The sequence below is a fragment of the Prolixibacter sp. DSM 2831 genome (assembly GCF_056493735.1).
Genome location: NZ_CM151379.1, coordinates 3,806,313 through 3,921,655 on the forward strand (window position 1 = coordinate 3,806,313; position 115,343 = coordinate 3,921,655).

Annotated in this window: 95 protein-coding genes and 1 other RNA gene (2 of these 96 cut by a window edge); 38 read left to right on the forward strand and 58 right to left on the reverse strand. The window is 45.3% G+C overall.

Annotation, left to right across the window (positions count from 1 at the left end; translation table 11 throughout):
- On the reverse strand, window positions 1-535 hold the 5' portion of the coding sequence (locus AC060N_RS15610; protein ID WP_479524625.1) for an NIPSNAP family protein. The gene continues 248 nt to the left of window position 1, outside the view; 535 of the gene's 783 nt are visible here — the first part of the coding sequence; its start codon is at window positions 533-535; its stop codon lies beyond the left edge, outside the window.
- Window positions 536-705: 170 nt separating this feature from the next.
- Here AC060N_RS15610 and AC060N_RS15615 point away from each other — a divergent pair, with 170 nt between their 5' ends.
- Window positions 706-1,815: an acyltransferase family protein gene (locus AC060N_RS15615; RefSeq protein ID WP_479524626.1), complete on the forward strand. Its 1,110-nt coding sequence runs from the start codon at window positions 706-708 to the stop codon at window positions 1,813-1,815.
- Window positions 1,816-1,869: 54 nt separating this feature from the next.
- Here AC060N_RS15615 and nifJ read toward each other — a convergent pair whose 3' ends face one another.
- Window positions 1,870-5,418, reverse strand: a complete 3,549-nt coding sequence (gene nifJ, locus AC060N_RS15620) for a pyruvate:ferredoxin (flavodoxin) oxidoreductase (protein ID WP_479524627.1) — start codon at window positions 5,416-5,418, stop codon at window positions 1,870-1,872.
- A 65-nt stretch (window positions 5,419-5,483) separates the two neighbouring features.
- The gene (locus AC060N_RS15625; protein ID WP_479524628.1) at window positions 5,484-6,695 is read right to left on the reverse strand and encodes an AAA family ATPase; all 1,212 of its coding nucleotides are present in this window, start codon (window positions 6,693-6,695) and stop codon (window positions 5,484-5,486) included.
- A gap of 448 nt (window positions 6,696-7,143) precedes the next feature.
- On the opposite strand from AC060N_RS15625, the gene AC060N_RS15630 reads away from it, so the two are divergent.
- A complete protein-coding gene (locus AC060N_RS15630; RefSeq protein WP_479524629.1) occupies window positions 7,144-7,881 on the forward strand; it encodes a response regulator transcription factor in 738 nt (245 codons plus the stop codon).
- Between the two features lie 80 nt (window positions 7,882-7,961).
- Here AC060N_RS15630 and rho read toward each other — a convergent pair whose 3' ends face one another.
- Window positions 7,962-9,725, reverse strand: coding sequence for a transcription termination factor Rho (gene rho / locus AC060N_RS15635; RefSeq protein ID WP_479524630.1), 1,764 nt, complete (start codon window positions 9,723-9,725; stop codon window positions 7,962-7,964).
- A 456-nt stretch (window positions 9,726-10,181) separates the two neighbouring features.
- Here rho and AC060N_RS15640 point away from each other — a divergent pair, with 456 nt between their 5' ends.
- The 3 genes from AC060N_RS15640 to ssrA all read left to right on the forward strand — a co-directional run bounded on the left by AC060N_RS15640 (window position 10,182) and on the right by ssrA (window position 12,339).
- Window positions 10,182-11,051 carry a sigma-70 family RNA polymerase sigma factor gene (locus AC060N_RS15640; protein ID WP_479524631.1) on the forward strand — a complete coding sequence of 290 codons (870 nt, stop codon included), beginning with the start codon at window positions 10,182-10,184 and terminating at the stop codon, window positions 11,049-11,051.
- Between the two features lie 163 nt (window positions 11,052-11,214).
- Window positions 11,215-11,865: a ribulose-phosphate 3-epimerase gene (gene rpe, locus AC060N_RS15645; RefSeq protein WP_479524632.1), complete on the forward strand. Its 651-nt coding sequence runs from the start codon at window positions 11,215-11,217 to the stop codon at window positions 11,863-11,865.
- A 77-nt stretch (window positions 11,866-11,942) separates the two neighbouring features.
- Window positions 11,943-12,339: a transfer-messenger RNA gene (gene ssrA, locus AC060N_RS15650) on the forward strand.
- A 55-nt stretch (window positions 12,340-12,394) separates the two neighbouring features.
- Here the strand turns inward: ssrA and cfa are convergent.
- The 3 genes from cfa to AC060N_RS15665 all read right to left on the reverse strand — a co-directional run bounded on the left by cfa (window position 12,395) and on the right by AC060N_RS15665 (window position 14,752).
- Window positions 12,395-13,555, reverse strand: a complete 1,161-nt coding sequence (gene cfa, locus AC060N_RS15655) for a cyclopropane fatty acyl phospholipid synthase (RefSeq protein WP_479524633.1) — start codon at window positions 13,553-13,555, stop codon at window positions 12,395-12,397.
- A 52-nt stretch (window positions 13,556-13,607) separates the two neighbouring features.
- Window positions 13,608-13,970 carry an Mth938-like domain-containing protein gene (locus AC060N_RS15660; protein WP_479524634.1) on the reverse strand — a complete coding sequence of 121 codons (363 nt, stop codon included), beginning with the start codon at window positions 13,968-13,970 and terminating at the stop codon, window positions 13,608-13,610.
- An 86-nt stretch (window positions 13,971-14,056) separates the two neighbouring features.
- Window positions 14,057-14,752, reverse strand: coding sequence for a PP2C family protein-serine/threonine phosphatase (locus tag AC060N_RS15665; protein WP_479524635.1), 696 nt, complete (start codon window positions 14,750-14,752; stop codon window positions 14,057-14,059).
- 869 nt (window positions 14,753-15,621) lie between these two features.
- On the opposite strand from AC060N_RS15665, the gene AC060N_RS15670 reads away from it, so the two are divergent.
- On the forward strand, window positions 15,622-16,104 hold the full coding sequence (locus AC060N_RS15670; RefSeq protein ID WP_479524636.1) for an aminoacyl-tRNA deacylase: 483 nt from the start codon (window positions 15,622-15,624) through the stop codon (window positions 16,102-16,104).
- A gap of 83 nt (window positions 16,105-16,187) precedes the next feature.
- On the opposite strand, the gene AC060N_RS15675 is transcribed toward AC060N_RS15670, so the two are convergent.
- Window positions 16,188-18,368 carry a hypothetical protein gene (locus AC060N_RS15675; protein ID WP_479524637.1) on the reverse strand — a complete coding sequence of 727 codons (2,181 nt, stop codon included), beginning with the start codon at window positions 18,366-18,368 and terminating at the stop codon, window positions 16,188-16,190.
- Between the two features lie 431 nt (window positions 18,369-18,799).
- Here AC060N_RS15675 and AC060N_RS15680 point away from each other — a divergent pair, with 431 nt between their 5' ends.
- From AC060N_RS15680 to AC060N_RS15695, 4 genes are read left to right on the forward strand one after another with little or no spacing between them, the layout of a single operon-like run.
- The gene (locus AC060N_RS15680) at window positions 18,800-20,065 is read left to right on the forward strand and encodes a KamA family radical SAM protein (RefSeq protein ID WP_479524638.1); all 1,266 of its coding nucleotides are present in this window, start codon (window positions 18,800-18,802) and stop codon (window positions 20,063-20,065) included.
- 19 nt (window positions 20,066-20,084) lie between these two features.
- Window positions 20,085-21,116, forward strand: coding sequence for a D-alanine--D-alanine ligase family protein (locus tag AC060N_RS15685; protein WP_479524639.1), 1,032 nt, complete (start codon window positions 20,085-20,087; stop codon window positions 21,114-21,116).
- Complete coding sequence (locus tag AC060N_RS15690) at window positions 21,079-22,035, forward strand: D-alanine--D-alanine ligase family protein (RefSeq protein WP_479524640.1); 957 nt, start codon at window positions 21,079-21,081, stop codon at window positions 22,033-22,035. The genes AC060N_RS15685 and AC060N_RS15690 overlap by 38 nt, the downstream gene beginning before the upstream one ends.
- Window positions 22,016-22,513 (forward strand): N-acetyltransferase family protein, encoded by a 498-nt coding sequence (locus tag AC060N_RS15695; protein WP_479524641.1) that lies wholly within the window; start codon window positions 22,016-22,018, stop codon window positions 22,511-22,513. The genes AC060N_RS15690 and AC060N_RS15695 overlap by 20 nt, the downstream gene beginning before the upstream one ends.
- A gap of 39 nt (window positions 22,514-22,552) precedes the next feature.
- Here the strand turns inward: AC060N_RS15695 and AC060N_RS15700 are convergent, their stop codons facing one another.
- Complete coding sequence (locus tag AC060N_RS15700; RefSeq protein WP_479524642.1) at window positions 22,553-24,868, reverse strand: GH92 family glycosyl hydrolase; 2,316 nt, start codon at window positions 24,866-24,868, stop codon at window positions 22,553-22,555.
- A 169-nt stretch (window positions 24,869-25,037) separates the two neighbouring features.
- Window positions 25,038-25,616: an HdeD family acid-resistance protein gene (locus AC060N_RS15705; protein WP_479524643.1), complete on the reverse strand. Its 579-nt coding sequence runs from the start codon at window positions 25,614-25,616 to the stop codon at window positions 25,038-25,040.
- 180 nt (window positions 25,617-25,796) lie between these two features.
- On the opposite strand from AC060N_RS15705, the gene AC060N_RS15710 reads away from it, so the two are divergent.
- Window positions 25,797-26,783, forward strand: a complete 987-nt coding sequence (locus tag AC060N_RS15710; protein WP_479524644.1) for an isoaspartyl peptidase/L-asparaginase family protein — start codon at window positions 25,797-25,799, stop codon at window positions 26,781-26,783.
- 67 nt (window positions 26,784-26,850) lie between these two features.
- On the opposite strand, the gene AC060N_RS15715 is transcribed toward AC060N_RS15710, so the two are convergent.
- Window positions 26,851-27,945 (reverse strand): glycoside hydrolase family protein, encoded by a 1,095-nt coding sequence (locus AC060N_RS15715; RefSeq protein WP_479524645.1) that lies wholly within the window; start codon window positions 27,943-27,945, stop codon window positions 26,851-26,853.
- A 17-nt stretch (window positions 27,946-27,962) separates the two neighbouring features.
- Window positions 27,963-29,090, reverse strand: a complete 1,128-nt coding sequence (locus AC060N_RS15720) for a carbohydrate-binding family 9-like protein (protein WP_479524646.1) — start codon at window positions 29,088-29,090, stop codon at window positions 27,963-27,965.
- 302 nt (window positions 29,091-29,392) lie between these two features.
- Here AC060N_RS15720 and AC060N_RS15725 point away from each other — a divergent pair, with 302 nt between their 5' ends.
- From AC060N_RS15725 to AC060N_RS15755, 7 genes are all read left to right on the forward strand, one after another.
- On the forward strand, window positions 29,393-29,911 hold the full coding sequence (locus tag AC060N_RS15725; protein ID WP_479524647.1) for a DUF4251 domain-containing protein: 519 nt from the start codon (window positions 29,393-29,395) through the stop codon (window positions 29,909-29,911).
- Window positions 29,912-30,221: 310 nt separating this feature from the next.
- Complete coding sequence (queC, locus tag AC060N_RS15730) at window positions 30,222-30,893, forward strand: 7-cyano-7-deazaguanine synthase QueC (RefSeq protein WP_479524648.1); 672 nt, start codon at window positions 30,222-30,224, stop codon at window positions 30,891-30,893.
- 14 nt (window positions 30,894-30,907) lie between these two features.
- Window positions 30,908-31,480 (forward strand): 6-pyruvoyl trahydropterin synthase family protein, encoded by a 573-nt coding sequence (locus AC060N_RS15735; RefSeq protein ID WP_479524649.1) that lies wholly within the window; start codon window positions 30,908-30,910, stop codon window positions 31,478-31,480.
- 6 nt (window positions 31,481-31,486) lie between these two features.
- Window positions 31,487-32,356 (forward strand): 7-carboxy-7-deazaguanine synthase QueE, encoded by an 870-nt coding sequence (locus tag AC060N_RS15740; RefSeq protein WP_479524650.1) that lies wholly within the window; start codon window positions 31,487-31,489, stop codon window positions 32,354-32,356.
- Window positions 32,357-32,385: 29 nt separating this feature from the next.
- The gene (locus tag AC060N_RS15745) at window positions 32,386-33,273 is read left to right on the forward strand and encodes an NADPH-dependent 7-cyano-7-deazaguanine reductase QueF (protein ID WP_479524651.1); all 888 of its coding nucleotides are present in this window, start codon (window positions 32,386-32,388) and stop codon (window positions 33,271-33,273) included.
- 107 nt (window positions 33,274-33,380) lie between these two features.
- On the forward strand, window positions 33,381-38,183 hold the full coding sequence (locus AC060N_RS15750) for an OmpH family outer membrane protein (RefSeq protein ID WP_479524652.1): 4,803 nt from the start codon (window positions 33,381-33,383) through the stop codon (window positions 38,181-38,183).
- A 19-nt stretch (window positions 38,184-38,202) separates the two neighbouring features.
- Window positions 38,203-42,408: a hypothetical protein gene (locus AC060N_RS15755; protein WP_479524653.1), complete on the forward strand. Its 4,206-nt coding sequence runs from the start codon at window positions 38,203-38,205 to the stop codon at window positions 42,406-42,408.
- 12 nt (window positions 42,409-42,420) lie between these two features.
- Here the strand turns inward: AC060N_RS15755 and AC060N_RS15760 are convergent, their stop codons facing one another.
- Window positions 42,421-44,853, reverse strand: coding sequence for a TonB-dependent receptor (locus tag AC060N_RS15760; RefSeq protein ID WP_479524654.1), 2,433 nt, complete (start codon window positions 44,851-44,853; stop codon window positions 42,421-42,423).
- Window positions 44,854-45,272: 419 nt separating this feature from the next.
- Here AC060N_RS15760 and AC060N_RS15765 point away from each other — a divergent pair, with 419 nt between their 5' ends.
- The 3 genes from AC060N_RS15765 (at window position 45,273) to AC060N_RS15775 (ending at window position 47,372) form a co-directional block, all read left to right on the forward strand.
- Complete coding sequence (locus AC060N_RS15765) at window positions 45,273-45,854, forward strand: TetR/AcrR family transcriptional regulator (protein ID WP_479524655.1); 582 nt, start codon at window positions 45,273-45,275, stop codon at window positions 45,852-45,854.
- A 27-nt stretch (window positions 45,855-45,881) separates the two neighbouring features.
- Entirely contained in the window at window positions 45,882-46,832 is a 951-nt protein-coding gene (locus tag AC060N_RS15770) for a 3-oxoacyl-ACP synthase III family protein (protein ID WP_479524656.1), read from the forward strand.
- A gap of 243 nt (window positions 46,833-47,075) precedes the next feature.
- Entirely contained in the window at window positions 47,076-47,372 is a 297-nt protein-coding gene (locus tag AC060N_RS15775) for an RNA recognition motif domain-containing protein (protein WP_479524657.1), read from the forward strand.
- Between the two features lie 80 nt (window positions 47,373-47,452).
- Here AC060N_RS15775 and AC060N_RS15780 read toward each other — a convergent pair whose 3' ends face one another.
- Complete coding sequence (locus tag AC060N_RS15780) at window positions 47,453-48,466, reverse strand: aldo/keto reductase (protein ID WP_463235142.1); 1,014 nt, start codon at window positions 48,464-48,466, stop codon at window positions 47,453-47,455.
- A 242-nt stretch (window positions 48,467-48,708) separates the two neighbouring features.
- Here AC060N_RS15780 and AC060N_RS15785 point away from each other — a divergent pair, with 242 nt between their 5' ends.
- Window positions 48,709-49,818 (forward strand): redoxin domain-containing protein, encoded by a 1,110-nt coding sequence (locus AC060N_RS15785; protein WP_479524658.1) that lies wholly within the window; start codon window positions 48,709-48,711, stop codon window positions 49,816-49,818.
- A gap of 74 nt (window positions 49,819-49,892) precedes the next feature.
- Here the strand turns inward: AC060N_RS15785 and AC060N_RS15790 are convergent, their stop codons facing one another.
- From AC060N_RS15790 to AC060N_RS15845, 12 genes are all read right to left on the reverse strand, one after another.
- Window positions 49,893-51,083: a hypothetical protein gene (locus AC060N_RS15790; RefSeq protein WP_479524659.1), complete on the reverse strand. Its 1,191-nt coding sequence runs from the start codon at window positions 51,081-51,083 to the stop codon at window positions 49,893-49,895.
- A gap of 171 nt (window positions 51,084-51,254) precedes the next feature.
- Window positions 51,255-52,328, reverse strand: a complete 1,074-nt coding sequence (gene leuB / locus AC060N_RS15795; RefSeq protein ID WP_463235148.1) for a 3-isopropylmalate dehydrogenase — start codon at window positions 52,326-52,328, stop codon at window positions 51,255-51,257.
- A gap of 32 nt (window positions 52,329-52,360) precedes the next feature.
- Window positions 52,361-53,869: an alpha-isopropylmalate synthase regulatory domain-containing protein gene (locus AC060N_RS15800; protein WP_479524660.1), complete on the reverse strand. Its 1,509-nt coding sequence runs from the start codon at window positions 53,867-53,869 to the stop codon at window positions 52,361-52,363.
- A gap of 47 nt (window positions 53,870-53,916) precedes the next feature.
- Complete coding sequence (gene leuD / locus AC060N_RS15805; RefSeq protein ID WP_106541811.1) at window positions 53,917-54,510, reverse strand: 3-isopropylmalate dehydratase small subunit; 594 nt, start codon at window positions 54,508-54,510, stop codon at window positions 53,917-53,919.
- Window positions 54,511-54,533: 23 nt separating this feature from the next.
- Window positions 54,534-55,940, reverse strand: a complete 1,407-nt coding sequence (gene leuC, locus AC060N_RS15810) for a 3-isopropylmalate dehydratase large subunit (protein WP_479524661.1) — start codon at window positions 55,938-55,940, stop codon at window positions 54,534-54,536.
- Between the two features lie 38 nt (window positions 55,941-55,978).
- A complete protein-coding gene (locus AC060N_RS15815) occupies window positions 55,979-57,496 on the reverse strand; it encodes a 2-isopropylmalate synthase (protein ID WP_463235154.1) in 1,518 nt (505 codons plus the stop codon).
- A gap of 110 nt (window positions 57,497-57,606) precedes the next feature.
- Window positions 57,607-58,656 (reverse strand): ketol-acid reductoisomerase, encoded by a 1,050-nt coding sequence (gene ilvC, locus AC060N_RS15820; RefSeq protein WP_479524662.1) that lies wholly within the window; start codon window positions 58,654-58,656, stop codon window positions 57,607-57,609.
- 43 nt (window positions 58,657-58,699) lie between these two features.
- Complete coding sequence (gene ilvN, locus AC060N_RS15825) at window positions 58,700-59,254, reverse strand: acetolactate synthase small subunit (protein ID WP_479524663.1); 555 nt, start codon at window positions 59,252-59,254, stop codon at window positions 58,700-58,702.
- Window positions 59,255-59,310: 56 nt separating this feature from the next.
- Complete coding sequence (gene ilvB, locus AC060N_RS15830) at window positions 59,311-61,050, reverse strand: biosynthetic-type acetolactate synthase large subunit (RefSeq protein ID WP_479524664.1); 1,740 nt, start codon at window positions 61,048-61,050, stop codon at window positions 59,311-59,313.
- 18 nt (window positions 61,051-61,068) lie between these two features.
- Entirely contained in the window at window positions 61,069-62,901 is a 1,833-nt protein-coding gene (gene ilvD / locus AC060N_RS15835; protein ID WP_479524665.1) for a dihydroxy-acid dehydratase, read from the reverse strand.
- 487 nt (window positions 62,902-63,388) lie between these two features.
- Window positions 63,389-64,813 carry a D-alanyl-D-alanine carboxypeptidase/D-alanyl-D-alanine endopeptidase gene (gene dacB, locus AC060N_RS15840; protein ID WP_479524666.1) on the reverse strand — a complete coding sequence of 475 codons (1,425 nt, stop codon included), beginning with the start codon at window positions 64,811-64,813 and terminating at the stop codon, window positions 63,389-63,391.
- Window positions 64,814-64,898: 85 nt separating this feature from the next.
- Window positions 64,899-67,088 carry a patatin-like phospholipase family protein gene (locus AC060N_RS15845; RefSeq protein WP_479524667.1) on the reverse strand — a complete coding sequence of 730 codons (2,190 nt, stop codon included), beginning with the start codon at window positions 67,086-67,088 and terminating at the stop codon, window positions 64,899-64,901.
- 226 nt (window positions 67,089-67,314) lie between these two features.
- Here AC060N_RS15845 and crcB point away from each other — a divergent pair, with 226 nt between their 5' ends.
- The 4 genes from crcB to AC060N_RS15865 all read left to right on the forward strand — a co-directional run bounded on the left by crcB (window position 67,315) and on the right by AC060N_RS15865 (window position 70,493).
- The gene (gene crcB, locus AC060N_RS15850; protein WP_106541818.1) at window positions 67,315-67,695 is read left to right on the forward strand and encodes a fluoride efflux transporter CrcB; all 381 of its coding nucleotides are present in this window, start codon (window positions 67,315-67,317) and stop codon (window positions 67,693-67,695) included.
- Between the two features lie 37 nt (window positions 67,696-67,732).
- Entirely contained in the window at window positions 67,733-68,098 is a 366-nt protein-coding gene (locus AC060N_RS15855) for a DUF190 domain-containing protein (RefSeq protein WP_479524668.1), read from the forward strand.
- Between the two features lie 256 nt (window positions 68,099-68,354).
- Complete coding sequence (gene eno, locus AC060N_RS15860) at window positions 68,355-69,656, forward strand: phosphopyruvate hydratase (RefSeq protein ID WP_479524669.1); 1,302 nt, start codon at window positions 68,355-68,357, stop codon at window positions 69,654-69,656.
- Window positions 69,657-69,791: 135 nt separating this feature from the next.
- Window positions 69,792-70,493, forward strand: a complete 702-nt coding sequence (locus AC060N_RS15865; RefSeq protein WP_479524670.1) for a YiaD family glycine zipper/OmpA-like lipoprotein — start codon at window positions 69,792-69,794, stop codon at window positions 70,491-70,493.
- Between the two features lie 65 nt (window positions 70,494-70,558).
- Here the strand turns inward: AC060N_RS15865 and AC060N_RS15870 are convergent, their stop codons facing one another.
- Window positions 70,559-71,917 (reverse strand): NAD-dependent succinate-semialdehyde dehydrogenase, encoded by a 1,359-nt coding sequence (locus AC060N_RS15870; RefSeq protein ID WP_479524671.1) that lies wholly within the window; start codon window positions 71,915-71,917, stop codon window positions 70,559-70,561.
- A 127-nt stretch (window positions 71,918-72,044) separates the two neighbouring features.
- On the opposite strand from AC060N_RS15870, the gene AC060N_RS15875 reads away from it, so the two are divergent.
- Window positions 72,045-72,530 carry a DUF4268 domain-containing protein gene (locus AC060N_RS15875; RefSeq protein WP_479524672.1) on the forward strand — a complete coding sequence of 162 codons (486 nt, stop codon included), beginning with the start codon at window positions 72,045-72,047 and terminating at the stop codon, window positions 72,528-72,530.
- A 25-nt stretch (window positions 72,531-72,555) separates the two neighbouring features.
- Here the strand turns inward: AC060N_RS15875 and AC060N_RS15880 are convergent, their stop codons facing one another.
- Complete coding sequence (locus AC060N_RS15880) at window positions 72,556-72,942, reverse strand: hypothetical protein (protein WP_479524673.1); 387 nt, start codon at window positions 72,940-72,942, stop codon at window positions 72,556-72,558.
- 268 nt (window positions 72,943-73,210) lie between these two features.
- Between AC060N_RS15880 and AC060N_RS15885 the strand changes: the two genes are divergently transcribed.
- Entirely contained in the window at window positions 73,211-74,548 is a 1,338-nt protein-coding gene (locus tag AC060N_RS15885; RefSeq protein ID WP_479524674.1) for an alpha-L-fucosidase, read from the forward strand.
- 67 nt (window positions 74,549-74,615) lie between these two features.
- Here the strand turns inward: AC060N_RS15885 and AC060N_RS15890 are convergent, their stop codons facing one another.
- The 16 genes from AC060N_RS15890 to AC060N_RS15965 all read right to left on the reverse strand — a co-directional run bounded on the left by AC060N_RS15890 (window position 74,616) and on the right by AC060N_RS15965 (window position 90,144).
- Window positions 74,616-75,068 carry an Hsp20/alpha crystallin family protein gene (locus tag AC060N_RS15890; protein WP_479524675.1) on the reverse strand — a complete coding sequence of 151 codons (453 nt, stop codon included), beginning with the start codon at window positions 75,066-75,068 and terminating at the stop codon, window positions 74,616-74,618.
- 319 nt (window positions 75,069-75,387) lie between these two features.
- Window positions 75,388-77,169 carry a sensor histidine kinase gene (locus AC060N_RS15895; protein ID WP_479524676.1) on the reverse strand — a complete coding sequence of 594 codons (1,782 nt, stop codon included), beginning with the start codon at window positions 77,167-77,169 and terminating at the stop codon, window positions 75,388-75,390.
- A 24-nt stretch (window positions 77,170-77,193) separates the two neighbouring features.
- Complete coding sequence (locus tag AC060N_RS15900) at window positions 77,194-77,880, reverse strand: response regulator transcription factor (RefSeq protein ID WP_479524677.1); 687 nt, start codon at window positions 77,878-77,880, stop codon at window positions 77,194-77,196.
- 56 nt (window positions 77,881-77,936) lie between these two features.
- Entirely contained in the window at window positions 77,937-78,638 is a 702-nt protein-coding gene (gene phoU, locus AC060N_RS15905) for a phosphate signaling complex protein PhoU (protein ID WP_479524678.1), read from the reverse strand.
- A 92-nt stretch (window positions 78,639-78,730) separates the two neighbouring features.
- Window positions 78,731-79,516 carry a phosphate ABC transporter ATP-binding protein PstB gene (gene pstB, locus AC060N_RS15910; protein WP_174821595.1) on the reverse strand — a complete coding sequence of 262 codons (786 nt, stop codon included), beginning with the start codon at window positions 79,514-79,516 and terminating at the stop codon, window positions 78,731-78,733.
- A 92-nt stretch (window positions 79,517-79,608) separates the two neighbouring features.
- A complete protein-coding gene (pstA, locus tag AC060N_RS15915; protein WP_479524679.1) occupies window positions 79,609-80,493 on the reverse strand; it encodes a phosphate ABC transporter permease PstA in 885 nt (294 codons plus the stop codon).
- Between the two features lie 29 nt (window positions 80,494-80,522).
- The gene (pstC, locus tag AC060N_RS15920; protein WP_106541830.1) at window positions 80,523-81,377 is read right to left on the reverse strand and encodes a phosphate ABC transporter permease subunit PstC; all 855 of its coding nucleotides are present in this window, start codon (window positions 81,375-81,377) and stop codon (window positions 80,523-80,525) included.
- A gap of 20 nt (window positions 81,378-81,397) precedes the next feature.
- The gene (gene pstS, locus AC060N_RS15925; protein WP_479524680.1) at window positions 81,398-82,471 is read right to left on the reverse strand and encodes a phosphate ABC transporter substrate-binding protein PstS; all 1,074 of its coding nucleotides are present in this window, start codon (window positions 82,469-82,471) and stop codon (window positions 81,398-81,400) included.
- Window positions 82,472-82,531: 60 nt separating this feature from the next.
- Window positions 82,532-83,521 (reverse strand): hypothetical protein, encoded by a 990-nt coding sequence (locus AC060N_RS15930; RefSeq protein ID WP_479524681.1) that lies wholly within the window; start codon window positions 83,519-83,521, stop codon window positions 82,532-82,534.
- A gap of 369 nt (window positions 83,522-83,890) precedes the next feature.
- Window positions 83,891-84,319 (reverse strand): RrF2 family transcriptional regulator, encoded by a 429-nt coding sequence (locus AC060N_RS15935; RefSeq protein WP_479524682.1) that lies wholly within the window; start codon window positions 84,317-84,319, stop codon window positions 83,891-83,893.
- On the reverse strand, window positions 84,316-84,939 hold the full coding sequence (locus AC060N_RS15940) for a YceI family protein (protein ID WP_479524683.1): 624 nt from the start codon (window positions 84,937-84,939) through the stop codon (window positions 84,316-84,318). Before AC060N_RS15940 ends, AC060N_RS15935 begins: the two co-directional genes overlap by 4 nt.
- 140 nt (window positions 84,940-85,079) lie before the next feature.
- Complete coding sequence (locus AC060N_RS15945) at window positions 85,080-86,333, reverse strand: hypothetical protein (protein WP_479524684.1); 1,254 nt, start codon at window positions 86,331-86,333, stop codon at window positions 85,080-85,082.
- A gap of 97 nt (window positions 86,334-86,430) precedes the next feature.
- On the reverse strand, window positions 86,431-87,009 hold the full coding sequence (locus AC060N_RS15950; protein WP_479524685.1) for a YceI family protein: 579 nt from the start codon (window positions 87,007-87,009) through the stop codon (window positions 86,431-86,433).
- A 399-nt stretch (window positions 87,010-87,408) separates the two neighbouring features.
- Window positions 87,409-89,094, reverse strand: a complete 1,686-nt coding sequence (gene ettA, locus AC060N_RS15955; protein ID WP_479524686.1) for an energy-dependent translational throttle protein EttA — start codon at window positions 89,092-89,094, stop codon at window positions 87,409-87,411.
- Window positions 89,095-89,189: 95 nt separating this feature from the next.
- Window positions 89,190-89,540, reverse strand: a complete 351-nt coding sequence (locus AC060N_RS15960) for a hypothetical protein (RefSeq protein WP_479524687.1) — start codon at window positions 89,538-89,540, stop codon at window positions 89,190-89,192.
- Between the two features lie 22 nt (window positions 89,541-89,562).
- Window positions 89,563-90,144: an RNA polymerase sigma factor gene (locus tag AC060N_RS15965; protein ID WP_479524688.1), complete on the reverse strand. Its 582-nt coding sequence runs from the start codon at window positions 90,142-90,144 to the stop codon at window positions 89,563-89,565.
- 209 nt (window positions 90,145-90,353) lie between these two features.
- On the opposite strand from AC060N_RS15965, the gene AC060N_RS15970 reads away from it, so the two are divergent.
- Window positions 90,354-90,716 (forward strand): hypothetical protein, encoded by a 363-nt coding sequence (locus tag AC060N_RS15970; protein WP_479524689.1) that lies wholly within the window; start codon window positions 90,354-90,356, stop codon window positions 90,714-90,716.
- A 359-nt stretch (window positions 90,717-91,075) separates the two neighbouring features.
- Here AC060N_RS15970 and AC060N_RS15975 read toward each other — a convergent pair whose 3' ends face one another.
- A complete protein-coding gene (locus tag AC060N_RS15975; RefSeq protein ID WP_479524690.1) occupies window positions 91,076-96,913 on the reverse strand; it encodes an alpha-2-macroglobulin family protein in 5,838 nt (1,945 codons plus the stop codon).
- 261 nt (window positions 96,914-97,174) lie between these two features.
- On the opposite strand from AC060N_RS15975, the gene AC060N_RS15980 reads away from it, so the two are divergent.
- Genes AC060N_RS15980 through nadD form a run of 3 tightly spaced genes read left to right on the forward strand, consistent with a single transcriptional unit; the run spans window position 97,175 to window position 99,225 of the window.
- Complete coding sequence (locus AC060N_RS15980) at window positions 97,175-98,050, forward strand: YicC/YloC family endoribonuclease (RefSeq protein ID WP_479524691.1); 876 nt, start codon at window positions 97,175-97,177, stop codon at window positions 98,048-98,050.
- Between the two features lie 26 nt (window positions 98,051-98,076).
- Window positions 98,077-98,646, forward strand: coding sequence for a guanylate kinase (gene gmk, locus AC060N_RS15985; protein WP_479524692.1), 570 nt, complete (start codon window positions 98,077-98,079; stop codon window positions 98,644-98,646).
- Between the two features lie 9 nt (window positions 98,647-98,655).
- Window positions 98,656-99,225: a nicotinate (nicotinamide) nucleotide adenylyltransferase gene (nadD, locus tag AC060N_RS15990; protein ID WP_479524693.1), complete on the forward strand. Its 570-nt coding sequence runs from the start codon at window positions 98,656-98,658 to the stop codon at window positions 99,223-99,225.
- A 98-nt stretch (window positions 99,226-99,323) separates the two neighbouring features.
- Here nadD and AC060N_RS15995 read toward each other — a convergent pair whose 3' ends face one another.
- On the reverse strand, window positions 99,324-100,181 hold the full coding sequence (locus tag AC060N_RS15995) for an outer membrane beta-barrel protein (protein ID WP_479524694.1): 858 nt from the start codon (window positions 100,179-100,181) through the stop codon (window positions 99,324-99,326).
- A gap of 374 nt (window positions 100,182-100,555) precedes the next feature.
- Here AC060N_RS15995 and AC060N_RS16000 point away from each other — a divergent pair, with 374 nt between their 5' ends.
- The gene (locus AC060N_RS16000) at window positions 100,556-100,981 is read left to right on the forward strand and encodes an FKBP-type peptidyl-prolyl cis-trans isomerase (RefSeq protein WP_479524695.1); all 426 of its coding nucleotides are present in this window, start codon (window positions 100,556-100,558) and stop codon (window positions 100,979-100,981) included.
- Between the two features lie 61 nt (window positions 100,982-101,042).
- Here AC060N_RS16000 and AC060N_RS16005 read toward each other — a convergent pair whose 3' ends face one another.
- The 11 genes from AC060N_RS16005 to AC060N_RS16055 form a co-directional block, all read right to left on the reverse strand.
- Window positions 101,043-101,594, reverse strand: a complete 552-nt coding sequence (locus AC060N_RS16005; protein ID WP_479524696.1) for a 2-oxoacid:acceptor oxidoreductase family protein — start codon at window positions 101,592-101,594, stop codon at window positions 101,043-101,045.
- 27 nt (window positions 101,595-101,621) lie between these two features.
- Window positions 101,622-102,434 (reverse strand): thiamine pyrophosphate-dependent enzyme, encoded by an 813-nt coding sequence (locus AC060N_RS16010; protein WP_106543941.1) that lies wholly within the window; start codon window positions 102,432-102,434, stop codon window positions 101,622-101,624.
- A 3-nt stretch (window positions 102,435-102,437) separates the two neighbouring features.
- Window positions 102,438-103,523: a 3-methyl-2-oxobutanoate dehydrogenase subunit VorB gene (locus tag AC060N_RS16015; RefSeq protein WP_479524697.1), complete on the reverse strand. Its 1,086-nt coding sequence runs from the start codon at window positions 103,521-103,523 to the stop codon at window positions 102,438-102,440.
- A gap of 25 nt (window positions 103,524-103,548) precedes the next feature.
- On the reverse strand, window positions 103,549-103,776 hold the full coding sequence (locus tag AC060N_RS16020) for a 4Fe-4S dicluster domain-containing protein (RefSeq protein ID WP_106543939.1): 228 nt from the start codon (window positions 103,774-103,776) through the stop codon (window positions 103,549-103,551).
- 40 nt (window positions 103,777-103,816) lie between these two features.
- Entirely contained in the window at window positions 103,817-105,163 is a 1,347-nt protein-coding gene (locus tag AC060N_RS16025; protein ID WP_479524698.1) for an aminotransferase class I/II-fold pyridoxal phosphate-dependent enzyme, read from the reverse strand.
- Window positions 105,164-105,497: 334 nt separating this feature from the next.
- Window positions 105,498-106,016: a flavodoxin gene (locus AC060N_RS16030; protein WP_479524699.1), complete on the reverse strand. Its 519-nt coding sequence runs from the start codon at window positions 106,014-106,016 to the stop codon at window positions 105,498-105,500.
- A gap of 10 nt (window positions 106,017-106,026) precedes the next feature.
- Window positions 106,027-106,863: a prephenate dehydratase gene (locus AC060N_RS16035; RefSeq protein ID WP_228491996.1), complete on the reverse strand. Its 837-nt coding sequence runs from the start codon at window positions 106,861-106,863 to the stop codon at window positions 106,027-106,029.
- Window positions 106,864-107,015: 152 nt separating this feature from the next.
- Window positions 107,016-107,171: a hypothetical protein gene (locus AC060N_RS16040; protein ID WP_479524700.1), complete on the reverse strand. Its 156-nt coding sequence runs from the start codon at window positions 107,169-107,171 to the stop codon at window positions 107,016-107,018.
- A gap of 4 nt (window positions 107,172-107,175) precedes the next feature.
- Window positions 107,176-107,601 (reverse strand): ACT domain-containing protein, encoded by a 426-nt coding sequence (locus AC060N_RS16045; RefSeq protein WP_479524701.1) that lies wholly within the window; start codon window positions 107,599-107,601, stop codon window positions 107,176-107,178.
- Between the two features lie 235 nt (window positions 107,602-107,836).
- The gene (locus AC060N_RS16050) at window positions 107,837-109,387 is read right to left on the reverse strand and encodes an arylsulfatase (RefSeq protein ID WP_479524702.1); all 1,551 of its coding nucleotides are present in this window, start codon (window positions 109,385-109,387) and stop codon (window positions 107,837-107,839) included.
- Window positions 109,388-109,411: 24 nt separating this feature from the next.
- Complete coding sequence (locus AC060N_RS16055; RefSeq protein ID WP_479524703.1) at window positions 109,412-111,472, reverse strand: acetate--CoA ligase family protein; 2,061 nt, start codon at window positions 111,470-111,472, stop codon at window positions 109,412-109,414.
- A 68-nt stretch (window positions 111,473-111,540) separates the two neighbouring features.
- On the opposite strand from AC060N_RS16055, the gene AC060N_RS16060 reads away from it, so the two are divergent.
- Window positions 111,541-112,449: a hypothetical protein gene (locus AC060N_RS16060; protein ID WP_479524704.1), complete on the forward strand. Its 909-nt coding sequence runs from the start codon at window positions 111,541-111,543 to the stop codon at window positions 112,447-112,449.
- Here AC060N_RS16060 and AC060N_RS16065 read toward each other — a convergent pair.
- Window positions 112,446-112,835 carry a group III truncated hemoglobin gene (locus AC060N_RS16065; protein ID WP_479524705.1) on the reverse strand — a complete coding sequence of 130 codons (390 nt, stop codon included), beginning with the start codon at window positions 112,833-112,835 and terminating at the stop codon, window positions 112,446-112,448. The genes AC060N_RS16060 and AC060N_RS16065 overlap by 4 nt on opposite strands.
- A 412-nt stretch (window positions 112,836-113,247) precedes the next feature.
- On the opposite strand from AC060N_RS16065, the gene AC060N_RS16070 reads away from it, so the two are divergent.
- From AC060N_RS16070 to AC060N_RS16085, 4 genes are all read left to right on the forward strand, one after another.
- Complete coding sequence (locus AC060N_RS16070; RefSeq protein WP_479524706.1) at window positions 113,248-113,799, forward strand: 4Fe-4S binding protein; 552 nt, start codon at window positions 113,248-113,250, stop codon at window positions 113,797-113,799.
- 25 nt (window positions 113,800-113,824) lie between these two features.
- A complete protein-coding gene (locus tag AC060N_RS16075; RefSeq protein WP_479524707.1) occupies window positions 113,825-114,409 on the forward strand; it encodes a glutaredoxin domain-containing protein in 585 nt (194 codons plus the stop codon).
- A 178-nt stretch (window positions 114,410-114,587) separates the two neighbouring features.
- Window positions 114,588-114,875: a co-chaperone GroES gene (locus tag AC060N_RS16080; RefSeq protein WP_106543929.1), complete on the forward strand. Its 288-nt coding sequence runs from the start codon at window positions 114,588-114,590 to the stop codon at window positions 114,873-114,875.
- Window positions 114,876-115,017: 142 nt separating this feature from the next.
- Window positions 115,018-115,343, forward strand: the 5' end (the start) of a protein-coding gene (locus AC060N_RS16085; protein WP_479524708.1) for a WG repeat-containing protein. 448 nt of this gene lie beyond the right edge of the window; the window shows 326 of its 774 coding nt (coding positions 1-326); the start codon lies at window positions 115,018-115,020; its stop codon lies beyond the right edge, outside the window.

Here is a 115,343-nt window from a genome sequence, read left to right on the forward strand (position 1 = left end):
CGCAGTTGAACATCTCTATCTTTCTTTGCGCAGCATCTTCGCTGTAACTTTGATAATTGCGCAATTCAAAGACTTTCGGTTCGCCGGAAGGAGTTTTCATTTCCGGGAAACCGGAAATGGCTTCCAACAAATACGTCGTATAGCGAGTATAAACAGAATCGTCGACAGAAAGAGCATTGTACTTTTTCGATGCCTTCCGGTAGATCTTATTTTTAGCTAACTCTTCTTTTACCTTGAAAAAGTCTCTGCCGGATTCGTAAGGAATTAGCAACAGCATCCGTCCGGGATACCTCGCTTTCATCTCCCTGAAAACACCTACCGGTTCGGCACCGGCCCGGTTTAGTGCGGGAATCAGTGCATACCTGAAATATTGGTCGAGGAATTCCTGCCTATTGAGGCGAATCAATTCGTACTCCCGTAATTCGTAAAACTGTTTGTGCGACGGAGAAGTTCCTTCTCCTGCAAAAACGCTTGTGGATAGAGCTGTACCTGCAGCTCCCAGCAAGGCGGAGCGAAAAAAGTTACGACGTTTCATGCTAGGTTCGTTAGGTTGGTTATTGTTAGATCAATTTACACAGTTTGTCGAAGGATAGCAACTTTGCCTCGTTTTCAGGCTTTTCACTTTTTGAAAATGAGAGTTTTATCTATCTTCAGGAAGGTTTTGCCTACCGGGAAACCGAAAACTGACTAACTAACCATATTGCCATGAATCGACAAACAGCTACTACGCTGAAGACCGATCGCATTTTTGCTATCGACTTTTTTCGCGGAATCACCATGTTCCTGCTTATCGGCGAATCCACTCATCTGTATCATTATCTGATTGCTCCATCCCTGGACGGAACGGTTATTTCGGCCATTGGAACTCAATTGCACCATCACCCGTGGAATGGCCTGCGGTTTTGGGACTTAATCCAGCCGTTTTTTATGTTTATCGTCGGTGTTTCCATGCCATTCTCTTTCGGAAAACGATGGCAGCGTGGCGACAGCTGGAACCTCACTTTCCGGCACGCCTTGAAACGCTCGTTCCTGCTGCTCTTTTTCGGCTGGGCCTTGTACTGCATTGGCCCGGGGAAAATCACTTTCGAGCTATGGAATGTCTTGGCGCAACTATCGTTCACTTATCTCGTCGCATTCCTGCTGATGCGAAAATCGATTCCAACTCAAATCATCGTCACGTTCCTCCTTTTGATCGGTTCAGAATTGCTGTACAGATTGTTTTGGATACCCGGATTCGACCAACCTTTTACCCCTGATCACAATTTCGGTTCGTGGGTGGATTTACAGCTGATGGGGAAACTTTCTGGCGGTCATTGGGTGGCGTTCAATGCTGTTCCGACCACTGCACACACGATGTGGGGAGTTTTGGCCGGTCTGGTTCTGAAAAGTGACCGAAGTAACCGTAGCAAGATCGAAATACTACTGATGGCCGGCCTGCTTGGAGCTGTCATTGGCTACGCACTTAACCCGGTCACGCCCATTATTAAGCGAATTTGTACCAGTTCCTTTGTGCTGGCGAGCGGAGGTTGGAGTTTCATAGCCTTAGCACTTTCTTTCTGGATGATCGATGTACTCGGCTATAAAAAGGTGCCAGCTTTCTTTGCCATTGTGGGACTGAACCCGTTATTCATCTATTTGCTGACCAATACCGGCGGATCGCGATGGCTCTGGGGAATTGTCAAACCTTTCAGCTTCGGCATTTTTAGCTGGACAGGAAAAGTCCCAACAGAAATCATCACTGCTTCCATCGTTTGGTTCCTGCTTTGGTATATCTGCTATTTCCTTTACAGGAAGAAGATTTTCATTCGAATTTAAAAGCATAAAAAAAGCCACCCGAAAGTGGCTTTTCAATTTATTTTGAGCTTCAGATTATTTTTCTTCCAGAGCCCAATCCATAGCAGCCATGCGCTGATATGAACGGTAACGCCACTTGGCATTTTCTTCTGCAGCTTTGAAGAGTTCATCGGCTTCAGCCGGGAACGATTTCTTCAATGCAGTATAACGAACCTCGCCATTCAGGAAATCCTGGAACTTGCTCCAATCCGGTTCTTTCGAATCGAGCTGGAACGGATTCTTGCCTTCATCTTCCAACATCGGGTTGAAACGGTAGAGTGACCAGTAACCGCTTTCAACGGCACGTTTTTCCTCTTCCTGAGACTGTCCCATCGAGTTGCGGAGTCCATGAGCAATACAAGGCGCGTAAGCAATAATCAGCGACGGTCCGGGATAAGCCTCTGCTTCACGCAGTGCTTTCAGGTACTGTGACTGACTTGCTCCCATAGCAACCTGAGCAACGTAAACATAACCATAACTCATGGCCATTGCTCCGAGGTCTTTTTTCCGGATTTTCTTACCGGAAGCGGCAAATTTAGCTACAGCACCTACCGGAGTCGATTTGGAAGCCTGTCCACCAGTGTTCGAGTAAACCTCGGTATCGAGTACCAATACGTTTACATCTTCGCCGGAAGCCAATACATGGTCCAAACCTCCGTAACCGATGTCATATGCCCATCCGTCTCCACCGAAGATCCACATCGATTTCTTCACGAGATACTGCTTCAGCGATTCGATTTCTTTCGCGTAAGCGGCATCTTTTCCTTTAATGGCATCCAGTACTTTCGCGGTAGCTGCTTCTGATTTCTCAGCGTTAGCCATACCTTCCAACCATTCGGTGAAGGCTTCACGTTCAGCATCGTCAATACCATTATTAAGTGCTTTGCTCATGACATTGGCCAGACGCTCACGCTGTGCGTTTACACCTTCGGCCATACCGAAACCATACTCGGCGTTGTCTTCGAACAGTGAGTTCGCCCATGCAGGTCCGTGTCCGCTCTCGTTGTTCGAGCAGTAAGGAGTTGCAGGAGCTGAACCTCCATAAATAGAAGAACAACCGGTCGCATTGGCAATCATCATGCGCTCGCCAAAGAGCTGAGTGGTGAGCTTTACGTAAGGAGTTTCACCACAACCGGCACAAGCACCTGAGAATTCGAAGAGCGGCTGAGCGAACTGTGAATTCTTAACAGTTTTGTTTTTATCAACCAGCTTGTCCTTGTACGATACGTTGTTGGCAAAGTAATCCCAACGCTCAACTTCAGGCTCCTGAGTTCCCAGCGGTTTCATCACCAATGCTTTTTCCTTGGAAGGACAAACATCAGCACAGTTACCACAACCGGTACAATCGAGCGGTGCAACCTGGATACGGAACTGTAATCCGGCAAATTGTTTTCCATTGGCTTTGATGGTTTCGGTTCCTTCGGGAACACCAGCCATTTCTTCCTCATTTACCAGGAATGGACGAATGGCAGCGTGAGGACAAACATAAGCACACTGGTTACACTGAATACAATTTTCCGGTACCCATTCCGGTACGTCAACAGCGATTCCGCGTTTCTCGAAAGCGGTTGTTCCGGCCGGGAATGTACCATCTTCGATACCTTTAAAAGTAGAAACAGGCAGGTCATCACCTTTCTGCGCGTTGATAACATCCACCACATTTTTGATGAAGTCGGGACGGTTACCGTTGTTAGCTTCACCGTTTGTACCCAGTTTGGCCCAATCAGCAGGAACTTCGATTTTCTGCACGTTTTTACCACCGGCATCAACAGCTGCAAAGTTCATGTTGACGATGGTTTCACCTTTCATACCATACGATTTCACAATTGCTTTCTTCATCTCATCAACAGCCATTTCGTAAGGAATAACTTCGGTGATTTTGAAGAAGGCCGACTGCATAATGGTATTGGTGCGGTTACCCAAACCAATCTCGGTAGCCAGCTTGGTACCATTGATGATGTAGAAGTTGATGTCGTTTTCAGCCAGGTAACGTTTCATGTGATCCGGCAAACGCTTTTTAGTCTCTTCTTCATCCCAAATGGTATTCAACAGGAAGGAACCACCTTTCTTCAAACCTTTCAGTACATCGTACTGATTCAGGTAAGCCGGTACGTGACAAGCTACGAAGTCAGGAGTTGTAATCAGGTAAGTCGAACGAATCGGTTCGTCACCGAAACGAAGGTGTGATGCAGTGAAACCACCTGATTTTTTTGAATCGTAAGCAAAATATGCCTGGCAATATTTGTCGGTTGCGCCACCAATAATTTTGATGGAGTTTTTGTTGGCACCAACTGTACCATCCGATCCCAGACCGTAGAATTTAGCTTCGTACAATCCTTCCGGAGATACTTTTACTTCAGGCAACAACGGCAACGACTTGAAAGTCACGTCGTCTTCGATACCTACGGTAAATTGATTTTTTGGTTCTGGCAATTCCAGGTTGTTGTAAACCGAAATAACCTGCGCCGGAGTAGTGTCTTTTGAACCTAAACCGTAACGACCACCAACAACCATCGGAGCATCTTTCTGTCCGTAGAAAATCTCGCGAACGTCGAGATACAATGGTTCACCGTTAGCTCCCGGTTCTTTAGTACGGTCGAGTACAGCAATACGCTTAACTGACTTCGGCATTACGTTGAGCAGGTATTTGGCTGAGAACGGACGATACAGGTGTACGGTAACCAAACCTACTTTTTTGCCTTGAGCAGCTAAATAATCGATGGTTTCGCGAATGGTTTCGGTAACCGACCCCATAGCGATGATAATATTTTCAGCATCAGCCGCACCGTAATAAGTGAATGGATGATATTCACGACCGGTAATTTTGCTGATCTCTTTCATGTAGTTTTCAACGATATCCGGAACGTCATCGTAGAAAACGTTAGAAGCTTCCTTAGCCTGAAAGAAAATATCGGGGTTCTGTGCAGTACCACGGGTTACAGGATGCTCCGGATTCAACGCGCGATCGCGGAATTCCTGCAAAGCTTCCATATCAACCAATGGCGCCATATCTTCGTTTTCCAGTACTTCAATTTTCTGAATCTCGTGCGAAGTACGGAAACCATCGAAGAAGTGTACGAAAGGCACACGGCTTTTGATGGTTGACAGGTGAGCGATACCAGCCAAATCCATTGCTTCCTGAACGGAACCGGAAGCCAGCATTGCAAAACCGGTCTGACGGGCTGCGTAAACGTCACTGTGATCACCGAAAATTGACAGTGCGTGTGTCGCCAGGGCACGGGCACTTACGTGGAATACAGTGGGTAAAAGCTCACCCGCAATCTTGTACATATTGGGGATCATCAGCAAGAGACCTTGCGATGCAGTATACGTTGAAGTCAATGCACCCGACTGCAATGCTCCGTGAACAGCACCGGAAGCTCCACCCTCACTTTGCATCTCTGCCAGACGAACCGGTTGTCCGAAAATGTTTTCACGGCCTTTAGCCGCCCATTCATCTACACTTTCCGCCATAGGAGATGACGGCGTAATGGGATAAATACAAGCTACTTCGCTAAACATGTAGCTGACGTGTGAAGCAGCGTAGTTACCATCACAGGTTATGAACTTCTTTTTGTTTGCCATTTGATTTTGACTTTAATAGTATAATAATCGTTTGTCGTATAATTAGTTGAACCGTAAATCCTTTTTCAATATAAAAAACCGAATAACCATAGTGGAATAATATTACCGTCTCCTATTTCAATCATGTCGGCGGCACCGTATTGTCCCTGTTTTTCGGGCTGTGTATATTTTCCCCCTACCCAGAAATCGTATTTCCCGTTGACCCGGAAATCCGCTTCAGCGGTTGAGGTTAGTTTATGCTGATATCCAACCTGATTATAGAAGAATGTCTGCCTCAGGTTACGATTGTTAATGTTCTCGGGAGCAATGGCATGCAGCAGGTTGGTGTTGTGCAGGTATACCAAATCGGGTTTCTTCAGCTGACCGTTGTTACCATTGGGAAAAAGCAGGTTGATAAGCCGTGCATTTTTCAGGTAACGGAGGTAATTCAGAACGGTTGCCCGTGATGTCTCCACTTCGGAGCTCAATTTACTCACATTTGGCGCCAAAGGCATCTGAGCACTGATGATCTGCAACAGCTTTCGCAGCTTTGGCAGATATTTCAGCTCTATTTGGTTGAGATATGTAACGTCGATCTCCAGAGCCAGGTTCACGTGTTTCAGCAAATTTTCCGTATAAAAAACCTGGTTATTGATAAAGTACGGATAATAACCAAACTTCAGGTAGTCCGGAAAATAAGCTAAAGGCCTCACTGAACTGATGATATCACGAACAATCTCCTCGTGGCGGTTGATAATATCATCCAACGTAACTTTCGTGAAGTTTTTCCCGGTACGGTAATTCAAATACTCCCGAAACGAAAGACCTTCGAGGTGATACACACGGGCAATGTCTTTTAACGCTTCGTTGCCTTCAATCACCCGAAGAACCGGTGAACCGCTGAAAATTACTTTCAACCCGGGCAATTCATCGTAACACTGCCGCAACTCTGTTGCCCATTCCGGGTACTTGTGAACCTGATCGAGAATCAGAACTTTTCCACCCCGTTTGTAAAATTCGTCGGCAAATGAAAAAATACGACGACGGGTGAAATAGAAATGATTCATGTTGACATACAGACAACTCTTGTCTTCGCCAAAATAATCTCTTACATATTGTAGCAGAAAGGTGGTCTTCCCCACTCCTCTGAATCCTTTAATACCAATCAGGCGATGTTCCCAATCAATATCCTTGACCAGCTCCCGGTGAATCAAATCATTTGACTCACGGACTAAATAGCGATGTGTGTTAAGAAAGTATTCCACCTTTTGTAAAGTATTTTCAACAAAAATAAACATTCACATCACCATTTTGCTATCTACAGATTACAATTTCACCTTTCAGATGCAATTTATATCTGGTAAAAATAAATACAACATTTCTTCATATCTGAAAATTATGATATTCAACAAGGTAGAATTTTGAATTTCATCTATCCCACTATTCCCATCACAAACTTGCTATTACCTAAAATCAAACACGTTACACCTATCGATCTGATTTGTAATACAAATGATACATCTTTTTATCCTCAATGAAACAACATCATATTATTCTTGCTAATGGAAACTAACCGCACCGGTAGAAGATTCTGAAACGGAAATTGATTGCCTCAGAGAACCAAACCTTCCGGAAAGATGCTCTTTAGCTTATAGAGTGTCGCGTGATTTTACAGGACAATGCGGTATAACTGAAACAATCACAGTTTCGAACAGCCCGGTTTCGGGTACCAATGACATTCGATGTATGAAAACAACAACAATTGAGCACTCCGTATCAATGAGACCTGACCTGATAAAAGCCAGCCACATATTAGTTGTCGATGACGAACCTGATCTGTGTGAAATTCTCCAGTTCAACCTGGAAAGCGAAGGTTTTAACGTGGATACTGCTTTCTCAGCAGAAGAGGCACTCGAACTCCCAATCGAAAAATATGACCTGATTTTACTGGACGTGATGATGGGCGAAATTTCCGGTTTTAAGCTGGCCAACATACTGAGGAAGGATGAAAGACTAAAGGATATTCCCGTCATTTTTGTGACCGCCAAAACCACTGAAAACGATACTCTGACTGGATTTAATCTTGGGGCTGAAGATTACATTTCAAAACCCTTTTCTGTAAAGGAAGTCATCGCCCGTGTAAAAGTCGCACTCAGGCATGTAAAAGACCAGCGAGGTAAAAAACCTTCGGTTATCAACATCAGTAACCTGAACATATATCCGGAAGAGAAGAAATTGGTTATCAATGGCCACACCATCAACCTGACCAAAAAAGAGTTTGAAATTTTACTACTGCTTTGCAAGCATCCCGGAAAGGTTTTCACCCGGGAAGAAATACTAACCCAGATTTGGGAGCAGGAATCTTATATTTTGGATCGAACTGTTGATGTAAATATTACACGCCTGCGGAAAAAAATCGGAAACGACAGCAAGAAGATTGTAACCCGTCAGGGATACGGTTATTGTTTTGAACCTGACCGTTAAAAACGAAAGCACATACAGCGAAAAGAAAAAGGCGAATTCAACATCTGAATCCGCCTTTTTTATATCTGAAAAATCTTCGATTAGTTATCGTTCATCGACACCAGGAATTCTTCATTAGTCGATGTTTTCTGGAGACGATCTTTGAGGAATTGCATTGCCTCAACGGAATTCATATCGGTGAGGTAATTCCGCAGAATCCAGATTTTATCCAGTGCATATTTGTCAAGCAGCAAATCTTCGCGACGTGTGCTGGACGCGGTAATATCCACTGCCGGGAAAATACGACGGTTCGATAGTTTCCGGTCGAGCTGAAGCTCCATGTTACCGGTTCCCTTGAACTCCTCGAAAATCACATCGTCCATCTTCGATCCCGTTTCGGTAAGCGCAGTTGCCAGAATCGTCAGCGAACCACCTTCTTCAATATTACGGGCTGCACCAAAGAAACGCTTCGGTTTATGCAGTGCGTTAGCATCAACACCACCCGACAATACTTTACCGGATGCCGGCGCTACAGTGTTGTAAGCACGTGCCAGACGGGTTATCGAGTCAAGCAGAATTACCACATCGTGGCCACATTCCACCATTCTTTTTGCTTTTTCGAGTACCATATTGGCAACACGCACGTGGCGTTCAGCCGGCTCATCGAACGTCGATGAAATCACCTCGGCATTTACACTGCGGGCCATATCGGTTACCTCTTCCGGACGCTCATCAATCAGCAAAACAATCATGTAAACTTCCGGGTGATTACCGGCAATCGCGTTGGCAATCTCTTTCAGTAATACGGTTTTACCGGTTTTCGGCTGAGCTACAATCAAACCACGCTGTCCTTTACCTATCGGCGAGAACATATCTACGACCCGACTCGACAGACTTGAATAACCTTTTCCGGTAATGTTGAATTTTTCATCCGGGAAAAGCGGTGTCAGGTGATCAAACGGAACCCGGTCACGAATGAACTCAGGACTGCGACCGTTGATCTCAACCACTTTAATCAGCGGAAAATATTTTTCCCCCTCTTTCGGAGGACGAATCGCTCCCGTCACATTGTCTCCGGTTTTCAAACCGAAGAGTTTAATCTGCGACTGGGAAACGTAAATATCATCTGGTGAATTCAGGTAGTTATAGTCTGAAGAACGAAGGAAGCCATAACCATCCTGCATGATTTCGAGTACCCCTGAGGCTTGAATAATTCCGTCGAACTCAAATGTCTTTTCGTTGTCACGCTGGCGTCCTTGCTGGTTCTGATTGTTCCGATGTTGTGCAGGCGCCTGGTGCTGTTGTTGCTGTCCCTGATGCTGATATTTTGATGGTCTGCCTTGATCACGGTCGCCACGATCCCTGCGGGAATCATCTCTTCGTGAATCGTCTCTGCGAGAGTCATCTCTGCGTCCTCTGAGAGAATCCGATGGTCCAGAAAAACGATTGTCTTGCTGTCTCGGACTTTCAGTCGGTCGTTTGTCAGCCGGAGATCCATTTTCCTGATCCTTGCTTACCCTTGGGCGACGCGAACGGCGACGATCATTTTTATCGTCATTTTGTTTTGGACGTGGGCCTTCCTTAGCCGCGGGCGCAGCTTTCTTAACCGGAGGAGTAGTTTCAGCCGTTTTTTCTACAGGTGTAACTTTTTTCTCTGCTTCAACCTTATCTGTCTTGGGACTCTTTTTCGGGGCGGGTTTCTTTTCAGCCTTCTTGCCTTCTGAAGCAATGATGGCCTGTGTATCCAGTATTTTGTAGATAAGGTCTTGCTTCTTAAATGACTCAACTCTTTTAATTTTCAACTCCTTAGCAATATCCCGCAACTCGGGAACCAGTTTCTTGCTAAGCTCAAGAATGTCGTACATGTTATTATGATTTAACTTAACATAAAGCCCTGATTTCCCACTGAGTATAGATTTTGGGAAAGTGGCACATTAAAATTTCCTTATTGATTTATTGGAAGAAGAAAAAGGGACTTGTTTAGTAAAACGAATATCGAATTTTCTGCAATTATAAGTAAATGCTTTAAATTCACAAAGGTTCACGCAATTTTTTTCAATTATGCGCTATTATTCATTCATTTAAAAAAAGTTTACTTCTTCGCACATGCTTTTAAACAGCACAACAGGAAGCCAACGATTACGTTATAAGTTAAGAAATAAATCGCAATATGAATGACAATCTTTGATGAAAATCATTTTTTTGTATAAATTCACGTTCAATAACTTTAAACATCAACCATTATAACCCTTAGGCTTAATTGCCGTATATTCTAAAAAAACCAAAACTGAAATTGTTTCGTCAAAGTCTTACATTCACCTATGAGGCAGCTAAAAATAACAAAACAAGTAACCAACCGCGAAGCGTTATCGCTCGATAAGTACCTCCACGAGATAGGAAAGGTAGAATTACTAACAGCCGAAGAAGAAGTAACCCTGGCTAAACGTATCAAAAAAGGTGACCGAAAAGCACTGGAAAGACTCGTGAATGCCAACCTTCGATTCGTCGTTTCGGTATCTAAACAATACCAAAATCAGGGACTAAGCCTCCCCGATTTAATTAACGAAGGCAACCTTGGACTCATCAAAGCGGCGCAGCGTTTTGATGAAACCAGGGGATTTAAATTCATTTCCTACGCCGTTTGGTGGATACGTCAATCTATCCTTCAGGCATTAGCCGAACAGTCGCGAATTGTGCGTCTGCCGTTGAATAAGATCGGTTCGATTAACAAGATTAACAAAACATTTGCTCAACTCGAACAAGAGTTTCAACGTGAACCGTCGCCCGAAGAAGTAGCCAAAATTCTCGATTTGCATCCCAAAGTTGTGGAAGATTCCATGAATGCCAGCAACCATCATGTATCGATGGATGCTCCGCTGAAAGAGGATGAAAATACCGGCAATAACCTTTACGACATCATGTTCAGCCAGGACTCACCAAGTCCGGACAACAAGCTTGTTAGTGAGTCGTTGCGCGAAGAGATTGAGCGTTCGCTGGCAACGCTGGGTGAACGCGAAGCAGAGGTGCTCCGTTACTATTTTGGCTTGAACGGATACCGTCCGCACACGCTGGAAGAAATTGGACAGGAGTTCGATTTGACGCGGGAACGGGTTAGGCAAATCAAGGAAAAAGCCATTAAGAAATTGAAGAATCAGTACCGAAACCGGTTACTGAAATCCTATCTGGGGTAACCCGAAAAATATATTGAAAGCCGGTACTTACCGGCTTTTTTATTTCCCTGCAGATTTCAACTATATTTGTGATGCTTTCGAATTGATCGTTGGCTCTTCAACGTCAGCGAACAATCGTGCAAAAAATCCGTTAGCTACCATAGAAATTATTATTGAAAACTACATGGAAAAACTGATAGCACCTTCCATTTTGGCTTCCGATTTCACCCGTCTGGGAAAAGAAATTGAAATGTTGAACCAAAGCGACGCCGACTACATTCATTGCGATGTAATGGATGGTGTTTTTGTGCCCAATATCTCTTTCGGAATTCCGGTTATCGGGCAGGTTAATCAAATTGCTAAAAAGCCGCTGGATGTTCACTTGATGATTGTCGATCCCGACCGGTACATCAACGCATTTAAAAAAGCAGGTGCCGATACCCTTACGGTTCATTACGAAGCTTGCACACACCTGCACCGGACCGTTCAGGCCATTAAGGATGAAGGAATGCGTGCCAGTGTTTGCCTGAATCCGCACACACCGGTTCATTTGCTGGAGGACATTGTTCACGAACTCGACATGGTTCTGTTGATGTCGGTAAATCCGGGGTTTGGTGGACAGAAATTCATTGAACACACCTATCACAAAGTGGCTGAACTGCGACAACTGATCGAAAAAAGAAACGCCGATACGTTGATCGAAGTAGACGGTGGGGTGAACTACGAAACCGGTAAGAAACTATTCGAAGCAGGTGCCAACGTATTGGTGGCCGGAAGCTTTGTTTTCGGTTCCGACAATCCGAAGGAAACCATTCACAACCTGAAAAAATTATAAGCCGGATTTCCCTTTTCTTTTCCCGTAAACAAGGTTGACATCTCTGTAATATTTTGTAATTTTGTGTCCCGCATCTCGGGGCTGACTGGTTTTGACAGCGGGATGAAGAGGTGCGTAAGCATGCCGAGCATTGGAGGTTGGCTCGTAAATATCAATTTTCACACTCTTAATTGGCGAAAACAATTACGCTCTCGCAGCCTAATCGAAGTATAGTAGATAGGCATTTTCCGGCATAAGATGCCGGAACGAGACATCTCCCGGGTGCTAAAGTCCTGAGGCGGCCCGAACCGGAGGTGCAGAAAAATCGGGAATAGTGGGTGGCTCGCTCCGCGCTGCCTGCGAAATTAAAGGAGCTAAGGTGCCGGTTGGTGGCTTTGATCCTGCCGACACTCGAAAACCAAGTCAGAGCTAAGCATGTAGAAAGCGTATTGCTTCCTCGTTTGGACCGGGGTTCGATTCCCCGCAGCTCCACAAATAATTAACTGGGTATCCCGTTTGGGGGTACCTCTTTTTTTGCCCAATTTTTCGATTAGCTTATTTTCTGTTCCAGCTCCATTTCCGATTTTTCCCGGTAACGGGGAGCCACATATCCGCTTTTTATGCCTTCCGGCGAAAGCACTAACTGCCACAGCTGGTTACTGCGAGCCCGAAAAGCTCCGGCACACATCAACAGGTAATAGCGCCACATCCGGTAAAAACGTTCATCGTATCGCTCCTTTAACAGCGGCCAGCCTTTTTCAAAATTGTGATGCCACGCCATCAGTGTTTTATCGTAGTCGACACCGAAATTGTGCCAGTCCTCCATCACAAATAAATCTTCTGCCGCGGCTGTTATTTGCCTGGCTGAGGGCAGCATGGAATTCGGAAAAATATGTTTGGCTATCCAGGGATCGTTCCGGGTCACCGAACTGTTTCCACCAATGGTGTGCAACAGGAACAATCCCTCCGGCTTGAGCAGTTCCCGCACCTTTTTCATGTAAATCCGGTAATTCTTGTAGCCCACATGCTCGAACATCCCGATAGAAAAAATCCGATCGAATTTTTCATTCATGTCGCGGTAATCCTGTAGCCGGATGTCTACCGGTAAGCCCCGACAATATTCGCGCGCAAAATACGCCTGCTGTTCTGATACAGTTATCCCGACGACCTCAACACTATATCGTTCCGCTGCAAAACGAGCCGCACCTCCCCAACCGCAACCAATATCCAACACCTTCATTCCAGGTTTTAACTGCAACTTCCGGCAGACCAAATCGAGTTTGGCTTCCTGGGCCTCATCCACCGACGAAGCATCGGCCCAATAGCCACAACTGTATATCATGCGCTCATCCAACATGATTCGGAACAGATCGTTCCCCGTATCGTAGTGACGCTTGCCAATCTGAAAGGCCCGCGAAGGCTTTTGCAAATTAAAAATCCGTGCCACCAGGGCATCCCACCACCAGTCCCGTGCTTTGATTTTCTCACCGAGGCGGGCACGTACCAACCGTTCAAACAGTTCGTCCAATGCCTCACAGTCCCACCAACCGTCCATATAAGCCTCACCGGCTGCGAGCGAACCACCGGCCAAAATCCGGCGGTACAAACGTTCGTCATGTACTTGCATATCCCACCTGCGACCGCCGTTTAACCGAACATCAGCCATTTGCAATAAATCATTTAGCTTTTCCTGAAATCCTCTCCTTGCCATAGGCACCTCCATCTTTCGTTGAAAACTGTTTCAGCCTATCAAAAAAGCCGGTTTAACAAGTGGTATGAAACATACCACAGGCCGGTTTATCGTATTTATTCCAATACTTTATGGCTTCCGGTGTAGGTAACACGATAAGCAAACAACCTTTATCACTCAGAAAACGAATGGCATCCTCCGAGAAGTTCACTTGATCGTATTGCCCTGAACCGACCACCATCCGTTCGGCTCCTTCCTCATAGATTTCGCGGGCTTCTTCGAGTGATATCCGGTGCGAAGTTCCATATTTCTCTTTCGATAGCTTCTTTTTCCGCTTCTCGATAGTTCCGTCGAGGCGGATGACCACATCATGTTCGTAACGTTGTCCGTTAATAGCGATGCAGCCAAATTCTGTGTAGTCAATAACAGGCTTCATTCAGGTTGTAATTTTCGTTTGAGTCACTGTCAATGCTGTCTGTTGCATCAGGGGTATGCCGGGTTTTAGGATTCCGGCTTCAACTTCTATCCTATTCTTATCAGAATATACGAGGCGTCATCGCTGTTGTTTCCTTCCACTAAGCGATGTAATTCTTCCTTCGTTTTTTCCAGCTCCGGCAACTTCAGTGCATGGTAAAAAGTTTCACGGTTTTGCTCCATCACTCCATAGAAGCCATCGGAACAGATCAGAAACTGTTTGTCATACGCGACCTCTACAGGCCTGAAGTCTTCTGCCGACAAATAGTCGTGTCCCACCCAACGGGTAAGTATATTTGGCATTTCCGGTACATTATCATCTTCCGTCAGGCTCACCATATTTTTTTTACGGAAAGCATAAATCCGCGAATCGCCGATACTAACCATTTCGGGCAGGTGCGTTCCATTCGGAATAAAAAGAGCCGAGATCGTCGTACTGCCCGCAATGAATGTTTTGCGACAATGCAGGTAAGCCAGGTACAGTAACTGTCCCAGGCCTTCCTTTTCATTATCGAGCCACTCATGGTGGTGCCCGTCCAGAAACTCCATAAATGTTTCGATATAGCGATAACTCTCCGGGTAGGAACTAACACCATCGAAAATGACAAACATGTGGTATCCCGGTTCGTCCAGCACATATACACGATCCTGATTCCGTTCGCGCTGTTTTCCCTTTACCGAGCCGGAGATGTATAAAACCTTTCTTTCTTTGTCCAAACTTTTATGTTCTACTGACTTTCCCATTAGTACAAGTTACGGAGGCTTGGGGATACGACGCAACTCTGCCAGCCTGAAACTTTAATGATTTAATGTCATTTAACAGCATAAAAAATTTTATTAACAGCGATACATCATTCAGTTTTTCCACCTAAATTTGATAAAGCCGGCCTGACAAATTTTACGCTGAGGACCGGCATAATATGCCATCAACTATTATTCAATCATTTTAATTTTGGATAACCATGGTAAAAGAAAAAGCTCCGGATAAAAACCGACTTTCCAGGAAAGAACCGGAAATGAACCTGAAGGAAAAGCGAAGGGCAAAAAAGGCCAAGCGTGAGAAAAAGGATTTTTAAACGCTTTATCAGCCGGTTCTCCACCGGTTGAACCAACAAAAAAACCGCCCCGGTTGCCAAACGGCTCCGGGGCGACACAATTGAAGCAATTAGCTTCGACTAACCTGTTGTTTAAAAAGTTAAGAATTGAGCTTCTTTATTCTCAACACTCTGAATACCAAACCAAATTAAAAAAACTCAACCTTTTTATTTCATTAAATTTAGTCTGCAGTAACTATAAACGATAGTTATAAAAAAGTTAAGGCATTTTGGAGTAAAATACAATACATAATTTTCAATATTATTCTTTAGAATTTTCTTCCTTCCGATTATTTCACCAGTTGCCTCGAAACCAGATTTTTTCGTAACTTACCCTTACACTCAATGCAAACCAACTAACCAGCCCGAATACTCAAAACCATCCTTCAATCCCGGCACGTGCAACATGTATTTCCCCTTTTCGTTCGCACCCGGATGTAGCAGGCAGGTTCGCCTGAAAAAGAGCCGAACCCGACAAAAAAGACATCTAAATTACCAATCAATAAAGGAGGATTCATCATGCCTGCAAAAAAGTTAAAAGAGTACCTCGACAGCCACAACATCCATTACGAGACCATCAGCCATTCCATGGCATTCAACGCCCAGCGGGTGGCCGCAACCACTCACATTCCCGGAAAGGAGATGGCCAAAACCGTAGTGGTAAAAATCGATGGCGAAATGTCAATGGCCGTGCTGCCCGCATCGTTTAAGATCGACCTCGACCAGCTGAAAATTGCCACAGGAGCCCACTTGGTTGAACTGGCATCGGAAATGGAATTCAAAAGCCGTTTCCCCGACTGCGAACCTGGCGCTATGCCTCCGTTTGGCAACCTCTACGACATGCGCGTTTATGTAGCACACAGCCTTTCGGAAGATAAAATGATTGCGTTCAATGCCGGAACGCACATCGAACTGATTCGGATGGCTTACCGCGATTTCGACCGGCTGGTACATCCCACCGTGTTGAAATTCTCAAAACGTCCGATGGCCCATCATGCCTGACTTCGCTTTCCAAACAACCGAAAAAAGCCCTGTCGGAAACGACAGGGCTTTCGTTACTAAATTAACCACCAACAGGCAGCGAACTAATCGCTTGCCTGAAGTTTCTTCAGTTGCTTTTGCGGATAGGTTTCATTCGGTTTCAGTTGCAAGGCTTTCTGATAATAAAACCTTGCCACGGTAGGATTTTGTTGATGAAAGGCTGTATCCGCCTTGCGAATTTCTTCGTTGTATAGATTATCGATACTGCTCTGACGCGCCCCGGCAATAATGGAGGCAATTTCCTTTAAACGCTCGTCAGCTACGGTATCGGCTTTTATGCCAGCCGCCCGCCGGTAATAGAAACGCGCTACTGCATATTCGCCCTTATCAAAGGCATCATCAGCTTTTTCAATGGCGGCGGTAAATTGTCGGCGCTGTTCATCCGATTGCCAGTCCTGCATGGCCCGGTCAATCGCCTCGAGCTTCCGACGCGGGTATTTTTCCCAGGATTTAATATCCAGTGCTTTTCTGTAATTCAACCTTGCATTGGCATAATTTTCCTGCTGAAAACTTTTGTCGCCATTGGAAATAAAAGCCAGATATTTCTCCTGCATATCGGCCGTAATATGAGCAGCTATCAGTTTGTCACATTCGTTCACGCGGTCGCCGGCATACGTATCGCCGGGCTTTTCCTTCAGAGCCTCGAAGTAATAGAAACGGGCCCCCGACCACTCACCTCGCTTAAAGGCCTGGTCCGCCTGAGTAATCTGCTTCTGGTAATCGGCAGGAACATGCGTTGGCTCTGAGGCAACAGTATTAACAACCGATGGTGCTGAAGACTGGGAGGCTGAAGCCAGTTGTTGCTGATTCAGCATATGCTGTGCTTTCAAACCTTTTTCACGGGCAACCGAATCTTTTTTCAGACTATAGGCCTGACCGAAGAAATTAACAGCCTGTTCGTAGCTGCCAGCCGCAAAAGCCTGATCGCCCTGCTCCATCAAACTACGAAAATGCTCTTCTTTCGCTCTGGCCGCGGCCAATGCACGCCGTTGCTCCTGCTGATTTTTCAACAGCACCGAAGCCGAATCGCGAAGCGCGGTCACGGTTGCATCATCGGGCTTCATGCTCAATGCTTCATTAAAAATATCGACTGCCGAGCGATAGTTCTTCGCCTCCAGCTGCTGACTCCCGCGACTAACCGCATCCGTAAAAGCTGCAGCCAGCGAGGCATTTCGGGCAATCAAACGGTTGATTTCAGCAATCTGCTGCTGCGGTTTCTCGCTGTTCGGCAAAATTGTCAGCGCCTGCTGGTAAGCCAGCTTTGCATCGGGATATTTCTTCAGACCAAAAAGACTGTCGGCTTTGCTCATCGCCTGACTGAACGCTTTGTCTTTTGCTGCCGCTTCGGCGAACAATCGGGCTTTCTCATCAGCTATCGCCTGCAAACGCTCGTCGACCAAATTAATCTTGGCTTGCGCCAACGAATCACCAGGAATGAGATTTAACGCTTTCTGATAAGCACTTTTGGCATCATCAAACGATTTTGCGTTGAACCGGGTGTCGCCCTTGCTGATAAACATAGCATACTGCTGCCCGGCTACATCCGGTTTCTTTTCGTTTGATTTCACCTCTTTTTCAGCCTCACGAATCTTCTTTTTCAAATCGGAATCCCGCGGATCGAGATTTTTAGCCCGATCGACAGCAGCCATTGCCAGTGCCCATTGTCCCTGGGCCTGATATTCCTCTGCCCGCGCCAACTGAGCATCTACTTTTCGCTCGATATTTTCAGCGACAGCTTTTTCAATCTGCTTATTTATTTTTTTATCGCTGTAAATTGCTTCTGCCATAAATCCATCCACATCCTTCGAATAATGAATTTTAGCAATAGGCTTCCGACTGAATTCCGGATGTAATCCTTCGACGGCCGGATGAAGAGTCACCTGAAAACGGAACGGTTTGAAGTAGGGGTCAACAGACCAAACCTCTTCAGGCACAATCGTCGAGACTTCGAAAATTTTAGTGAAATAGCCTTCATACTGAAAGCCAACTAAGTACTTCTTCTGATAAGAGAGTGTGATGTGAAAATAGCCACGGTCATCGAGGTCAATTCCGGGCAGGGCTTTATTATCCGTCTCATTAAAAATGGTAATACGGATACCCTCCGAAACATTCCTATCCGTAGAGGCTCGTCCATCCAGAACAAATAAGTTCTTTTTCTGCGCTGTGGCTGTAGGGGGACCAAACAGGCATAGGACGGCCAACAAGATTAGTAAACGGGGTGTCATAAATCAGGTTTTTTAGCCGTATCCAAAAAGGAAAAAGCAAATTCACTTTTACGAAGATACGACTTTCCGATAACTTATACTGATTTCAAACAATAACAAGTCACATTTTCCGTTACGGGAGAAGCATTTCCAGAGGCTCATTTTCTTAAAAATTTCAACCAACAGACATCGGATTTTATAAAAAAAGATAACTTATTGCCCACAACCAGTAGCTCAACACGAAAAAACACTGATAACCAACCCAATAACACATCACAAAAAAGTGATGTCTCTCCTCAAAATAATACTCCAAAACTGAACATGCAATTGATTTTTAGCATAGCTTTGTTTTGATATTCAAGGCCACTGTCAGGCCCGTAACGAACTTAAATTGTGAGCAATGAATATACGACAGACACAAAAATCAACGCTAAAGAAAATTATTTTTATCCATGAAATCAGAAATGACCACTGCAAGGAGTACTGCTTCTGGTGAGAATACTCAGGTCGACTCACCGGACGCACCTGTCCCGCTCGTCGTAGCAGGACAACACCCCGACCAACTGGAAAGAATGAGCATTGTCCCGGACTTTCCCTACGACAAATCAGTTAATCAATTTATTAACCAATTTTATCCCACAGCCACCATCCGTGACTGGAACAATTGGAGCTGGCAACTGAAAAACAGCATCCGCACCTCGAAACAGTTAACGGATATTTTGGGAAAAACAGAAGGAGAACTCATCTCCTCCCTCCCCGAAAATCATCTGCCTTTTCAGATTACACCTTATTTCGCCAGTTTGCTGAGCAGATTGCCTGGCCGGCATCCGCTTTACCGGACCGTCATTCCTACAAAGGAAGAGTTAATTATGAGTCCGGGCGAAGTAGCCGACCCGCTTAACGAGACAGGTGATTCAGCTACCCGACTGATAGTTCACCGCTATCCCGACCGGGTATTATTCCTGGTTACAGGGTTTTGCTCGGCATATTGTCGTTATTGCACCCGTAGTCACATGGTTGCCAAACGACATAAAAGCCATGCCTCAACCCGTGAGTGGGATCTGGGCATTGAATATATTGCTCAGAATAAGCAAATACGTGACGTGCTGATTTCGGGAGGTGATCCCCTCACCTTGCCGGACTTCCGTCTGGAATATCTGCTGTCAAAACTTCGGGCGATTCCGCATGTGGAAATTATCCGAATCGGAACCAAAGTTCCGGTCGTGCTTCCTATGCGCGTCACCAACTCGCTTACGCGAATGCTGAAAAAATACCATCCGCTGATGATGAGTATTCATTTTGCTCATCCGGATGAACTTTCAGTGGAAACACAGGAAGCCTGTAACCGATTGGCCGATGCCGGCATTCCATTGGGCAGCCAAACGGTCTTACTGAAAGGCATTAACGATGAAGTGGAAACCTTCAAAAAGCTGAACCAGGGACTGCTCAAGGTTAGGGTGCGCCCCTACTATATTTATCAGTGTGACCCGATTCCAGGTTCTCTGCATTTTCGCACCCCGGTGAGCAAAGGACTGGAAATCATTCAGGGACTGCGCGGATATACATCAGGTTATGCAGTACCTCACTTCGTAATCGATGCACCCGGTGGAGGCGGTAAAATTCCGTTACTTCCAAATTATGTGCAGGCTATCGAAAACGGAGAAGTCGTACTGAGAAACTACGAAGGGAATACATACACCTACCCGGACATTGTTTAACATCCGCTAATAATCGAAAATGATTACAGTTGGTTTAACCTTCGATTTGAAGGATGATTACCGGCGCCTGGGATATTCAGAAGAAGCCATCGCCGAATTCGATTCAATCGAAACCATCGAAGCAATCGAGGAGAATCTGCGTGCGCTGGATTACCATACACTTCGTATCGGGAACCTGTTCGCTCTGGTACAATTTCTGGCCTCAGGCAAACGGTGTGACATTGTGTTCAATATTGCCGAAGGAATGCACGGCATTGCCCGCGAAGCCCAGATACCGGCGCTTCTGGATGCCTACCAGATTCCACATGTGTTCAGCTGTGCCTCGGTGATGAACCTGACACTTGATAAAGCATTGACCAAAATGGTGATTCGGGAGGCTGGCATCCCAACAGCTCCTTTCACTGTGATTCACCATGTAGAGGAGCTCGACGATGTGAATTTGCCTTTCCCGTTGTTTGTCAAACCGGTGGCTGAAGGCACTAGTAAAGGAATTGATGATTACTCACTAATTGACACACGGGAAAAATTACATTCGAGCTGTACATTTTTGCTAAATGCTTTCAATCAGCCGGTATTGCTGGAGACTTTCCTACCGGGAAGAGAATTCACGGTAGGCATTGTCGGTTCGGGCAAAAAAGCGCGTGCACTAGGTGTAATGGAAATTGTTTTCAATGATGCCTGCCCGGATAAGATCTATTCCTATTCGGTAAAAAAAGAATATGAAAAGTACGTGGCTTACCGGTTGGTCAACGACAAACTGGCAAAACAATGTGCGAAACTGGCCCTTGACGCATGGAACGAAATTGACGGTAAAGATGCCGGACGGGTTGATTTTAGAACCGACCGGAATGGCGTCCCGAACTTTGTGGAAGTAAACCCGTTGGCCGGACTCAATCCGACCTATTCGGATTTACCAATTCTGGCCCGGCTAAGCAATTATCCTTACCGGGAATTAATAGGAGAAATCATGCAATCGGCTCTTGGACGAGCTGGCATAAAAGAGGAAGCAAACGATGAATCAGGATACCAGACAAGTCATTATTCTGCATAATCCGCTTTCGCCCAATCCTACCGAAGATGAGCGGGACGTGTTGGACCAGGCTCATTTGGTAAAAGAAACGCTGAAAGAACTCGGGTACCATTCACAAAGGATGGAATTCAATTTGAATATTCCGTGGTTCATCGATGGTATTCGTAAAATCGACCCGGCATTCATCTTCAACCTGGTAGAAACCGTTGATGGAAGAGGAAAGTTGAGCTTCATGGCACCCGCAATTCTGGAATCCAGAGATATTCGGTTCTCCGGGTCTGGTTCAACGGCCATGTTTCTGACCACGGATAAAGTGACGACCAAGAAGATTTTACGTTCTGAACATATTGCCACTCCCGATTGGGCAACAACTAGCGAAGCCATCCAACCGGAAAAGGAATATATTCTGAAACCGATTTCGGAAGATGGTTCCGTCGGTATTACCGATGAGCTCATTTACATGGGAAACCGGATTGAGCACATCCCCGAAGATTGGTTTGCTGAAGAATTTATCCAGGGAAGAGAATTTAATGTCTCGGTTTTAGCTGGAGCAAGAGGTCCTGAAGTTCTTCCGCCGGCTGAAATGCGCTTCAGGAATTATACCGAGGAACGGCCACGGATTTTAGGCTACAAAGCCAAATGGGATACCGATTCATTCGAATATAAAAACACGGTCCGCTCTTTCGCATTCGAGGCGAAAGATACTTCGTTGCTGGCCGAACTGAAACGCATCAGTGCGCATTGCTGGTCAGCTTTTGGATTAAAAGGTTATGCGCGGGTCGATTTTCGGATTTCGAATGATGGAACTCCTTATGTCATCGAAATCAATGCCAACCCATGTATCTCGCCAGACAGTGGTTTTATCGCTGCCTGTGAACAGGCCGGACTTGGAAATACGGAAGTGATTAAACGAATTATAGATGATATCGACCGAAAATAAGACCATTACCTTTCGACAGGAGGCTCGCCCTTCGGATTACGATGCAGTGAAACGCATCCTTGCGTCAACGGGTTTTTTCCGTCAAGACGAGGTGGACGTGGCACTTGAACTCGTTCAGGAACGTCTCTCGCGAGGAGACGAAAGTGGTTATCATTTTTTCTTCGTGGATGTGGATGACGAAACCGTGGGGTATACTTGTTATGGCGAAATCCCGTGTACTATAAAAAATTATGATCTATACTGGATTGCTGTCGATTCGCGCCATCGTCGAGGCGGACTGGGGCAACAATTGCTTCATAAAACAGAAGACGCTATCCGGACATCCGCAGGGCGTTTCGTCTACATCGAAACATCGGGACGGGCACTATACCAGCCCACAGTGAAATTTTATCTCCGCATGGGTTATGAGCTGGTGGCGGAGCTCAAAGATTATTACGCTGTGGATGATAGCAAGCTGATTTTCAACAAACAATTATAGAAGCTGTGCGGTAGCAATCTTCCAGTTAGATATCGTACGTTACCATTCCAATGAGAAAGGACGGTCTTTCCGGGCCGTTCCCCATTTCTTGTTGGGTTTGTCTCCCAACTTCATCTCCAGCACGCCGCCTTTTACGATATCGGAATGCCGGATATAATTCTTGTGGTATTTTTTTCCGTTCAACTTCACCGATTGTATATACAGCTTACCAGATGACGCGCCCGGTGCCAGAATAGTAAACTTATTTCCGTTTTCGAGATTTAACGTGATTTTATCGAAAGCTGGTTTGAAAAGCACGTATTCCGGCACCGACGGACAAACCTGGTACAAGCCCATGCAACTAAAAACATACCACGCTGAAATCTGCCCGGCATCGTCATTGCCGCTTAAGCCGCCAGGCCCATTGCCGTACTCATCATGACGAATTTGTGCCACATGCTCCTGTGTTTTCCACGGTTGCCCGGAATAATTGTACAGAAACGGAATCTGGTGTCCCGGTTCATTTCCATGCCAGTATTGTCCTTTGGCAAAAAATTCATCGAGCTGTTGATTGAATGCCTCTTCACCGCCCATTAGTTTGATCAAACCGCCGATATCCTGCGGCACAAACCATGTATATTGCCAGGGCGTTCCTTCCGAGATAAAAGAAGCACTCTTTTCGCGGTCAAAATCTTTGCTCCAGGAACCATCGGCATGGCGCCCGCGAACACTTTTCACCGTCGAATCAAATACATTTTTATAATTCATTGACCGTTCCCGGAAGAGCTTTTTGTCCTTCTTTTCCCCCAACAAACCCGCAACCTGGCTCAGTGCAAAATCGTCATAAGCATATTCCAGCGTGCGCGAAACCTGTTCGCGGTGATGGTACGCATCTTTCACCTCATCTTCCAGCGGAATGTAGCCATATTTCAAATAGCTGGTCAGCGCCCTGCGACCTTTCCCGTTGATGTAGTCGGCCGAATCAGCCGGAGTCTCCATCGCATTTTTCCGAAGCAGTTCATAATCGTCATCCGTTAAATCGATGATGCCTTTCATGGCTGCGTCGGCCAAAGTTGCCACTGCATGGTCGCCAATCATCTCGGAAGTATAATTGTTCCAGGCCGGAAAGATCGGTAACCAACCGCCGCTGTAGCCTTTTTCCAGCAACGATTCCATCATATCATGACTCCGACCAGGCTGCAGTAAATCAAGCAACGGATGCTCAGCGCGGAAGGTATCCCACATCGAAAAGTCTCCATAATAAACAAAAGTCTTATCGGTTTCTGTCTGGTACTGCTTATCGAACTTTGGGAATGTACCACCGTCATCAGAAAACTGTCGCGGTAACAACATGGCATGATACAGGGCAGTATAGAACTTCTCTTTATCTCCGTCCGTGCCACCGGTCACATCGACCCGCTGCAGCACATGATTCCAGATTTGACGCCCTTCTCTCTGAACGTAGTCAAAACCGTGCTCACCAATTTCCATTTCCAGGTTATCTTCAGCGGCAGCGAAAGAAGTAAAAGACGCTCCTACTTTCAGACTGACTGGCTCACCGGCCGGTTGCGACAATTTAATCCACACACCGATGTTCTTTTCATCTTTCACGGTAGTAACCCCCGAAAGAACTGAGTCTCCTTTCCAAACGCCAAAATCAGTAATCTTTTCAGGAATCTTCACCACAAACCAGCCATTAAAACCGGCAGGTTCTCCCAGCCCCTGGTAAATACGATGGACCGGGTTATAGCACCTGATTTCATTTTTGACTGTATCCACTTCAACAAAACCCTGACCTTCGTCGGAGTTGGGATTAAACAGAATGTACTTGGCAGAGTCGGTCATCCAGGTAAATCGCAAAACAGAGGAGTGATTTTCGGCTGTTAGTTCTGCATTCACTTTATAGTCGTCGAGAAATACCTGGTAGTAATTGGCTTTGGCTGTTTCACGTTCGTGCGAAAAAGAAGAGGCTCTTTCTTTCACGTCCGGATTCACCTTTCCCGACAGGGGCATAATCGTCATACTGCCATAATCCTGCGTACAGGAGCCACTCATCCAGTGAGTACCCCGAAATCCCTGTATTTTGGTATCAGCATAATAGTACGGAGCCAGACAATGCGCCTCTGAAACACGCGTCTGTGGAGTCCATTGCGTCATCCCGAAAGGGAATCCAACACCGGGAATCACTTGTGCATGACTTGAACTGCCGCCACCAAATTTTTTTGACGAGGGTGTTGTGGCTTCACCAGTTCCGATTAACGGATTGACAAAGGCCGTCAGGTTGCCATGTTCCTCCTCAACAGCGTCATACGAAGGTGAATGGCAGGCGGTAAGCAAAAGCAGTGGTAAATATACCAGTACACGGGCAAGAATCATGGCGTTTCAGAAATAGGATTAGAGAATCGATGTTAAGCACTTTCAGCGACTGAATATAGAGAATTCCGGCCGAAACGCCTTAATTTCCTGCCGGTTTCCATACTCTTCTATCTTAAAATCCGCTTTAGTCTTTTCGGAAGAAAACAAAACCCGACTGGTCTACTGACAGTTACAACTCCTTAAAATGTGTATCCTCGACCTCCCGGCCTTGATATGTTTTCGGCTTACTACTTAATTTCCACGCCATGTATAACTCAGCTCCACCATAAATCATCATGAGTACACCAATAAAAGTCAGAATGTTTTTGGCACTGTCGAATGGATTTGCCAGCATCACACCGCCCGCAATAATCATCAAAACCGAGATGATAAAGTATATCCACGACCAGCCGTACTCATGACGGGCACTAAGAGCCGCCATCAACTGGAAAATGCCGATAAAGAGAAATCCGATTCCCAGTACGATGACAAATATTTTCACCATGGTTGCCGGAAGTGCTACAAACAGAATTCCGATAATGAGATTGAAAACGGCCTGTGTCATCAGCATATTCCGTCCGGAAGGGTTTTTACTTCTCAGAGCAAACAACAATGACACCAGGCCTCCTAAAAGGATAAGCAACCCGAAATAAATAACAATACTTTGCAACGTGATATTGGGAACAAATACTGCCAATCCACCGGCAATCAACGCTATGATTCCGCGAATAAGTGCGCCCCGGTAACTGCTAAACATACGATTCTGCATAGTTCAATTGATTTGATTACATACCATATTCTGCTTCTAAAAAATAGTAATTTCTTTCCGGAAGACCACTAAAGAATATGAAATTGAGGAAAAAGCACATGTAATTCCTTTTTAAAATTCATCTACTTTAGAAAAAATCTATATAAGTTGCCTTGTAAATGTAAAATTGAAGGACAATTTATGATATCACGAAGGAAATTTTTAGCGGGTTCGGTAGTAGCAACATCCGGATTGCTTCTCAATCAGAAAGTTTCCGCTGCAGCGGGAAAAATGGCTTCCTCAACATCGTTGAAAGGAAAACCTATCATCATTTCAACATGGAGACACGGGTTGCCGGCCAATGAGGTGGCAGCTAAAATCCTGGTAAAAGGTGGTTGTTCACTGGATGCAGTAGAAGCAGGTGCACGCGTTCCCGAAGCAGATCCAAACATCATGACAGTTGGTTTAGGCGGTTATCCCGATCGTGATGGTTACGTTACGCTGGATGCCTGCATTATGGACGAAAAAGGAAACGCAGGTTCCGTTACTTTTCTGCAAGATATCGTTCATCCGGTTTCGGTGGCCCGGAAAGTGATGGAAGATACTCCACATGTGATGCTTTCCGGTGAAGGCGCTCTTCAGTTTGCACTGGAAAAAGGATTCAAAAAACAAAATCTTCTTACCGATAAAGCGAAGGAAGCCTGGGAAGAGTGGAAAAAGAAATCGAAATACGAGCCGGTCATTAACATCGAGAACCACGATACCATATCCATGCTGGCCATTGATGCCAACGGCGACCTTTCCGGAGCCTGCACCACCAGTGGAGCAGCATTCAAGATGCATGGCCGCGTAGGCGATTCACCCATCATCGGAGCCGGTCTGTTCTGCGACAACGAAGTGGGTGGAGCTGCCTCGACCGGTATGGGCGAACTGGTCATGAAAACCGTCGGTAGTTTTCTTGTAGTGGAACTGATGAGAAACGGGATGAGTCCTCAAAAGGCGTGTGAAGAAGCCGTCCACCGAATCGCGAAAAAGATTCCGGGATATAAGAAGTTCCAAATCGGGTACATTGCGATTAACAAAGCAGGCGAAACAGGGGCCTATTGCATTCATCCGGGTTTCAACTATGCCTTGTGGAAAGATGGTCAAAATACCCTGACCGATGCAAAAAGTCTTTTTAGGAAATAAAAAAAAAGCGGCACTGTATGCTCATCCAGTGCCGCTTTTGTTACTGCTATAAACGTATATAAATGGGTTAACTCAGGGTCTTTAGTAAATTCCAGTGATTGTCTTTCATTCCATTGTAATCGAATATGGCGATGCCGGCAGCTCCATTCTTTTTCGCAAAATGAATGGCACTTTCCATTTCCGCATCTGTTTTAAAAGCCGGTAGAAAAAGACCCGAAACCAACTCTGCTTTTCCTTTCAAATCCCGTACACCTTTTCGCGTGGCTTTCCCTACCCAACGTGCATCTTCATTGTAAAAATTATTATAAATCATTGGGAAGAACATATCCAGGTTCCAATCATCCCACGACTGCCGACAAATGGTACGCGCCAAATCCGGATACGGAAAAACGGCTGCCGAAATCTTTTTTCCCTGCTGATGCACTTTTTCTGTCAACCGATTCACCAGACGGGTTATTCTATCGTAACGGAACTGCCGCCAATCTTTGCTCTTCGTCGGATCTTCCATCTCGTCCAAATCCTGGCCGTACTCATCTTTGAACTTTTGCTTGCAGGTATCGCAATAGCAGAAATCATACTCCGGGAATTCGTGATCCTGAACTAAGTTGTATTTGGGTTGAAGGCCAATCGGCAAAATTACATCCGGGTAGCGGATATAATCCAAATGAACGGCATCGACTCCATCAATTGCTGCCCGTGCCATCACCTGGCTTTCGATGTACTGATAAACCGCTTCCTGCGAAGGACACAGCCATTGGTAGTAATCGACATACGGCCGCTTTTCCAGGCATGAATATCCTTCGCGACTTACCTGGTACCATTCGGGATGTTTCTGCGCTTCCTTATCTCCCGGATGATTCATGGTGACATACCAGGCATGAAGCTGAAGTCCCAGCGACTTTGTAATAGGAGCCAGTCGTTTGAAATACTCCAAATCACCATTGGAACACACACCATCGAATCCGTATTCTTTGATTTTGGCATAAGTATCCTTGATCTGCTCGTCAGTCCAGTCACTCTTACCACCAATCCAAAGCCAAAGCTGATTTCCGTCTGTTTTCCTATGCTTAGGTTCAGCATTCCCGGCCAGCAATTGGTTACCCGAAAAGGTGACACCAGCTGCTACAGCCCCGATGGTTTTCAGAAAAGTTCGTTTGTCCATAGTTTATCGTTGGTTCGTTAATTATCACTCCATGTTCTTCCTTCCTGGTTAATGTGCCAATTCTTTCCCGAAAAGGGTGATTGAATAATCGCTTCATACATTTCGGGAGTCGTATATATTTTCACATTTAAAGAATCGGGCACTTCCCGAAGATCTGCAAGCTGGTTGACATCTGATGCATAACGATGATTGGCTGAGGCATACCTTCGTTGCGCATAGTAAACCTGTCGCAAAGCCCATTTCACATCTTCATCACGGTTCCATTTGAAGGACGTTTTCCCTTCTCCTGAAGGAATATCTGAAAACTGTACAAAGCCCCACATCTCCGGCAGGTGCATATTAATCACACCCTGCGGCGACCACACCCAGTTATCTTCCGGGTACGGAAAACCTGTTGCCGGATTTATTTTCTTCTGATATTTTCCATCAATCTTTTCAATTTGCCATTCCACGCGCGAGAAATTGACCCGCCATTGCACACCATCAGCCGGCCTGGCTTTCAATTCGGCGTAAGCACTTAACGGGAAAGCAATTTCGACTGTCCATTTTTTATCTTTATCAGATGTATCATTTATGGTTCCATCAACCGAAACAGCCGAAACGAGTCCTTTTAAATCGTAATTATTCAATACAAAATTGCGATCGCGGTATGGCTGCTCCAGCAATAAATCCCACACCGTATTCAGTGCATTCATTTCATACTCGGTATAGTTGTGCGTATCTCCATCGGGATCAATGAACACTTCGAAATCGTTGTCATGAAAAATGACAGCATCATGTTGTGTGATATTGGCCCAAACGTCGGGTTCTTCCAACTCGGCTGCCACGTATAGGAAATTGTCATCCCAAAGCATTTTGGCATGAGTACGAAACCTGGGAGTTGGTTGTGAACTACCTTCAATGTCCTGAAAATCTTCAGTCCATTCAGCATGTTGCCAGGCTTCCTCATTCAGTTTTCCATCGACTACAATTGGCTCTGACGCACGATAGCAAACATATTCTTTAGGATGAAACGAACGAACCGGACTCATGATCCTACTTTTTCGCTCTTGACTGGATTTGTTTCCCGCCAAAACATTACTGACGATGAGCAAAATGATGCCCACTCCGACCACGTATCGAATCACCTTGATGTTACTGTTCATACCAAATATTCTCACCTGTTCTCAGCAAAATGGTTCACATTCACTCAAATTTACATCAGGATTTTATTGAAATGGAAACTTTTAAAAAGTTTAATTACAAGAATATTTACTTTTTTAATTTTAATAAGAAGTATTGTTTATTTCCACCCGTGAGATGAAGGATTAAAACGACGTTTTTCGTAACTTATGGGTTGCGTTCCTTAATTCTTTCAATTAATTCATAATTAGTGTTATAAATCAAAAACATGGCATACCATTTGGAATTATAAACAAGAGAACGTGATGAATTAAAAACTTACATAATGATGAAAGGAAGAATCGTAGCATTATTGATGACATTAGCGTTGCTTGGAGCATCGGTTTATGCAGCAGAGAATCCTTCGAAACAGGATAAAAAGCAGAAACAGAAACAGCAAACGGAAAAGCTGGTGAACTCAAAACAGTTTCAGTTCACAGCGCGGCAAGCCATGCCCCTTGGCGGCAAAACCATAGACCTGACGACCAATCCAAATTTTGTCAGGTTTTATCCGGACAGTATTCAGGCTGATATGCCGTTCTTTGGACGGGCTTACAGCGTACCTTATGGTGGTTCGGGTGGAATAAAATTTGACGGCAAACCCAAAAAATTTACTATCACACCACAAAAGAAGGGTAAAGGCTATCTGATAGAGGCGACAGTAAACGACACAAACGATAGTTATTCGATGACACTTTCGGTAAGCAACAATGGTTACGGTACGCTTACCATAAACAGCAACAACCGCAATTCAATCAGTTATTACGGACATATCAGTGCGCTGGAAAATAAGGAGAGCAAGTAGCCCCTTGAAACAGGTAACCAAATGGGCCGCGAAGAAATATCGCTTCTTTACGGCCCATTTTTTATGCTGTTTGTTTGAAAAAAGAAGCTTGCGGTAAGCCAAATGTTTCCTAACTTTGCGACGTTGATTACGTCAGCAGACAGTTCGAAACCATCCTGTCTATAAACAAAACTAGGGCCCATCGAGAGAGAAGATTTCCCCTCCCTCTTCGAACAATATGTTCGGATGTTACCTTGTATGTTTATTGCTTTTTCAGGAATACGGTTTCCCACGTCTGATGATTTTGGAGAAATCTTATTGGTATCAGAATATGAAAAAAGCAATTGTCCTTTTATCCGGCGGCCTTGATTCATCGGTAGCTTTACACCTGGCCAAATCAAAGGGATTTGAAGTTTATGTGCTTTCGTTCGACTATGGCCAGCGCCACGAACGTGAGTTGCAAAGTGCCCGCGAGACAGCCCAGAGTGCCGGGGTAAAAGAACATCACATTGTCAATATGCGACTGGATTTATGGGGAGGCTCTGCGCTGACCGATCAATCCATCGAAGTTGAAAACGGCGACGTTACCCGCACCGATATTCCGGTTACTTATGTTCCGGCCCGGAACATGGTCTTTTTGTCGGTTGCTGCATCGTATGCGGAAGCCATTGGCGCCCGCGATATTTTTATCGGGGTTAGTCAGGTGGATTATTCCGGTTACGTCGATTGCCGCCAGGAATTCATCGATGCTATGGAAGCCGCCATTAATAAAGGGACGGTTTGCGGTGCCGAGATGGACGATCCCATTCATGTGCATGCCCCGTTTATCAATAAAACAAAAGCTGACGAAATCCGACTAGGAATGGAATTGGGCGTTGATTTTGGCCTCACCTGGTCATGCTACCGGGGTGGCGAAAAACCGTGTGGAACGTGTGACAGTTGTCTGCTTCGCGCGAAAGCGTTTGAAGAAGCCGGGTATACTGATCCGTTGTTGGAAAAATAAAAAAGCAGAGAGAGATGATTATCAGAAAAAAATTCCGGTTCGAAGGAGCCCATATTGTGCGTAATTGTTCATCGAAGCTGTGCCGCGAAAACATTCACGGCCATTCGTATGAAGTGGAAGTGTTCATTAAATCGAACAAGCTGGACAAAGGATTTATGGTCCTCGATTTCATCCTACTGAGTAAGGTGGGTGAATTCATCAATAGTTTCGACCACGCCTACTCGCTTTGGCAGGGAGAAAAGCCGGAAATCAAGGAAGCAGTCTATCAAATCAACCAGAGAGTTGCTGAAATTCCTGTTTCGCCTTCGGCGGAAGGCTACGCTCTGATGTTCCTGTACGTGATCGACAAAATCATCCGGAATACCGAAAAGAAAAACGGCGAAGGTGACATTCAGCTTCAATCGGTACGTGTTCACGAAACACAAACCGGTTATGCCGAAGCATTCACTGAAGATTTCGCACTGGTTGATTTTACGCTGGATGATATCAAGCTGAGCGAAGGAATCCGAACCGAATGGGACGACATGGATTGGTGGGAGGAATTGAAACAGCAGAAAATTTTCAAAAACACTCATCTCGAAAATTAATTTCGCATGGCTGCGTCACTTCTTTTGGTCAATAACGGCATTTTTCCCATTACCCGGGATGCTGAAGGCAAGGTGCTGGCAGATGTGCCGGCTACTGGTCTGCAACATCCGGGAACCATACAGGGTGAAGGAAAACTGGTGGGCACGGCCTCGCTTTTCATTCGTTTATCGGGATGCAACCTCCGTTGCATGTGGAATGTGCCGGGAGGTGGAGTGAGTGCCTGTGATACGCCGGACTCCTCGTTTGATGTGAGCAAAAACCGGTTGTGGAAGGTTGATGAAATCATCGAAACAGTAAGGCACAACCTTGGCAATATGCGCCATGTCGTGATTACCGGTGGAGAACCGACCATTCAGCACCGTTCATTAAAAGAGCTTTGCCGTCGGCTAAAAGAAGAGTTTAACGTTCATGTTACCATCGAAACCAACGGCACCCTATTCGACAAAGAGCTGGCCAGCCATATCGACCTGTTCAGCATTTCGCCAAAGCTCAGCGATTCGCTGGTGACCGAAGAGAAGCTGAAGCAGCTACCTCAACAACTGGCTGAAAAAGTAGCTGCAGCTCCTTCTCAGAAAACACCATGCCCGGACGTCATTCAGCAGTACATCGATGTGTGCCGGAATTCCGGAGGAGAAAAGGATTTTCAACTGAAGTTTGTGATGAGCGGATCCGAAAACACCGAATCTATTCACGAAGAAGTTCTGAATCATATTTCCGGCTGGAAACCTTCCGATATTCTGGCTATGCCGCTGGGAGGTAATCATCAGACGCTGGGGAAAACCAGCCTCCGGGTGCTCGAAACAGCCATTCAGCATGGCTGGCGTTATTGTCCGCGCATTCACATCGATCTGTTTGGCGACAAACCGGGTGTTTAATTCCAAAATTTCCTGAGCAAACTATTACCATGAAAGATACGATCTCGACCGAAGATAAACTACTGGGCAAAAAAGTCGATTACCCGAAACAGTATGCGCCCGAAGTGCTGGTTGCTGTTCCCCGCAAGGTGAACCGGGAACAATACGGCATCAGCGAACCACCAACTGAATTTATCGGACTGGATACCTGGCATGCATACGAGGTGGGATTTCTGACAGAAAACGGCTTGCCTGTTACCGGTCTTCTCAAGTTGGTTTATCCGTTCGATAGTCCATTTCTGGTGGAAAGCAAGTCGCTGAAATTGTATTTGAATTCCTTCAACATGTCATCTTACGGAAACCATCGAAAATCAGGCATTGAACAGGTGATTGGGATTATTAAAAATGACCTGGAGGCATTGCTGAAATGCAAAGTCAAGCTGGCATTTTTCGACAAAGAGCCGGAAGTTGCAGCTCATGATTTTCAGGATTTCATGGTAATGGAAGAGACGTTAGATTTGGAAAGAATTCAGTTTAACGATTTCTCGGAAAACCCGGAATTACTGAAACCGGCAAAGTCAGATGAAAAGGAACTCAGACTGGCAACACATCTTTTGCGCAGCAACTGCAAAGTTACGCATCAACCCGACTGGGGAAGCGCTTTTGTCCACATCGAAGGAGAAAAAGTGCCGGACGCTATTGGTTTACTGGAGTACATTGTATCATTCCGGAATGAGAATCATTTTCACGAAGAGATTTGTGAGATGCTATACAAACGGCTATGGGATAAGTTTCAACCTGAAAAACTGATGGTTACCTGTATTTACACTCGCCGTGGAGGAATCGACATTTGCCCGGCGAGAGCCAGTCATCCGGAGCTTTTACCTGCAAATTTGACTTCCCCTGAGAAACTTTCGTCTAAATTACTGAGGCAATAATCTCAATATTTTGGGCTATTTCAGCGTAAGGGAAGACTATCTATTCTAAATCAATGTGTTGACATCTTGTACATAATCTCATATCTTTAATTGAAATAATTTCAGATATGGGGACAGACAAGATTGCTTTTTCCGCGCTTCGGTCCCTGATTCTAACCTCGAAAGAAAGCAGGCTACGAAGCAACAGCCGGCGCAACATGCTGAAAAAATTAGGCATTACGCTGGTTTCCTGGAACCCGGCCGTCGACCTGATTAACGACACTCTCCACCAGAGACCGGTCCTCCATCATTCTCTCCACAAGCTCACCATCGCTTACAACCATCACAGCTGGCTCATTGACAAATCGTTGTTAGGGGGCCATCCGCGTTATCGCGTTCAACAGAACGAAAAGGAAATCAGGATTCGCTTAAAGGGAAGCCGCTTCCCGGGACTCCAACTATCGCCCGATTTTACTGCTACCCTTAAACCTGACACCTGGGGCTGGCAGCTTCATATCCGATTCGATAAGCTGGGAATTGACCAACAACTTTCGCTCGACGAGTGGTTGAATGGGAAAACCGTTCGCGGCAGCATTCCGATAGATGAAGTTATCAAACTGGATCACTCCGATTCGATTTCCATTCGCTCGCTGGCAAATGTCGAAATCAGCTACGACTGGCAACTTCATGTTCGCCTGCGTTCCAAAATGAAACTGACTTTCTCCGGAGAATCACTCCGGTTTTCGGGATTTGAACTCTCCCCCAATCTTCAGGATACGAAACTAAAAAGCCCGGTTTCATTTTTGAATTTCACCCTTCCGGGAAAAGGAATCCACAAACCTGTTCCTATGAATTCTGACAGGATATCGAATTCTTCAGAAAAAACAAGTCAGCAAATAAACGCGCTCCTGTTTGACAGAGAAAAATCGTATTATCAAAATACATTGCTGGCCTACTGTGGTAAAGAAAATAGCCCGGCTTATTACTATCACCCTTTCGGAGATGAAGCCTCCCTCCCGTTGAACGAATCCATTCTCTCGGTGCACTACGGAGAGAGAAAATCGATCGAACTTCAGGGAAAGGTTGGGCACTCACCGTCGTGGATTAATATTCCGGGTGCAGCCTTGTGCCTGCACGACGAACCGGAAGTCGACGATAATTTCCAGCTGACAATCGGCGATAATGGAAATGAATTGATCGCCTGTGCCGTTCCTTTGGCAGGAACCCGCATCGGCATTGAGGGTGCTATGAGCCTGCCGGTACAATCGCTTCCGCAGCAAATTATTCTTTCCGGCGAGGCAAATTCGAGTCCGAATATTCAAATCAATCCGCAGGTCAGATATACGCGACTTCAACTTGATGTCCCCATTCGTCTCTCAATGTTGCGGGCTGAAGATTTGGTCGAACTTTCATTTGAGTTTTATAACTGCCGGTATACTAACAAGCAACAACAATCATTTGTCGAATTGCGCGATGCAAATAAGCCCGGATACATGGTGGTTTATTTTCCGCCGCAACACATTCTCGAGGAAGCCTTTTTCCGCACCAGCGAATTAAAAACGAACGAACAGGGTGCCAACGCAACAGGCAGTAATCAACCAATAGCTCTTCCGGCTAAGTTTGAAACAGCAGGGAAAAGCCGGCTTGTTTTTGAGCTTTCCAAAGAATTCGAAGGCATGCCGCTAATAGTCAACCAACTGCTCAGTTGGGAACGCTTTAAGCTACGCATCAATCCCAGGGCCTGGCTTTTTACCGGACTAAATACTACCCGGATGATTATTCCGGCCAATATCCGTCGTTTCAGGCAACCAGCGCAGATTTCCATTCCTAAAAATATGAAGCCTCTCAATATTTCCATTATTAGAAATACAGAGAAAGCCACGGAATCGGAAATTCTCATTGCGGCGCATTCGCGAAAGCAAGAGGTCTCTGAGCAACGCTATGAGGAGCAGAATGCCGGCAAGTTTCTTCCGGCACAGGTTCCCACGCTGACGCAGCTCAGGCAAATGAACTTTGCCAACATGCGACCTGTCAACTTCTTCGCTCCCCCCACCGGCATGGAAACATCGCTCGAAATCCCCGGAAGGTTGTTCATTTCACCTAATCAACTGGCTGGCTTCCGTCATATTCTCCAGGTAATCAACTCGTATGACGACAGCTACCGACCAAAAACTTCGATACAATTAAAACCGATGATGGCCATGCGGCGAATCGGTTCATTGGCTAACTCTGAAGCGACACAGGAAGTTCCTTACCAGAATCAGATTTTCGAGTTGTGGCATACCCGAATGGGAGTTCAACTGAAAAGCGGTGAAGTTTCCGAGGAAGTTTTCAAAAATCTGAGCACGATACGGGCGATCTGGTCCAGAGATGTTTATAACGGCAAAAATCTTCAATATCCCGGGAACCATGTAGAAACTCCGTTCAGAGCCTCACTCAATGCCAAAGACCGAAACGATTTGGTGCATCAAACTTCGCACTATGGAGCAGATTTCACGCCGAGAGCGGTTGCCGTAAACCGGCTGATGCTTTCTGCATTGGGAGGCTGGCTCGATGCTCACGGTAATTTTGATTATAAGGATATTCAGGATGCCGGCTTCTCCCTCATCGACTGGAAACACTTGGCCACATTGGGTCGCGACCAATTTGTCAGGGTCGTTCGACGCGGCTACCTTTTCCCGTTCGGGCATGAAGCAGCACTCATTAAGATTACGCAGCGTGAATTCGATGAACCCACCCGTTCGGCGGCCGATATTCAGCGGATGTTCGTCGTGGTGAGAGAACCGGAGTTCTTCTATGACCCGTATACTGCGAACAATCAATTCAACGCCTTTCCATTCCAGTCCATTCGTCTGGTCAGTTTGGTTACACCTGCCATCGATTTGCCCACATCTCTGGTCAATTCACCGGCGCAGAACTTCCTGATTAATGTGGGCAGCAGTCCTTTCCGGTTTAAAATGGAAGCTGTTGACAAAGAAGGCACGACCATTCATTTCCGCTGCCCCATGGTGTTCATCGAGGATTATGCGGACTTTCTGGGACAACATATCAACGATGTCATAAAAATTTATAATCAAACAGATGAAAACAATAATAGTCAGGACGATATATACCAAAAGGTAAGAACCGCGAAGTTAAACGGGCAGCAAATTGCTTATGCTGACAGTATTTTACCGGATGATACAAGCCTTGAGACCGTTACTCTTCGATTTAAAGCCAAACCTTACTCATATCCGGGTACCCGCATGAATTTTTACCCGGAAATCGATTATGCGGAAGTTCTGGTTAAAGCCGCCGAAGAATTTACCGGCCAAAAACAACCTGTCAAAATTGAGTTGTATGACGACCGCAACGAAGGAACCGTTTGGTCGAAAATGTGGAAAGACGAAAAACTTCCCATCGATTTCAACGGTGGTGCCGATAAAACCGGAGGTTTTCTCTCCCCCAACATTTCAGTAAGTGGATTATCCAAGATTTTCGGTCCTGTTTCCGGAGACGTTAATTACATCGCCGAACTGAGCTTTGAGCCAGATAAATTTTTTCCGGTAACACCGGACATTCCCGGATTCAACCTTCCGAAAATTTTTGGGGCTTTGCCACTGGGAAAACTCCTCAATCAGGTCAACCTGGGAGCAAGTGCGTTTAATCAGCTAAAAAATCAACTTTCCTCCTACCGGGAACAGATTGATGAAGTCAGAAAACAAATCCTACTGAAACAGGCCGAACTGGAGAAAGCCATTGCAGAAAATAAAAACGGAGATATTTCAAAACTCAAAGATGAAATAGCCACAAAAACCAATGAACTACAGAGTCTGGCCAACCAGGTACGAGACTTCATGAACGGTCAGATGCCACGTATTCCAAATTTAAAAACCTACCGGGTAGGGAATTCATTTGTGGCCGAATACCGGTGGCAGCCCGAATTTAATAAAACGACTAAGGTTTTCGACGGTTTTATCGCGCTCAATGCTAATGATCCAAACAATACGCTAACCATCAACAACCGGATGGTTAAGTCGATCGATGCACAAACACCACCACAGGTCGAAGTGATGGCCAGCATGCAAAATTTCAATGTGTCGATTGGTGGTATGATAGCCGTTGATTTCCGGAAACTGACATTCAAAGCAGGAACACAAACCAAGAAAGATGTCAAAGTTCAGTTGGGTGCAGTTCCGTTGCGTTTCCTCGGACCGCTTTCGTTTGTTAACGGCTTGCAACAAATTATTCCGGCCGAAGGCTTCGGCGAGGGTGTCACCATCAAACTGGAAGGTGCTGGCATTCGTGCGGGATACGATTTGAAGATTCCGCCCATCGAAGTCGGAATTTTCTCATTGGCCAATGTGTCGCTGGGGGCTTCGCTTTATCTTCCTTTTACAGGCGATCCATTGACACTTGGATTTAATTTCTGCTCCCGGCAAAATCCCTTCCTGTTAAGGGTTAGTCTTTTTGGCGGCGGAGGCTTCTTCGCTTTGCAAACCTCGATTGCCGGATTGACCAAACTGGAAGCGGCCTTCGAGTTTTCCGCAGGCCTATCGCTCAATGTGGGCGTTGCCAGTGGCGGCGTACAGGTGGCCGGCGGCTTCTACTACAGCATCGAGTACGAAAACGACCAATCAATCTCGAAACTCTCCGGTTACCTACGTATCAATGGTAACTTATCGATATTGGGCATTATCACCCTGAGCATGGAGTTTTACTTGTCGCTGAATGCGATTATCGTCAACAAAATGATTAACGGCGAGACGGTGAAGAAAGTCGAAAAGATGATCGGTGAGGCCAGCGTCAAGGTAAAAATAGAGGTACTCTTCTTCAGCAAAAGCGTTACCGTAAAAGTAAGACGCGAACTTCGGGCCGCTGATGCCGACCCACTATTCTCTGATACGATTCCGGAGCCGGCATGGCTCGACTACTGCAAAGCATTTGCCTAACCCCTAATCCGAGCAAATCATGAAACAATCCATTCTTTTCACAGCGCTTCCTAACGGACGTACCAGCCAAAATGGTCAGGATTACCTGCGCTTATCTTTGGCCATTGCCATTCAACTGGCGGGTTCGGGCAAATTAAAACTCAAGGATTTTCCTGATATACTGAAATGGCACGACGAGCTGAATGCAATGCAGTTTTCACTGAATATGGACGGTAAAGAAAGTGTCATTCAGCCGGTTCAGGATAAACTCGATCCATCTCTTTGGGGCGATCTTTTCCACGGAGATATCAAGGTGGAAAGCTATAAAAAAGAAGACTACACGCTTTCGCGGATACACAGCTACCAGGTGGCGTCGATGAAAACCTTTCTACTGAAAACGTACACGCAATTCGGAACAAAATCGCCGGAGAAAGTTGTTCGCGGAAAAGTTTTGCTGGAGAATACCGAGGTGAAGAACATTGGACGTTTCAGGCCTTTGCAGGAAACCCAAATCCGGCAGTTCCAGCGACAACCCATCACCAACATCCGGCCAATGGTTACCCGCGAACTGGTCAAAAATAACATGCTGGAAGAAGACCACAGTAAACTCCTTTCCGCCAGGAATTATAAAGAATTGAAATTACAGGCAAAGGTACCGGCATATAATTTTGTTCAGTTGCGCGATTTTCATAAGTACAAAATGAGAATGCTGAAAGCGCCTTTGCTAAAGATTGAAAAGCCGGAATTTGAGTTTCACGATATCCTGGCCGCTTTGGGAAGCTATCCGCAATTGCAACGGAAATTCGGGCTGGTACTCGATTTTCTCGTCCCGATTCCTGAAAATGTTGCCCCGGAAAGTACACTCAAGATCTATCCGTCGGTGACCGACTGGGAAGTAGAAACCGAAATTTCGACTCCCCGAACGGCTTATCGACTGACCAGTGACGGATTCTACGCCCGCGAAAAGAACGATACGTTCCTGCACAACGGCTTTGTCAAAATCAACACTCCGGAATTCTCAGCTAACCAGATTGACACCGACGGAACAGCCGTCCAGCTATCTGAAATGGTCGACAACCAAATTGAAAAGAATTCCATCAGGCAGATTCAGGTTACGGAACAAAGTCAGCAAATTGAGCGCATGACCATCACCAATCTGGCACTGAATCTTGCACACGAAAAAGACGAGGAAGAAAATGACGAAGGGATGCCACCCATGCGCAATGCTGGAATTGGCATCATCAAAAACGACATCGATGTGTTTGTCGACCACCGGTTTCAGATCACGCAGAAGCTGCAAGCCGATTTTTCCGCTACGCGTTACCGGAAAAGAGAGCACAATATCATTGCGCCGGAAGAGATACTTTACGCTGAAGACGTAACGCTGGGATACCGGATGGACATCGCTTACAGCGAGCAACCGGATAAATGGTATTCGCTTCACCGGAAACAGGACAGGGTAAACTATTACGATGAAAACAACAATCCAACCGAAATTGGTGATATCGAGCCTGACGAAGGTTTTCTGCAGATGGCAGCCAGTCAGGACCCTGAAAACCCGGATGACTTTTTTGTCAGTGAAACCCTCTTTCGCTGGGAAGGCTGGAGTCTTTCTGTTCCACGTCCCGGGTTGGCCATTAACGAAGCAGACGACTCGTCGCCCGACAAAAGCCATGATTACGTTCACCGGACCATGGCTGACGAACAAAAAAAGTTTGCGTTCGACCCAACATTGGATTTCAAATTGAATGTTCAGTCAGAAATCATTCCGGGTACGCTTCCGCGACTGCGTTTTGGAAAATCATACAACATTAGGGTCCGCACCGTTGACCTTGCCGGCAATAGCTTAGCGCTGAAAAACGAGACTGATAGTCCGGATAAATGTATCATTTCCGGATTTGTTTACCAGCGTTACGAACCGGTTTCCAATCCGCTGCTTCTGCTGGCCAACGCTTTGCGGCAGGGAGAAACACCTGAATCGCTGGTAATCCGTAGTAATTTTGACCAGACCGCCGAGGCATACGAACAAGCCGAGGGTACTGGAAATGGAACAACTGCCCGTCATTTGCTTCCGCCGGAAAACAGCCAGCTGATGGCCGAAACTCACGGACGCTTCGACAAAGCATTTGACGGTAATCCGGACGCCGCACGTGAGATGTATCAGCTCATCGTGGGCCGGGAGAAATCGCCGGAAGTGATGGTCGACGGGAAAGACAAAATCTACTCCGAATCGGAAGCTTCGATCCAATATATCCCCGATCCGGCTGCAGCCGGTGTAGCCGTTTTCCTGGCTGATGGTTATGAAAAAACGCACGAAAAAACATTCGATCCACGCTATTTCAGTTTTTTCTCTTCCAGTGAACTCAATCCAACTAACAACACGGAAGGCGAAGGCGACTGGTTGAAATATCGCTCATTGCGCATTCAGCTGGCTGAAGGTGACTTCGGGGCAACCTGGAGTTCGGGCAACCGGATGTTGACCGTTCGTTTGCCGAAGGGCTACCGCCTGAAACTGAAATTCACCTCTTTCTGGCGCTCAACCGATTTGCAGTCGCTGTCGGGCGTTTGGAAGATGTTGAAAGAAGAATCACCCGGAGACCAAAAACTGAGACAACTAGCTTTCACCGGCAGGCACTGGATGCTCAGTCCCGGCCGTGAACTGGAACTGGTCCATGCCGTTCAACAACCGGTAGAAGAGCCGAAAATCGATGTAATACAACCAGCCAGAGATTTTGGTTCGACGGATGCCGATTTGAATACGAAGCTGAAAATTCATGCTCGCAGTACGGAAGAAATGTATGTCGAAGCACGGTGGAAAGACATGGACGACAATCCCTTATTGACGGAACCCAAAGAGGTAGATGCCAATTCACAACTCGACCAGTTTGTAGTTGGTTATCACGAATCCGAGAAGCAGTTTGGGTATATCAGTACCGCCAAAGAAAAGCCACAGATGAAACTGAGAATGGCTGGCCCCATGATAAAAAAAATAGAGCCCGACCAGAAGCCTGTCCAATTGTTCCGTATGAAACCTGATGTTACGTTCAAAACCATTACCTATCGTGGGTTTGTTTTGGCGATTCCCCCGTTGGTACACCGGTTCAACGATACCAAACACCGTTGGGTCGATTATCGCCCGGTAGGAACTTCACGCTATGCGGAAATGTTTGTCCGCGAAAGCGACGAAACACCTAAACAGGTAAAACGCGAAGGCCCCTGGTTTGAAAAGGTGAATATTCTTTCCACCGCCAGGCCGGCTATTCCGAAAGTAGAATATGTTCTGCCTCTGATGCATTGGGAAAAATCGGACGGCAACAAAGTGATGATTCACAAACGAAATGGTGGTGGGTTGCGTGTTTACATGGACCGTCCGTGGTTTTCATCCGGCGAAGGAGAAAAACTGGCCATCCTTTTAATGCCGCAAGGCAACAAAGATAAAACCGCTATGATGCGGGCGGCTCAGCGTTACAATCCCAACTTCACCATGTGGGGTATCGACCCGATTCATCCATCGACAAAACCCGATAAAACCGGGCCATTACCGGATGATTTTGGTTTCAACGCAGAAACCGTTCGAAATCTGGAGCACCCCGGAGTTAAAAATATCCGTACAGATGCGGCTATTTATCCGGTTCGGTTTGACAAGCAGCGGAAAAAATGGTACGCCGATATCAGCATTAGTACGCAGCGGATGTATTTCCCGTTCATCCGGTTGATCCTGGCTCGTTATCAGGAAAACTCACTGAAGGAAGGAAATCACGATGTTTGTCTTAGTGAACCTGTTACCGCTGATTTCATTCAGCTACTTCCCGACAGGCGCACCCATATTGAGTTCAACAACGACGCTAATAACTCTCGGTTTAGAATAACCATTTCCGGTTTGGTTTCCCATGTTTATCCCAACCATCCGGGTAGTTATTTCGAAATTACTTTTATCGACCCGGAACTGGCGCAACCCATTGATGCAATTTTAGATGATGACCGCACAGACAAAGCGCTTTCGCGATACAACTACACGATAGCGGTTTCAGAAAAAAACGTAAACAACGGATATTTTCGGTTGGTAAAAGACTTTAACTTGCCCGGAAAATACCGCTCCACTCCCTTCGAGATTATCATTCGGGAGTATGAGCGTTCCGGCGAGCAGTTAAAAACAACTCTTCGGCAACGAGGCGATGGACTTCCGCCCAACAACGAACCGCGTCTTGTTTATGCCGACGTCTTCAAAATCAATGTAAAAAAATAGACCGTTTTAGTGTTAATCCATATTCACTGTGGTCGCCTGTTTCCGCTTGTCTCGCTTGTAATTGTTGATACGATACGAGAGCGTTAAGCGGATGGGGTAATTGGGTTTCATCGACGTGGTTTGGTAAAAATTTGGCTCATCTATTTTTGTTACAATATCCGTTGTATGGAAAATATCGTAAGCCATCAACGTCAACGACAGTCTTTTTTTCAGGAACTGCTGGCGAAAAGATATGTAGGTGTAAAAAACATGCTCGTTACTACCCTGTGGTCTCTTCACGCCGGTTCCGTAGGTTGGCATGATCTGGAAAAAGGTATTATCACTGATTCTGAATGAATTCGACCAACGGATATTTACTCCTGCATCACCACGCGTGCCATAAATTGGAGCGAGTTCGCCCACCGTCTTCACCCTGAACTTATAAAAATTGAAGATGGGCATCATTGTCCAAAAGCTATTCATCTTAAAATTGAACGTGGCGTCCAATCCCAGCGCATCTTCATCTCCCACATTTTCGAATTTGTAATTGACGACTGTTCCTGCGTAAATGCTTTGCACTTTGAAAATATGGTTCTTATAATAATCGTAATACCCTTTCAACGTGATGCTGTTACTTTTGAAGGAATTGGAATAGGTTAACGACAACGAGTTGTTGTATTCGTTATCGAGGAATGGGTTTCCCGATTGAACGTAGTCAAAATCGTACCAACGGGGACTGGACTCCATCTGAATAGTCGTTAACCGATCAAGTCGTCGTGAAAAAGCAAGATTCATCGTTTGCTTATGAGGCAAATGATAATTCAGAAAGAATGATGGAAACAGATCCCACTTATCGACTTTTTTCTGCCAGTTATCGGTCACACTGTTCAGCAATCGCGACGTATGCTCGGCTCGCAGTCCCAGCTGCAGTTCCATTTTCTCCCAATTCTTCCGGTATTGGCTATAGAACGCGTGAATCTCCCGGCTCAAACTGCTTTTGGAGTCCCCAACCGAAAAAGCAGACAACTCTGTACCCGCCTGAGATAAATCTGCCGTATACTCTGATGATTCATTCTCTTTGCGGAACTGATACCCGGCTTCGAACTTACTTTTGTCGCCCAACGGCAAAGAATAATCCAGATTAATCCGACTATCATCATCGTTGCGCGAATCCTTCGTCTTCATCCAGTTGGTCAGTTTTCCGGCTTCGTCTTTCAACTCATTATGCATCCGGTTGTCAAACGAAGTATTGTTCCACTGCCCGGTGATTTCCAGTTTATGCCCTTTATTGTTAAACGCATGGGAATAGGATAACGAGGCTCCCCGGTAATCTCCGGGTCTCCGGTTTTCACCAACACTCATACGTTTTATATCATAGGAATCCGGACCGTTGGAAGAATAGGTCATATCGAAATCGGCATGATTCAATACATAATAAGTTCCGGCAGTTGCCGACAGTAACAGGTCATCTTTTTTCGATGGAGCAAATTCAATACCTCCTCTAACGCCTGTATTTTTTCGGTAAGAATAACGTCTGCCGTCCTGGTTACTCTGAAGCAAATAACCATTTTGGTAGTTCTTCACTACAGACGTCGCATCTCCTTCCATATTCCGCTTATTATGGTCGGCTCCCACGAAGAAGCTGAGTTTCCCGGCTTTATGATTGATGATAAAATCGGAAGCATAACCGCCTATCTGGTCATGGGCAAGCGTGACGTTACCATCCCAGCCTTCGCCGCGGCCTTTCTTCGTGATGATATTTAAGATGCCGGCTGTTCCATCCGAATCATATTTGGCGGATGGATTGGTAATTACCTCGACCTTTTGCACGTTGTCGCTGGGGATACTTTTTAATGCGTTATTGCCTTTCAGCGGAGATGGCTTTCCGTCAATCAGTACCAGAAAATTTTCGCTTCCCTTCAATGTCAGGTTACCGCCGGGCGTTACATTAACCGATGGAACACGCTGCAACAAGTCAACCACGGTTCCTCCGGCTCCTTCCATCCGGTTAGCAACGTTCACCACTGTTTTATCCAATTTGGTACTGACACCCCCGGTACGCTCAACAACATCGACCTCGCCAAGTTGCTTCACATCCGGCTCCAGAAATAAATCTCCCAGAATAAACGGATTTCGTTGTTGGGCAAGTTCTACATTCGTCATCACCCGCGGCGAATACCCCATAAAACGAATTTTCATGAAATATTTCCCGTAAGGAATATTCTTTAGCACAAACGAGCCGTTTCTTGCCGACGCTGTTCCGTTAATTAACACTGAATCAACTGAACGGAATAAGGCGATATTAGCATACTCAATCGGTTGTTTTGATTTCATATCGAGGATTCTTCCCCGAAGCTCTCCCGACTCATCATCTTTATCACTCTGTCCGAATAAGTATTGAAACGGGGTTAGTGCGAAGATAAAAAGTGCTAACAGAAACACTTGTTTCTTGCTTAAACGCCCCATAAATATTTTGGTCTTTGTTTTTAACTTCTGCGAATTTAACATTAAGTAACAATTTATCAATAATAAATTATTGCTTATTTACATGCCCTATAACCTAATCATCACACATCACCAATAAATACAGCATATTTAAAACATTTGCCCAGCCTAAATAATGATGAATATTTTTTAAAACTAGAAATAGCATTTATAACTTTCGTCTTAACATTTTATGGATAATATCGCACTTTTTAGCTCTCAGATATTTTTTAAAATAATAAGACATCATACAGCATTGTTAAATAACAACTTACCACCACCCGATCGGATAACCCAACATTATCCCGTGATTATCAATGAATATTTAAGTATTAAATAACGCCGGTCAACCGACAAATCACTACTTTTGCACACAAGAGACCAATGTGTGCATTTTTATTATGAAAGAAAAAACACGGTGCAATATATTGAATGTAGCCAGGAAACTTTTTGCCAACAAAGGCATCGGCAAAACCACGATGTTAGATGTGGCTCGTGCTTCCGGATTGGGGAGAAGAACGCTCTACATGTACTACAAAACCCGTGACGATCTGTACCGGGCCGTTGTTAAAAGTGAAATTGAAGCAATTATCAACCGATTGCAAAAAGTCGTCAAATCCAACTTATCGCCTGAAAAAAAGGTTCTGCATTTTGTAGCTGTGCGTATGCAGGCGTTAGAGGACCTGGTCAAAAGAAACCGCTCACTTCGTTCCGATTTTCTGAATAACCACCCCCGAATTGAGGAAATCAGAAAAGAGCTGGATGTCCGGGAAAAAGCTTACCTGGCTGAAATTATTCGGGAAGGTAACAACGCGGGCTCTTTTAGTATCGAGGAGCCCGATCTTACAGCAGATATTGCACATACTACCATCAAAGGTTTTGAACCCAAATTCATCAAAGACGATTTCGGCTCTAAATATCAAACCACGCTAAACCTTTGCACCAAAATTCTGTTTCAGGGAATTAAACCACAGACCAGATAGATATTTATTATATACCATCATCATAAAATGAAAATGTTTCTAAACACTGTATCACACTATTTGCCCAAGGAAAGAGTTCTCAATGAATACTTCAAAGAGGTAAATGGTTTATCTGATTCCTGGATTTTTGAACGGACCGGAATCAAAACCCGTTCAAAGGCCGGGAAAGATGAAAACACCAACACCATGGCGGTGGAAGCCGTCAAAAATGCATTGCCTTCTCTCCCGTTCGATATCCGTGATGTTGATTTGATTGTCGGTGCCTCGTATTCTCCATACGACACGGTGGCCACCATGGGACACGTTGTTCAACGGGAATTTCATATCAAAGACGCACAGGTGGTATATATTTCATCGGCTTGTTCTTCTTTAGTCAATGCCCTCGAAATTGTCGAAGGGTACTTCGCCATGGGAAAATCGAAGCAGGCTTTGGTTATTGCTTCGGAGCACAACACCGCTTTCAGCGATGAAACCTGCGAGAAAAGTGGCCACTTATGGGGCGATGGGGCTACCGCCCTTTTCATCAGTGATGAGCCACTGGGCGATAAGCCTGCCGAAATCCTCAGCATCTATAGCCGTGGGTTAGGACACATCAGTAAAGGTCCTGAAGCTGTTTACCTGACGCCGGGACGCGACGGACTGCAAATGCCCGATGGCCGGGATGTTTTCATCCAGGCGTGCCAGTACATGCGCATTGCACTGGAAGAAGCTTCGGAACAATGCGGCTTGTCGGTCGACAATCTCGACTGGATTGTTCCCCATCAGGCCAATCACCGCATTATCAAAAACCTGGCAGGTCAGCTTTCGCTGAATGAAGACAAAATATTTACCAATATCCGTGAACTAGGCAATACTGGTTCAGCCAGTACCGGTATCTGTCTTTCACAAAATATGGACACCATTCAAAAGGATGCCCTTTTAGGAATCACCGTTTTTGGTGGTGGATATTCCACCGGCGCAGCCATCCTTCGATTTTAACGATTAATTTAGAATAGTAGAAAACGCCGGATAATCCGGCGTTTATTTTTTATCTCGGCGGTATCACATCTGTATGAGGTCGGGTTGTCATATAAATATTTCCTTCAGAAAGTAACTGTAAAACATTTTAAATCAGAACAAAATTCATTAATTTTAAAGTTACGCGCTCTATTTAAACAAGTAGCTCCCGACAGTTTAGATTAATCTTATAACATAGCCTATACCAATCTTAAATACCTTGTTATGATGCTTTATGTAGGAAATATTGATTACCGAATATCTGAAGAAGACTTGTACGAGCTTTTTTCAGAATACGGACATGTTACTTCAGTTAGAATTGTACGCGACAGAGGTTCGCACCGAAGTAAAGGATTTGGTTTTGTGGAGATGGAGCACGATTATGAAGCCAACAGGGCTGTCGACAATGCAAATGGTTTAATCATTGCCGACCGGAAAATGGTGGTTCGGTTTGGACACCAGGCCAGTGGAACCCGTTCTGAAAAAAGAATGAAAGCACCATCACGCCATTCTTACCAATAGAAAATACAATTGAAAACAGAAATGCCAATCGGTAATCAAGGTATTCCGATTGGCATTTTTGTTACCCGCGAATTTCAGATTCAAACCTTTTTATAGTATTCCACTTTACCTTCTTCAGCCAAATCAGCTACTTTGTCGGCTAAATTCTTTCTGGTTGTTTCATCCATTTCCTGGAAGGCTTTAGCTAACGCAATTTTTTCTTTAATAAAACCAGCATTCTCAGCTCCCGTAATCAAAACACTAATGGGCATCGACCAGGAGAAGAAAAGGGCATCACGCATTGATATTCTCCCCGGGACAACCGGATCGTCTGATTGCCAAACTTCATTTCCATTCATCACTTTCTTGCCGAAGAAACGCCCGTCTGCCAAAGTTTTCATGGCCAACACTGCCAGCTTATTATCGATGGCCTTGGGTATTACTTTCCTGACAAAGGAATGTTCCGATGCAAAATCGACGAGGTTGACCGGGAACTGACTGGTGCTGAACAACTCCATTCCCCCAGTTTTCTCCAACATACGAAGATGTGCGTACGGATTCTGATGCCCGGTAAATCCGATATGCCTTGCTTTCCCCGATTCTTTAGCTTCCCGGACAACATCCAGCAAACCGTTGGCAATGCGAGTATCGACATCCTCAGGCGATTGCAGCGAGTGAATTTGCCACAGGTCGAGATGGTCAGTATTCAACCTCCGCAATGAACCTTCGAGGTGCTCACGCGCTGTTTTAGCATCCTGCGTAAAGGTTTTCGTCATCAGGAAAATATCATCACGGTATTTGGGTACCAGGTATTTTCCGTATCGTCGCTCACTTTCGCCATCGGCATACGATTCGGCTGTGTCGAAAAACCGGATGCCTCCCTCCATCGCAGCTTCGATTACTTCCTGTGCGTCGCGCTCGGTCGTCCAACCAACATGGTAACCACCAACGCCCAACATCGTAACATTTTCTCCGGTAGTACCGAGTTTTCGTTTCGGTAAGATTTCGCCCCACTTATCGTTCGCCGAAAGATTGTTGCCAAAGCTCGGATAAGGAAGCATCATGCCAGCGGTTAATCCCAGCATGGTTTGGATAAATTCTCTTCTTTTTTTCATAGTCTAATCTGGTTCGTCAGTATTCACTATCGAAACACTCGTTTTTATAAATAGTTCACAATCTTTCCGTTTACTAAAGATTGTTAAACAATGATAATCAAGGCACAATCGATCAAACCATCAAAATTCGCAGTTGTTTACATGATAGTTTATAGTTAAGTTTAGACAAATTTTTAATATAAAATTACCCGAACAACACAGTGGCTGTGCCGGGTTTTTTCAAGAAATTAAATCGTTTCGTTATGAAGAAGCTAATTTATTTATTCGCCCTGGCGGCAATCGTCGCATCCTGTTCTACAAATCCGGCCTTTATGGTTGATGGAAGTATAAAAGGATGGAAAGATGGCCCGGTAACTTTAAAGAAAAGAATTGACGGGAACTGGATCACCGTTGATTCAACCCAAATGAAAAAGGGAAAATTCAGTTTCTCGGGCACGGTTGATGTTCCCGGAATGTACTACGTTATTCCTCCTTCCGGCCGGAAAGATGCAATTCCTTTCTTCCTGGAAAACAGCAATATTGAAATCACAGGTAATAGTGACGACCCGAAAGATGTGGAAGTCCATGGCTCTGCGGCACAAGATGAATTCAGAAATTTCTACGACCGCGTTGACAGTATCAACAACCAAATGAGCTCGTATTACGAAAAATACGCGAAAGCCCGTTCGGAAAACGATACAACTACATCAGCCCACATCGAGAAGGAACTGAATGACTTGTACAAAATAGAGAACGATATTCAGAAAGCTTTTGTCCTGGACAATCCCAACTCGTTTGTCGCTCCCTACATCTTGCTGCAAATCCAATATGGTATGGATGCCAGCGAGCTAAACAGTTACGTCAAGAATTTCTCGGCAGATGTAATGAAAACGCCCAGTGCGCAAACGCTGAGCATGCGAATCAAAAAGCTGGAGAAGGTGGCCGTTGGACAACAGGCACCCGATTTTACCATGAATGATGCCGATGGCAAGCCGGTTAAGTTGTCAGATGTGTACAAGCAACACAAATACTTGCTGGTTGACTTTTGGGCTTCCTGGTGTGCTCCCTGTCGTCAGGAAAATCCGAATGTGGTTGCCGTATGGCAGAAATATCACAACGATGGCTTTGGCGTCATAGGTGTATCTCTCGATGCTAAAAAAGATGCATGGACGAAGGCAGTAAAAGACGACAACCTGACCTGGACTCAGGTATCGGATTTGAAAGGCTGGAAAAACTCAGCAGCCGCCTTGTATGGCGTTAACTCGATTCCGTCCAATATCTTATTGGACCAGACGGGTAAAATCATCGCACACAACCTGCGCGGAGACGATTTGCAGAATGAAATCTCTGCTTTGCTGAATAATAAAAAGTAAATCAATACGCTATTGCATAAAAAAGGGTGACTGCATTTTTCAGTCACCCTTTTTTTATTTCCTATTTCATCAGACTAGTTATGAGCCCATCGGAAACGGTAACCGATAGACCACTCGACAAATTCGGCCTGTGAAAATTCCGATGCCCGCAACCGGACGCCGGCAAACATATCGTTATTCAGATGATACCTTACTCCTATCCGTTGGTATAATCTCGGCTCTGCTTTGGGGACGTCCTTATTCAAAAGGAAAACACCTAAATCGCCCACGAGGCTGAGGCGATCCATTGAATACTCGATGGTTCCAAATGTTCCCAACATGAAATAATCGGAACCTTCAACGGTTACCGGTTTTTCAACGTCGTTGTCTACCATCATTTCTGCTTTTATCGAAGCATCATAGCCCATATCGAATCCAAGTCCTGCTTTCAACGAATGACTCATGCCACTCAACCACGCAGCTGAGAAAGTTCCTACAAAGAAGTTCTTCCCCCAGTATTCCGGGGCCACCGCACGGCTATATTCCATCTCTTTGGCTCCGGCCGAAAAAGCCAAAACCAGTTCGTCTTCGCCCTTAAATTTCTTCTTCTGCACAGGAACCATTACCGGCCGTGAATCAGACAAATGGTAACGTAACTCAACCTTGGGAGCAAACATGTTCAGTCCGCGCGAATCAACCGCTAACGTGGCGTTGGTGTAGTGTGTATAACCAATGCCTGCTGCCACATCAAACCGCTGGCTCAGTTGGTACGCATATTCAAAACCCAAATGCATGTATATATTCTTCCGGGCTCCGATAATCTGTTCCCACGTACTCGCCGTATTGGAATCGAAATTGGATGACAATCCCATTCTCCACTCATAATTAACTCCGCTGCGTTTCCATCTCTTGATATTCCCTCCATAAAAAAAGTAGAGGGCCGCAGGCTTTCCTACCTGGTATACATCGTCAAACAACGCAGCGGAAGTCAATCCAACCCCGTAATACGGATAGTTAGACAATCCATGCCATACTTTAGAACCATTGGTCTGCCATCCCAGCCGGATATCTGCAGCATTATAATTAAAAAATCCATTTCCGGCAGGATATGAGTTATTCAGCTTAAATACTGTCCCGGCTTCATAGTTTGCGCCAATCCAGGTCTTATACTTTTTCTTTGCCCCTGTCGTGTCTATAACGGTCGAAGCTTCCTGTGCCACCGCTCCGATTGAGAAGAGCAGCACAAATACCAGGGAGAGAACGGAGAAGGTTAGAGATTTGTACATGTTTTATGATTTTGGATGATTTATATGCCGATTGCACATTTTCCTGATAAGTGTTATCACCAAAAGCCTGTAAATTTCAATACTTCTGATTACTGTTAACTAATATACAAAAAAAGCGGGATAATCAATAGTTATGATTACCCCGCTATTATTATCGTTAAACGGAAAATATTATTTCTTTCGGATATATTCAACAATCCAATCTCCGACTTCGTCGGTACTAAGCGCTTTTCCGCCTTCTCCAGCTAAATCTTCTGAAACGGCTTTCGCTTCAATCGAAGCGTTCACTGCCTCCGTAATGAGAGCAGCTTCGTCCTGCAGCTTGAACGCATATTCGAACATCATGGCTGCTGAAAGAATAGTGGCACATGGGTTCGCAATATTTTTGCCCGCTGCCTGCGGATAAGAACCATGAATCGGCTCGAAAACAGATGTGTGGACTCCCATGGAAGCCGATGGCAACAATCCAAGTGAACCAGATATTACACTGGCCTCATCGGTCAGGATATCGCCAAACATGTTTTCAGTTACCATCACATCGAAACGCTTCGGCCACTGAATAATCTGCATAGCAGCGTTGTCAACGAACATGTACTCGACTTCTACTTCAGGATACTTCGGAGCCATCTCTTGCGAAATGGTCCGCCACAAACGTGAAGTAGCCAGTACGTTCGCCTTGTCGACAATCGTTAGTTTTTTGCGGCGCTGCATGGCAAATTCAAAAGCCAACTTCAAAATCCGCTCAATTTCTTCGCGAGTGTAAATGCTGGTGTCATACGCTGTATTTCCGTCTTCGGAACGTCCCTGCGGTTGACCGAAGTAGATACCGCCAGTCAATTCGCGGATAGCGACAAAATCGGCACCTTCGATGCGGTCGCGACGCAGCGGAGACATATCCAACAGCGACGGGAACGTGATGGTCGGACGAATGTTGGCGTACAGTCCCAATTTCTTCCGCATAGCGAGAAGCCCTTGTTCCGGACGCACTTTTGCCGACGGATCGTTGTCAAAACGCGGATGACCAATAGCTCCAAACAACACAGCGTCAGAATCCATGCAAAGCTGGTGTGTTTCTTCCGGATACGGATTGCCGGTTTCATCGATAGCAACTGCTCCTACCAAACCTGTTTTGGTGATTAGTTCGTGTCCGAAACGAGCGCAAATGGCATTGGTTACTTTGAGCGCCTGCTCAACTATTTCCGGACCAATTCCATCGCCGGGTAACACTGCAACGTTCAATTTCATATTATATCAATTCAAATTTTTCGGAATCCGAATCAGAAAACCTGATTATCGTTTTCCACGATGTTTAACATTTTCATTGTCGCCTTGATGGCGGCAGCCGTTTGGTCAGGATCCAAACCACGTGTTTTGAACTCTCTTCCCATGCGCCAGGTAATCAACGTTTCGACCAGCGCATCGGTATTTCCACCAGGAGGAATGGTTACCGTATAATCGGACAATGCCGGAAAAGGCTTGTTCAGTTTATGGAAAATCCGGCGCAATGCATTCATAAATGCGTCGTACTGACCATCGCCGGAAGTAGCTTCTTCGTATTCATTTCCATCGATGGAGATGCGTACTGTTGCCATCGGACGAAGCCCCAGAGCATGAGAAATCGCGTAATTCTTCAGCTCGATATGCTGAATAATGGATTCACTCTTCAAGACATCCGAAAGAATATACGGCAAATCTTCTGCAGTTACGCTCTCTTTCCTGTCACCCAGTTCGATGATCTTTTCAGTTACTTTCTTCAAATCATCCGGGTCGAGATGAACTCCCATCTCTTCCAGGTTTTTCGCGATGTTGGCTTTGCCGGATGTTTTCCCTAAAGCGTACTTCCGGGTACGGCCAAACCGTTCGGGAAGTAACTCATTGAAATACAGCTGGTCTTTTTTATCGCCATCGGCATGAATACCGCTGGTTTGCGTAAAAACGTTCTCACCAATAACTGGTTTGTTTGTTGGAATCCGAACCCCGGAGAAACTCTCCACCAAACGACTGACCATTGCCAGCTTCCGCTCGTTAACCGAGTTCGGACGTTTCAAATGGTCGTTGAGCAACGCAATCACACTGGCTAACGGCGCATTTCCGGCCCGCTCACCCAAACCATTCACGGTAGTGTGAACACAATTAATGCCTGCCCTTATCGCAGCCTCGACATTGGCTACCGAAAGATCGTAGTCGTTGTGCGCATGAAAATCGAAATTCATTTTTGGGAATTTATCGATCATCATACGGCAAAACTCGAATGTCTCCAGCGGCGACAAAATACCAAGCGTATCAGGTAGCATGATGCGCTGAATTGGTTCATCTTTTAGTCCGTCGAGCAACTTCTCCACGTAATCGGGGGAATGACGCATTCCGTTCGACCAGTCTTCCAGGTATATGTTTACACGAATACCCATCTCACCTGCACGACCGATGGTTTCCCGGATATCTTGAATGTGCTGCTCCGTCGATTTTTTCAATTGCTGAGTTAAATGGCGGTGCGAACCTTTGGTCAAAAGATTCATCACTTCGCCCCCGGCGTCCTTAATCCAGTTGAGCGATGTTCCACCATCGACAAAGCCGAGAATTTCAATTTTATCACGATAACCGGCCTTTGAAGCCCATTCGATAACTTTTTGAGCAGCCCGGAACTCCCCCTCAGAAACACGAGCCGACGCAATTTCGAGATAGTCAATCTTGACCTCTTCGAGTAGAATTTTTGCGATGTTTAGTTTCTCGATTTCAGAGAAAGAAACCCCCGAGGTCTGCTCGCCATCCCTCAGGGTTGTATCCATGATATAAACTTTTTTTGCCATAGCTCTGCTCATCAGTCACACTTGTTTTATCGTAGCGATTCTTCGAACCTGGCTACTTTGTCTTTTAGCGTAACCAGAAAATCGATATCGTCGTAGCCATTCAACAGGCACTTTTTCTTGTAGGCATTGATTTCGTAATCCGTTGTTTCGCCGGTTTCGAGATTGGTGAAAGTCTGTGATTCCAGATCCACTTCAAACTCAGCATTCGGATTCGCTTCAATGGTTTCGAACAATTTCTCAAGGTATTCAGGCGAAACCTGTACCGGTAATAACCCGTTATTCAGCGCATTGTTTTTAAAAATATCGGCGAAGAAACTCGACACAACTACGCGAAATCCGTAATCGTAAATCGCCCAGGCAGCATGTTCGCGGCTCGAACCACTTCCGAAGTTTTTTCCTGCCACCAGGATTTTTCCGCTGTAGCGGGATTCGTTCAGAACAAAATCAGGATTTGGCGTATCGCCACTTTTGTAGCGCCAGTCACGGAAAAGGTTATCACCAAAACCCTTGCGCTCTACCGCTTTCAGGAAGCGGGCCGGAATAATCTGGTCGGTATCCACGTTTTCGATGGGCAGTGGTACTGCCGGACTCCGGAATTTTACAAATTTATCGATAGGCATAATCAATCAATTCAAAGTTCACATTACAAAAATTCACGCGGATCGGTTACCCGACCAGTAACAGCAGCTGCGGCAGCCATAATCGGGCTGGCCAGCATGGTACGGGCTCCGGGGCCCTGACGTCCTTCGAAGTTTCGGTTCGAAGTAGAGACGGCGTATTTTCCCGCCGGAATTTTGTCTTCATTCATGGCCAGACAGGCTGAACAACCAGGCTGACGTAATTCGAAACCGGCTTCTTCCAGAATTTCTACGAGGCCTTCTTCCCGAATCTGTGCTTCGACCTGATGAGAGCCGGGCACCAACCACGCCGTGATATTATCGGCTTTCTTCTTTCCCTTCACAAACTCTGTGAATGTCCGGAAATCCTCGATACGGCCGTTGGTACAACTTCCTATGAAAACATAATCGACCTGCTTGCCCAGCATTTTGTCGCCAGGATGGAATCCCATGTATTCCAACGACTTATTGAAAGTAAAGCGGTCGCTTTTACCCATATCTTCGCCGGTAGGAATAGCACCGTCAACGCCAATGCCCATTCCGGGATTGGTTCCGTAAGTAATCATGGGAGAAATGTCAGCGGCATCGTACGTATATTCCAAATCGAAAACCGCATCGTCATCTGATTTCAGCGTTTTCCAATAAGCCAGCTGCTTTTCCCACTCTTCACCTTTCGGAGCAAATTCACGTCCTTTAATGTACTCGAAAGTCACCTCGTCCGGGGCAATCATTCCGCCACGCGCACCACTTTCGATACTCATGTTGCAAAGTGTCATGCGGCCTTCCATCGACAAACTTTGAATGGCCGAACCAGCGTATTCGATAAAGTGTCCGGTACCACCCGAAGTGGAAATCTTCGAAATAATGTAAAGGGCAATATCTTTCGCGGTAACGCCTGGATGCAATTCTCCTTCTACATTGATTCGCATTTTCCTCGGCTTGGGCTGAAGAATACACTGGCTGGCCAGTACCATCTCCACCTCACTTGTTCCAATTCCGAAAGCTATGCTACCGAATGCGCCGTGAGTTGATGTATGACTGTCACCACAAACAATGGTCATTCCGGGTTTGGTGATTCCCAACTCGGGACCAATCACATGGACAATACCATGAAAAGGGTGATTCAGGCCATAGAGGCCAATATTGTGCTTTTCGCAATTCGCGGTCAGCGTATCGACCTGCTTACGCGAAAGCAATTCCTGAATAGGAAGTTCTTGTCCTTCAGTCGGAACGTTATGGTCGGGAGTTGCCACGGTTTTTTCCGGACGGAAAACTTTCAAACCGCGACGTTCTAAACCACCAAATGCAACCGGGCTGGTTACTTCGTGGATAAAGTGGCGGTCGATGTAAAAAACATCGGGGCCACCGTCCACATGCTCAACCACATGAGCATCCCATATTTTGTCAAAAAGTGTTTTTGATGCTGAACTCATTTGAATATCATTCAAAATTAATACTGCTTGAAACGGAATCAAATTTTATTACCTGAACCGTTTCCTATTTTGTTAATCGCATCGATAAAGGCTTCAACAGAAGCGGTTACAATGTCGGTATGAGCGCCAAAGCCGTTGTAAATAACGCCGTCGGCTTCCACCTGCATGTGCACTTTACCAATATCATCACTTCCTCGGGTAATCGCCTGAATAAGAAACTCTTCCAGAACTACCTTACGGTGAATAATATCTTTAACAGCTGAAATCGCCGCATCGACAGGACCATTACCTGATTCGGTGGCTGTGAATTTCTCGCCGGCAATATCCAGCTTCACGGTAGCCATTGGAACCATATTTTTCCCGGTCACCACCTGCAGGAAGTCCAGCTTAATCCGACGTTCTCCTTTACCCAATTCGCCGAGCAGTACCAACAGATCGTCGTCCTTGATCTGTTTCTTCTTATCGGCCAGTTTCAGGAAGTCTTCGTAAACTTCATCCACCTTTTCTTTGTCCAGTTTGTATCCCAGAACTTCGAGACGGTGCTTCAATGCGGCACGACCACTACGGGCTGTCAGCAGGATAGAAGATTCGTTGATACCCACTTCTGCCGGATCGATGATCTCATAGTTTTCGCGGTGTTTCAACACACCATCCTGATGAATACCACTCGAGTGAGCGAATGCATTCCGACCAACAATCGCTTTGTTCGGTTGCACCGGCATGTTCATCAAACTGGAAACCAGGCGGCTGGTTTTGTAAATATTTTTTGAGTTGATATTGGTATGCAAATCCAACTCCTTGTGAGAACGAAGCGTCATCACCACTTCTTCCAGTGAAGTGTTTCCGGCACGCTCACCGATACCATTGATAGTTACCTCTACCTGGCGGGCACCATTCATAATTCCGGATACGGTGTTCGCGGTAGCCATACCCAAGTCGTTATGACAGTGAGTCGAGATAATGGCTTTATCGATTCCTTTTACATTCTCTTTCAGGAAACGGATTTTTTCACCGAACTCATTCGGAAGACAGTACCCGGTTGTATCCGGAATATTCACAACTGTCGCACCCGCTTTAATCACAGCCTCGATTACTTTGGCCAGATAAACATTGTCCGTACGACCAGCATCTTCGGCATAAAACTCTACATCCTCAACATACTTCTTGGCATATTTTACAGCAGCCACCGCACGTTCCAGAATCTCGTCCTGGTTGGAATTCAGTTTATATTTAATGTGATATGGTGATGTACCAATACCGGTATGAATTCGTCCACGCTTGGCATATTTCAGTGCATCGGCAGCTACATCGATATCTTTCTCCACCGCACGGGTCAGGGCACAAATGGTTGGCCAGGTAACCGCTTTCGACAGTTCGACCACCGAATGAAAATCGCCCGGGCTGGAAATAGGAAAGCCGGCTTCAATCACGTCGACCCCTAGCAGTTCCAGGGCCTTGGCTACTTCGATTTTCTCAATCGTATTCAGCTGGCAACCCGGTACCTGCTCTCCATCTCGCAGTGTGGTATCAAATACATATACCCTGTTATCATCCATGATTTTCTGTATTGAATTTCTTAATTTACTTTTTCAAACTATTCCCGGCTTCGTGCTATTTATGAAGAATGGAAAGAACCAGGTTCTCTCCATTCACATATCATTCGGCATTAGCCGTTATTTTCGGGACGCAATTGGCGCACGGTGGCACCTGCTTTCCACATTTCAGAATCGTGCAATTCCTTCAATTCCCCTTCCAACTTGACTCGATAGTCAGACTTGCTGTTGGAATCGATAGAACGTTGCGCTTCATTTCCGGCAGCGACTTCGCTGTACAGTTCTTCAAAGACCGGCTGGGTTGCATCGCGGAATTTCTTCCACCAATCCAACGCACCGCGCTGAGCAGTAGTTGAGCAGTTGGCATACATCCAGTCCATTCCGTTTTCAGCGACCAAAGGCATCAAACTCTGAGTCAACTCTTCCACGGTTTCGTTGAAAGCCTCGGAAGGTGTATGGCCGTTTTTACGCAGCACTTCGTACTGAGCTGCAAAAATTCCCTGAATAGCGCCCATCAGCGTACCGCGCTCTCCTGTCAAATCGGAGTAAACTTCGCGTTTGAAAGTGGTTTCGAACAGGTAACCTGAACCAACGCCAATTCCCAGTGCAACAACGCGGTCTTTGGCTTTTCCGGTAGCATCCTGGAAGATAGCGAAGCTGGAGTTCAGTCCACGACCTTCGAGGAACATACGACGCAAACTGGTACCCGAACCTTTCGGGGCAACCAGAATTACATCTACATCTTCCGGAGGAATAATACCGGTACGTTCTTTATACGTTACCGCAAATCCATGAGAAAAGTAAAGCGCTTTTCCGGGAGTTAAATGTTTTTTCACGGTAGGCCAAAGAGAAATCTGGCCGGCATCGGATAGCAGATATTGAATAATTGTTGCTTTTTCGCAAGCTTCTTCCAGTTCGAAAAGAGTTTCGCCGGGTACCCAACCGTCAGCGACAGCTTTATCCCATGATTTGGAATTTTTGCGCTGACCGACGATGACATTAAATCCGTTATCACGAAGATTTAGTGACTGACCGGGTCCCTGTACACCGTAACCGAGTACGGCGATGGTTTCATCTTTGAGTGTTTCCTGCGCTTTCGCAAGAGGAAATTCTTCGCGGGTCACCACATTTTCTTCGACGCCGCCAAAATTCATTTTAGCCATTTTGATCTGATTTTTTAAAAGGTGTTGTTATAAGACTTTTTATTTAATTCGATTTCATTTCGATACTTGCCAGGAGTGCATCCCGCTCGGCAAGGAATTCGGAGAGCCGCTCGTTTGCAGAGCGGGTAATAGCCACACGACCAGAACGAATAAACTGTAGAACTCCAAACTTATTGAGTCCATTGAAGAGCTCCTGCGTCTCTTCCTTGTGACCGGTTTTTTCGATGACCGTGTAATCCTTGGTAATTTCCAGGATACGGGCATTGTGTTTCCGCACCATCCGTTCAATCTGGTCTGAATCCATTAAGGCAGTGGTTGGCACTTTGTACAGGGCAATTTCCTGAAAGATCATCTCCTCATTAGTGTGGAAATAGGCCTTCAGTACATCCACCTGTTTTTCTATTTGCTTCACAATGTTCTCCACCCGCGAACGCTCTTCACGCACCACGATGGTGAATTTGGAAATTCCGCTCAGCGCCGACTCCGAAACGGTCAGACTTTCGATGTTGACTTTCCGGCGAGTGAATATAATGGTGATGCGGTTCAGCAAACCGATGTGGTTTTCGCTGTAAGCCGATATGATAAATTCTTCTTTCATCTTTTGTGTTTTTTGCCTGTTACTCTTTTCGCGAAAGCGGAAACAATTAACAGAGGTTATTCTTCAGCCGACAACAAAATATCTGAAACGGACGCTCCGGTTGGTACCATCGGGAAAATGTTGTCTTCTTTCTCCACCAAAACATCCAACAGGAATGGTCCGGGATTGTCAATCATCTCTTTCATGGCAACCTGCAATTCCTCACGGGTTTTTACCTGCTTACCAGGAATTCCAAAACCTTCGGCAATTTTCACGAAATCAGGGTTCACCATCTCGGTGAACGAATAACGGCGCTCGAAGAAGAGTTGTTGCCACTGACGTACCATTCCGAGGAAATGGTTATTCAAAACAACCAGCTTAACAGGAAGATTTTCCTGAGCAATGGTCCCCAATTCCTGAATGGTCATCTGCAATCCGCCATCGCCAACAAACGCAACCACTTCGCGGTCGGGAGCACCAATCTTGGCACCAATCGCAGCCGGGAGACCGAATCCCATCGTTCCCAAACCTCCGGAACTGATGTGACTACGAGTCTTCGAGAATTTGGCATACCGGGCAGCCGCCATCTGGTTTTGGCCCACATCCGCTACAACAACTGATTCATTATTCGTTAATTCGGATGACATCCGAACCACTTCGCCCATCGTCAATCCCGGTTTAACCGGAAAAAGATCTTTCTGAATCACCTTCTCATTTTCGATGTCGGCAGCCTGGTGGAATTCATTCACCCACTCGGTATGCTCCTGCTTTTTCACGAGACGAGTCAGCATACGAAGTGACTTCTTGGCATCACCTAGAACAGCCACATCGGCTTTGATGATTTTATTGATTTCAGATGGATCGATTTCCAGATGAATCACTTTCGCCTGACGGGCATAACGTTTTACGTCGCCGGTCACCCGGTCGTCGAAACGCATTCCCACAGCAATCAACACGTCGCATTCATTGGTTTTGATGTTGGGCCCGTAGTTTCCGTGCATCCCCAGCATTCCCGTATGCAGTTCATGATCGGAATCCAAAGCAGATAAACCAAGCAAGGTTCCGGCTGCTGGGATTCCAGCTTTTTCGATGAATTCCTGCAATTCGCGCTCGGCACTGGAAAGAATTACTCCCTGTCCGAAAAGCAGGAAAGGTTTCTTCGCACTGTTAATCAGGTCCGATGCGCTTTTCAAACTCTCTTTATCAAGCGGATACTCAGGAACGTAACTCCGGATTTTTTCGCAGCGCTTGTAAGTAAAATCCATTTTACCGAACTGGGCGTCTTTGGTCAAATCCAGTACTACCGGTCCCGGACGGCCGCTGCGGGCAATGTAGAACGCTTGTGCAATCGCGGTTGGAATTTCCTCCGGCGTCGTGATCTGGTAATTCCACTTGGTTACCGGCATAGAGATACCCACAACATCCGACTCCTGGAACGCATCGGTTCCCAAAAGCGGCGATGCAACCTGACCGGTGATACACACGAGAGGTGTGGAATCGATCATCGCATCGGCAATGCCGGTAATTAGGTTGGTGGCACCCGGTCCGGAAGTGGCAAAACAAACGCCGACATCTCCGGTCACACGGGCATATCCCTGTGCCGCATGAACAGCTCCCTGTTCATGTCTCGTCAGAATGTGCCGTACCTGCTTGTCGAAATCGTACAAAGCATCGTAAACCGGCATAATTGCCCCGCCAGGGTAGCCAAATATGGTTTCAACTCCTTCTTCCAGCAATGAACGGATAACTGCTTCAGCTCCCGTAATCTGCATGGCCTTCTGTTTCATTTCCATAAACTCTTTTGATGGTGCCGTCATGGCTATCTGGATTTAGTGTTAATCAATTAATCTTACTGCTCCTTCGTCGGCTGACGAAACAAGACTTGCATATGCTTTCAGCGCCCGGCTTACCTGCCGGTCACGGCTTTGCGGAGTGTAGGCTTGTGCTCCTCGCGTTTCTTCATCAACACGGCGTTTTTCAAGCTCTTCCTCTGATACCATTAATTCAATCCGGCGGGCCGGGATGTCGATTTCAATGGGATCTCCATCCCTGACCAGCGCGATCTCACCTCCGGCAGCAGCTTCAGGTGAAACGTGTCCGATAGACAGTCCTGAAGTTCCTCCGGAAAAGCGACCATCGGTTACCAATGCACATTGTTTATCGAGTCGAACTGATTTCAGGTAGGAGGTTGGGTACAGCATTTCCTGCATTCCGGGTCCGCCTTTGGGACCTTCGTAACGGATAATAACCACATCGCCGGCCTGGACCGCATCGCCAAGGATTCCGCGAATAGCGTCATCCTGCGATTCAAAGACCCGGGCCGTTCCCTTAAATTGAAAAACAGAAGAATCAACTCCCGCTGTTTTTATGATACATCCTTTTCGTGCTATATTTCCGAACAGTACAGCCAATCCACCTTCTTTGGTGTAAGCGTGGTCAATATCGCGAATACAGCCCTCTTCCCGATCCAAATCGAGTTTTCCGTAATGCATCTGCTGCGAACCCATCACCAGGTTGCGACCGATGTTTCCGGGCGCAGCTGAATAAAGTTCCCGAGCTTCCGTACCAGCCGAATCCCGCAGCACATCCCAGTTATCGATGGCTTCACCCAGCGTATTATCCGAAACCCGGCTAACTGATCGATTGAGCAATCCGCCCCGATCCAGCTCGCCGAGAATTCCGAGAATACCTCCTGCCCGGTTCACATCCTGAATGTGATAATGCGAATTGGGAGCTACTTTACAAATACAGGGAACTCTCCTCGAAAGCTCGTCCATGTCCTTCATGGTAAAATCGACACCAGCTTCACGAGCAATGGCCAGCAAGTGCAATACTGTATTAGTCGAACCGCCCATCGCAATGTCCAGAGTCATTGCATTCATAAATGCTTCACGAGAGCCGATACTGCGGGGCAATACTTTTTCATTACCATTCTTATAATAATCGTAGGTCAGATCGACGATGGCTTTTGCTCCTTTCACGAACAATTCTTTCCGGCGGGCATGTGTTGCCACTACGGTTCCGTTTCCCGGAAGGGAAAGTCCCAGCGCCTCAGTCAGACAGTTCATCGAATTGGCCGTAAACATTCCTGAACAGGAGCCACAGGTAGGACACGCGTTTTGTTCGACATCCAGCAGCACACTGTCGCTTACCGAATCGTCGGCAGCCATTACCATGGCATCAACCAGGTCAAACTGACGTCCTTGTGCCTCGCCGGCCTCCATGGGACCACCGGATACAAAAATGGCCGGAATGTTCAAACGCATTGCGGCCATTAACATCCCCGGTGTAATCTTATCACAATTGGAGATGCAAATCATAGCGTCCGCTTTATGCGCGTTAACCATGTATTCAACACTATCGGCTATTATTTCCCTCGACGGCAATGAATACAACATTCCGTCATGTCCCATGGCAATACCATCGTCAACTGCAATGGTGTTAAATTCTGCAGCGAAGCAGCCCAGTTTTTCAATCTCCTTTTTCACCATCTGCCCAACATCATGCAAATGCGCATGACCGGGCACGAACTGGGTGAACGAGTTGACAACGGCAATCAGCGGCTTGCCAAAATGTTCCTCTTTCATCCCATTCGCCCTCCACAGGCTTCGGGCACCTGCCATACGACGCCCGCGGGTTGTTGTTTCGCTTCTCAGTTTTTTTTCCATGCCTGGATTTACGTTTAAAAAAAAGCCTTTCTCGTTTTCTTGAGAAAGGCTTGTTCGTTTCGATTTATGCAATAGTCAACCTTTCTCAACTGGTACCGACGAGAATAATAATGTCCACGAGAAGAAGGTTATCGACTATTGTACGCATCATATCTAATTTTTTCTTTTATAATCTGAAAGAAAACCATTCTCCGAGAGAATGGTTATCATGGGGTTGATTACAAAAATACCGCTCAATGTCCGCAATAAAATTTCCTTAATCAATTATCGCTTATGAACTACAAAGGCAAATGTAGAAATAAATACAAAAAGACAAAACGAAAATGTAAGTATTTACACTGATTTAATATATAATTAAAAGTAGAATTGACTTTGTAGTATAAAACAGAAGAATATAATTCTAACAAACTACATTTTTGTTCGAAAAATCTACCCTATATAAACTCCTATGAATCTCAAACTTACACATGGATTACTTAGAATTAGTCTAATAAAAAGTAAGCAACCAGGGCTCTAATTGCTTTCCCATTTCATAAGAAGAACCCGAAAAATTATTTACAATCACTGCAAAAAATAGTTGGTGCCCGTTACGATTTGTAAATTCTCCAGCAAAACTTCTCACTCGTTCCATCGATCCGGTTTTTGCCCGCAACGTTCCCTCAAGCGGAGTTCCCTGAAAAAAGTACTTCAAAGTGCCTTCTTTGCCAGCCAAGGGAAGAGAATTAAAGAATATCTGGTCATCACCAGGCGTTCTGTACATATTCAACATCACCTCAACCAACGTTCTCGTACAGACAGCATTTGACCGGGACAGCCCACTACCGTCGGTCTGATAAAAACCCTGCAAATACACACCTCGGTCCTGCCAGTACGATTTCAAATCTTTCAATCCTTCGTCCAATGCAGGCTTACCGGATACCTTCCGTCCAATTTCCCTAAGAAGGTGCTCGGCAAACAGATTGACACTTTCGTGATTGGTCGTGTCAATGATGTCTTTCAGTTTGGGCGATTTCTCTACGGCCATCTGACGGAACTCACCTTCTTCGTCCGTAAAACCGGCTTTTGCCTGACCTGTGATTTCAATTCCTAACTTATTTATCACTTTTCGTAACGAATCGGCAGCTTCAAGCGGAGGATTCGGCATGGCACCTTTCACTACAAAATCATTTCGCCCTTTCGGTATTCTGCCCGTAATCATCTGATGTTGCGCATACGGAGCGCCATATACATACGATTGATCGCTGTTTTTATTGGAAGAGATCACCCGGTTATCCAGCGAGAAACCCGGAGTTTCCGGTTGCACATACTTCACGGTAGTTGGTTGTCCCGCTTCAGCCGGCGATTGAAAATGTATCCGGTACATGTTGTCGGCAAAGGTGAGCCCGTACACACCCGCACCATAATAGTTTCCCATATCTTCCCAAATCCATCCGCCGGGAATAGCGGTATCGTCCAGTGCCGAGGCATCACCAATAACGTCGCCATCCACTTGCTTTATTCCCAGTTGCTTTAATTGGTAGGCCCACTGTTCGAAAACACCTAAATAATGGGTTTTAAAGTATTCGGAATAAAAAGCCGGATCAGCTCCTCCTTTAATAATCAAATCGCCTTTCAATGTACCGGTCTTGTGATCGATTTTTCCGATATAGCCAAACCGGGTTTTAAACCGAAAGTCGGGCCCGAGCAGCCGCATTGCAGTTGCCGTTGTCACCACTTTCAATACCGAAGCCGGCTCCAGGCTCTTTTGCGGCGATTGGGCTACAACCTGTCCAGTTGTAGCATCATACACATAAAAACTGTATTCGGCTGTCTGCAATTCCGGCAAATTTGGTAACGCAGAAAGTGTATCAGATTGTGCTTTAACTTGTGTAAAAGTGAATAGGAGAAATAATGCAATAATTAATCTGTTCATGAGAAAACATAGTTTTACTGATTACCCGAACTTTTAAGGTAACCGCATAGATGAAACAAAGATTGATTGACGAAAAACAAGTCAACTAGAACCAATATCCAAGAGACAAAAAGACCGAAGGATCGTTCGATATATTCGAACTATTCACCATTAGCTCGACAGGTCCGACCATACTATCATACGACAATGTAATACCTCCACCGGCCAGAACATCACCTTTGGTCAGAAAGTCATTATCATTACCGTAGAACCCAAGATTTGTATTCAATGTCAAATAAATACTTTCCCAAAAGCGAAAGCGGAAGTCCATTTCACCGACAGCCACGTTGCGGGTCATCAACTCCATTCGGCGAAGGCCAATAAACGGAACCTGAGCATTCAAATAGTCGGTTTGCTCCACCCCTCCCACAAAAGATTTATAATATACCGGCTCTCCCGAACCAATAATGATTCTTCCCTTCGCTGACGGCAGTATTGTAAAACGGGAACCAAAGGATTTAGCAAACTGGATGTTCAATTTTACCGGCATAAACGGATTGCCTTCATTCAATAACCAACCGTTATCGGTCACAATTTTCGCTTCGCCCAGAAACTTCCATCCAACAGTCGGGAAGTAAGCCCGGTTCATTTGGTCCAGATCGATCTGAGCATAGTAATTTAAAAGCGTCTGATTATCGAGATTTACATCTGGAATGGTACCAATCACCGATTCAACATTGAAATGCTCTACTTCCGCTCCTAAAGAAATCCTGAACGCATCGAAATAAACCGAGTGGGTAGCCAATTGTGCTTTATATAACTGGAGGTTGACCAGCGACGATTTATCTCCGTTTACATACTGCGAAATGGTTTCGTCGTGGATGCTGGCCCCGGCCAAAAGCCCCGGCTTCCAACCATTATCAACTGTATAACGCACAGCAAATGCAGGGTTGGTTGCCAAAATTGCATCCATTGACAGTTTGGCTCCGGTCTTCCGGCTGTTTTTAAAAGTTGTATTGATTAACAAAGCTGCTTTTCGGTCAGTGTCATAGTGAATTCCCAGGTTCAAGCGGTCGTGAACCCGTTCTTTCACTGTCAAATGCAGCGTTTTGTTTTTATCGCCCAGTAAACGATAGCGAACGTAATCGAAGTTTCCTGAGCCATAAATCCGCTTAATTCCTTCACGAAGTTGCCGAACCGTCATCACTTGCGGCGGATCCAGATCCAATAATCCGAGGAAATAATTCAATCCCTGATTTTTGGCGCCGTCTACTGTCACCCGCTCGATAGTCAAGTTGCGGTCCATACTTGGAATCTTCTCGGGCTTAATGGGATTCGGTTTCAAATGTAGCGAGTCGCGCAGATGAATCAGTTGTGGAAGAATCTTCCGGGCAGCCTCTTCTCCCCTTTTTATCAACTCATCGGCTGATGCAGCATCGAAACTGGAAGCCGAGTATCCTTTAATGTCAGGTTTAATGTAATAGTCAACCAGCTTTTTGTTTTCTTCCGACTTCCGGTAGGACATCAGGTTAATCATCTGATTCACCACATCCGGGATAGATTGCAGTTCTTTCTTATCCCTTAGTCCATACTGAATATCTACACCGATAATAATATCAGCGCCCATCTCTTTACAACGGTTCACCGGGAAATTATTAACAATGCCACCATCCACCAGCAGGCGCCCGTCCACATCGACGGGAGAGAATGCCGTAGGAACGGACATGCTGGCCCGAATCGCCAGCGGGAGATATCCATGATTTAAAACCACCTCTTTTCCCGTTTCGATATCGGCCGCCACACAAAGAAAAGAACGCGGCAGTTTTGAAAAGTCGGTTACATTTTGGTAATCGAGTGCCAGATAAGAGAACAAATCCTGAACATTCTGACCGCTCAATGCTCCCGAAGGTAAACTAACACGTTTCGACCGTATTGGGAAACTCAGGTTGTAGCGATCCAGCTCATGCTTGTCAAAAACCGGAATATAACGCCTATCTACCTGATCACTCAGCAGCGTTGCCCAATCCTGGCTCTTCACTATCTTTTCCAGCGTATTGGCATCATAGCCCATCGCATAAAATCCTCCGACGATGCTTCCAATACTGGTACCGGCGATATAATCAATCGGTATTCCGGCTTCTTCCAGCACTTTCAAAACCCCCACATGAGCAAAACCTTTCGCCCCGCCACCACTTAAAACCAATCCGATTTTAGGGCGATGATTTGTTTCCTGGGCATGAAGTGAATACCCTGGAAAAATCAAAAAGATAAGTAGTAATATTTCTCTTATTCTCATGCTCGGTTTAGTCTGTCGGAGAATTATCAACTCCGGAATAAAATAATTTTTAAATAAGGCTCACAGAAGCTTTTGAATGGTTCAAGATAATTCTTTTCATGACTTGTTTTATTACTTTTACCAATGATTATTGTTATGTAAACGTAAAATAGTAAAGGCCGAATAATTCAACTTGACAGATTCGGCTGATTACAATCATTTTATCTGGTGACCGATTGAATAAGTTATGTGGAAAGAAGCATTAATTGTAGGTTTAGGAGGAGGTTTGGGAAGCATTTCCCGTTTTCTTTCGCAAAAAGGCGTTGAACGGTTTATGGATAGTTCCTTTCCGATGGGAACTTTCGTAGTCAATATTGTTGGTAGTCTCATTATTGGTATTGTATACGAAATGGCCAGCAGAGGTAACCTGCTATCCCCCGAAGCCCGCCTTTTCCTTGCTGTAGGATTTTGTGGTGGCTTTACTACTTTCTCATCATTCGCCTATAATAATCTCACGCTGATCAACGAAAAGCTTTGGCAATACCTGTTCCTGAACGTCGGCGGAAGTCTCTTTACAGGAATATTGGCTGTTTATTTGGGAATTGTCCTGGTCAGAGTTATTTTCTGATCAACTAGTCTTTAGTTAAACCGAAAAATTCAATCATATGGAACTGTACGGAAAAGCTCTCAATCTCCGTATTCAATGCGGAGAAACCGATAAATACGAAAGTCAGCCATTGTACGAAGCCATTATATATGCCGCCCGTAAAGAAGGTATGGCCGGTGCTACGGCCTTTCGCGGTGTTATGTCGTTTGGTGCCAGCCACTCCATCCACACCATGAAAATATTCGCGTTGGGAGGCGACCTTCCGATATTAATTGACATTACCGATAACGAAGAACGAGTAAAGAAATTTATCCCTATCGTAGAAGAGATGATGGAGAAATCGGGCAAGGGGGGAATGATTACAACGCACGAGGTCCAAGTTCATCGTTACCTCCCGGGAAAAAAGCACCGGAAGGAATCGTGATTTGATAGCCCGTGATATCTATTTTTCTATATATTAAAATACCCCGATTCGGAAAACTGACATTCGCGAAATCCCAGTAAAATCAAGCCATTCGGTTCTTTATTAACTTAACTACAAATTTCATTTCTCCTCGATAAAAGGTAGACGTAATTCACAGGGAATGTTTATCTTTGTCAGAATTTAATATGCATAAAAATTATTGCTAAGCTGTCGTCCTGACAGCTACAAATGTTGAACATAAAAACAGCAAAAAACAATGTTGATTTACAAAGTAGTCGGAAGAGAAATTCTGGATTCCCGCGGGAACCCAACCGTTGAAGTAGAAGTTACCCTCGAAAGCGGTGTTGTAGGTCGCGCTGCTGTACCATCAGGTGCATCGACCGGCGAAAACGAAGCACTCGAACTTCGTGATGGTGACAAAGGCCGTTACCTCGGTAAAGGCGTACTGAAAGCTGTTGAAAACGTAAATAACGTGATTGCCGAAGAAGTTATCGGCATGAGCGCTCTCGATCAGGTTGCCCTCGACAAGAAATTGCTCGAACTCGATGGAACCAAAACCAAATCTAAACTGGGTGCCAACGCCATGTTGGGTGTTTCGCTGGCTGTAGCCAGAGCTGCTGCTACTTACCTCGATATGCCGCTGTATCGCTACATCGGTGGAACCAATGCCAAAACGCTGCCCGTTCCGATGATGAACATCATCAACGGTGGTTCTCACTCCGATGCTCCGATTGCTTTCCAGGAATTCATGATTCGTCCCGTTGGTGCTCCTTCTTTCCGCGAAGGTCTGCGCATGGGTGCTGAAGTTTTCCATCACCTGAAAAAAGTACTCAGCAAACGTAACCTTAGTACCGCTGTTGGTGACGAAGGTGGTTTCGCTCCAGCACTCGATGGTACCGAAGATGCTTTGAACAGCATTATCGAAGCTATTAAAAACGCAGGTTACAAACCTGGTCGTCTCGAAGAAGGTGGCGATGTTTCTATCGCTCTCGACTGTGCTTCTTCTGAATTCTACAGCGACGGTGTTTACGACTATTCCAAATTCGAAGGTGCTAACGGTGCAAAACGCAGCCGTGAAGAGCAGGTAAACTACCTGGCTGAGCTGGTTGAAAAATTCCCGATTGATTCTATCGAGGACGGTTGCGACGAAGGCGACTGGGACGGTTGGGTAATGCTCAACAAAAAACTGGGTGACAAGTGCCAGTTGGTTGGTGACGACCTGTTCGTAACCAACGTTGAATACCTGCAGAAAGGTATCGAACTGGATGCTGCCAACTCTATCCTGATTAAAGTGAACCAGATTGGTACGCTGACCGAAACTCTCGACGCTATCGAAATGGCGCACCGTGCAGGTTATACCAGCGTAACTTCTCACCGTTCAGGTGAAACCGAAGATTCAACCATCGCTGACATCGCGGTAGCTACCAACAGTGGCCAGATTAAAACCGGTTCTCTGAGCCGTTCTGACCGTATGGCTAAATACAACCAGCTGCTTCGCATTGAAGAAGAGCTGGGTAAAAATGCCATCTATGGTTACAAAAAAGTGAAAAAAGCCTGATCCACTCAGGATTTTATCATACCCGAACCTCGCCTTTAAAGGCGGGGTTTTTTTGTGATCAAGAATAGGAATTTTCGTTGTTTTACTGTTATAAGTTCTGAAAATATGATTCACCGATATTAAAAGAACAAGACCATGAACAATCAAAAATTATTTATCCCTAAAGGGAAGAAGTATGCGATCTTCATCCTTCTCCTCACCTTTCTTTTCAACGGATGTAAAACGCTGAACAATGCCGAAAAAGGTGCCATGATTGGAACCGGAACCGGTGCTGCCGTAGGCGCCGGAATTGGAAAGCTGGCCGGAAATACAGCTATCGGAGCCATTATTGGTGCAGGAGTTGGTGGAGCAACCGGCGCTGTTATCGGTAATTACATGGACAAGCAGGCTGCCGAGATGCAGAAAGATTTGGAAGGCGCCAAAGTGGAACGCGTTGGTGAAGGAATCAAAATTACGTTCGATTCCGGTATCCTCTTCGCCCTCAACTCCACCGCGCTGAATCAGCAGTCCAAAGACCAGCTTGCCAAACTCTCTCAGATTCTGAATAAATATGGTGATACCAATATTCTGGTGGAAGGTCATACCGACAACACCGGAACTGCGGAGTATAACCTGAAGTTGTCAGAACGTAGGGCGGAAAGTGTAGCAACCTACCTCGAAGGACATAATGTGGCTTATTCCCGTATCACGACCAAGGGATACGGCGAGGAGCAGCCTATTGTGGCCAACGATACGCCGGCACACCGGGCACTGAACCGCCGGGTGGAGATTGCCATTTTCGCTAACAAAAAACTGAAGAGGGCAGCCGAAAAAGGAACCATTCCGATTAACAACTAACTATCGAATGATATAAAAAAAAGCGGTCTTCTCCGGACCGCTTTTCTTTTGAGTATGCTTTTCAGCTATTTAATCCAAACCGTTTTGATATTCACAAACTCTTTTATTCCGTAACCGGAAAGTTCTCTTCCGTAACCGGAATTCTTGATTCCGCCAAAAGGCAGCCGCGGGTCCGATTTCACCAGGCCATTGACAAAAACTGCACCCGCTTCAATTTTACGGGCCAGCTCCTCTCCTTTTTTCAAATCCGATGTCCAGAGCGAAGCCCCCAGTCCATACAAACTATCGTTCGCCACTTCAATTGCCTCTTTTTCATCTTCTACCGGAAGCACAACTGCCACCGGTCCAAAGGTTTCTTCCATGTAAACAGGCATCCCTCGGCTTACATTCGTTAAAATGGTGGGAGAATAATAGTTGCCAATTCCCTCCACCCGGCTTCCGCCGGAAATAATCTGGGCTCCCTGCTCCACCGACTTATTCACCTGGTTATCGATATCGTCGACCAAATCGGGGCGGGCCAACGGAGCCAGCGACGTCTCCTCTTTTCCCGGGTCGCCGGGTTCATATGCTTCCATCAAAGCTTTCACTTTCTCAAGAAACGGCGCGGCAACGTGTTGCTCCACGATAAACCGTTTTGCTGCAATACACGTTTGCCCCGAGGTAATCATACGGGAACCAACTGCTACTTTTGCGGCTTCCTCCAAATCGGCATCCGCCAGAACAATAAACGGATCGGAGCCGCCCAGTTCGAGTACCGACTTTTTCAGATATTTGCCTGCCAGCGAAGCCACCTGACTTCCGGCATATTCACTTCCCGTAAGGGTAACTGCTTTAACCGCCGGATGAGCAATGACAGCCTCCACTTTGGAAGAAGAAATTACTAATGTCCGGAAGATGTTCTCCGGGAAACCGGCGTCCCTGAAAACCTCTTCGATGGCCAATGCGCAGCCCTGAACATTTGATGCATGCTTCAGCAGGCCGGCATTGCCAGCCATCAGCGCCGGTGCTGCAAAACGGAATACCTGCCAAAACGGAAAGTTCCAGGGCATAACCGCCAGAACCGGTCCCAGTGGATTAAAAACGGCCATGCTTTTCGATGCATCGGATTCCATCAGTTCATCCGCCAGCATTTGCTCAGCATTTTCGGCATAATATTCACAAACCCAGGCACACTTCTCTACTTCCGAATGCGACTCTGCAATGCGCTTCCCCATCTCCGCGGTAATCAGCCGCGCGTACTCCTCCTTTCGGCTTCGCAGCAGTTCAGCAGCCTTCTGCATCCATTGTGAACGCTGGCTGAAACTCGTTTCGCGATAGCCATTCCATGCTTCAAGGTTCAGGTCAACAACTTCCTTCACCTGTTCTTCGCTCATTTCGGAATATTCTTTTATCAACTCTCCTGTTGCCGGATTTATAGATTTCATAACTCGTTATTTTTTCCATTAAATGTACAAAATCATCAGTGCAACGCATAAGAAGAAGCCGCCCAATCCGGCCGGTTTCGTCAAATAACTGCGGAACATTATCTTTGCGGAAAGTTTCCACACCCGCATGTATACGAAAGAGGAGAAGAAAGATTTAGTTAAACGGTTTTGGACTGAATTTGACGGTTATTGCAATCAGCTTCCGGAACTCGCCGCAATGAAGAAGAAATGGGTTCTGCACCGGACTAAAATCAGCAATATAGCCTTGAAATTTGAGGTCGGCCGGGAATTTGCCGATGTGATTCTGGAAATCAGTCATAAGAATGAAGCCCGCAGACTGGAAGTTTACGAACTGCTTGAGAAGTACCGGTTGCTGCTGGAAGACGGTTTCCCGGAAGGATTAATTTGGGATTTTGCTTTTGAGCGCGACAATGGACAGGAAGTTTGCCGCATTTACGAGCGAAAAAAAGGAGTTGACATGCACCGCCAAAAGCAGTGGAACGAAATATTCGCCTTCTTCGCAAAGAACATGTTGCGGCTGCAAAACAATTTCCTCGAATTAAGAGATGTTCTGAAGGAGGAAATTCTGGCTTTAAACCGCAGAGAACAATAACAATTCAAACACTCAAAATATCCAACTACAATACCTGCCGAACCGTGTCCCTCGGCTCCTCGTGCTGCCGGTAAAAATTGCCGCGGTAATCTGGAGAATACCAGCCATCGTTGTTTTTCGGCTGATAAATCTTGAGGTGGTAAAATTCCTTCATTTCTTCAGGAACCAAAACCGGCATAGGAGCCCTTACATCGCCAGGTTCCCAAATCATCGGGTTGCGCGAAACGGATGAATGCTCGGGCATATCCACTTTCAACGTATCGGCCATCAATTCATGCGCCCAGTCCGGGAAATTCTCGATTTCGCCCGGAATTGGTGTTCCCACAATGCCCGACATGCTTCTCTCCGTCCGGCAGGAAGTCCCCAGCCAGATCAACCACAAAGCGACAAAAATGAATTTCAGCCTGTACATAACTCGATATTTTAAAGCAAATGCCAATTGGAAAACATCACACACGAGAGGGGAAATCCCCGGGAAGTAAAAGGTACATGTTTGTCAGTCTTCAATCAACTCAGCAACCTGAACATCAACCTTAAAGTTAATAATATTATCACAATTCTTCATTCAGTGCTCCCACGAATAAAATTCATTTCCCCAACAAACTTCGTAAAAGTTTTTAAAAAGATTTGCCAATACCGTAAATTGCTTTCAATAATTGGACGACTAAACCATTTGTGCAATGAATCGCATTCTTCCGGTATTTTTACTTCTGTTTCTACTCGCTGGTTTCAAGGTAAAAGCGCAAAAGACTGATACTTCGCAGGAAAAAGCAAAACGAATGGCCTGGTTCAAAGATGCCAAACTGGGCATCTTCATTCATTGGGGGATTTATGCGGTAAACGGAATCGACGAAAGCTGGTCGTTTTACAACGGATACATTTCGTATCCCGATTACATGAAGCAGCTCAACGGCTTTACGGCCGCCAATTACCATCCCGAAGAATGGGCCAAACTGATTAAAGAGAGTGGAGCGAAATATACGGTGTTAACCACGAAGCATCATGACGGTGTTGCCTTGTGGGATACAAAGTGTAGTGATTTGAACGTGGTAAAGAAAACACCGGCCGGTCGCGATTTGGTCGCTCCGTTTGTTAAAGCTGCCCGAAAAGAAGGACTGAAAGTTGGACTTTATTATTCTTTACTCGATTGGAGTAACCCGGATTATCCTAACTGGACCCGGGAAAAGAAACGATACACCAACGAATCGGTCCGCTGGAACCGCTTTGTTAAATTCAATTTCTGTCAACTGGAAGAGCTTTCGAAAAAATTCCATCCCGATTTATTTTGGTTTGATGGTGACTGGGAACAATCCGCTGAAAAATGGCATGCCAGAGAACTGGCTGCCGATTTGAGAAAATATAACAAGAACGTCATCCTGAACTCCCGTATTCAAGGCTATGGCGATTATGAAACCCCCGAGCAAGGTCTTCCGATTACGAAACCCGACAGTAAATACTGGGAACTGTGCATGACCATGAATGATTCGTGGGGATATCAGCCCAACGACACCAATTACAAGTCGGCCAATCAAATCATCCGGATGCTGGTGGAATGCATCAGCATGGGCGGCAATTTGCTACTGGATATTGGTCCAAAAGCAGACGGGACCATTCCACAAAAACAAGTTGATATCTTAAAAGAACTGGGGCGTTGGACGTCGAAACACAAGGAGGCGATTTACGGAACCCGCGCAGGCATTCCACCCGAACATTTTTACGGCCCAACAGCGCTCAACCAAAAGGGAGACATCCTTTACCTGTATCTGCCGTATAAACCGGTAGGACCGTTAATGATAAAAGGATTGAAAAACAAAATAAACCGGATCTGGGTCGTGGGCAACGGCACGAAGCTCAACTGGAAAGTAATTGGGAAACAATACTGGAGTAACGTACCGGGCATCGTTTATATCGATGTTCCTGAAAGAGTGCTTGACCCGAAGGTTACGGTGATTGCTGTTCTGCTTGACGGGAAGGTTGATTTATACCGGGAGAAAGGACAGGTAATCGAAAGTAATTAGTTGTAAACCAAACATGCATTACCCGTATGAAAAAAGGCCGTCGGTTATTGACGGCCTTTTGCATGTTTTATGAAATCTTGATTTGCTTGGCAGGTTTCGGCTTTATTTCTTCCCGTTTGGGAAGCGTAACGCACAAAATTCCATCTTTGTACTTAGCCGCGATCTTATCACTGTCTACTACATTTCCAGGCAGATGGAATGTACGCTGGAAAGCCTGATACCTGAATTCGCGCTGCGTATATTTGCCCTCTTCGTCTGTCTTGTTTTCTTCCTGCTTTTCGGAAGAAATAGTCAAACGGTTATTATCCAAATCGATTTTAAAATCATCTTTGGACAATCCGGGAGCAGCGACTTCAATTACATAGTCATCATCCGATTCCTTGACATTAACAGCAGGCAACGTACTGTCCATGTCTGCGAAATTGGAATTTGTCCAATCCATCCAATCCCTTGAGAAAAAGTTATCGAAGAAAGAAGGGACAGACGGGAACATTCGGTTGTTAGCTTTTACAATTGCCATAATAAACCCTCCTAACTTTTAAATTCAACATTCAAGTTCTTACATCTGATTTAAATTGTCAAATTCACTACGTTAAAAAACAAGTTACGTGCCATGCCAAACCAATCTCCCCTTTACTTACGACCATATTTAGCAAGTCGATTGACTTACAATAAATTCTTCTTTTCATTCCTTTTTCAGGAAGAAAAATCCAACTGACAAAAACACACATAACCAACTTCAAACTAAGTCATTATGTCACTACAGAACTGTAATTTTGTCGTTAAAAAGAAAGGCCATCCCGTTACCGGGACAGCCTTCACCTGAACGATGATATGTATTATTTCTTTTCGATAAACCGGGGTAACGAGAACAGGAACTCGAGTCCTCCTTCTTTCCGGTTTCTTACGGTAATCTCGCCTTTCTGATATACCACTGCATGTTTCACGATGGCCAGTCCCAAACCGGTTCCGCCCAACTTGCGTGAACGTCCTGAATCGATTCGGTAGAAACGTTCAAAAATGCGTGACAAGTGCTCTTCTGCAATGCCGACTCCATTATCCGAGAAAGCAAAATAATGGAACTTGTCGTCTTCGAGGTAGTGCTTAATGGTAATGGTTATATTCTCTCCCGCATAGTTCAATGCATTTTCCATTAAGTTCTGGAAGATGGAGAATACCAGGGAGTAATTCCCTTTCACCGCTAAATCATAATCAGCGTCGACCTCAACCACCACACTCTTGCGGTTAATCATGGTTTGGAAACTATCGACTACTTCCGAAATCAGTTTCCCAACCGTCACTTTCTCGATGGCGTAATACTCTCCTGCCTCTTCTATCTTATTCAACAGTGCAATGTCGCCAACCAGTTTGGTCAACCGGTTTACCTGGCTGTTCGCTTTTTCGATGAAATGACGTTGCTTTTCGGGATCGAGACCGGGTGACTCCAGAATCGTTTCGAGGTAGCCTCTTGCCGAAGCAATGGGCGTTTTCAACTCGTGCGCAATGTTCGATGTCATCTGCTGTTTCATCAAACGCTGCTTTACCAGTTTGGTATTGTCCGTAATGATAATCTCGAAAGTTTTATCCTGGAAAACAATGCACTGCACATGGAAATACCGTCCACCAACCTGAACATTCATTTCTGTTCTCGGCAAGTCATGCAGGAAAAACTCCGTCTCTGATTGCAGTATTTCGTCCAGAAAAAGGTTGATAGCGTCGAACGCTTTTACCTGGAATACCTGCTCGGCCGAGATGGTTGATTCCTCGGAGATGATGTTGATAAACTGAATAAAATGGTTATTCGAAAGCATGGTTTTCTTTTCGGAGGAAAAGAACGCCACTCCTTCGTTCAACACAAAAAGGTGACTGAACAACTTCTCCTTCTCCTGGGTCAGCTCATCCTTGGTTCTGCGCAACTGCTTATAAAGCTTGATGATTTCGTGACTAATAACTCCGAGCTCATCATCGGGGAACTGGATGTTGCGATCGTATGTACCTCCGCGACGAATGGTTACCGCAAAATCCTTCAGCTTATTGATACTGTCGCCCATGCGGCGCGAAACGATGCGCAGAACGAGCCAGATGACGAAGAACAGGAAAAGAATGAATATGATAAACGTCTTTTCGGCCTTCAGGAAATGCTGAATCTGCATATTGTAAACTGCTGCCGCCCGAACAAAATAATCCTGATAGAAACGGGCAAAATAGTAGTAGTCCTTTCCGGTTGTATGAGATTTCCGCAGGTTCGCACCAAAGTCGGAATAAATCGATTTCTGTATCTCGGGTCGCTGCAAATGGTTCTCCATGTGCGCGTAATCTTTCACCGAACTATCATACAGAACCTTGCCATCGTGATTAATGACCGTTATACGCACTTCATCGCTCGGAATCAGCGATTTCAGAGAATCGAGCTTGCCAAAATTACCGGTAGAATAGATTTTTTCGTGCCGGATGTATTGATCCGTCAGGTTAGCGTAGCTCTCGAGCGAAGCATCGAGTTGCCCGATTCGGTATTCTTTTTCACGTTGATACTGATATATCAGAACCGACGCAGTAAACACCACGAAAAGAGAGAAATAATAGAAGAATAATTTTCGCTGAAAGCTGTCTTTTGTAAACATCGTTGTATTTAAATTTTGTCAGTATTAAACCTCAAAATAATAGCCAAAACCTGACTTGTTCCGGATGCACTTTCCGTACTCTCCCAATTTCTTTCGTAACCGCGTAATGTTTACATCAACGGTCCGGTCGGTCACCACCACATCATCACTCCAAACGCGGCTCAAAATGTCTTCCCGCGGAAAAATTCTTCCTTCGTTTTCCATCAATAACCGCATCACTTCAAACTCCTTGCGTGTCAGCTCGATTTTCTTATCTCCAATCAGTAAGCGCTTTATCTCGGTATCCAGTTTAAATTTACCGGAAGTAATTACGGGCTCTACATGCTGTATTTCACCACTGCTACGACGCATTACTGCCTTTACCCGAACGACCACTTCTTTTATGGAAAATGGCTTCGGAATGTAATCGTCGGCCCCGATATTGAAGCCGGTCACTACATCGTTTTCGGTATCTTTTGCAGTAAGAAAAATGATTGGAACAGTTAGGCCCATGTCTTTCCGAATCTTTTCGGCCAAACGAAAACCAGACATTTTGCCCATCATCACATCCAGCAAAATCAGGTTATACTTTTTAAGCTTTTTGGTCATTGCATCTTCAGCCGAAAGCGCAACATCTGTTTCAAAACCTTCACTTTCGAGGTTAAACTGAAGAATTTCGCATATGTCTTCTTCGTCGTCAACAATTAAAATGCGAGGTTTATCCTTTGCCATTTTTCATAAGTTTTTTGTCGACCAAGCTCCTTCACCACCATTAAGCTGACGTTCTGCTATAAATCGTCACCATCCAGATCAATCTGCTTATGGCGGATATCTGTCCCCTCGAGCGAATAAATCGATGCTTCTGCTACGTTAGTTGCATGGTCAGCAATGCGTTCAATATTCGAAATAATACTGTTGATATTGATAAAGCTGAGCAACATATCCTGAGTTTCCTTAGGTAGTTTACTCTTTTTAACGGTTTTCTTTATGAGCTTATGATTCAGTTCGTCAATTACCGCGTCATTTTTGATGGTCCAAATGGCGTACTCCTTATCGTTATTGATAAACGAAAGAATCGATTTCCGAACCATGTTTACACTTGAGATCAACATATTGGAAATAACATCCGACAAGCGTTCGAATACCGCCTCATCCTTAATCTTGGGAATCGAACCGGCAATATTGGTCACCAAATCCCCGATGCGTTCCAAATCGCCAACCATCTGGTAAATCGCCATCATCTGACGCAAATCGGAAGCTACCGGCTTCTGCAACACGATGGTGTTGACAATCTTTTCGCCAATTTTCACATCCAGTTTGTCGATTTTCTTCTCGTTACTGGCAATTTCCTTTGCAATGTCTGCCGGAACTTCTGTTTCTCCCTGGCTCATTACTTCCTCGATTAGGTCGAGTTGACGAAGAATGTAGTTGGCCATATCCTCGAAGCGTGAGAGAATATCCTGTATCGCGTTTTCTTTGTTTATACTCATTTGTTCGTTCGATTTAAGGAAAGTAGAACTTTCGTTTGGTTAAGTTGGTTGCTTGCAATTATTTACTATTCCGTGATCCGATTGCTTACAAATTACCCAAATTCTCCGGTAAGGTAGCCTTCGGTACGCGAATCTTTCGGGTTCGTAAACATCGTTTTCGTTTTATCGTACTCCACCAATTCTCCAAGATACATAAACATGGCGTTATCTGAAATACGAGCCGCCTGAGACATGTTATGTGTTACCAGAACAATGGTGTAATTTTTCTTCAATTCAACCAACAAATCCTCAACGCGTGCTGTCGCTACCGGGTCGAGTGCAGATGTAGGCTCATCCAGAAGAATTACGTCGGGTTTGAACGCCAACGCACGGGCGATGCACAACCGTTGCTGCTGTCCCCCGGAAAGAAACGTTCCTTTCTTAAAGAGCGACTCTCTTACTTCATCCCACAAAGCCACATCACGGAGCGAAGTTTCAACAATTTCTTCCCTCTCGCTTTTTTTCAAACGAATTCCGTTGAGTTTGTATCCGGCAATCACATTATCGAAAATACTCATGGTCGGGAATGGATTGGGGCGTTGAAAAACCATTCCAATCTTCCGCCTGAGTTTAATGGTCGACATTCCGTACACATCTTCGTCGTTCAACAGAATTTTTCCTTCGGTAACAATGTTCGGGTACAACTCGTGCATCCGGTTAATGGCCCTCAGCAAGGTACTTTTGCCACACCCCGAGGGTCCCATTATCGCTGTAATTGAATCGCGTTTTACATCAACCGAAACATCTTTTACGGCATACTTACCTCCCTTGTCGTATGCAATCGACAAGTTCTGAATAGACAATACAGGGTTTTTAACTTCAATAATATTTTCGTTCATCGATATTGTTCGATTTAAGCCGGAAATGCTTTACTGTTCAAAATTTCGTTTTTTCGTCACGTCTGCCAATCGGCAGAATCTTTTCTGCTAAGTTAATGAATACTGTGCTTTGCCGAAATTCGCTTTGAGATGATGTTCAACGTGAGTACAAATCCCATCAGAAAGAGCGAGGAACTCCAAATCAATTCCACCATATTCGGGTCGTTATAGAATTGCCAGATCAACAGCGGTACAGCACTGGTTGGATGTGTAATATCCCAGTTAATCCGAGGGTTCCCAAGCGTTGTCAACATAAGAGGTGCGGTTTCACCAAGTATTCGCGAAATAGAAATCAAAATACCGGTGAGCAATCCGCTGAAACTTGAAGGGATTAGAACGCGAAGGATAATCTTATGATAAGGTACACCAAGAGCAACTGCAGCTTCTTTGAGTGTTCCGGGAATCATTTTGAGCGTTTCTTCCGTTGAGCGAATAATTAAGGGCAACATCATGATGGCCAATGATACACTTCCGGCCAGAGCCGAATAGCTATGGGTAATATGCTTCACAACCGAGAGATAAACGATGAGGCCCAGCACAATAGACGGAACCCCTTGCAGTATATCAGCGATATCGCGAATGATGTTGGAATAACGTTTGCCGGGAGTCTCGTAAAGATAAATTCCTGTAATAATTCCAAACGGGATGGCCATCACCGCGGCTAAAACCACAATAAGGATGGAACCGGTAATACCGTTGGCAATACCACCGGGAATGGTTTCTCCATTGGCCTTGGCGACCATAGCCTGGAGCGTGTCAGGAGCAGCTTCAGTAAAAAACGAAAGATTAATCTGTCCAATTCCCTTAACAACCAATTCTCCTACAATCAGAATAATGGGCAAAATAGTTAACAAAGAGAAAAAGATGACAACCCCCAGAAAAATCTTGTTCTTTGTATTGCGGGTGTTTGAATTATCACGGATAGCAATCACTTTCATTTCGTTGCGGTTTGAAAATAGTTAATCCGTTAGGACAATTTTTTGATGATAAATTTGCCGGCGGTATTGACCAGTGCGGTAATAACAAAAAGCAAAAGGCCAATGGCAATCAGTGAACTTAACTTAAGACCATCTGCCTCACCAAATTGATTGGCAATGACACTGGCCATCGTATTACCGGTGTCGAATAAACTATGAGGTACCTTATTCGCATTACCAATCAACATCGTAACTGCCATGGTTTCACCTAAAGCACGTCCAAAAGCCAGAATGTAACTGGCTACAATTCCGGAACGGGCATTGGGCACAATCACATTAAAAATGACCTCCATCCGGGTGGCCCCCAGCGAATACGCTGCCTCTTTCAGCTCATTGGGCACCATTACAATAATCTCATTACTAAGGGAGGTCGCGTAAGGTATAATCATGATAGCCAGAATGATTCCCGAAGTAAAAACTCCAAAGCCCTGCGGACTAAGTCCGAGATGCATAATAACCGGGCGTAGGGTGTAAAAGCCCCAGAGGCCATATACGATGGAAGGAATCCCCGCGAGCAAATCAACCAGTGTACTTAAAACAGATGCGACAGGGGTTTTACGAAAATATTCCGACACAAACAACGAGGTCGAAAATGCCATTGGTATCGAAATCAGCAAAGCCAGCACAGAAGTAATCATCGTACCGGCAATAAAGGGCATTGCTCCGTAACTTTCCCGTCCTTCAGTGGGATTCCAGTTCGTTGAAGTGATAAAATGCCAACCAAATTTATGAAAAGCCGGTATGGCCCCCCCAACAAGGGAGTAGACCATACCGCCTGCAACAATCAGAATCAAAAATGATCCTGCAAATAAAAAGTATTTTGTAATCTTATCGCTATTATTCATTGAAGTGAATTAGAAGCATTCTATTTGAGTATCGGTTTTCCGTTGTAAGTCACCGTCCGTAAAATAGCTTTGTCAATTTGCACTACTTTATCAGGCAGCGGTGCATATTTCAACTCTTTAGCGATTCCCTGTGCAGCAGGATCCAGCATCCAGTCGATCAGTTTCACAGTAGCCTGAGCCTGTTCCAGTGAGCGGCCGTTATATGCTTGTTCTTTGTAAAGGATGATCCAGGTAAATCCACTGATTGGATAAGCATCAGGAGCTGTAGAGTTGGTTTCCATGATACGGGTATCAGCAGGCATATCACCTTTACCAGCAGCACTAACAGCAGCGATGGTCGGAGCAATATAGTTTCCGGCAGCATTTTTCAGCAGAGCGAAAGAGATTTTCTGTGCAAATGCATAGTCAGAACCGATGTATCCGATAGAACCAACTGTTGAGCTGATGGTTCCGGCAACGCCAGGATTTCCTTTGGCACCCATACCAACAGGCCAGTTCAATGATTTTCCAACGCCAATTTGATCTTTCCACTCTTTGCTGATCTTTGACATGTAGTCACTGAAGATGAAGGTAGTACCACTACCGTCTGAACGGTGAACTACGGAGATAGCCAGGTCGGGGAATTTAACACCAGGGTTGATTGCTTTCAATTTGGCATCATTCCAGTTAGTGATTTTTCCGAGGAAAATATCAGCCAATACTTCTTGATCCAGTTTGATTGAATCGATTCCAGGTACGTTGAAAGCAATGTCAACAGCACCGCTACAGGTAGCCACGTGAACAACCGGCGCAGGCATATTGGCTGCTTCAGCATCGCTTAAGAAAGCATCACTTCCACAGAAGTCAACTACGCGATCCTTCAGGCTGCGGATACCAGCACCCGATCCGGTCAGACCATAAGATGTTTGAACACCGGTTAAATCGAAATACTTTTTGAAAGCAGTTTTGTAGAAAGGTCCTGCGAAAGTAGAACCTGCGGCACTCAGTGAAATTTCAGTCTTGGCCGACTTCTCATCAGTACCTTTTTTCTTACTGCCGCTTTTGCATGCTGTAAACGCTGTTACGACAGCCAATAAAATTAGGATCTTTTTCATTTTAAAAAGGTTTTATAATTCAACTATTTAAAAAGCTGTTTCAATATTATGGAAGAAGAGTTAAAATTTCATTTCCAGATTGAGATAGAAACCTGTTTCAGCACTGCTTCCGCTCTGAGCCGGACTCCACACACGGAGGTTTGGTGCTACTTTTACTCCTTTAACAGGATTCAGCTCCAGACCGGCTAAGAACAGACTACCGTCTTTGGCTATATTCCATCCATTTGCTGCTCCGTTAATTTTCTTTGATGTCAGGTTGTCGTAACGAACAAAGACATCCGATTTTTTCGCCACATTCACAGTCGTATACAATGACACACCTGATAAATCGTGGTCAGTTACGTTGCCATGCCCCTGCTGATAGTTGTATTCAGCACCAGCTGTAAACTTATCGCCCTTGTATCCCCAAAATGCGGTATATGTACTCTGAGCAACAGTTTTTTTCATGTAATCAACATACAGGCGGGCATAAAGGTTTTTAACAGGTTTCAGGGTTACACCAGCTGTGTACATCAAAACACTGTCTTTTTGAAGATGCTTGTACCCTTCACCGTTCAGAACCGAAACATCTAAGCTTGCCGCCGAGGCCAGTTTCAATACTGCCGAAGCACCCAAATCAGCACTTGGATCGTAACCATGCTGATCCATGAACGACTTGTACAGGTAACGATGTCCCCACATGCTCTCCTGAAGATTAAATGCTTTGGTCCCAATCAAACCAAAATTCAATTTCAGGTTGTCGTTGGCGTACTGTAAATAAGCATTTTTCAAGTAGGCTGTCATCTGCAGACCGCCAACACCAGGATTCCCAATATCGAAATTAATCTTACCGGAAAACTGCTGACTAAAGGCATATTCGTAACCGAAATAAGCCCGGGTCACTTCGAATGCCGGCTGACTTTGTTCATACTTGAAATCACTGAAAACCTTAACAAAAGCTTTTCCGTGTGGTTTGAAATCAGCATTACTCGTTTCCGTTTTTGCTGACTGTGCGAACAGGCTACCACTGATCATGATCAGCAGCAGCAGGCTGAATTGAATTTTTCTCATTGTTAGATAACTTAAAGTAACTTTCCGGAAGCAAATGTGCTACGAGGTTGTTACACCTCGGTTAAGGAAAAATTACAATAATGTTACAAGATGAGTGGCGCTCTAATCAGAAAGAATAGGGGTTTTAACTACCTGCAAACATGCAGGTAACATTGAAGTAACAATTTTGAGAAACAATCAATCGGGTTAGAACAGCAATTTATCTGACGGTTGATAAAACAGGATGAAGCCGGGGCAAAAACAATTTTGTAACACAACAATTGTCGCCAGCCATATCACATGAAAAAATGGCCTCTGAAAACTATTCCCGGCAGGAAAAAGAAAAGAATAAATGAGCTGGAAAGATAGTAATAAACCGGCGTGCGATGCTTACACCTTTTCTTCGTTGCGTTTTCGTACATCGGCCACCAACTCTTCTACCGTCATACTCTTAAAATGGTCGACGACTTTTTGGTTTAAAACATCCCAAAAATCGCGGGCGGTGCAATGGTCTGCTTTCTCACAATCGTAGTTTTTCGAAAGGCAATCGACAATGCAAATTCCCGGTTCGAAGGCCCGGTGTATGTCGTAGATGGTAATTTGGGAGGGATCGCGTCCAAGAATGTAGCCACTCTTTCGTCCGCGCACATTGGCTATTAAACCTGCTGCTTTCAGTGAAGCAATAATCTGGTCTAGGTATTTTACTGATAAATCCTGATTTTCGGCGATATCCTTTTGATAAATACCGTCGGGACCGCTGTTTAATGCAACCTCAATCATTACACGGATCCCATATCTGGTTTTCGTATTAAACTTCACGGCGAATTGGCTTTTTGGGTGATTAGTTTGATCTCAAAATTAATAAATACTTCGTCTTTCACCCGGATCATTCCCAGGAAACGACGCGGCGGAGAAATGTTGTAGTCGGTCAGACGGATACGGGTCCTACCCTTTACAACCACCCGATTTTCCTCATTGTTAACGACTTCAACCGGCGTATCATAATCGTTGGTGACACCTGCGATTGTAATGGCAAGCGGAATATTGGCAACACGCTGTGCCGCAAATAAACTGGCTAATTCGTGGTCACGAAGGGTGATTCTGATCTTGGGGTATTTCGAGGCCTTCAGTAACTCTTTGAAATCACTGAGCATGGCAGGATTGCTCGCGTCAATTTTATCGACAGGAACATGAAAAACGAGTGAGGAAGCGTCGACTGCAGAACCGGCCGACAATGAGGCTAACGAAAAGTTCTCTTCCTGGGGTTGATCATAATAAAAATGAAACTGATTGACATTCGTAGAGCCGTCAATGCGCACTTTGGCCAACTGGCAGATTCCTCTGAAATCCGCACCTTCAGCCCATCCGCCAGACTGTAGCAGGAAGACAAAAAGAATAGCCAGAACCAGCACTCGCACTATGTCAATTCTTCTTTTCATTTTACTTTCCGGTTATATTTTAAGTATACCCGAATAAAAAAACTTTGTTCCAGTCAATCGTAACTTATGTCTAATTACACCCCTTTTGAAAAAACAGAACCTTCCCCCACGAGGAGGGAAGGTCTTTACTAAACAATATATTATGGATGTAACCTGGATGAACTTAGAAAGAAATTCCAGCTTCGAACAATGATGCCTTTAAATCCAGCATTTGTTCCGTATTGTGCGAAGTTGTTGTAGTTCTGATTTACATACTCCAGTTTCGCGAGAATATTTTTGGTCATGTGCCATCCACCGGCAATCTGTACACGGTCAATATTCATGTCCGTACTGTTTTTCACTTTGTTGTAGCGAGTACCCAGATAGAACTGCTCCTGGCCACCAAAGTGATAAATACCTTCGATTGCAAATTGGTTGAAGTCGAAATCACCACCGAATGCACCAGTACCTTTTGCTTTTTCGTAAGTTCCGAACAATTCGAATCCGTAGTACTTAGCGAAAAGGTTAGCCATCATAGAGTTGTCTTTGTTGGTGAAACCCGGACCCCAACGACCAGTTGTATGGCCTGAAGAGATATCTACATCGTCAGCGCTTCCGGTTTGCTCTTTCATTACCAGATAGTAGCGAGAACCGGTACGGTCACCACTGTACAGTGAACCGAAATGGTTTTTCGGACATGAATAACCTGAAAGGGTTGCACGCAGACGGAAAGCATCAGTCAACTGCTTGTCAAAACCTACTTTTCCATAGAAAGCCAACTCGTCTGCAGTATTGTATGTTGTATAGGTATTGCTTCTTGCACTGTATCCGGCGATAGCTGGTTTCAGGGTACCATTGGAAACCGCTCCCATTGCCAACCAGCCATTGTTGCGGTACATTACTTCAGCAGCACCAGCAGTGGTGAAAGCATCCATGATGTAGTTACCAACAAATGCGTTGGAGATTACATGACCGTTATCTGAACGACGGAAGTGCTCATCACCGTAGTTGATTTCCATCATACCTACTTTGATAGTCAGTTTCTGCATCAGTTTGTCAATCGCCTCTGAGTTCAGGAAGGGAAGCTGATCCATCAGCAGATATCCTCCTTTTACCCAGGTATCCTCGTGGTGACGAGATGACAGGTAAGTGGTCAGGTGAACCTGTACCCCGGGAGCCAGATCAGCGTAAATTTTCATGTTAGCTGTCGGCAGGTTCAATCCTTTACCCAACGGAATCAAATCGGTACCGTCAGCGGACTGACTCAGGGCCTGATATTGTAAAGCAAAATCAGCTCCAATGTGTGCTTTCACTTTTGTAAAATTGCTTCCATCGAGCTTGGGTTGTTCAAATTGCTGTCCAAAAGTGAATGAAGCAATCAATAACCCTGCAAAAAGAAAGAATACTCTTTTCATAACAATTGGTTAAAATCTGTGGTTACTATTTATTTATTGGTGCAATGTCTCCGCAATTCACACTAATCCAACTCACGGTCGAACACTGCGTTTTTAATTACTTTGCAAATTCAAGATTATATTTCACGGTGAGGCCGTCGCCGGTTTTGATAGCTCCAAACATGGCGGTTACCTGCTCGATTCCGTACTCGGACATCTTGATTTTGAAACTTCCGTCAACAATAGCATGTCCCCCATCGGTTACCTTACCTTTGAAAGGAATTTTAATGGTTTTCGTCACACCAACCAGCTGAAACTTTCCAACCAGGTCACCGCTAAATTCGTTTCCGGTACTCTTCAGATTTTCTACGCTATCCGAAGTGAAACGAATTTCCGGGTACTTATCAGTTTTTATAGCCTTGTAAGCTTTTTTATCCATAATAGAACTTTCATGGCTTTTCAGGCTCTCTGCCGGACAAGAGAACGTCACACTTTCAATGCTGTTCACAGCCGTCCCATCAATTCCCATCACAGCTGTACATTTTAAATCGGCCGTCTTCATATTCCAATCGTGTAGCGTTGAAGTTCCATCAACCTCGACTGAACTTTTATCAGCTACTAAATGGAATGATTCCTGCGCCTTCACCTGCCAGTTCCACATAAAAAGAACAGCGGCAATCAACGATATTACTCTCATTTTCATTCGTTTTTAATTTCCTACTTTTCCTATCGTTTTGGTGGGATAAACGTAAGTAAATTTTTAGACCGGCCAAATGCTAAAAGCTAGGCTGCATCTTATCCTTTTAGCAAAATCGACTTAACAACATAGGAAAATAGGTAAAAAACCACACGCATAAAACTGTATATGTGTGCATTACAAGAGAAGTGCTAATTTTATTTAAACCAGTTTTAAATAATGTTAACAAATAATTAGAATCATTCTATGTATTACCCCTCTACTCTTAAGATCTGTATAAAAGAAAAAAAGAAGTTAAAACAAACACCTTTCTACACTGTATTTGTGACACTTACACAAGTTCAAATCAACAAAAAAGCCGGAAAAATCCGGCTTTCAGATAAACATATGTAACTATTTTCATTTTACCAATTTCTTGTATTTTATCCGGTGTGGACCGGCATCTCCGAGGCGTTTCTTCTTATTTTCTTCGTATTCGGAGTAACTTCCTTCAAAAAAGTGAACGTAAGAGTCACCTTCGAAGGCCAAAATATGGGTCGCAATCCGGTCCAAGAACCACCGATCGTGAGAAATTACCACAGCACATCCGGCAAAATTGTCTAGACCTTCTTCCAGCGCCCGTAGGGTATTCACATCAATATCGTTTGTCGGCTCATCGAGCAACAGCACGTTGGCACCCGATTTCAGCGTAAGCGCTAAATGCAATCTGTTGCGCTCACCTCCCGACAGAACGCCGCACTTCTTCTCCTGGTCGGCCCCACTGAAGTTGAACCGGGCTGCATAGGCTCTCGCGTTAATCGCTCGTCCGCCTACCTGCACTTCATCGTTTCCACCGGAAATTACCTGATAAACCGTTTTCTCCGGATCGATGTCAGCGTGTGTCTGATCGGCATAGCCCAATTTTACAGTCTCACCAACAGAGAATGTCCCGGCATCCGGCTGTTCCATGTCCATCATCATCTTGAACAGCGTTGTTTTTCCGGCACCGTTCGGACCAATCACTCCTACAATTCCGTTCGGCGGCAAGGTAAAATCGAGGTTTTCAAACAGTAAACGATCGTCAAATCCTTTGGATACTCCATGCGCTTCAATCACTTTGTCTCCTAAACGCGGACCATTGGGGATAAATATCTCGAGTTTTTCCTCTTTTTGCTTCACATCTTCGTTCAACAGCTTTTCGTAAGCTCCCAGACGGGCTTTGGATTTGGCATGACGGGCTTTAGGCGTCATCTTCACCCACTCCAGCTCGTGCTCCAGGGTTTTCCGGCGTTTCGCATTTCCTTTGGCTTCCTGGGCCATTCGCTTCTGTTTCTGCTCCAGCCAACCGGTGTAGTTTCCTTTCCAGGGAATACCTTCACCACGGTCGAGTTCCAGAATCCAGCCAGCCACATTATCGAGAAAGTACCTATCGTGCGTGATAGAGATGACGGTACCTTTATATTGTTGCAAGTGCATTTCGAGCCACTGCACTGATTCCGCATCCAAATGGTTTGTCGGCTCGTCGAGCAGGAGAACATCAGGTTCCTGTAAAAGTAGACGACACAACGCTACACGACGACGCTCACCTCCCGACAAAATATTCACCGGTGTTTCACCGTCCGGACAGCGCAGGGCATCCATGGCGCGTTCCAGTTTGTTGTCGAGGTTCCAAGCATCAGTAGCATCAATCTGTTCCTGCAAAGCTGCCTGCCGATCCATCAGCTTCTGCATCTTGTCGGCATCTTCATAATATTCCGGCAGACCGAACTTTTGATTGATCTCTTCGTATTCGTTCAGGATGTCTACCACTTCCTGGGTACCTTCCTGCACAATTTCCTTTACCGTTTTGGACTCGTCCAATTGCGGTTCCTGCGGCAGGTAACCAACAGAATATCCGGGTGAAAAAACCACTTCGCCCTGATAATCCTGCTCCAAACCGGCAATAATCTTCAGCAACGTCGATTTTCCGGAACCGTTTAAACCGATGATCCCGATTTTCGCTCCAAGAAAAAACGAAAGAGAAATATCTTTGATAACCTGTTTCTGTGGGGTGAAGGCTTTACTCACCTTGTACATCGAAAAAATAATCTGTCTGTCTTCGCTCATGAAGTAAAGTTTTAATTCAGAGAGCAAAATTCGCATATTTCCTGCGAAAAGACAACGGCATCAGGGAGTTTAAGATGAAAGGCTTTGAAAATGGGTCATTTTCTTCGTAATAAGAAGAAACGCAGGACCACCTGGTCGGCGAAAACAACAAAAGCAATCAATACTATTAATAATATATAAGGAAGATATTCGCCCACTGGATTCCTAAGCCAGCTTTGAATGGTTTCCGGAGAAACAAAAAACCATATCCCTGCCAGGACGAGAAGCGGAACGATAGCCACGCCAATCTTGAGCGCATACTCTGTAATCAAACGCCTCCGCAACATACGGTCTCCCACTTTCCGGCTTACGCGATCGGCAAAGTCAGTCGAAAGTGAAAACTCCGGCTCCTCTTTCAAAACCTCATGAATCAGCTGGTCCATTTCGTTGTATGCTTCTTCCTTCATAACGTCCTAATTTAATCAAAAATCATAATTCCATTCGATGAAAAACTCCGGCTTCTCCCGGAAGGGCATGTTCCAATATCTCTCTCAACTGTTTTCGCGCCCTGTTCAGGTAACTTTTCACCGTTCCTTCCGGCATACCGGTAATCTCTTCAATTTCGTGGTACGAAAACTCCTCCAGGTGGTAGAGCGTCAAAACGGTCTGATACGGCATCGGCAACTGTTCGATTCCTTTTCGCACTACTGCCTTCATGTCGGTTTCGTGAACCACCCGCCAGGTGGCATCTTCCGTCATACTCAATTCGGCTTTCGCCGGAATAGTCTCCAATAATTCCAACCGATCACGCTGGTGCTTTTTCAGATAATCAGAACACGTATTCCAGGCAATGGACGCAATCCAGGTCGACAGCTTCGATTGGTTCCGGAAACGGGGAATATTTTTGTACACCTTCATAAAAACATCCTGGCAAATATCTTCGATTTCATCAGGCTTCCCGACCATACGCCAAACCACATGCCACACCAACCTCTGATGCTTTTGCACCAAAAACCGGAAAGCATTTTCATTCCCGTTAACTACCTGTTTTACGATATCGTGATCGTTCATACGTATGTATATGTCTTCACTACCTGAAGAAATGTTGCACTCCCGCTCAATAAATTTTTGCGACAAACAATTCAATCATTATTCCTCCCTGTTTTTCAATCACTCAGGAGGATTTTAAATAAAGCTAACTGAAAAAATTGACATTTGCTGCAACCTTTCGTACCACCGTGTCGACATATAGGGCAAACAACAATTTAAAACTGAAAATCATGCAAGAAGTATTAATACCCGCTATCGTTTTTTACGCTTTCTATCATCTACTTCGCATTTTAACTGATTATCTGCTCAAGCGAAGACTGATTAAGGAAGGACATTTTGAAAAAGCCGGCATTTTGGAAGTTGTGCCGCGCGCAGCTGAAGATCCGGAACCCAGCCGGTATAAAACCCTGAAATGGGCTTTGGTCACCTTCATGGGTGGTGTCGGTCTCATCATAGCCGACGTGATTCAGAACCTACCGGGAATCCCATGGGCGCATTCCTATAATGCACTGATTCCGTTTGGAATTGTATTGGTTTTTGTTTCGCTTGGCTTCATTATTTATTTCATCATTGCCAACAAACGGAAAATATAAAACAACTGTGGAACGTGACGCAATGACCATCGTTAGCTGCATCACGTTCCGTTTTTCTTTTCTTACCAAAGTAGCTCTCCATCCCGCTTCCGACCTCATTCACCCAGGTCTGTACCCTTTTTATTCTGGTCCAGACCTATTCTGTAAAGCTCCCGACTCTTTTTCCCTCAGGTCCGGACCCTCTCTTCCCTGAAACAGCCCCTTTCGGTGCAGCTCCCAACCTTTTTTAGCCAGGTCTGGCCTCTTTCTACCCAGCTCAGCACCACTTTTGCCCCATAACCGGGTCTTACTTTCGCGGTCCAGACCTTTTTTGCCCGTTTACCGAGTCTCCCGCATCACAGCCCGCGGTAGTTCTCCACCTATTGTGCAATGATAACTTCTCCTGCCGTATCGGATGCATTGAATGCCGGTGCAAACTGGCACTGAATCGTCACCCGACCAGAGCTAAAATCGCCATTGTGGCTTACCCTTAAGGGATATTCCAACAGATAATCGCCTTGTTTTAATTCCTGAATAAAAAAGCGGGTTTGTTCGTCGGTGTTGACACGGTAATACCACACGCGACCGCTCGATTCATAGCCGGAAAGCTGCTTTACCGGTTCGGTGCCGGCGGGACGATCGTCGGAGATGGAGACAAATCCCAAATCACGATTCGCATGAATCCGTAACCGGACCATCATTAAGTCGCCCGGTTTGAGGCCTTTCAAATCGGATGTAAGCGATTCTTCGCCATTATTGCGGACAACACGATACAACGACTTGGTCACCGTCATTCCGTTCCCGGTTGACAATGAGCTATCGACCGGAGCAAAGAACTGGTGATATAAGGCTCCAAAACCGGTCGTCTTTCCGTTATTCCGAAGCTCCAGCTTTGCGTCTTCGGGCAATCCCGAAGGCAACGTGTATTTGAAATATCCTTTCGGTGAACCGGAATGGGTTGTCGACACCGGTTGACCATTTATAAGAACGATAGGCGCTGATGTTTCCAGATTCGTATCAGCTCCTGTTGATAGCAATGCCTCAACTGCTTTCACTGTTTCGTCTGCGTTAGCCCATGCGTGTGTTCTTTTCTGCTGTAACAACCACAACTTCATGGCAGCCAAATCGGCTTCCGGGGCACCGGTTTTCTCAAACAGCTGCATCATGACAGCCTGCAACGAAAGTGACGACTCGCGGTAGAACCACGGGGAATTTTCCGTTCTCCAATACATGCCCAACTCTTTACTCTTCACCGCGCGTTCCTTTAACGACTCAACAATCGTTTGAGCGGTTTTCCGGTAGTCAGTCGACCATAAAACAAAGGCACTTTGCGCTTGCTGATACAAGCTCAATTTCATCCAGGTTTGAGAAAGCTTCCGCAAGAAAAATTGCTCTGCGGCTTGTCCTTCATTCCCGACAGTTTGCTGTTCCAGATCGGTAGCAGCGTAAAAATAGTCGATGATGTTGGATGACGGAACATACTGCTTCTGGTCTTTATCGCTCAGTCGTTTGTAGCTTGCCACCATTTCCACTTCGAGGTAATGAATCGCTTTTGACAGTATCGTATCCGCCATCGCTTGTTCTTTTCCCGACAAGGCATTCTTATGAACGAGAGAAGACAAACTATTCACTACCTGTGCGGTAATCCATGAACTCGTCTTCATTTCGGGATACCAGGAAAAACCGCCGTCTTCCTCCTGCATGGCTTTCAGGCGTGATAAGTCGTCTGTCATATTCACCGCAATAGTGTCAGAATTGAATAACTGCAACTGCTTTTTCTCCCGAATGGCATCATCCATCCATGGCGTCTCGTTCAACCGGATGGCAGTCAAATCATCGTTACGCTCCATCTGCGTTTTTAGCGAGTCGGTTGTATTCAGTAACCGGGCTCTTTGTTTGGCCAATTCTGTTTGAATATCCGGATGTTGTTTCAGCAAGTTTTGAACGGTTGCGTATGCATACAGCCGGTTGGCCAGACCGGTTGCGCTGCTCGGCCGGCTGCTCATCACCGAGGGCAATGCTTCAATAGCCTGCCAAACCGGATTTCCCATCCATTCCAGTGTCCAGCGGTCATTATCTTGTTGCTTTCCTTTCGGAAATAATGGATTCCAGGTTTTCGCTGTTCCCGGTTTTAACCGGAACGTTTCCGACTGTACCATCCATTGTTTTGCCGGAAGTACATTAATCGTTCTTTCGTAGCCATCGCTCAGGGAACCAGCGGAACCGGTTACCTGAATCCGATACAAACCTGGTTTCTCAGGTGCGTTTACCAACCACTTTACGACTCCCGATTCGCCATCCTCCAATGCGATGTGGCGCGGTTCAAATCCAGGTAGCGAGAAATGGCTGCCATCGGCACTAACCAGCTTCAACTGAATATCAGCTTCCAGCTCTTTCCCCGAAAGGTTGGTCACTTTCACCGGCAACTCCACCTGGTCGCCAGCCACCAGGAAACGCACCGGATAGGGTTCTACCATGAAGGACTTTTGGCTGACAAAAGAAGTATCAACCGTGCCGGTTTTACCGTCGATGGTATGTGCCAGTGCCATGAATTTCCATTTTGTCAACGCATCGGGCATGCGGAAATGAATGGTGGCCATTCCATTGGCATCCGTTTTCAACTGCGGACCAAACCAGGCCGTTTCGCGGAAGTCACTCCTAATATTTCCGGACATTTCCTTCTTTGGGGATACCGTAGAAAAACCTCTCACCTTCACGACCGTTTCGTCGTCCGCTTCTGCTTCTTCGACCTGTACGCTGGCCACCCGTAAAACGTGTAGATCCTCACGATTTAGAATCCATTGCGGAAGTCCCAGTGCCGGAACAACCTCGGGTTTCACATTTTTCATTGGCAGAGCCAGACAACGGGCATAATCAGCTTGCACCGGATGAACCATGAGCGGCATTTGCCGGACATAAAACCAATGATAAAAAAGGTTCAGACTCCAGTGATGCGCTAAAATGTCATCGAGAGAAGCATCGTAAACAACCCCAGCCATCTCCGATCGCACCGGGTGACCATCTTCGTCGGTCACGCGTATTTTCCAGCTGACCTCCTTTCCGGGTTCTGCCTTTGCCGGAAAATCAACGGTAGCGATCTGCAATTTTTTATTGGGTTGCATCACATCGATTCGGAAAAACTTCCGAAAAGCCCGTCCGCGTTGGACAGTTGATACACTGACCGCGACTCCGTTTGCCATATCGGAGGTCACCGGGATATTCACTTGTTGATGGCTCTTTTTCGTTTTCACCACCGGAAGTTGAATCAGAGTGTCCGGCTCTATCAACGAAATCTGCCAAAAACTTTCACCGGTCGTCCCCAAATCCAGTTTCAAATCGTCGCCAACTTTCACAGACGTTTTTTCCATGTTGGCATAAAATGGATCGACAAACGGATATTTCCGGCATTGAGATCGGAATACCTGTATCACCCGTTCTCCAATCACTTCCCTACCAAAAGCATCTTCTGTTTTGGCTGTGACTTTATAATAACCGGGCTTTAACTTTTTCCCCGGGAGGAAACACCATGAACGATCTTTCGTGTTGAACTGTAAAGTGGTCAGCACTTTCTCAACCGGAATATCCTCCGGTTTGATTTTATCACCATACACATTTCCGGGATACCGTTTATTCCACTCTTCCTTCGTGTAAATTGGCCGATCAGGTGCTTCCCATTCCCGCTCTCTTAACGATTGATCAGGTGTTTTAAGCCGGGCAAAAGTGACTGTTCCCTTCACTGAAACGGAAAGATTGGCCGAATTGGTAAAATTCAACCCCACCTTTATTCCTTTACCCTTCCGGATGCTTTTATCGGAAGCATCCACCTGATGCGGGACACTCAGGTGAGCGACCAGTGCCTTCTTCGCGAGGTTCAATGATTGGTTCGCCGACTGTGTCTCTCCACTGATGTCAGTCACATCCGCTTCTATGTCATAATTTAAGCCAAGGTCATTTTCTGTGGATTTCGGCATGAATTGGAAATGGAAGAGACCGTTAGCATCCGTTTTAAACTGGCCGTAAAGAACGTTGCCGGAATTGTTTTCCGAACGCTCAAACCACAGCGTTTGCCGGGTAATTTTATAGGTTCCGGAGACGCCTGCCAACGGAACACCATTGAATGACTTGACTGTTCCGCTCACTTCTACCGGATGACCCGCCTCGTACTGACCATCAAATTTTTCGAATGCAATATGGAACCCGGGGCGCCGGTAAGTCTCTACCCGAAACGACTGATATCCATCGGATGTTCTCAGCGTAAAATTGCCCGCCAAACTACTGGTCGGTAAACGAAACTGACCGGTCGCACTACCAAACCGATCAGTCAGGATTTTCAGTGAATCGATCACCTGGTTATGTGCATCACGCAGAAATACCACCATTGGTTTTCCGGCAACCGCGCGGGCCTTATCGCCATGCGTCCGGAAAGTAATGGCTTTGAATAAAACTGTCTGTCCCGGACGATAGATAGACCGATCGGTGAAAAACCAGGTCTTCTCTTTTGTTGTCTCGGTTTGTTTATGGTAATATGGCTTACGCCAACGCAGACTCAACGTATCAGCTAACGAACGAACCTGTACCAAATTGCCTTCACCCGTCCAAAGCGCTCTGCCCTTATTGTCCGTTTTGATTGAAGATTTATTGAGTTGTTCTCCGTTTAAATTTCGTATACTCAATTCGGCTCCGGCAACAGCTTCTCCGTTCGATTGCCGGCGGACCGAGAAAACGGTTCCGGCATCGACTCGTTCCTGTTCTATATATATCCGGGAAACCGTCAGCGGGAAGAGACTTTCACAGCCGTCGCCATCAATCTGCAGCACATAAACTCCAGCCTCTAATGGTTTCAGGAGCAACTCGGTGCTATGCGAACGCAAATCACTATCAGGTACGAGCGTATATTTTTCTTGCTGAATAACCGGACTACCAAGTAGCTTCGAGGAATCTTTACGGCTTTTCAACTGCCCGTATTGTAGAAAATAGGTTTGGAAAAGTTTCTGATTGATTTTGTGGATGGAAACCTTCACACTTTTCAGATTCTGGTAATCCAATTTTATGGCAAATGGGAAACCGGGCCTCACTACTGGTTCGGATTGTGTGGATAGCTGCGGCCGTCGGAGTTGCTGAAGACTATTGAAGCTTCTCTTGCCCGCTTCTGTTTCAGGAAATTTTTTCCAGGTTTTTTCATACAACCTGGCCGCTTTCAGCCAATCCATTCGATGCTCAGCTGTTTGCGGAACATTTTCCCGAAACTTTCCTCCCCGCATTTGATAAAAATCTGCTTCCGCTTCCCAAACATCTGCCAACAGGTCGGAATGAGCTACTGTCTTTTCCAGTCCGTGAATTTCATCCAAAAACAAACGGTCAGCATTTTCGAGCGATGATTCCCGGTAGGTGAATTTAATCCGATCGAGCCGGGCATAGAATAACGCCACAGAATCTCCGTCTTGTTGATGATATCTTTCAAGTAACCGGTACAGGATGATTGAATGATCATAAAAATTCAACGGCGTTTTCCGGTCAATAATCACTCCCCCCGGCTTTCTTAAGCCCAGAGTAGCGTCCTGAGGAGGTGGTGACGGCCGGCGAACCGGCTGGGTAAACAGACTGCCGTCCTGGTAAAAGTCCAGCGCTTTCCGTACCACCAAATCGAGCAATGTAGGAGTTCGCTCCCAGGCCACCTTTTTATCAATGACAAGTGATTGCCAGTTTTTGGCAGGAATTTTCGACAGGCTGTCGGGATTCTGCAATGCCTCATTAAAACACCGATGAATTTGGTCGACGAAATAACCGGCATCCCACGTATTAATATCGGTGGAATCGATACCTCCGCTGGCGCGGTCAAGAATTTTCCAACGATTATCCCGATATATTTGTAGCAAATATGAACCTTCGTATGACTTCAGCACCGCTTTCCCCGGTACATTCAGTTTGTCATATTCTTCTTGCCAGGTTGGTAGCGGATTTTCCGGAAGAGAATCCTTCACTGTAAAAAATTGAAGCGCCGCAAAAGCCTTCACCCGTTCCTGAACATTGTTCTCTTTGACTGCCTGAGCGGCAATCTGATTTATCACCTTTTTCACTGATTCCGGCTTTCGGATATTCGCCAGCGAATCGGCTTCCGACCATTTTTCCCGGTAGGAAAACTGTTGTGTTGCAGCCTGAGTTATTGAAAATAGGGAGATGAGCAATAAAGCAAGGAGTAATCGGCAGGTCATTTTCATTGGTTACATTATTTTGGTTTATTCGGGTTTTTCTATCTGGTAAAACAAAATTGGTATCACAAAGCTCATTTCTATTCGCTTCCGCATACACCAAAAAAATTTCTAATCTAATTTACAATAATAAATAAGCCTAATCATCTGTCATTTGCAGTAAATTAAAACGTAATTTACCAGTAATTTCAATTAAACATACGCAATCGGCACTCACTTTTTTAGAATGCCGTTTGAAAAGCCTAATTTTGTGAACAAAATTTTTCGTCCATGATGAAATCGATGACCGGCTACGGAAAAGCCGAATGCGAACTACCTAACAAGAAGATTACCATTGAGGTAAAATCGCTGAACAGCAAGCAACTTGATATCAACACCCGGATACCAGGACTCTACAAAGAGAAAGATATTTCCATCCGGAAATTAATATCTGACATACTGGGACGCGGGAAAGTAGAATACAGTATGTACCTTGAATCGCTTGGCGAGGAAAGCAATGCGACCATTAATAGTGCAGTAGTGCGCGATTACTACCAGCAACTTAATTCCGTCAGGAAAGAACTCGGAATCGACGAGAACCAATCGTTGCTCGACATCGTGATGCGCCTTCCGGATACGGTAAAAGTGGAACGCGAAGAACTGGATGAAGAGGAATGGAAACAGATTATCTCTAAAGTGAAAAAAGCGCTTCTTAACCTCGATGAATTCAGAACCCAGGAAGGCGACGCGCTGTACAAAGACATTGAAGCAAACATCCAGAATATTCAGAATCTGCTTCCGGATGTTGAGCCTTTTGAGAAAGAGCGCCTCGACAAAGTGAAAGAGCGCATTATGGATAATCTGAAAGAACTGGAAGCTTCCGATTCAGTTGATAACAACCGATTGGAGCAGGAAATGATTTACTACCTGGAAAAACTGGACATCAACGAAGAGAAAGTCCGGCTGGCCAACCATTGTATTTATTTCCTGGAAACCATGAAACTCAATGAACCGGTTGGAAAAAAACTAGGATTCATTGCCCAGGAAATCGGGCGTGAAATTAACACCATGGGTTCCAAAGCAAACCATGCCGAAATCCAGAAGATTGTTATTCAGATGAAAGACTCGCTGGAGCGGGTGAAAGAGCAGACGCTGAACGTATTGTAATTCCCGGAAGAGCGATTATTGGTAAAATGAAGAAAGGCAAACTGATTATATTTTCGGCACCGTCCGGCTCGGGCAAAACAACCATTGTAAAACACCTGCTCACCTGTCCGTTCGATTTTGATTTTTCGATTTCAGCAACCACCCGTCAACCCAGAAACGGAGAGACCGACGGGAAGGATTATTATTTCCTTTCGGTTGATGAATTCAAGTCGAAACTGGAAGCTGATGAATTTCTCGAATGGGAAGAAGTTTATGCCGGTAGTTACTACGGTACCCTGAAAAGCGAAGTGGAACGCATCCGCGAAAAAGGACACCACGTGCTGTTTGATGTAGATGTAGTCGGCGGAACAAACATCAAGAAATTTTATGGCGACGAAGCACTGGCCGTGTTTGTCAAACCGCCCAGTATTGAGGAGTTAGAGAAACGGCTCATCGCCCGATCAACCGATAGTCCGGAAGTGATTGCCGAGCGGGTGGCCAAAGCCAAGCATGAATTGACTTACGCCAAATACTTCGATTACATTCTGGTGAACGACGATCTGCAAACCGCATTCAAAGAAGCAGAAGAGACGGTGAGGGCTTTTCTGGAAAAATAATCCGGGCCAATGAAAATTACACTCTACTTTGGTTCCTTCAACCCCATTCATGCCGGACATTTGGCAGTTGCACAGAAGGTGCTCGATGAAAAAATGTCCGATGAACTTTGGCTGGTTGTTTCTCCTCAGAATCCGTTGAAAGAAGAGGAGGCGCTCTGGCCGGAAGCGGATCGGTTGGCCATGGTTCAACTGGCCATTGAAGGAAAAGAGGGAATCAAAGCATCGGACAATGAGTTTCACTTGCCTCGTCCATCGTACACTTACCAAACCCTTTTGCGGTTGAAACAGGAGTTTCCTCAACACTCGTTCAACGTACTGATTGGCGGAGACAACCTCGAAGCATTTGACCATTGGCGTGACCACCGGAAGATTCTCGATGAATTTGGGCTGATCGTTTATCCCCGACCGGGCTACGAAAACGAAGAACTGGCAAACCACCCGAACGTAACACTACTCAATGCTCCACTCCTGGATATCTCTTCGACCGAAATCAGGGGGCGCTTAAGCCAGGGACTATCACTTGTTCCTCTGGTTCCACAAAAGGTTGCGGATTACATTCTCTCTAAGAATTTCAGCTAAAGAAAAAAGCCACACCGTCATTGGCGTGGCTTCCTTTTATATCTGAATGAACTTGTTAATCGAAAGACTCATTTCGACTCAAGACATTTTGCTTCTTCTTAGAAATAGTAAGTAAAACCAAGGTTGATACCTTGCTTGCTGTAAGGAGAAGTAGTTGACAATGCTTCGTTCGCATCTACCGGATTACCGCTCTGGTCAACCTGAATTTTGTCTTTGTAGGTAACTTCTATCGGGCCGGGATAAGTATTCAAGGCATCGTTACCGTTTACCTCATACTTAGTAACTTTTGATTTCTTCCGCTTAATGTTCAGGTAAACACCTTCAATCTCGGTGAATACTGAAAGCTTGTCGTTCAGTTTATATTCCATACCCAAAACACCTTTGAAACCCAAAGAGAATTTACCGTACATTTTCTGTTCAACTTTCAAATCTGCAACCGGAACCAATTGGGTTGGGTCAGAAGGATTTGGCATAAACTGAGTTATATTAGCATTCACCATCGAGTATCCACCAACAGGCAATACAAATCCAACTTTGGTGTAAACCGAGAATTTCTTCGAGTGACCGGTGCTCATAATAATGGTCGGTGAAACACGATATTGACGTGTGTAAACATCAATTTTGGGTTGCTGACCTGCTGAATTAGGCACACCGTAATCGGCAACAGTTACTGTGTTACCAAAAAGGTACGTGAAATCAACTTCTGCACCAATGTTATCGTTCAGGTAATAACCAGCAGAAATTCCGACAGGAATACCGGCACCAATCGAAGTGTAGATCTGCTCCTGGTAGCCATCAGCCGTAACTTTTCCCTGGCCTAAATCGACATAATAACCATCTTTGGATACACCCCATCCGTATCCGCCTCGAGCTTTGAGGTAAAAATTCTGTGCTGAAAGTGACTGGCCGATGCCCATCACCATCAAAGCAATTGCGATAGTTTTCAGTAATTTCATTTGCTTATTTTTTGAACGTAAATGGTCTGTTAAACTTTTCGCCTATTCAGAATGAATCTACGTAACTCATTGATAATGCGAACTATTTAAACAATTAAGTAATATTAAAAGTGGCGTGAAAGTAGAAACAAAATATTAATTAGCAAAACATAACTTGCTGCCCTTCAGATTTTTAGAATATTAGGTTTAAAAATTCTAAAATTAAGTTAAAAATCAGCAGCAGTTTTTTGTTTGGATCACAATTACTTAAGATTCCATACAAATCGAAACATTACAATATTTAGATGTGAAAAAAATTGCTATTATAAAACATAAGAAACCCTTCAAGTGTAATTTTAACGCTATTTACTCATGATTCGCTTTCTTTGTAAAAGATGAAAAAGAAGAACAAAAAGCAGGGAGGTTCGTCTGGTCAGAACCGAAAAACCAGCGAAGATTTTCTGGAAAAGAACGTGAAAAAACCGGAAATTAATGTCACGGAATCCGGACTTCAATACGAAATTATCAAAGAGGGTGACGGAGCAGTTCCCGATCCGGATGGCTATGTAAAAGTCCATCAAAGGGCTATGCTGGTTGGCGGTAAAATACTGGACGATACCTACAAGAACAACGAACCGATTGAATTCTGGCTGAAGGAAACCATCGACGGTTACCAGGAAGGATTACTGATGATGAAAACCGGAAGTCGTTACAAGTTTTATATTCCGCCGGAACTGGCCTGGGGTAAACGAGGTTCGGGTGGAAGAATTGGCCCGAATGCCGTCGTGATTTTTGATGTCTCGCTTCTTGAGTGTTGGTAAGCGGTTTTATAAAAAGAAAAAACCCGAACAAAATGCCCGGGCTGATTCTATTGTATCAAGTTTAAACGGTGTGCACTGTTTCCATATTCTTCTGCCCCACCCCAATGGCTTCGAGGTTCAGCGGAATCAGTTTGTGGTGCCTTTCGGGAAGTGATTTCTCCAATCCCTTTTCAACTTTCTCCATCGGAAAGATGGGCTTCACTTTCAGGTAAGCGCCCATCACAATCATGTTGAATGTTTTGGGATTGCCCATTTCAGCTGCCAAACGCGCTCCTTCCACTTTGTAAATATTGATATCCTTACGTGTAGGAGGATGAACGATTCCATTCGGATCGTATAACAAAACGCCGCCTGGCTTCACCTGTTGTTCGAATTTATCCAGCGATTGCTGGTTCAGGATGATGGCGGTATCGAATTCGTGCAGAATAGGAGAACTGATGCGTTCGTCACTGATGATAACAGACACGTTAGCTGTTCCACCGCGCATTTCAGGTCCGTATGAAGGGAACCAGGTTACTTCCTGATCCTGCATGACACCGGAATACGCCAGGATTTTTCCCATGGAAAGAACGCCTTGTCCACCGAATCCGGCTATAATGATTTCTTCAGTCATTTCTTGATTTTTTGGTTCGGTAATCAATTAAACATTCATTTTCAACGCTTCCGGATCTTCTTTTTCTCCGTCTTTCAGGTCGCCAAGCGGATAGAACGGGAACATGTGTTCCTCCATCCATTCGTTGGACTCAACCGGAGAAATTTTCCATCCTGAATTACAGGTTGCAACTACTTCCACAAAAGCAGTTCCCTTTTTGTTGGCCTGCACTTCAAATGCTTTCCGGATGGCTTTTTTCGTTTTCCGAACGGCTGCCGGCGTCTGAACACTCTGACGGGTCACATACGCTGCACCTGGCAACTGGGCAATCAGCTCGGTAATTTTCAGCGGGTATCCATTCAGATCGACGTTACGACCATGAGGCGTAGTAGCGGTTACCTGCCCAACCATCGTCGTAGGAGCCATCTGGCCACCGGTCATTCCGTAAATAGCGTTATTAATGAATACCATCACGATATTCTCGCCCCGGTTAACCGCGTGCATCGTTTCCGCAGTACCAATCGCTGCCAGATCGCCGTCGCCCTGGTAACTGAAGACGAACTTATTCGGGAAAACCCGCTTTACACCTGTAGCCACTGCCGGTGCGCGACCGTGAGCTGCTTCGTGCCAATCGATATCGATGTAGTTGTAGGCAAACACCGAACATCCTACCGGCGAAACACCGATGGTGTCTTCCTGAATGCCCATCTCATCAATCACTTCGGCAATAATTTTGTGCACTACACCATGGCTGCAGCCCGGACAATAGTGCATCACTTTATCCGTCAATACAGGAGACTTCTGGTAAACCAAATTCTCCGGCTTGATGATATTCTGTATATTTTCTGCTACTTCTGCCATGGTTTATCCTCCTATCAATTTTTGTTCGAGTGCCTTTTCAACTTCATCAGGCGAAGGAATGATACCTCCCATTCGTCCGTAATACTCAACCGGAACCTTACCATTCACAGCCAGGCGAACATCTTCCACCATCTGTCCGGCATTCATCTCAACCGAGAGGAATCCTTTCACGCGTCCGGCCATTTTTTTGATTTCTTCCGTTGGGAATGGGAACAGGGTAATCGGACGAAGTAAACCTACTTTGTGTCCTTTTGCGCGCGCCAGTTGCACGGTCTTTTGGCAAACACGTGCAGCCGAACCAAACGCTACGATTACATAATCAGCATCGTCGCATTCGATCGCTTCGAAGCGTACTTCGTTCTCCTGAATCTTCTGATATTTTGCCTGGAAACGAATGTTGTTCCGTTCCATCTTATCTGATTCCAGCTCTAGCGAAGTGATGATATTCTGCTCGCGGTCGGGGCTTTTACCAATAGCTGCCCAGCTTCCTGAAATCTCTTTTACTTCTTCGTCGGTCCAGCGGGGCTTGTAATCTGCCAGCTCCACTTTTTCCATCATCTGACCAATCGCTCCATCCGACAGAATCATCACCGGATTACGGTATTTGAACGCCAGTTCGAAACTCAGGTCGACAAAATCGTTCATCTCCTGAACGGATGCAGGAGCGAGTACAATCAACCGGTAGTCACCATGGCCACCACCTTTGGTTGCCTGGAAATAATCGGCTTGCGAAGGCTGAATGGTTCCCAAACCAGGACCACCACGCTGCACATTCACAATTAAACAAGGTAATTCAGCACCGGCGAGATAGGAAATTCCTTCTGCCATCAGGCTGATACCGGGACTTGACGAAGAAGTCATTACTTTCTTTCCTGAGCCGGCAGCTCCATAAACCATGTTAATCGAAGCCACCTCACTTTCGGCCTGAAGTACCACCATGCCAGTTTCATCCCAGGGACGACGGTTCATCAGGGTTTCCATAACTTCGGATTGCGGGGTAATAGGATATCCGAAATAACCGTCACATCCACAACGGATGGCAGCTTCGGCAATCACCTCATTACCTTTCATTAATCTTAGTTCTCCCATTATGTTAACGTTTCTTGAATGTTAGTTAAGCAATTTTGGCTCTATACACCGTAATACAACTGTCCGGACAAACCATAGCGCAGTTTGAGCAACCAGTGCAAGCCTCCGGATTCTCCATGTACGAATAATGATATCCCTTTCCGTTGACGTTGCGGTGCAAAGCCAGTGTCTGAGTAGGACATGCCACTACGCACAAATTACATCCTTTGCACGTGTCCACGTCAACTACTACCGCTCCTTTAACTTTAGCCATTCTAAATTGATTTTTTGGTTATCGTTGATTCTTTGATTTTCTATATCATCTCACGACTTTTCTCCCGTTTCTCCCCTACCGGGAAATCGTGATGAAATTGTTCGAGTCTTTTTTCCAGGTCTGAAAACTGGTCGCGCCCAACATGCGAAACGCAAGCACGCAAACCTTCTTTTGTACTTCCGGTGTTGCCTAACGTAATGGCGCTAACACCATAGAACAAGAGATTGTGAAGCAACTCGCCTCCGGTCATGCCGGGATAATCTATCGTAAAATAGAAACCGTCGCCTATCTCCTCGTCCATATCTTTATCATATACAATCCGGAATCCGTTTTTGAGGAACATCTCCTTCATGATGTGTGCCCGCTCACCGTATTCCTTCACGTCTTTCACAAAATCGAACTTGCCATCGCTTGCGGCTTTTAACATCGCAGCCAAAGCATACTGTGCTGAGTGCGACGTACCCGACGACAACGAGTAAAGCGCCCGGTGAACAATCGCTCCACCAAAAGTGTGCACATTCAATCGTGCTTCCAGGTTCGGATACTTCCGGTGATAAAGTGCATCGGAAATAACCATGACACCAATGCGCTGCCCGGCATATGAGAATACCTTCGAACTCGAAATCAGCAACACGTAGTTATCAGTATAACGTGCGACCGTTGGTTGATAAGGTGGCACACCCGGTTTCGACAAATCTGTCCGGAAATCCATGGCAAAATAGGCCAGGTCTTCCATCACGGTTACATCATACTTATTGGCCAACTCCCCGATGATTTGCAATTCAGCTTCCGTGAGGCAAATCCATGACGGGTTATTCGGGTTAGAGTATATAATGGAGTGGATATTCCCTTTCGAAAGGAATGACTCCAGTTTTTCGCGAAGTTTCTCGCCACGATAATCGTAAACATCGAACGATTCAAACTTCTGTCCCATGACCAGAAACTGCTGTTTCTGAACCGGAAATCCCGGGTCAATAAACAATGCGGTATCGCGCTCTTTCCGGCAATTTCCGGCTACGAGAAAAGCAGCGTATCCTCCCTGCATGGAACCAACGGTCGGGATACATCCCAGCGGGTCCACATCGATATTCATAAAAAGTTTCACAAAGCGCGAAACCTCGTCCTTCAGTGGCTGAATTCCATCGATTCGGGGATAAATAGAAGCTACGTTATTTTTTAGCGCTTCGATTTCCGCTTCAACACCAATATGGGCCGGAGGCAACCCCGGAATACCCATTTCCATACGAACATATCGATCGCCTGTTTTTGCTTCGATATTACTTACCAGTTGAACGATTTCGCGGATGGAAGCTTTTCCCAAATCAGGGACATCCAACGCCTGAATATTTTGTTCAACAACTTCTCTGTTAATTGGTGTATCGGTCATCTTGATTTTCTAATTTGTTAGGAAATAAACGAAGAATAGCAGGTTTCGCAAAGCCTTGCAGAATGCTAGGCAACATGTTTTTACGATCCGGATGAAACTAATGATCCGGCGCTTTCAGTTTGATAAAAAACTATCCTTTTTCGCCTTCAATTTTACAATCTCCGCCTCAGGATTTTTTGGCCTTTTTTTGACCATTTCTTGGAAATAGCTTCCAAGTGTGTTGTTCAGATTTCGATTTCAATCAACTTTTACGTAAACCTGAACCTGTTCTTTCGTTGAAAACGATTAAAAAAAGCCGCTGTATCAACAGTTGCTATACAACGGCTTTTTTATATCAAAATTCACTATTCAGCTGAGCAACCCAGGCTTTTACTCTTTCGGCCGTCAGATCAGATTCATAATCTTCGTCGAGAGGCAAGCCCAGAAACATTCCGTCTTTCAATGCTTCCGAATCCTGGAAAGTGTATCCTTCCGGAGATGTTTTCCCGATAAGGGTACCCTTATTTTTCAGGATAATTTTGGCCAGGAGCCCCATTGCATCGACATAGTGATAAGCGTAGGTAATATGATCGCCCAGGCCGAACAGAGCAACCTTTTTGCCGCTGAAATCGAAATCACGAACTACCGGGAAGAACTCTGCCCAATCGGTATTGGTGAATTCCTGGTCCCAGGTATCTTTTCCTACCGTGGAAATTCCAAAAATGATTTTCTCATAGTTGTTCAAATCATTAATGGATGCCTGACTGACCGGTATCAAATCGATGTTCTCTTCACCGAACTCCTGCGCTACTTTTTTAGCCGCGTGATGCACCGAACCGTTTAATGGTCCGAAGAATAATGCGATTTTACTCATTGCTTGAGGTTTATGGTTTGTTTAACTCAATATCCCCCTTTCTGTATTCACCCATGATGGCAAGACTCGAAACATTTCTCAGCACCAAATGAATGGCACGTTCGTAATTATCTTCTGAATCGTATTCCAGGTCAACATGGAATGAATATTCATTGGGTTTCCCAAGAATGGGAATGGACTGAATTTTCGTCAAATTTATCTGGTTGTCACCAAAAATGGTCAACACTTTCGCCAAGGCACCATAATAATGTCCACATTGAAAAGAGATGGACGCCTTATTGGTTCCCGCTATCGGGTTGTTGTGTTTCGATAAGATGAAAAAGCGTGTGTAATTCTTCTTATTCGTTTCAATACCCTTATCCAGTATTTCAAGACCATAAATATCAGCGGAACGCTGATTTCCAATGGCCGCTACATTGTTATACTTTTCGCGGGCCAGCTCCTGCGCTGCTCCGGCGGTATCTGATTTCTCCTGCAGCTTTATCTCACCAAAGTGTTGGTCGATATATTCGGAACACTGCCTGAGCGCAATCGGGTGCGAATGAATCTCCTGAATGTCGTCGAATTTTGTTCCCGGATACACCATCAGATTCATTTGAATATGCAGATAAATCTCACCGACAATATGCAAATGGAAATCATGCAGCAAAGCATAATTTGCCAGCAAGCTTCCGGCAATGGAATTTTCGATAGCCATCACGGCTCCATCAACTTCATCGCGATCGAGCAACTCGCAAACCTTGCGAAACGTCCGGCACTCCACTATTTCTACATCCTCGCCAAAATATTTCCGGGCGGCATCCTCATGAAACGAGCCTTTTATTCCCTGTATGGATATCTTTTTCACTAAATCAATTTTAAATCCGTTTATTAATCCAGAGCAAGTTAACTAAAAAAATCCCGTTTCCTGCGGCTTTCGGCTGTTTCCATACAGCAGTGTTCCAATTCATAAGGTTTTACATAACGGAATTTACTCACATTCCAGTTCTTCCGTTAATGTTAATTCTTTGTTGCCGGCTGCTCGGTATATACACTAAAACTGTGCTTCAATCCTGCCGAAAACGAACTCCAGTTAAAAGCAATCAAGGCCAAAATGACGACCAGGGCGCTTAACAGCAGTTTTTCGTGCAAATTCAAATCCCGAAACTTCTTCATATCCTTATATCTTGTACAAATCACTGGCTTTTATCAACTCCAGTTTGTTCTTCTGCAACACCTCAATGCATCGCTCTACATCGTTAGGTTTCATTATAATATTAGCAGCATCTCCCATCGAAAGGGCATACATGTACTCAATCGAAATCTCATTTCTGCTGAGAATTTTCAAGGCCCGGGCCAACGCACCGGCCTGATTGGGACAGCTCAGGCAAACCACTTCTGTCTGCCTTACAGTAAATCCACGTTGCTGCAAAATTTCCATAGCTTTTTCCGGGTCGGAGACAATTAACCGTAAAATTCCAAACTCCGCCGTATCAGCCACCGAAAAAGCACTAATGTTGATCCCTGCTTCACCTAAGATCTGGGAAATCTCATTCAATCGCCCGGATCTGTTTTCCATAATAACAGAAACTTGCTTTATTAACATCTTATTTACCCCGTTATGGTTCTACCCTTTAATTTAGCGAAAAACAGGGAATATTGCTTTAAATACCGGTGTGATTTGGAAAAAGTATCTTCCTTCACAAAATTAAAAATATTCGAGCGCTGAAAGATATAATTCCTTTTAATCCTGAATTTTATAATTATTCTAATTACTGACCAGATCACATCAACAGCATCGCATAAAATGGGAAAGATAGGTGTCCATTACAGTTCTCTATTCAGGATGTTGGATAATTGGGACTGTACAGCATATTTTCTATCCTTTTCACCAACCGGCCATTTTGTACAAAACCTTCTCCTCGTTCACTTAAATGTTGAACCATGCGATTGCGCCATTTCTTTAATTCACTTTGCCAGGAAGAATCGGCGTGGAGTTCATGCTTCTCTCCCGGGTCATTGACTAAATCGAAAAGTTGTTCCTCGCCGGTACGGAAAAACCAAATGTACTTGACCTTTCCATCGGTTAAAGCACTCCAGTAATTTTCGGGCCGATAGGTGGTGGCATGTTCCAAATCGATGTATTCACGCCATTCCGGATGTTGTTTTCTTATCAACGAAAGCATGGAACGGCCATCCATTTTATCGGGAACTGAAACGCCTGCAGCATCCAGGAAGGTGGGTAACCAATCGCGCAACTCAACGGGTTGTTCAAGCTGACTTCCTTTTATCGCTTGTGCATTCATCCATTCGGGCCATTGCATGATGAATGGAATATGCGACGAGCCTTCGTAAGCATAAGTTTTCCGCCAGTGATAATGATCGCCCAACATATCGCCATGATCGGCGGTGAAACAAATCAAAGCATTTTCATACAAACCTTTTTGTTTCAAGGCATCAATGATTTGTCCCACCTGCTCATCAATGTAGGTGATATTGGCGTAGTAATGCCGGCGGGCCTTTACAGCGTGCTCCATCCCAAAATTGCCAAAAGCGGCATCCGGCGTATCCGGGTAATTCGCAAATTCCTCACACCAATCGCCAATCCAAGGTTCCGGAATTTCAACGTTATCATATTCTGCCAGCAAACGTTTCGGCGGATCATAAGGACTATGAGGTCTGGCAAACGAAATCTTCAGGAACAGAGGTTGTTCGAGTTGATAATTGTTGATGAATTCAACTGCCGTTTGCCCTGTCCAATAGGTTGGATGCAACTTTTCGTCAAGCTTGTAAGTTCCGGCCCGGTGTTCATTCCACCCTATTCCGGTAGCATTGGGATCGGAACCGGGTGCTTGCAACTTAAACCAGTCGTGGTAATCACTGACAAAACCATCCTGTTCAACCCTGCCCGACTCATCGACCAACGTGCCATGAAAACCGTGAAGTGATTTCTGCGGGAACCAGTGCATTTTCCCTATGCCGAAGGTGTAATATCCAGCTTCACGAAGCATTTGCGGCATCTCGAACGGATACTTCCGGGCAACTCTTCCGTAGCCCAGCATTCCGTGATGCCAGGGAGACAGTCCGGTTAGTAATCCGGCACGAGCAGGAGTACAACTTGGCGTAGATGAGTAGCCATTCCGGAAAACGACACCATTTTGCGCCAGCTTGTCAATATTCGGAGAAATCACCGCAGGATTTCCCATGCATCCCAGCGCATCGAAACGCTGCTGGTCGGTCATGATAAAAATGATGTGTGGCTGCCTGGGTTGTTTTGAATCTTCCGATGATTGGGAAAAAGCCTTCTCTGTGGCACCAACCATTAAACCGGCTGTTGCCACGGAGGTGGAGCGGATAAAATTTCTCCGCGATATGTTCAGGGCTTTCCTCATCGGAAGCACAGGTTATTAGTTAGCTTATTTCTCAATACGGATGCGTGCATCCACCGCCAGAATGCGATCGCCTTTTCCGAGCAATGGATTCAAATCCATCTCTTTAATTTCAACGGCAAAACGCAACATGGATGACAGACGAACGATGATTTCCGCAAATTTATCTTTGTCAACGCCTTCCATTCCACGGTAGCCGTTGATGATTTTGTAGGCTTTTAGGTTACGTATCATCGAATGCGCCTCGGGGAATGTCAGCGGTGCCAAACCCGAAGTTACATCTTTAAATACTTCCACGAAAATGCCGCCCATTCCGCACAGCATCACGTGACCAAATTTATCCTGGTAAGAAGCACCAATAAACAGCTCGATACCTTCGGCTTGCTCCGCCATTAAAACAGCGGTTGTGCCTTTGATTTTCATCAGCCGGGCAAACTCCTTGCGTACCATATCTTCGTCACGAATATTCAAAGATACACCGCCTACTTCGGTTTTGTGTACCGGCCCAACTACTTTCATTACGAGCGGGAAGCCAAGTTCCTTGGCAGCTTCGGCAGCTTCGTCGACACTTTGTACCACACGCTCCTGCGCAAACGGAATGGAAGCAGCTTTCAACAACGCGTGAATTTTTTCGGGCGGCATGTAACCGTTCTCACAACTTTCAACAACGCGCCTGATTTCTGCAACGTCTACTCCTTCGAGATAAATATTCTCTTCTGATGGTTTTGGAGTGCGGTAAACCTTCGTCAACGCACGCCCCAGCAACACTTCGTCAGGGAAGTTCACATTTCCGCTGGAAATAAAATAAGCGACATCTTTCTGCACGTTGATGACAGAAGGCAAAATCGGGTAAATTGGCTTTTTGCAAGTCTTCATCTTATCGCTCAGCACCTTGTACACATCGGTTACTGGCTGCAAGCCGGGACTACCAAAAATAACAGCCATCCCGTCGATGTCGTCGAAATCATTTTCGCAGGCATCGATAATCGCACCCAACTGTTCTGCGTTTCCGGTTGCCAGAAAATCGATTGGATTTTCAACCGACGAACCAGGGAACAGCTTATCCTTCAACGCTGCTTTTACTTTTGTATCGGGCAAACGGGGAATTCGCAAACCGCCATCTTCCAATGCATCGGTAAGCATTACAGCCGGACCGCCGGCATGCGTAATAATGGCCATGTTCTTTCCTTTCAACTCTTCGAACATAAAAATACTGGCAACCGTCGTCAACTCTTCCCTTCCGTAACAACGAACAATTCCAGCTTTGCGGAACAACGCTTCTACGGCTGAATCGGAACTGGTCATGGCACCAGTGTGCGATGAAGCGGCACGACTTCCGGCTTCCGAACTTCCGGCTTTGATACCGGCAATCTTGCATCCTTTCCTGATAAGGGAAGAAGCATGCCACAGAAATTTGTCGGGATTATGAATCGACTCCACATAAAGCATCTTGACGGGTGCCGACGTTTCCGGATCATAGGTTTTGTCCCAGTATTCCAACACCTCTTCCACACCAATCTGGGCCGAGTTGCCTACCGAGAAAACATTGGCAAAATGTAATCCTTTCGGAATACCCGATTCCATGATGAATACGGCAGTTGCACCAGAACCGCTGACAAAGTCACATCCCTTCGGATCGAATTTGGGAATGGGCGACGTAAAGACGCCGGCGTACTCAGGCGTTAATGCACCAATACAGTTGGGGCCGATTAGTACACCTCCAACAGATTTAACGGTCTCCACCATTTGTCTTTCCCATTCGGCACCCTGGTCACTCTCCTCACTAAATCCGGCGGAAATAACAATAAATGCTTTCGTTTTTTTTGTATGAGCCAGAATTTCAACCGTCTGCGGACAGAGCTTGGCGGGAATGGCCAGAATGGCCAAATCAATCATCGGCAGTTCATCTACCTTGGCAAAGGTTTTGATTCCCTGAATTTCCGGGTCACGGGGATTCACAGCATAGAGTTTCCCCTTATATTTATGTTCCTGAAGGTTAAGCAGAATTTTACCTCCCGGTTTCGAGACATCATTCGAAGCGCCGATAACGGCAATACTTTTTGGCGATAATAGTTGTTTGTTTAGCATATTACAGCATTTAATTTAAATCAACCCGAGCCAAATGTATTAAAATATGCAGATGGAAAAGCTGATCGATGACAGGCGGAAACATGACGTTCAGCACATATTCAACCATCATGGACTTCTTCATTATGGTTATCAAAACGAATATTTGCTATCTTTCAGCAATGGCTGACATGGAACAAAAAATTGTGGTTTGGTGCGACTTCTCGGCAGGAATGAATGCCGCTTTGATTCACGGCATTTATTTGGCAAGTATCCTGAAAAAGGAGTTGCTGCTGCTACACCTGATCGAAAAAAGTCATCAGGAAGATAAACTGATGGCCGAAGCCAAAATGCGCGGTGTGGCCGGAAAAACCTCCGACATTATTCCGTCAGTCAGGGTGCGATATTTAGTTCGCGAACACGAACTTTCGCAAGAAATGTTACTGGACCTTTCGGAAGTTTACGATGTCATTCTGATGACAGCAGGAAAGAGCTCCACCAAGCAATTGCTACCAAAACTAAAACTATCGGGGTTTCCTTTTCTGTTTGTCGAAGGAGAAGAAGAGGTCGAGAATCTATACAAAAGACTGATCATCCCGGTTGGTTACATGCGGCGAAGCAAAGATCTGGCACTTTGGGCCAGTTACATCGGACGGAATAACCAGGCGCTCATTGACCTGATGGCGGCCCGTGAACCGGGGAAGGATGACCGGAAACGCGTTAAGAAGAATCTGTCAGCTATCGAGATGTTGTTCGACAAATTTGCCTTTCCTTACCAGGTCATCGAAAGCAGTTCACAAACCTGGAAGCTCTCTAAATCTGCTTTGGAACACGCCCTCACGATTTCGGAAGCCTTGCTAATTGTTTCAGGAAACGACAAAACTACTTTTATCGACAGCTGGCTGGGACTGACCCTACCGAAATTACTTCGGAAATCGGGAAATATCCCGGTGATGTGCATCAATTCCTATCTTGATTTATACACGCTCTGTGGCTAAATTTCTTTGGCCTCCCAATTGTTTTTCCGGTGCTTTTCAATCTTCTCCAGGAAAGCGTGTGCCATTGTCTCTCCACGAAGTAGAGCACGCTCCGCAATCATTCCTTCAAAGTTACTTTTCACCGTTTCGTTCCATATCTCTAACCAACGGGAAAAATGTTCACCACCAATATTCATGTTAAAATGCATTTCCACAGGCTTACCATAATAATCGGGCTTGCGCAACAACACCGTGTTCCAAAAACGGTACAGACGTTTGTGGTGCTTCTCCCAACGACCTTCCAACCGACTGTTGAAAATGGGGCCAAGCAAATCGTCCTCCCTTACTTTGGCGTAGAAATTATCCACCAGGAATTTGACGTCATCGATGGATTCAATGTCCTTCATTGCGGTTGTATTTAGGTTTATTGCTGATTCTGTTTCTTCAAATTTTGCGTTTTCTTCTGACCCGTACAATAACAACACTCATCACGAGGAACTATTATGCGCATTTTGTCAGTCCCTTTCTGGAACTTTTCACCATCGAACATCAAAAAACAAATCACACGCATACAGACAATTACATACATCTCATTGCTTGAAGTTTCCAAAATAACGAAGCCTGTAAATAATATCTCAAACAAGGCTTATTCAGACAAATTATATATTCAATCATCTGGATATGTCAGTATGTCATTTTTTCGCAACTTGGCACACTTGTTGGCAGAAAAAGGTTGATTGTGAAAATACAATCAGATGTTCTGCCCAACAGATAATGCACTGAAAATGTGAATCAGAGATTCTCAAAAGCAACAAAGCGATGAAGAAGCAGAAACTGTTACGGTGGGCCATCAAACAACGCAAAGTGATTCAGGTAATCATTGGCGTAGCGCTCTATATTATTATTGGTTATTATCATATTTCGCTGTGGTATGTGCTCCTTTTCGGGGCCATAACCGGTGTTATTCTGGGGAAGGTATTTTGCCGCTGGATGTGCCCGATGGGTGTTATGATGGAATTTCTCATGAGCATGACTCCCGGGGAATCATTCCGGCAAACGTACCAATACCACAAATTAGGATGTCCGATTGCATGGATTTCCGGTTGGCTGAACCGGTTCTCGTTTTACCGGATTTCGCTGAACAAGGATACCTGCAAATCATGTGGCATCTGCGATAAGCAATGCTATATTTCAACGTTGAACTCGCCGAAATACAGCATTTACCAAAATGGGAAAGAGCGTCCCGGGGCCAGTTTTAGCTGCTCGAAATGTTTGCAATGCGTTTCGGAATGCCCCAACGGAAGTTTGACATACAGGTTTGCCTTTTCTCCGTTGAAGACGGGAAAACAGGTGAACATGAAAAAGAAGTAAAAACAGTTAGAGATTGATTAATCGTATGAAACAAATTCATTCATTCGACGAACTAAAAAAAGCGGTCGGAACCGAAGGAAAATCGTTCCTACTGCTATACAAATCGAGTGGCTCGGAACAAAACAGCTGCGCGCTTAATGCAGTAGAATCGGCGGCAGCCAATGCTGAAAAAGCGAACGTACTGACTGCTGATGTTGCAACTGTTCGGGATATTCACCCGCAATATGGAATTACCTCCGTGCCCAGCTTGCTGGAATTCGAGAACGGAGAAATGAAGAAGGTGGTGAAGGGCTGCAGCGAAGAAAGCTTCTACCAAAACCTGTTTGAAGGCGGAAATTTCCATTCTGCGGCAGCCGGTGATGATGAAAAACCACAGAAGAATGTCGTGGTTTATTCAACGCCCACCTGTACTTACTGTAATGCAATTAAATCCTATTTCAAGGAAAACAATATTCGCTTCCGCGACATTGATGTTTCGCGCGACCAGAAGGCCGCTGAGGAAATGGTCAAACGCAGCGGACAGCAGGGCGTCCCGCAGACGCTCATTAACGGACAGGTCGTTGTTGGGTTCGACAGACCCCGCATCAACGCACTGTTGGGAATCAGGTAATTTTCCTGTCGCACCACGAACCGGAATTTCCGGAGTGGCGTTGCTGAAGCCGATTCTTTTGCCGATGTACCTTTTGGGTTCCTGATTTTGGTTGTATTTTTAATAGCCATAGTTATTCATTGACACTGATTATCGACTGTGATTTTAAATTTTGTTAAACCATAATTAGTTAGGTACCATGAAAGAGCTTCAACCAGTAAATCAGAATGTACTGATTGAGTTAACCGAAGATAGCCACGAAGAAAAAACGGCTGGCGGAATTATTATTCCCGATTCGGCGAAAGCGAAAAAGAACATTGGCAAAGTAGCTGCCATCAGCAACGTTGAAAACCCGGAGATTGCCGTGGGTGACATGGTGCTGTACAAAGAGTTCAGCGGAAATGAAGTTGAATTCGAAGGGAAAAAATATCTGTTGCTTCCCTACGCCGACATCTTGTCGAAAGTAGTGGAAACCGACGAAATCTGATTCTCTTTTTACCATCAGAAAATCCCGTAACCAGTTTCGCTGGTACGGGATTTCTTTTTTAATGAAAATTCTTTCAGCCTTTCACTCAATAAATCACCCTCATGCTTCGTTGATATTAATGGTACCAAGCATGGAGGGCATCATGAAACACATCTTTTTTACTCTCGCAGCAGTCTTTTTTTGCATATCCTTTTCCACAGCACAAACAACCGAATCAACAACCGGCTACCAGGTGGTAAGCAAATATGGTGAGTACGGTGTCCCGTGGGCTTTAATCAAAAAAGACGGCAAGTTTGGGTTCATCGACCAGCAAGGAAACGTGGTTGTAGCTCCTCAGTACGATTCCATTGAAAAATATGGTGCACACGGCGTTTCATGGGCATTGGTAGAAAAGGACGGTAAGTTGGGATTCATCGACAGAGCAGGAAAGGAAGTGGTAAAACCGCAATACGAAATGATTGACCATTT

Bases quoted from the DNA above. Each gene is read 5' to 3' on its own strand.
- AC060N_RS15965 (WP_479524688.1), bottom strand. From the start codon at position 90,144: ATGAACGATCACGATATCGTAAAACAGGTAGTTAACGGGAATGAAAAT.
- AC060N_RS15970 (WP_479524689.1), top strand. From the start codon at position 90,354: ATGCAAGAAGTATTAATACCCGCTATCGTTTTTTACGCTTTCTATCAT.
- AC060N_RS15710 (WP_479524644.1), top strand. From the start codon at position 25,797: ATGATATCACGAAGGAAATTTTTAGCGGGTTCGGTAGTAGCAACATCC.
- AC060N_RS15760 (WP_479524654.1), bottom strand. From the start codon at position 44,853: ATGGGGCGTTTAAGCAAGAAACAAGTGTTTCTGTTAGCACTTTTTATC.
- AC060N_RS15770 (WP_479524656.1), top strand. From the start codon at position 45,882: ATGAAAATGTTTCTAAACACTGTATCACACTATTTGCCCAAGGAAAGA.
- AC060N_RS16075 (WP_479524707.1), top strand. From the start codon at position 113,825: ATGAAACAAATTCATTCATTCGACGAACTAAAAAAAGCGGTCGGAACC.
- AC060N_RS15630 (WP_479524629.1), top strand. From the start codon at position 7,144: ATGAAAACAACAACAATTGAGCACTCCGTATCAATGAGACCTGACCTG.
- AC060N_RS15765 (WP_479524655.1), top strand. From the start codon at position 45,273: ATGAAAGAAAAAACACGGTGCAATATATTGAATGTAGCCAGGAAACTT.
- crcB (WP_106541818.1), top strand. From the start codon at position 67,315: ATGTGGAAAGAAGCATTAATTGTAGGTTTAGGAGGAGGTTTGGGAAGC.
- AC060N_RS16000 (WP_479524695.1), top strand. From the start codon at position 100,556: ATGAAAAAGAAGAACAAAAAGCAGGGAGGTTCGTCTGGTCAGAACCGA.
- AC060N_RS15950 (WP_479524685.1), bottom strand. From the start codon at position 87,009: ATGAGAGTAATATCGTTGATTGCCGCTGTTCTTTTTATGTGGAACTGG.
- leuB (WP_463235148.1), bottom strand. From the start codon at position 52,328: ATGAAATTGAACGTTGCAGTGTTACCCGGCGATGGAATTGGTCCGGAA.
- AC060N_RS15890 (WP_479524675.1), bottom strand. From the start codon at position 75,068: ATGGCAATTGTAAAAGCTAACAACCGAATGTTCCCGTCTGTCCCTTCT.
- AC060N_RS15785 (WP_479524658.1), top strand. From the start codon at position 48,709: ATGAAGAAGCTAATTTATTTATTCGCCCTGGCGGCAATCGTCGCATCC.
- ilvC (WP_479524662.1), bottom strand. From the start codon at position 58,656: ATGGCTAAAATGAATTTTGGCGGCGTCGAAGAAAATGTGGTGACCCGC.
- AC060N_RS15975 (WP_479524690.1), bottom strand. From the start codon at position 96,913: ATGAAAATGACCTGCCGATTACTCCTTGCTTTATTGCTCATCTCCCTA.
- AC060N_RS15980 (WP_479524691.1), top strand. From the start codon at position 97,175: ATGATGAAATCGATGACCGGCTACGGAAAAGCCGAATGCGAACTACCT.
- AC060N_RS15700 (WP_479524642.1), bottom strand. From the start codon at position 24,868: ATGATTCTTGCCCGTGTACTGGTATATTTACCACTGCTTTTGCTTACC.
- AC060N_RS15665 (WP_479524635.1), bottom strand. From the start codon at position 14,752: ATGGGAAAGTCAGTAGAACATAAAAGTTTGGACAAAGAAAGAAAGGTT.
- nadD (WP_479524693.1), top strand. From the start codon at position 98,656: ATGAAAATTACACTCTACTTTGGTTCCTTCAACCCCATTCATGCCGGA.
- AC060N_RS15755 (WP_479524653.1), top strand. From the start codon at position 38,203: ATGAAACAATCCATTCTTTTCACAGCGCTTCCTAACGGACGTACCAGC.
- leuD (WP_106541811.1), bottom strand. From the start codon at position 54,510: ATGCCTATCGATAAATTTGTAAAATTCCGGAGTCCGGCAGTACCACTG.
- AC060N_RS15875 (WP_479524672.1), top strand. From the start codon at position 72,045: ATGTATACGAAAGAGGAGAAGAAAGATTTAGTTAAACGGTTTTGGACT.
- eno (WP_479524669.1), top strand. From the start codon at position 68,355: ATGTTGATTTACAAAGTAGTCGGAAGAGAAATTCTGGATTCCCGCGGG.
- AC060N_RS15775 (WP_479524657.1), top strand. From the start codon at position 47,076: ATGATGCTTTATGTAGGAAATATTGATTACCGAATATCTGAAGAAGAC.
- AC060N_RS15660 (WP_479524634.1), bottom strand. From the start codon at position 13,970: ATGAAGCCTGTTATTGACTACACAGAATTTGGCTGCATCGCTATTAAC.
- AC060N_RS16045 (WP_479524701.1), bottom strand. From the start codon at position 107,601: ATGTTAATAAAGCAAGTTTCTGTTATTATGGAAAACAGATCCGGGCGA.
- AC060N_RS15735 (WP_479524649.1), top strand. From the start codon at position 30,908: ATGATTATCAGAAAAAAATTCCGGTTCGAAGGAGCCCATATTGTGCGT.
- AC060N_RS15960 (WP_479524687.1), bottom strand. From the start codon at position 89,540: ATGAAGGAAGAAGCATACAACGAAATGGACCAGCTGATTCATGAGGTT.
- AC060N_RS15930 (WP_479524681.1), bottom strand. From the start codon at position 83,521: ATGAGAAAAATTCAATTCAGCCTGCTGCTGCTGATCATGATCAGTGGT.
- AC060N_RS15750 (WP_479524652.1), top strand. From the start codon at position 33,381: ATGGGGACAGACAAGATTGCTTTTTCCGCGCTTCGGTCCCTGATTCTA.
- AC060N_RS16055 (WP_479524703.1), bottom strand. From the start codon at position 111,472: ATGCTAAACAAACAACTATTATCGCCAAAAAGTATTGCCGTTATCGGC.
- rho (WP_479524630.1), bottom strand. From the start codon at position 9,725: ATGTACGACATTCTTGAGCTTAGCAAGAAACTGGTTCCCGAGTTGCGG.
- AC060N_RS15895 (WP_479524676.1), bottom strand. From the start codon at position 77,169: ATGTTTACAAAAGACAGCTTTCAGCGAAAATTATTCTTCTATTATTTC.
- AC060N_RS15720 (WP_479524646.1), bottom strand. From the start codon at position 29,090: ATGAACAGTAACATCAAGGTGATTCGATACGTGGTCGGAGTGGGCATC.
- AC060N_RS16050 (WP_479524702.1), bottom strand. From the start codon at position 109,387: ATGAGGAAAGCCCTGAACATATCGCGGAGAAATTTTATCCGCTCCACC.
- AC060N_RS15900 (WP_479524677.1), bottom strand. From the start codon at position 77,880: ATGGCAAAGGATAAACCTCGCATTTTAATTGTTGACGACGAAGAAGAC.
- AC060N_RS15995 (WP_479524694.1), bottom strand. From the start codon at position 100,181: ATGAAATTACTGAAAACTATCGCAATTGCTTTGATGGTGATGGGCATC.
- AC060N_RS15675 (WP_479524637.1), bottom strand. From the start codon at position 18,368: ATGACACCCCGTTTACTAATCTTGTTGGCCGTCCTATGCCTGTTTGGT.
- ilvD (WP_479524665.1), bottom strand. From the start codon at position 62,901: ATGGAAAAAAAACTGAGAAGCGAAACAACAACCCGCGGGCGTCGTATG.
- AC060N_RS16030 (WP_479524699.1), bottom strand. From the start codon at position 106,016: ATGAGTAAAATCGCATTATTCTTCGGACCATTAAACGGTTCGGTGCAT.
- cfa (WP_479524633.1), bottom strand. From the start codon at position 13,555: ATGGCAAGGAGAGGATTTCAGGAAAAGCTAAATGATTTATTGCAAATG.
- rpe (WP_479524632.1), top strand. From the start codon at position 11,215: ATGGAAAAACTGATAGCACCTTCCATTTTGGCTTCCGATTTCACCCGT.
- AC060N_RS15725 (WP_479524647.1), top strand. From the start codon at position 29,393: ATGATGAAAGGAAGAATCGTAGCATTATTGATGACATTAGCGTTGCTT.
- AC060N_RS15880 (WP_479524673.1), bottom strand. From the start codon at position 72,942: ATGTACAGGCTGAAATTCATTTTTGTCGCTTTGTGGTTGATCTGGCTG.
- pstB (WP_174821595.1), bottom strand. From the start codon at position 79,516: ATGAACGAAAATATTATTGAAGTTAAAAACCCTGTATTGTCTATTCAG.
- pstS (WP_479524680.1), bottom strand. From the start codon at position 82,471: ATGAAAAAGATCCTAATTTTATTGGCTGTCGTAACAGCGTTTACAGCA.
- AC060N_RS15940 (WP_479524683.1), bottom strand. From the start codon at position 84,939: ATGAAAAGAAGAATTGACATAGTGCGAGTGCTGGTTCTGGCTATTCTT.
- phoU (WP_479524678.1), bottom strand. From the start codon at position 78,638: ATGAGTATAAACAAAGAAAACGCGATACAGGATATTCTCTCACGCTTC.
- AC060N_RS15865 (WP_479524670.1), top strand. From the start codon at position 69,792: ATGAACAATCAAAAATTATTTATCCCTAAAGGGAAGAAGTATGCGATC.
- AC060N_RS16070 (WP_479524706.1), top strand. From the start codon at position 113,248: ATGAAGAAGCAGAAACTGTTACGGTGGGCCATCAAACAACGCAAAGTG.
- dacB (WP_479524666.1), bottom strand. From the start codon at position 64,813: ATGAACAGATTAATTATTGCATTATTTCTCCTATTCACTTTTACACAA.
- AC060N_RS16005 (WP_479524696.1), bottom strand. From the start codon at position 101,594: ATGACTGAAGAAATCATTATAGCCGGATTCGGTGGACAAGGCGTTCTT.
- ilvN (WP_479524663.1), bottom strand. From the start codon at position 59,254: ATGAAAGAAGAATTTATCATATCGGCTTACAGCGAAAACCACATCGGT.
- AC060N_RS15800 (WP_479524660.1), bottom strand. From the start codon at position 53,869: ATGGATACAACCCTGAGGGATGGCGAGCAGACCTCGGGGGTTTCTTTC.
- leuC (WP_479524661.1), bottom strand. From the start codon at position 55,940: ATGAGTTCAGCATCAAAAACACTTTTTGACAAAATATGGGATGCTCAT.
- AC060N_RS15790 (WP_479524659.1), bottom strand. From the start codon at position 51,083: ATGTACAAATCTCTAACCTTCTCCGTTCTCTCCCTGGTATTTGTGCTG.
- AC060N_RS15870 (WP_479524671.1), bottom strand. From the start codon at position 71,917: ATGAAATCTATAAATCCGGCAACAGGAGAGTTGATAAAAGAATATTCC.
- queC (WP_479524648.1), top strand. From the start codon at position 30,222: ATGAAAAAAGCAATTGTCCTTTTATCCGGCGGCCTTGATTCATCGGTA.
- AC060N_RS15680 (WP_479524638.1), top strand. From the start codon at position 18,800: ATGAAATCAGAAATGACCACTGCAAGGAGTACTGCTTCTGGTGAGAAT.
- AC060N_RS15640 (WP_479524631.1), top strand. From the start codon at position 10,182: ATGAGGCAGCTAAAAATAACAAAACAAGTAACCAACCGCGAAGCGTTA.
- nifJ (WP_479524627.1), bottom strand. From the start codon at position 5,418: ATGGCAAACAAAAAGAAGTTCATAACCTGTGATGGTAACTACGCTGCT.
- AC060N_RS15685 (WP_479524639.1), top strand. From the start codon at position 20,085: ATGATTACAGTTGGTTTAACCTTCGATTTGAAGGATGATTACCGGCGC.
- AC060N_RS16020 (WP_106543939.1), bottom strand. From the start codon at position 103,776: ATGGCTAAAGTTAAAGGAGCGGTAGTAGTTGACGTGGACACGTGCAAA.
- AC060N_RS15670 (WP_479524636.1), top strand. From the start codon at position 15,622: ATGCCTGCAAAAAAGTTAAAAGAGTACCTCGACAGCCACAACATCCAT.
- AC060N_RS15815 (WP_463235154.1), bottom strand. From the start codon at position 57,496: ATGGATGATAACAGGGTATATGTATTTGATACCACACTGCGAGATGGA.
- AC060N_RS15885 (WP_479524674.1), top strand. From the start codon at position 73,211: ATGAATCGCATTCTTCCGGTATTTTTACTTCTGTTTCTACTCGCTGGT.
- AC060N_RS15715 (WP_479524645.1), bottom strand. From the start codon at position 27,945: ATGGACAAACGAACTTTTCTGAAAACCATCGGGGCTGTAGCAGCTGGT.
- AC060N_RS15780 (WP_463235142.1), bottom strand. From the start codon at position 48,466: ATGAAAAAAAGAAGAGAATTTATCCAAACCATGCTGGGATTAACCGCT.
- AC060N_RS16025 (WP_479524698.1), bottom strand. From the start codon at position 105,163: ATGACCGATACACCAATTAACAGAGAAGTTGTTGAACAAAATATTCAG.
- AC060N_RS15740 (WP_479524650.1), top strand. From the start codon at position 31,487: ATGGCTGCGTCACTTCTTTTGGTCAATAACGGCATTTTTCCCATTACC.
- AC060N_RS16060 (WP_479524704.1), top strand. From the start codon at position 111,541: ATGACAGGCGGAAACATGACGTTCAGCACATATTCAACCATCATGGAC.
- gmk (WP_479524692.1), top strand. From the start codon at position 98,077: ATGAAGAAAGGCAAACTGATTATATTTTCGGCACCGTCCGGCTCGGGC.
- AC060N_RS16040 (WP_479524700.1), bottom strand. From the start codon at position 107,171: ATGAAGAAGTTTCGGGATTTGAATTTGCACGAAAAACTGCTGTTAAGC.
- AC060N_RS16010 (WP_106543941.1), bottom strand. From the start codon at position 102,434: ATGGCAGAAGTAGCAGAAAATATACAGAATATCATCAAGCCGGAGAAT.
- AC060N_RS15695 (WP_479524641.1), top strand. From the start codon at position 22,016: ATGATATCGACCGAAAATAAGACCATTACCTTTCGACAGGAGGCTCGC.
- AC060N_RS16065 (WP_479524705.1), bottom strand. From the start codon at position 112,835: ATGAAGGACATTGAATCCATCGATGACGTCAAATTCCTGGTGGATAAT.
- AC060N_RS15945 (WP_479524684.1), bottom strand. From the start codon at position 86,333: ATGAAAAGAGTATTCTTTCTTTTTGCAGGGTTATTGATTGCTTCATTC.
- pstA (WP_479524679.1), bottom strand. From the start codon at position 80,493: ATGAAAGTGATTGCTATCCGTGATAATTCAAACACCCGCAATACAAAG.
- pstC (WP_106541830.1), bottom strand. From the start codon at position 81,377: ATGAATAATAGCGATAAGATTACAAAATACTTTTTATTTGCAGGATCA.
- ettA (WP_479524686.1), bottom strand. From the start codon at position 89,094: ATGAGCGAAGACAGACAGATTATTTTTTCGATGTACAAGGTGAGTAAA.
- AC060N_RS15615 (WP_479524626.1), top strand. From the start codon at position 706: ATGAATCGACAAACAGCTACTACGCTGAAGACCGATCGCATTTTTGCT.
- AC060N_RS15855 (WP_479524668.1), top strand. From the start codon at position 67,733: ATGGAACTGTACGGAAAAGCTCTCAATCTCCGTATTCAATGCGGAGAA.
- ilvB (WP_479524664.1), bottom strand. From the start codon at position 61,050: ATGACGGCACCATCAAAAGAGTTTATGGAAATGAAACAGAAGGCCATG.
- AC060N_RS15745 (WP_479524651.1), top strand. From the start codon at position 32,386: ATGAAAGATACGATCTCGACCGAAGATAAACTACTGGGCAAAAAAGTC.
- AC060N_RS15845 (WP_479524667.1), bottom strand. From the start codon at position 67,088: ATGAGAATAAGAGAAATATTACTACTTATCTTTTTGATTTTTCCAGGG.
- AC060N_RS15690 (WP_479524640.1), top strand. From the start codon at position 21,079: ATGAATCAGGATACCAGACAAGTCATTATTCTGCATAATCCGCTTTCG.
- AC060N_RS16080 (WP_106543929.1), top strand. From the start codon at position 114,588: ATGAAAGAGCTTCAACCAGTAAATCAGAATGTACTGATTGAGTTAACC.
- AC060N_RS16015 (WP_479524697.1), bottom strand. From the start codon at position 103,523: ATGGGAGAACTAAGATTAATGAAAGGTAATGAGGTGATTGCCGAAGCT.
- AC060N_RS15705 (WP_479524643.1), bottom strand. From the start codon at position 25,616: ATGCAGAATCGTATGTTTAGCAGTTACCGGGGCGCACTTATTCGCGGA.
- AC060N_RS15625 (WP_479524628.1), bottom strand. From the start codon at position 6,695: ATGTTTATTTTTGTTGAAAATACTTTACAAAAGGTGGAATACTTTCTT.